This window comes from Bacillus sp. SIMBA_026, assembly GCF_046535335.1.
GTDB lineage: Bacteria > Bacillota > Bacilli > Bacillales > Bacillaceae > Bacillus > Bacillus velezensis.
Genome location: NZ_JAWRWX010000001.1, coordinates 1,431,632 through 1,546,974 on the forward strand (window position 1 = coordinate 1,431,632; position 115,343 = coordinate 1,546,974).

Here is a 115,343-nt window from a genome sequence, read left to right on the forward strand (position 1 = left end):
TGGTTTTATACGCCTCATCTGGAAAATATTTCGTGTTGAGGGCACAAAAAAAACAGCTGCTTCCGAAGAAACAGCTGACTGATGCTGACTTATTTTTGAGAACGTGCGACTACGGCTTTTACAAGCTTCAAAAAGCCGCCTTTTACTTTTTCCGTCATTTCCATTACTTCTTCATGTGATAACGGCTGGTCAAGAATACCTGCCGCCGCGTTGGAAATGCATGAGATGCCGAGCACGCGCATCCCCGCGTGGTTGGCGACGATGACTTCCGGCACGGTCGACATGCCGACAGCGTCAGAACCCATCGTTCTTAAAAACCGAACCTCAGCAGGCGTTTCGTAAGACGGCCCCGTAACAGCTGTATACACCCCTTTTTGAACAGGAATGCCCAGCTCATCGGCCGTTTTTTCAGCCAAGCCTGACAGCTCTTTGTCATAGGCTTCTGACATGTCCGGGAATCTCGGTCCGAATTCAGCTTCGTTCGGCCCGATTAACGGGTTGGTGCCCGTAAAGTTGATGTGGTCTGTAATAATCATCAGATCGCCGGCGCGGAATTCAGTGTTGATACCGCCGGCTGCGTTCGTCACGACAAGGGATTCAACGCCGAGCGCCTTCATCACGCGGACGGGAAATGTGACCTGATCCATTGAGTAGCCTTCATAGTAATGAAAGCGGCCCTGCATCGCGATGACCTGCACACCTTCAAGCGTTCCCATCACAAGCTGGCCGGCATGGCCTTCTACCGTTGAGACCGGAAAATCAGGGATCGTTTCATATGTAAGCTTGACAGCCCCTTCAATTTCATCGGCCAATACGCCGAGCCCTGACCCTAAAATCAGACCGATCTTTGGTGTTTCTTTCACGTGTTCTTTAATAAATGCAGCAGCACGTTCGATCTTTTGTTTCAAAAAAAGTCCCCCTACTGTAATCTTGATAAAAAGCTTTTTCCGTATTCCGGCTTTTCCGTTTTGAAATTATCCGCAATGGTTGCGCCGATATCGGCAAATGTATCCGCAAGCGGCAGCTGTTCAGTGTGTTTGTGCTTTTTGCTGTACACAAGAAGCGGCACATACTCCCTCGTGTGATCCGTGCCGTGATGGACAGGATCATTGCCGTGATCCGCAGTGATGATAAGCAGATCGTCTTCTTTCATTTTCTCAAACACTTCCGGAAGCCTCGCGTCGAATTCCTCGAGCGCTTTTCCGTACCCTTCCGGATCGCGGCGGTGTCCGTACAGCGCGTCAAAATCAACGAGGTTGGCAAAGCTCAGGCCCGTGAACTCTTCACCGAGCGTTTCAATCACTTTGTCCATGCCATCCATATTAGATACCGTGCGGCGGGAAGATGTAATGCCTTCTCCGTCATAAATATCAGAAATTTTGCCGATGGAAATGACGTCTAATCCGCTGTCTTTCATTCCGTTCATTACCGTGCGGCCGAACGGTTTGAGCGCATAATCATGACGGTTCGGCGTGCGTTTGAAGCTGCCCGGTTCTCCGACGAACGGTCTTGCGATAATCCGGCCGACCATGTACTTCGGATCAAGCGTCAGTTCTCTGGCCGTTTCACAGATGCTGTACAGTTCGTCAAGCGGAACGACATCTTCGTGAGCCGCAATCTGCAGGACGGAATCTGCTGATGTATAAACGATCAGCGCACCCGTTTCCATATGTTCTTTTCCGAGCTCGTCCAGAATCGCCGTGCCTGAAGCCGGCTTATTTCCGATGATTTTCCGTCCTGAACGCCGCTCAAGTTCCTGAAGAAGTTCATCCGGAAATCCTTCCGGGAACACTTTAAACGGTTTTTCAATGTAGAGGCCCATAATCTCCCAGTGCCCCGTCATCGTATCTTTCCCGTTTGACGCCTCCTGCATTTTTCCGTAGTACGCAAGAGGATGCTCCGTTTTTTCCACGCCCTTAATGTCTCCGATCAGTCCGAGACCGAGCTGCGCCATATAGGGCATATGTAAGCCGTTCATGTGCTCTGCGATGTGTCCGAGCGTATTTGCGCCTATATCATTAAAATCGGCGGCGTCCGGCGCTTCACCGATTCCGACAGAATCCATTACGATCAAAAATACCCGGTTATATTTGTATTCAGACATCATAAAAACCTCCTTTTCTTCCATCTGTCCATTGTAGCTTACAGAGGTCAGACAACTCAAGTATAAACCGTTTACATTCTTGTTGACAATGCCGATTCAAATAATTAGAACCTTCTCTGTATTCCGCCAATCCGGCAAAAAAAGCCGCGGCCCCTCTGGCAGCGGCTCCTAAGCGCGCGGATGATACTGTTTGTACACGTCCTTCAGCCTTGTTTTCGTCACATGCGTATAAATTTGCGTCGTGGAAATATCGGCATGTCCGAGCATCTCCTGCACGGCGCGCAGATCCGCCCCGTTTTCGAGCAGGTGCGTTGCAAAAGAGTGCCGAAGCGTGTGCGGTGTCAGCTCTTTTTTAATCCCCGCTTCAAGTGCGATTTTTTTTAGGTTTTTCCAAAAACCTTGACGGCTGATCTGCCTGCCGTGATGATTCAGAAAAAGCGCTTCGGTTACGTTTTTCTTTAATAATTTCCCTCTGGCTTTTTCAATGTATGCTTCTATCGCATGAGAAGCGGCTTCACCAATCGGCACAATCCGCTCTTTCCGCCCTTTTCCGAAGCAGCGGACAAATCCCATCGTCAAATGGACGTCGGATAATTTCAGCTCGATCATCTCGCTGACCCTGATGCCGGTCGCGTACAGCAGTTCAAGCATGGCTTTATCCCTGAGACCGAACGGGCTGTCAAGCTTAGGCGTGTCCAATAATCGCTCAACTTCGTGAAGCGCCAATACTTTCGGAAGCGTCCGCTCTGTTTTTTGTGTTTCAATATGTACCGAAGGATCTTTATCCGCGGCTTTTTCCCTTAACAGAAATTGATGAAAAGACCGGATTGACGCCAAATGCCTCGCAGACGTCTTGCCGGATTTCCCGGAGTCCTTTATATGCTTTAAATATTGAATAATATGAAGACGGGTCACATCATTCCATGAAGTGATCTGAAGGCTTTCAGTTAAGAAGAGAGAATAACTTTTCAGATCACGCTCATAGGACATCATCGTATTTTGGGACAGCCCTCTTTCAACCCTCACATAATGGATGAAATCCTTAATTTGATCCTTCACTCTTGATCTACTCCCCGTTTTGGTAAAAAAAGATCAATCGGCCGAACCAGCCGTCTTTCTCCTCATGTTCCGTTTTGGCCACTTTGACGGCGGAGCCTTCCGGTTTATCGTACCGATGATAGTTTTCATACTCTGAATTCACCCATATCATAGCATAATAGAACAGCGCGGTAAAACCTGTGAACAGAATAAACACTTTGATCGTATCCGCGGCTGTTTTTAGGAATCTGCCCATCTTTCGATCGACCCTTTCTTTTGGCGGCTGTTAGTACACCTTATGCCAATTTCAAAGGCTTTTATACATAAAAACAGCAAAAAACCCTTTCCTGGCAGAAAAGGTTCGTAGGCTTTTACTCTGTTTCATCCCCGCGGCAGCGGTGGCAGATTCCGTGAAAAGTCAATCTATGATCTTTAATTTTAAATTTCCAATCACGTTCAATCACTTCTTCAACGTCTTCAAGCAGATCTTCTTCAATTTCATCGACGGCTCCGCACTCCATGCACACCAAATGGTGATGAAAGTGAGCCGCGCCTTCTTTGCGAAGGTCGTAGCGGGATACGCCGTCCCCGAAGTTAATTTTATCAACGACTTTTAATTCTGTTAATAATTCTAATGTACGGTATACTGTAGCGAGACCAATTTCAGGAGATTTCTCTTTTACGAGGAGGTATACATCTTCTGCGCTTAAATGGTCTTCTTCGTTTTCAAGCAGCACTCTTACCGTTGCTTCCCGCTGTGGCGTAAGCTTGTAGCTTGACGAGTGCAGCTGCTTTTTAATTCGATCAATACGGTTTTCCATGTCTTTCCCTCCTACGCCGCATTCCATGACTCATTATAACAAAATACGCGCAGAGTTCCAACTATAATTATTATAAACTGATAAATAAAAGTATTATTTTGTGATAATTATTCTAAAATATGCGTGATGACAGCTTTTCCATAAACAGCGGAGACACGTACGCCTCGAGCAGCGAAGCGATGACCGAGAAGAAAACGATGAGAATCAGCACGAAGGCGTAGCGTCCGAACCATTGGATCGGCGCGTCATGAAGGCTGCGTTTGACAAACAGCTGCCGGATCAGTTTCAGTGAAAAAGCGATGGAGCATGTCCCCATGATAAGATATGCCGGAATGAGAACGATGTTTTGCGGCAGAACCGAAATAAATGACAGGAAAAACCCGTTCATCCCGATTTGATTCACTAAAAAACCGACCGTGAAGCCGACCACGATTCCTTTCAAAAACACCATAATGAAAATAACCGGGAGACCGATTACGGAAATACCGAGAATCCACATCAGCCCCAAATATTTCACATCATGAAAGACGGCCTGCCAAAACATTTCTGAAGCGCCGGCATGTTTTCCGTCAGACAGCTGTCCGAAAAACTTGCTTAAATAGTAATACAGATCTTCTTTCTGCGTGATGGTCATGCTGTTGACGATGATCGCCCCGAAAATGACCCCCATCAAAAACAAGACGAACACAAATATATAAAGTGACAGATGATCCTTTACATGGCGAAAAAACAGTTCTTTGTACGATTGTTTTCTCATACCGCTTTCCTCCCGCTAATCTATTGACTTGATTTAGTAGATTGTATGAAAGAAAAGAGAAAACATGACAGAGAAATCATAGAAAGGCGCGAGATTCGGGCATAAAAAAAGAACCCCCGTCATCACTCCGGTGATCATAGGGGTTTCTTTTTTTATGCTTTATTCTTTCAAGCCTGTCTTTTTTGGTTTTCGTCACTCTTTCATGGGTGCTGAAAGACGGCGCCGTCCCCCTTGACAGGACTGCGTCACGCATCCCGTTTCTTTTGAGATGCTCCCGCATTTTTTTCGTTTTGCTCTTCGCCATGTGCCAATCGCTCCTTTTTCCCTTTTCTTTATCATAACAAAAAAATCCAGATGTGTTCATGAATACGGCTCATGTTTCGACCGGTAAGCGCGCAGAGACGTTTTCGCAGATGAATAGCTCCCCATTGCGGCATATCCGTAAAAAAATCCCATAAAAATCCCCGCATACACGTGTTCATGGTGACCGAAAACGATAGACACAACATTTCCGGCAGCAAGAGCAATCGTAGGAACGAATATGCCCGGAACCCGGCAGAACACTTTGATCAGCTGTGTGACGCATAAGACGACCGGCACGCCGATCACAGCATCCCAAATATTTGTATGGATCAGCGGAAAATAATCCACATCGACACCTCTTTATTCCGTCTTTTGCTATCTGTTAGCCTGCCTAAGAATTCCGCTTCCTATTCATGATAAAAAACAGCACCGGCACATGTCCGGTACTGTAAGAGTTGTTTATTTTCCTGCCGCGGCCCGTTCTACGGCTGCTGATACGGCTTGATGCACGTCCGCATCCAAAGGCTGAGGCACGAGATCGCCGTGTTTTGTGCAAGAGGCGATGGCTTCTGCGGCCGCCACAAGCATTTCATGGTCGATTTTCTTGCTTTTGGCGTTCAGCGCGCCGCGGAAAATCCCCGGGAAGCCGAGAACATTATTGACCGAACGGCCGTCAGCTGCATAAGCGGCTCCGGCTTGTAATGCCTCTTCCGGTTCAATCTCCGGCTTCGGATTAGATAAGGCCAGAATGACATGTCCTTTTCTGACATCCTCTTTTTTAATGAGACCCGGAACCCCTGTGGTGCTGATCACAATGTCACACGTGTCCATTAATTCTTTGATGCTTCCAAGCGGCTGACCTCCGTACTGAGCGAGGCGGTTCATTGCGTCTTCTGATTTGTCCGTTCCGCAGACCGCTTTGACTCCGTATGCCATAAACATGCGGCAGATGGCGACGCCTGCCGCGCCGAGACCGATCTGACCGACCTTCGCTTCTTTTAAATCAAGACCGGCGCTTTTACAAGCGGAAATGGCGGCGGCGAGCGTGACGACCGCCGTGCCGTGCTGGTCATCGTGCATAACCGGAATGTCCAGTTCTTCTTTCAGGCGGTCTTCAATGTCAAAGCAGTGAGGCGAACCGATATCTTCAAGCAGAATTCCGCTGAACCCCGGAGAAATATGTTTTACCGTGCGAATGATTTCTTCCGGATCAGAGGTATCGAGCAAAATCGGAATTCCGCTGATACCCGCCAGCTGGTCAAAAAGCGCGGCTTTCCCTTCCATTACGGGCATTCCGGCGACAGAGCCGATATTGCCGAGGCCGAGAATCGCCGTGCCGTCGGTGACAATGGCGACAGAATTGCTGATTGTTGTATAGATGGACGCTTTTTCTGGCTCGTTTTCAATCAGTCTGCACACATCGGCGACACCCGGCGTATAAACACGGCCAAGCTCAGCCAATGTCCGGATCGGCATTTTGCTTTTCATCTGAATTTTGCCGCCTTCATGAGCAGAGAGCACTTCATCTGAGACTGTATGAAGCCGGATGCCTTCACCGAGAGCTTCAATGGCTTGAATGATTTCCTGCAGCTGCTCTTCATTTTCAGCCTGCACCGTAATGTTGCGCATTGTGTAGTTCGGGCCGACTTTAACGGTTTCAACTTCCCCGATATCTCCGCCCATCACTCCGATGGCGGTTGCCACTTTTCCGAGATTTCCGGGAACAGTCGGCGTTTCAATCATTAACGTCCGAATCATATGCTTTGTAATCATGAAATGAACCTCCTAACCCAATTTTTGAGATTGCAAGGATTTTTCTTTCGTGTACCAAATGAATTTCCCCGTGTATCCGTACAATATTGCCAGTCCGATAGATACAAAACTGAGCCACATGAACGGCAGATAAGAAAATGTGGATACGCCGAGAATGCCGGCCATATAGATGCCGTTATCAGACCACGGCACCATCCCTGAAGTAAGCGTGCCGCCCACCTCTGCGTTCCGGGATAAAACTCTTCTGTCAAGTTTCAGTTTATCATAACTGTTCTCCATGATTTTCGGCGTCAGAATCAATGACACGTACATCGCACAGCCGAAAATGTTTCCTAAAAGGGCGACGATCAATGTCGAAAGCGTTACATTTCCCGGTGTGGTCAGCTTTTTCTCAAAAGTTGAGACAATCACTTTTAATACGCCGAGCTTCTCAAGAATTCCTCCAAAACCGAGACCGAACAGGATAACGACTAACGTATCCAGCATACCGGTAATGCCTCCGCGGTTTAACAGGCCGTTTAAAAATTCGACGTCCGTTTTAATAGAAAAACCATTATAAGCAGTCGCGATGGCACTGGCAAAATTCATTCCCTGAAAGACGGAAGCCCAGATTGCGCCAAGCAAAGCACCGATGATAATAACGGGCATAGACGGCTTTTTCAAAATCAGAAGGACAACGACGACAACAGCCGGAATGAGCATCCATATATGAATGTCAAACGTTTTCTGCAATGAAGATTTTAAAAATTCTACTTTGTCGAGATCAATATTTTTTCCGCCGTATATAAATCCCGTTACGGTAAATAGAATGGCCGTAATAATATAGGACGGAATTGACAGATACATCATCGCTCTGACGTGTGACAGCACATCCACCTTAGAAAGCGTGGAGGCAAGCACCGTACTGTCAGACAGCGGTGAAAGCTTGTCTCCGAAGTAAGCGCCGGACAAAACGGCTCCCGCTACGATCGGAAGCGGTATACCCATTCCCTCTCCGATGGCAATCATGGCGATTCCCGCGGTTCCCACGGTTCCCCACGACGTTCCGGTCGCAACGGACATAACGGAACAAATAACCAGTGTAGCCAGAAGGAAAACATGAGGATTAATAAACTCTAAACCATAATAAATTAACGTCGGCACAACGCCGCCGGCAATCCATGTCCCGATGAGTGCACCGACCGAAACAAGAATCAATACCGCTTCAAGACCGTTTGATATCCCGGTGACAATCGAATCCTGCAAGTCTTTATATGAATATCCCAGCCTGACTCCGAGAATAATAGCGAAAAACCAGGATATTAATAGTGCTAGCTGGATCGGCAGGTCTAAAAACACTGTGAACGATAAGACAAGTGCTAAAAACCCGAATAATAAGATAATAATTTCCAATAAATTCGGCAATCTGACCTCTTTCATAAGAAAATCCCCCTAGAAGAAAAAAGCTAAAACGCTTTCATCAAATGATATAACAAATTATACTATACTGCCTCATCCCTTTGTATGGCAACCGCCTATTCACTAAAAAACGTGAAAAGGCGGCTGTTGTTGCTTTAAAATTTATTTTTCTAATAGATCTTTTCCGGCAATCCCCGGTTTTGTCATTTCATACGGATTCAAAATGATATCCAATTCTTCTTCTGTCAGTACATCATTTTGAAGGCAAAGATCTCTTACAGATTGCCCCGTCATGATTGCTTCACGGGCAATTCGCGCAGCCGCTTCATACCCGAGGTGCGGATTGACCGCTGTAATGACGCCGACGCTTTTTTCCACGTATTGCTTCAGACGTTTTTCGTTGGCTTCAATTCCCGCCAGACAATGATCGGTAAATGAACGGAACCCGTTATTCATGATGCTGATGGATTGAAGCAGGTTAAATACGAGTACCGGCTCCATTACGTTAAGCTCCAGCTGGCCCGCTTCTGAAGCGAGGCAGATCGTATTGTCATTCCCGATGACCTGGAAGGCGATTTGGTTGATCAGCTCTGCCATTACAGGGTTGACTTTCCCAGGCATAATGGATGATCCCGGCTGACGGGCGGGCAGTGAAATTTCCGCAAGTCCCGCGCGCGGACCTGAAGCCATTAAGCGCAGATCGTTGGCGATTTTAGACATGTTCATCATGCATACTTTCAACGCGGCTGAAACTTCCGTATATGCATCAGTGTTTTGTGTGGCGTCAACCAAATGGCCGGCGCCGACAAGCGGCAGTCCGCTGATGTCAGCCAGGTGCTTCACAACCTGTTCTATGTAGCGCGGATCGGCGTTAAGTCCCGTACCTACGGCCGTTGCCCCCATGTTTACTTCATACAGATGCTGGCGGGATTGTTTAATTCGCTTTATGTCACGCTCAAGCACGCGGCTGTATGCTTCAAATTCCTGTCCGAGACGGATCGGCACAGCGTCCTGAAGGTGTGTGCGCCCCATTTTAATGACAGAATCAAATTGTTTCGCTTTATCTTTAAAGACACTGAGCATATGCGCCATCGTATCAAGGAGCTTATCCAAAAGTTTCAAGGTTGAAATATGGATTGCCGTCGGGAACACGTCGTTCGTCGATTGTGACATGTTGACGTGTGTGTTCGGGCTGAGGTGAATGTATTCACCTTTTTTATGGCCCATGATTTCAAGAGCCCTGTTGCCGATTACTTCGTTGGCATTCATGTTCATGGACGTTCCGGCTCCCCCTTGGATCGGATCGACGATAAATTGGTCATGCCATTTTCCCTCAAGAATTTCATCTGCGGCCTGTACAATCGCATTTCCGATTCCTTCATACAGCCGTTTTACATCCATGTTGGCAAGCGCCGCCGCTTTTTTGACGATGGCGAGCGCATTAATCATTTCTTCGTGGATGCGGTAGCCGGTAATCGGAAAGTTTTCTTTCGCGCGCAGCGTTTGTATTCCGTAATACACATCAGCTTCAATTTGTTTTTCTCCGAGGAAATCTTTTTCCTGACGATATTCTTTTTGCGCGTTTGTCATGCTAAAACCCTACTTTCTCTTTGTGGTAGTCATGTTTTTACAGTACAACGTCGTCTGCGATCGGTGTCTCCATAATGTTTTTGACTTCAGCCAAGTTGTGAGACTGGCCGAGCGCCCACATTAATTTCGGCACGATGGCTTCCGTGTTCATATTTCTGGAGCGGATAATGAGATCTTGATTGACTCTTCGGCCGACTTCATAGACGCTCATGTCCTCTCCTTCTTCAAGACATTGTGTCGTAATGACGACGACAATGCCGCTTTCAATCATTTCATTGACTTTGGCGAGAATGTCTCTTCCTTCAAACGGCACGCCGCCGCTGCCGTAGCTTTCAATGACGATTCCTTTGTACATGCCCTTTAATGCGTCAAACATTTCCGGTTTCAGCCCCGGGTGGAGCTTGAGCAGGCACACGTCCGTGCAAAGTGAAGTATTGACCGTAAAAGCATCGTCTTTTGGCATGTGCACTTGTTTGTTGTATTCAATTCCGTTTTCGGTAATAAACGCGATATACGGATAGTTAATGCTTTCAAATGCATCATAGCTTTTCGTTCTTAATTTAATGGCGCGTGTGCCTTGAATGACTCTGCCGTCAAATACGACGTATACGCCGCCCACCCCTTCACATGCGAAGCGGATCGCGTCCGTGATATTTTTTTTGGCATCGGTTTTTTGAAATGTAATCGGGATTTGCGAACCCGTAATGACGATCGGTTTATCAGCATGCTGAAGCATATAAGACAGTGCCGCTGATGTATAAGCCATTGTGTCTGTTCCGTGCGTAATGACGAACCCGTCATATGCGTCATACTTTTCTTTGACAGCATTTGCGATTTCGGCCCAGTATTCAGGCTGCATATTTGTGCTGTCGATGTTCATTAACGAATGGGTTTCCATCGTGTAATCGTTATCAAGTTTTGATACGTAGGTTAACAATTCGTCTGCTTTCACCCCGGGTGCAAGCCCGTTTTCTCCTTCGACTGAGGCGATTGTTCCTCCGGTTGTTAACAGCAATAATTTTTTCATACCCTGCACCTCTTCATCCATTTCTCAAGATGTGTTAAGCATTCGCTTTTCGCATACTTTTAATCAAATTATAGACAGACGAATGAAATTAATCAAGTGATTATTATTCAATTCGCGTACACTTTTGCATATCGATATGATATAATTTGCTCAAGTGAAAAGGAGCGGTTTTGAATATGAATTTAGATCGTTTAACTGAACTGAGAAAAAAGAAAAATTGGTCTCTTCAATATACGGCTGACCGTCTCGGCATCGCCAAAAGCACGTACGCCGGGTATGAATCAGGATACCGGCGTCCGTCATTCGAGGCGCTGGGCACGCTTGCCGATCTGTTTGACACGACGTGCGACGATTTACTGGGGCGCACTGAAAAAAAGGCGGAGCCGTTTGCACAGACCATCGAATTAACAAACGCCGCACAAGGCCTCGGCACACTGACCGTTGACGGACAGCCGCTGAATCAGGATGAAATTATCGAATTGATTGCGTTTGTCCGCACGAAAAAGAAGGTGCAGGAGGAGCTCCGCTAAAAACCGGCTTTTACGGCTTGATTCTGCCGTACGTCCCTCCGCCCCCGGCCTCAAGGACGAGCTGCCCGGTGCGCGCTTTATGAATGACAGCCGCTATTTTAGGCTGGACGACACGCGCCAATTCCTCTTCTTGCGCCTGATGAAGAATCGCCATCTCCGTCCCGAAAGCCCGCTTCAGTTTTTCTAACGTTTTCGGCCCGACCCCGGGAATGAACTGCAGCGGGATTTGATGAATATACGGCGGCCGCGGCATGCGGCTTTTTTTCGGTCCGCTCAGTTCCTCCAGCCGTTCACTGACACCTTTTGTCATTGTTTTCCCCCCGCACTCCGGACAGGCGGAAGCTCCTTTTTCAACCGGGCTGCCGCAGCGGTCGCAAGCCGTCCGGTAATACTTCCCGAGCTTCGGGTTCAGCCCGTAATTCGCCGTGATTTTTCTTCCGTCCTTCCCTTTTAAAGCCAGCGAAAATTCCGTGAAATTCGCTTCTTTAAGAAGCATTTCATTATATTCTCTGCCGATTTTTCCTAAGGAATGCGCATCAGAATTTGTTAAAAATGTATACGGATCAAGTTCTGTTACCCGCGAAGCCATGTCGGTGTCGCAGCTTAATCCGAGTTCCGCCGCATCAATGAGCGCCGGGTCGAAAACTTCTGTCAAAGAAGATATGACCCCTTTTCCGTACAGGCTTTTATGCGGGGTGAACATATGGGCGGGAATAAACAGCCCGCCCAATTCCTTTGTTTTCCTTTGAAGATTCAAACCGGTTTCATAAATGCGCTGGGAACTGAGATGGATATTTTTAAGCCTTTTTGCGAGCCACTCAGAAAACATCTTCATTTCGGCAAGAGCCGGCATAAAGACGAGAACGTGAATCGGCCCGCGGCATGTGTGATCATAGATTTCAAGCTCACTGCCCAACAGAAGCGTCGTATTCCGATACCGGATGCCGCCTTCTTTCAGCTCACGGTATCTGCCTTCATCAATTCCGCGCTCGATTTCTTCTATGACTTCCGGGGAATGGCAGTCGATAATGCCCAATAGTTCAATTCCCTTCCCCTCGCTGGCTTCTTCTAAAATCCGGTGCAGCGTCAACGTTTTGGCCCCGGTGATTTTGACCGGTTTTCCCGTATAGGTGCGGCCGATATGAATATGCAGGTCCGCATAGATGGTTTTCATCATTTTTCCTTCAGCGCTTCTTTCAGCTGGAGATACTGAATCGCGTACGCCGTTTTTGCGTCATACACCCTGCGGGATTCAATCAGCTTCACGGCCTCTTCAAGCGTGACCTGCATGACTTCGACAAATTCATCCTCATCCAGCTCTCGTTTTTCTTCCAGCGGCGAAAGCCCTTCCGCAAGAAAGAGATGCACGATTTCATCAGCAAACCCGGGTGATGTATAAAAAGCGGTGATTTTCGTCAAGGTTTCCGCCGTATATCCCGTTTCTTCCTCGAGCTCTCTTAACGCCGTATGTTCCGGCTCTTCCCCCTTTTCAAGCTTCCCGGCCGGAATTTCAACGATTGTCCGTTCCAGCGGCTTTCTGAACTGGTTCACCAAAATGATTTTTCCTTCCTCGGTCACCGCAAGTACGGCCACCGCTCCCGGATGTTTGACGATTTCCCGCTTGCTTGTTTTTCCGTTCGGGAGCTCTACATCCTCTAAGTAAAGATCTATGACTTTCCCGTCATACAGCTTTTTTTTCGCAAGTGTTTTTTCTTCTAAATGTTTCATCATGTCATCTCCCGTTCTGTCTCTCTATTATGCCTCATATATTTTATCATACATGCATGAGAGGGAGGTGCTTTTCGATTGAAGGTGTACCGGAAGGATAAGAGTATCGTATTGGTCGGAAAGGCGTGGGAAGTGCGGGCTAAACTGAAAGAATACGGACGGACATTCCGCTATGTCGGAGATTGGATCACCGGGCCTTAACAGTTGAAAACTTCGCGCCTTTATATTACGGTCAATAAAAGACTATAAAAAGGAGCGAAACGATGAGAAAACGCACACTGGGACATTCTGATTTAGAAATAAGCGAAATCGGGCTCGGCTGTATGTCGCTGGGCACGGATAAAGCTAAAGCGCTGTCTATTTTGGATGAAGCGATCGAGCTTGGAATCAATTATTTAGATACCGCTGATCTTTATGATTTCGGCAGAAATGAGGAAATTGTCGGGGAGGCCGTCAAAAACCGCAGGCACGACATCATTTTAGCCACGAAAGCCGGAAACCGCTGGAATGATGATAAAGACGGCTGGCATTGGGACGCTTCCAAAGGATACATAAAAGAAGCGGTCAAAAACAGCCTGCGCCGGCTGAAAACGGACTATATCGACCTTTATCAGCTGCATGGCGGTACGATGGAAGATCATATTGACGAAACGATCGAAGCTTTTGAGGACTTAAAACAGGAAGGTGTCATCCGGTATTACGGCATTTCCTCGATTCGTCCGAATGTCATCAAAGAATATGTGAAAAAATCAAATATCATCAGCGTTATGATGCAATACAGCCTGCTGGACCGGCGCCCCGAGGAGTGGCTTCCCCTTTTAGAGGAGAACGGAATCAGCGTAGTCGCAAGAGGGCCTGTCGCTAAAGGGCTTCTTACGGAAAAACCGCTTGATCAAGCGGCCGCAAGCGTAAAAGAGAACGGCTATTTAACATATTCTTTTGCAAAACTGGCAGAAACCAAAAAAGCGATCAGCGCTGCCGCACCTGACTTGAGCATGACGGAGCTTTCTCTTCAATACTTGCTGTCACAGCCGGCCGTCGCTTCTGTCATCACCGGAGCCAGCTCACTTGAGCAGCTGAGAGAAAACTGTTCGGCTGCAGAGGCCCGTCGTTTAAGCAGCCAGGAAATCAAAGCCCTGCAATACCATACAAAACGGGACATATACGAAGCCCATCGTTCTTAAACAATAAAACCGGCACCTTTTCAGATGCCGGTTTATTTATATTTATGCCAATCGAGACTGCTTTCATTCAGCAGCTCTTCAAAGCTTTTATGTTTTTCTTCTTCTTTTCGTTTTCTGATTTGTTCCGCCTTTTGCTGCGCCTGTTTTTTCTCGTCTTCTTCCTTCAGCTCACTTTTCATTTGCAAAAGCCTGGCCTTCAGATCCTCCTCCAGATCGTCTTTTAAGCTGTGTTTTTCTTTAGGCAGCTGCTTTTTCATCATTACGCCCCCCGTATCTGAATATGGTGAGGCAAGTGTACCACGGAGCGCCGGAGGCCGGCAACGTTCACGGTCCCAAAAAGACGGAGGAAGGATTTTTCATATTAAAGGAGGGTGCCTGTGTGAAAAAATGGCTGGCGGTGTTCGGTTCGGCTTGCGCAGTCTTTTTGGCTGCCGGATTCGCTTTTACGAATCTGATTATGTTTATGAAGAAAAAGACGGAGGAAGATATCATGAAAAAAGAAACGGCGGACGGGCATGACAGATTTGATTCCTTCCAGGCCGTGGAAAAAGAAGAGGCCGTCATCCTGTCACGCCACGGGTATGAGATCAAAGGCTTTTACGTCGCCCCGCATCATACGGCAAACACCATGATTATTTGTCACGGCGTTACCGTAAATTCGTTCAATTCATTGAAATACATGGATTTATTTTTAGATTTAGGCTGGAATGTGCTCGTATATGACCACCGCGGGCACGGAAAAAGCGGCGGCAGAACGACGAGCTACGGCTATTTTGAAAAAGATGATTTGGAAGAAGCCGTGAATTGGGTGAGACACAAAACCGGAGACGTCGGTCAAATCGGCATCCACGGGGAATCGATGGGAGCGGTGACGGCCTTATTATACGCGGGCGGGCATCAGGATGAAAACGGCGCTGATTTTTATATTGCGGACTGTCCGTTCGCAAGCTTTCGCGATCAGCTCGCCTACAGGCTGAAGCGGGAGTTCCGGCTGCCTCCGTGGCCGCTTCTGCCTTTGGCTGATTTCTTTTTGCGGATGAGAGAAGGATACCGTATCCGTGATGTATCTCCTTTATCGGTTATCAGCCGAATCCGGCAGCCCGTGCTGTTTATTCACAGTAAGGAAGATGATTATATACCTTCCGCTTCTTCCGAATTGCTGCACCGCAGAAAACGCGGCCCTAAGATGCTCTATCTGGCCGAATCGGGCGGGCATGCCATGTCGTACACCAAAAATCCGGAGAGCTACCGTAAAGCCGTTCAAACCTTTTTAGATACCATGACGCAAACGTAAAAAAGCGAAAGAACGTATGCTGGTTCTTTCGCTTTCCCGTCATAAAACGTCGGTAATCCCGTCCATATTTTCTCCGATCCAGTCAATGGCGAGGTCGATTGTCGTAAACTCCTGCGCTTTGAAGGTCATCTCATCCTGAAGCAGCCAGACATCCTTCTGAACGGATTCAGCGCCTCCGATAGACCAGTGCAGCAGACTGTACGGGTGGTTGTTGTTCAGAAAGGATACCCACGTTTTATGCTGTGCCGTCTGTTTAATGGCTTTCAGCTTTTGATTCACTTTCCGTTTCTCCCTGCTTTACTAATATGCTCATTCTCGGGCTCAGCATCTCTGCCGGGCTTTTTAAGACGAGCGTTTTTGCCTTTTCATTGTAATCGATTGTCATTTCCTCGTCAAAAAACACTTTTTGTGAGGTCTGGATGTAAAGCGGAAGTCCGTTGGTTTCAATGGCTTCGCATTGTCCCGTTAATTCGTCCGCCAGCCAGATGGTCGGCACACCGCTCACCGCGCACCCGCAGCCTTCTGCGTCATAGCGGAGCTGCGCTTTTTTCCCCGGGTTGGCGTCCATCGCCTGCTGAAGTGTGTGTTTCGCCGCATCCGTCACATGTATTTGCATAGATGATCCTCCGTTTTTCATTTTCGCCATTGTAGCATACCGAGCCGCTGTATGCATTGTTTCTGCTTTCTTTACAGCAGCCCGCTCTCCCAGTCCTTTGCCTCTTGTTCAGCCGCCTTGATCCAGTCATTTTTCCCTTCACTATACTTTGCCATATCGTATGGGTATGTCTCAGCGAGGTGCCGTTTCAGTTCCATGTATTGAGCCGCTTTTTCAGGCTTTGCGGTGAGGTAATCCCGGAACAGCAGATGACGCTTCACGTCCGGATGGCCTGTTTCGTATATGTGGACGTGGTGTGTGCGCTTGCTGCCGCCTTTTTGAAAGAAACGCCGGCCCTCTATCCCGTTTTCCCCTTTCGCCTCATAGCCGAGTGCTTCCAGCTGCGGACTGAATCGGTCGTCATCCGAAATATCTTTGACCTCCGCCAGTATATCGATGACGGGTTTGGCGGCCATCTGCGGGATGGAGGTGCTGCCGATGTGGCTGACAGAATGAAGTGCTGGGCCGAAGATTCGGATCAAGTCCGCCTTCTCTCTTTCAAACATTTCTTTCCATTCCGGCTTGTACGGAACAACTTCCGCTTTCCTCTTCGGATAAAGATGAAAAAACGAGAGGGTCAGCCCTTCCGGCGTCTCTATCTGTCCGGCTTCTGTGAACCCGGTTTTTAAATAGAGAGAGACTGCCGGAACGTTTTGGCTGGCGGTAGCCGCCTCTATTTTTTGGGCGTCCCGGTTCTCGTCTATCACAAATTGAATAAGCGCCCGTCCGATTCCTTTCCGAAAGCCTGAAGGATGCACCGTCAGCCTGCATATGACAAGGTCATATCCCTTTTTTTCATACGAAATGACGCCTGCAAGCTGATCTTTTTCCTTGAAACCGGCAAACGTCTCCCGTGACCGCTGTATATCATCGGGTGTTTCATGCAGGGCGGGAATGCCGAAAAAGCCGATCAGCTCGGCTTCTTTTTGATAAGAGCAGCGCTGAACCGCCGCAATTTCCCGCGCGGTCTGTTCTTGTGTATGCTGTAAAAATGTAATCAATCTTCCGCCCCTTTTGACGCAAACATCCGCTGTGACTCCGTCTTCGTAATGCGGACCGCGTACGCTTCATACCAGGCGGTTTTTCCTTTTTGTTTTGCCGCCTGGTGGTCAGTATGATCTTTCCACCTTTTAATCGCCTCCAGGCTGTCCCAGTAGGAAACCGTGATGCCGCAGCCGTTTTCCTCCCGAACGCTTTCCGCGCCTAAAAAGCCCGGCTGTCCGCCTGCCAAATTCATCATGCGCTCTGCCGTATGTTCATATTCCTCATCATATTTTCCCTTTATTGATGAAAAAATGACCGCATAATAGGGCGGTTTGGGCGTGTCAGCTAAAAAACCCATATTCATCCCCCTCTACATATATTTCACAAACAGAATCCGGTCTTCTCCCGGGCCGTCATAATTCGCAAAAACAGGGATTCCGTTTACGGTTTTGGTTCCTTTTTCAGCTTCAAAGCCTAATTTTGTATGATAAGCGATTGATACTTTATTGACAGGCGCCGTCACGCAATTGACTTTTGTGCAGCCCCTTTTCTTCACCGTCTCCATAAATCGGTCGTAGAGCTGTTTTCCAATTTGCATTTTTCTGAAATCCGGATGCACACCGGAAAAATGAATGTAGGCTGTCTCAGGGTCTGATTGTGACTGAAAACCGATTAAAAAGCCGGTCATTCCCTCCGGCCCGTACGTGATAAAGCTTGTGTCCTGAAAATGTTCAAAAAACAAGCGCGGCAGTTTGTCTTTCATCTGCCTGCCGCCCCACCATTCATTCAAAACAGACGTAACCATTTCATAGTCTTCAGAGGTAATTGTTCGAATATCCATTATCGATTGACTCTCCTTTTCGTCCGGCAAAATGAATGTCAGCTCTTCTCATTGGAATATAAAAAATTATATGTGGGTTGTTTGCAATTGTAAATGATTTCTTTTCAAGCAAACGAATCAGCACGTCTTCCAGCCGGGGAATGATTTACCAGTATAAACGTGATCATTGTTCGGGTACAATGAAAAACAGAACAAACGTTCCCGGAGGTTTTTTTATGGCTGATATTCTTCTTGTAGATATGCAATCGTTTTATGCGTCTGTGGAAAAAGCGGAAGCGCCTCATCTCAAAAGCCGGCCCGTGATTGTCTCGGGAGATCCCGAAAGACGCAGCGGCGTCGTGCTTGCGGCTTGTCCGCTCGCCAAACGATACGGCGTAAAAAATGCCGAACGGCTGTGGGAAGCGCAGGCCAAATGTCCCGACGCCGTTATTGTCCGTCCGCGGATGCAGCGGTATATTGATGTATCCGTCATGATTACCGAACTGTTTGAACGGTATACCGATCTTGTAGAACCCTACTCCATCGATGAGCAGTTTCTCGACGTGACCGGAAGCAGGCGGCTGTTCGGTGATCCTTTTACAATTGCCGAAAGCATTCAGCAAGCGATTATGCGTGAATTCGGAATTTATGCCCGTGTCGGCATCGGGCCGAATAAGGCGCTCGCGAAAATGGCTTGCGACCATTTTGCCAAAAAAAACGCATCCGGCATCCACAGATTGGATATGTCAAATATCAGGCAGGATCTGTGGCCGCTGCCGGTCGGAAAATTATTCGGCATCGGAAAACGGATGGAGCATCATTTAAGACGGATGGGCATCAGCACAATCGGCGGGCTTGCCGGGCACCCCGCCGAATTGCTGAAAAAACGCTGGGGCATTAACGGCGAATTGCTTCAGCGGACAGCCCGCGGCATCGATCCCTCTCCGGTCACCGTCAACACGCACAGCCGGCAAAAAGCGATCGGCCATAACATGACCCTCCCGAGAGACTACAGCCGCTTTGAGGATATTAAAGTCGTGCTGCTGGAGTTAAGCGAAGAAGTGGCCCGCCGCGCCCGTTTCAAACAATACATCGGCCATACGGTTTCGGTCAGCATCAGAGGCGTTGATTTTGAATTCCCTTCAGGTTTTCACAGACAGAGAAAGCTGATCTCTCCGACTAATTTCGGAATGGATATTTTTAAAGCGGCGGTCAAGCTCTTCAAAGAGCATTGGAACGGTGAGCCCGTCCGCAGCGCCGGCGTCTCCCTTTCCCAGCTGGAGCCTTGTGATTATGTTCAGCTGAGCCTGTTCGATGCTCAGGAAAAAAAGATCAGTCTCGGCAAAGTATTGGATGATATTCATGAGCGGTACGGCCCTGCGTCGCTCCTCCATGCCGCTTCACTGACAGAGGCCGGCCAAGCCTTTCACCGGGCTGAAAAAATCGGCGGGCACTACAAATAATTTGAGGTGATATACATGAATCCGAACAAATTAACCCCCGGGTATAATGTCATGTGGGAATCAAGCCGGATGATGCTGCCCGAGCATCGGGAGCAGCTGCTTGCAAAAAAACGAAAAGAACGGGAATTCCGGCCTCCGGAACTGAGCGAAGAGCAACTGAACGACATGAACCGCATCATTGCGGCGTCAATTGAAGAAGACAGGGCCATCTCGGTCACCTACGCTTCAGCACACGGCCCCCGCCGCTTTTGGGGCTGGGTAAAACAAGTGAGGCATGACGAAAAACGTTTAAAAATCATAAACGATGAAGATGCGTTAACGCTGCCGTTTCATCGTATTCTCTCAGCTGAATTGGAATAAAAATCCTGCCCCGGCCTGACAGAAAATATGATAGAAGAGTGGGAGGATCACATGATATTTAGTAGAATAAAGATGAATGACAAGAATAGGAGAATATATGATGGATCAATTTATAGAAAAAATGCTGGGACAAGCCCTCCGCCAGTATGGACGGAATGTGTCGACAGATCCGCTGAGCCCCTATGAAAAACAGAGTTTAAAAAAAGCTTTAGAAGAAAGAAGGAATGAAGAACCCGATGAGGATCTCCATGCCCATGTAGAAGATATTATCTACGATTACGTCACCAATCAGGGGCAGTTTTCCTGACACGGACGTTTATGCACCGGGCGATAAGGGAAACGTCCGAGCGTAAACCCTTAAAGATTGCGTGGTGCAGGATATGCCTATCGGGCCTTATTTCAGGATCGGCTATGCCGTTCTTCTGTTATTTCTCATCATTTATCTCGGAACATTAATAGACTTTTTGTTCCAGCCTGTTGTGATTACGGTTAAAACCTTGTTTCCGCCTATTGTATTATCGGGCGTCCTCTACTATTTGTGCCGCCCGCTCGTCAGACTGCTGCATGCGAAATTAAAGCTGCCCGAAGGAATCGCGATTTTAGCGATTTATGCGGGAACAGCCGGCCTTTTTGTCCTCTTCCTTTATACGGCGGGCCCTGCCGTTCAAAAACAGTTTACAGCCTTCACAGATCATATTCCGGAGCTTTCCGCAAAAGCTGAAAATTGGATCGGGCATCTTCAGGACAGCAAATGGTTCTCCCGGCTTCAGCATGGGGATTCCTTTAAAAAATTAGCAGACAAAGCCGCAAATTATTCCGGTTCAATCGCTGATTCTCTCAGCAGCCTGGCCGGTACGGCTGCCAATGCCGCCATCACCGCCGCCATTATTCCGTTTGCGCTGTATTACATGTTAAAAGAAGGAAACAAAGCCCCCCGGCGACTGCTGCGGCTTCTTCCGGAAAAACATCAAAAAGAAGGAAAACAAATCCTTCAGGACATGGATGAAGCTCTCAGTTCATACATACAAGGACAGCTGCTCGTCAGTTTTTGTGTCGGCGTACTCGTCACAATCGGCTATTTTATAATCGGGCTCGATTATCCGCTCGTTCTGGGCGCGTTCGCCATGGTGACAAACCTGATTCCGTTTATCGGGCCTTGGATCGGCACATTTCCCGGAGTCATTGTCGGATTGTTCGATTCACCGACCGAAGCCGTGCTGGTGATTACGGTCGTCGTCATTGTCCAGCAGCTTGAAAGCCAGCTGATTTCCCCGCAAATTATGGGACGGAAGCTGGACATTCACCCGCTGACCATTATTTTTCTTCTGCTTGCCGCCGGCAAATTCTCAGGAATTGCCGGGATGCTGCTGGCCATTCCGGGATATGCGGCCGCAAAAGTGGTCATAAGCCACATGCAGAAACTATTCATTCTCAGAAAAAAACAAAGCTAAGAGAGAAATGATTCATCCTCATGTCTTCACACCGGTCAAAATGAAAAAACGGCGGGCTGAAGAAGCCCGCCGCACACGGAGGTAAAAAAGATGAACATCGGTGATGTCATTTTTCAATTGATTTCATTTATTGCAGCCGCGGTTTTCCTGTTTGCCGTGATATACGTATTCAGAAGCTTGAAGCAGCGCCGCATACAATTGGACAGAATCGAAAAGAAACTCGACGCGCTGCGCGAAGAAAAAAACGAAAAGTTATAGTTCATTCAGAAGCAGGAGCAACGAGCTCCACTTTTATCCGATCCGGATCCTCCGTGTATACGGCGTAATGCGTGCTTCCGCCTGCATATGGATGGCGGTCCCTGTAAAGCACGGGGCATCCTCTGGCAAGCAGCTTTTCTGTCATCTCGTCAACCTGCTCTCTTGATGCAGCATGAAAAGCCAGATGGTTCAGCCCGACCCGGCATCTGTGGTACTCCGGTGTTAAAAAACGCTCCTCTGTCTGTACAAGCACAACATAAAATCCTGCGTTTTTCCAGCTGATGCCGGAGTCCCAATTTTGAAATTCCCTATAACCGAGCTCACCTAAAAACCATCCCCAAAACCGGGCGGAGGCTTTCAAGTCAGATACATACAACTCAATATGATGTATCATAATATACGCTTCCTCCTCACATCACACCCGCCTTACCAGCACCTCTTCAACTTTATGGCCGTCACCTTTTCTCAAAATCAAATCCGATCTGAATTTTGTCGGCAGGATATTTTCATACAGATTCGGCCGGTTGACGCTCTCCCAAATGGAGGCGGCCATGGTATCCGCTTCTGCATCAGACAAATCCTTAAATTTATGAAAATAAGAAGCCGGATCCTGAAAAGCGGTTTCTCTTAAGAGGCGGAAACGTTCCAAATACCACGTGAAAATCCGGCTTTCTTCGGCATCCACATAGATCGAAAAATCAAAGAAATCGGATACAAAAATCCGCGGATCTTCCCTGTCGTCCTCTAATGTCGGCGACTGCAGGACATTGATTCCTTCGATAATAACGATATCCGCACCTTCGACAACCTCGACGGCGCCCTCTTCCCTGTCATAGGTAAGATGGGAATATACGGGCGCCTCCACTCTCTCTTTCCCTGACTTTATATCGTTCAGAAATTCAAGCAGCGCTTTCACGTCGTAGCTTTCCGGGAATCCCTTTCTGGACAGAAGGTTTTTCCTTTTTAATTCCGCCGTCGGATACAAAAAACCGTCGGTTGTCACCAGGCTCACCTTCGGCCTGTCCGGCAGACGGGAAAGAAGCTTTTGCAAAATTCTCGCCGTCGTGCTTTTGCCGACGGCGACGCTGCCCGCGATTCCGATGATAAACGGGATTTTCGCTGAATGCGGATGCTTCAGAAACACATTGACATGCTGATTCCGTCTTGCGGCAGACGTGACATGAAGATGGAGCAGGCGCACAAGCGGAATGTAAATCGTTTCTACTTCTTCCACCGACAGGTAGTCATTCAGCCCCTCTACGGCCTTGGCCTCTTCCTCTGAAACGGCAATGGAAAGATGGCCGCCGAATCCGGCCCACGACTCGCGGCTGTGCTGCGTATACAATGTATGTAAGTTCAATTCTTTACTTTTCACAATTCACACCAATCTCTCTGTATGGCTTTCCGATAAAAAAACAAACGCTTACAAAGATTGTAACGGAAAACCGCTTCACTGTCTGCCCATTTTTTTCAAAAATGAGGAACCGATCCGGCTGTACTCTTCCATTTCCCCCTCCGGAACCATACTTCCGCCGGTGCTCCACACAAGGTGCACGGCATTTTCCATCTCAAGCCCCCGCTCTTTTATATAACGGTTTCCGGCTTCGGTCTGAACGACCTTGACGGCTCCGGCCAGTCCGGCGAGTGCAGAGGGTTCAAGGCTCTTATTCTCGGCCGCCCTTAATTGATAAAGCAGCGAAAAAAGCGTGCCGTCATCGGCGGTATAACAGCCGCTGAGTACAGGCTCCATCAGAGGACCGGCCAGTCCGGACGGCCTTCCCACCGCGAGTCCGTCGGCGGCCGTTTGATTATCAAGACCGATATCCTGCACGCTGATTCCGTCATGCAAGCCGGAAAACAGTCCTAACAGCATACACGGTGAATGCGTCGGCTCACCGAAAAAAATATGGACATGCTCGCCATAGATCAGCTTTAGCGCAAGCGCGACGCCGCCCGGGCCTCCTCCGACCCCGCACGGCAAATAAACGAAAAGCGGTTCATCTGCATCAGGCTTTATGTTCATTTGATCGAGCTGCTTTTTCACACGGCTTCCCGCAACGGCATACCCCAAAAACAGATGCCGGGAATGTTCATCATCAATAAAATAACAATAAGGGTCCTGCTTCGCCTGCATGCGCCCCTCTTTGACAGCCAGACTGTAGTCTGCTTCATATTCGATGACGCGAACCCCCTTTTCCCGGAGCAGCTCCTTTTTCCACTGCTTTGCGTCACTGGACATATGAACGGTCACACAAAAGCCGAGCTTCGCGCCGATTATGCCGATACTCAGACCTAAATTGCCCGTAGAGCCGACGGCTATAGAGTATTTTGAGAAAAAAGCGGTAAACCGTTCTTCAGTCAATATACTGTAATCGTCGTCTGCTGAGAGCATTCCCGCTTTTACCGCGAGATCTTCGGCATGCTTCAGCACTTCGTAAATCCCGCCGCGCGCTTTAATGGAACCGGAAATCGGAAGTTCGTCGTCGCATTTCAAAAGCAGACGCCCGGGGAAAGCCTGAGCGGCGCTGTGTTCCAGATGCTTCTTCATTTCATTAATCAAGACAAGCGGAGATTCAATGAGGCCCCCCTCCGCTCCCGTCTCCGGAAAAGCCGACGCGATATAAGGCGCAAACCGGCGCAGCCTTTCTTCCGCTTCGGCAATCTCCTTTTTCCATTCAGCGCCATGCTTTACTGGATCATCGGTTTTATGCGGATTGATCCAAAATACTTCACGCGCCTCCGCCATTTGCCTGACTAAAGGCTCTGCCATCAATGCCTTGTGTATATCCCGGTCGGACATTCCTTTTTCCCCCTTGTTACTTTTTCTTTAATGCGCGGCCGGCCAGTTTTTCTGTAAACGATGGGAAAAGCTGATACAGCTTCGTCCCGAGGCTCATCCATCGCGGAAGATTCATTTCCCGTTTATCCGTCAGAATCACGGATGTAATGCGCTCTGCCACATGGTCGGCATCAAGCATCCATCTGCCGACGCTTTTCACATAACCGCCCTCTTTATCTGCAATTGTAAAGAAGTCTGTTTTGATCGGACCGGGATTAACCGTTGTCACGGCTACACCCGTACCGGCCAGCTCAAGCCGCAGCGCGTTGGAATACCCTAACACGGCGTGTTTCGTTGCAGAATAAAGGCTTGATTTCGGCGTCGCCAATTTGCCGGCCTGTGAGGCGATATTGATAATATGGCCGCTTTTCGCATGAAGCATCACAGGAAGACAGGCCTTCGTACAGGCGATTAATCCGAAGACGTTGACTTCAAACATTGCCTTCATATCATCCAAAGATGAATCAGCGGCCGTTTCAAAAATGCCGAAGCCGGCGTTGTTGATTAATACGTCAACATGACCGATCAAACGCCTTACGTTTTCAGCCTCTTCTGCATGCCGGACGTCAAACGGGATGACATCACACTGTCCGCCGCGCGCGGTAATCGTCTTTTTCACTTCCTGCAAGCGGTCCTCCCGCCTGGCGGATAAAAAAACATGAGCCCCTTCTGCCGCGCAGGAATATGCAAGCCGTTCTCCGAGTCCGCCGGATGCCCCTGTGATCCAAATCCGCTTATCCGTTAATCTGCCCATTTCCTTCACCCCTTCACAGCTTTAAACTTCAGAGTATTCCCCGACTGAAAGGATTCAGCCTTCCCTTCGGCGGCCAGCACGTCAAGATGGCCGATCGTTTCTGACATCGTTAAAAACATTTCATTTTCATAAACAGCCGGAAACAGCCGCCGGCATACCTGGAAAGCCGTTAGCGTTTCCTCTGACAACAGGCGCAGCACATATTCCGACCGGTTTCTCTGTTTTTCAAGCCGCCTGTCAAAAGCAGGCTTTACGTCTGTCAGCAGATCGCCGTGTCCCGGATATAAAAAGGACGGGTTTACGTCATACAGCCGCTTCATTGAGTTCAAGTAGTCGAGCATCGGGGCCGCGCGCACGCCCCCCTTTTCCGGAGCTTCCAGAATCGGATTGGTGGAGCTGTTGGACAAAAGCAGATCGCCGCTGAACATTTCACCGCTTTTTTCATGGTAGAGCGCAATGTGAGAAGCGGCATGACCCGGGATTTCGAGCACCGTCCAGCCGTTAAGCCCGTCAATTTTTCCGCCTTCCCTCACTGTTTTCGTTAACGGACGGTTTGCAGAAAATAAGTATGACAGCTTAACTGTTTTATGTATGTCTTCAGGCTTCAGGGGAACGTCCATTTCAGTCATAAGCGACAAAAAAAAGTCCTCCTGCCGGGCGATATACGACTGATCCTGAGTAATATACCTGTCATTCAGCGGATGCCCGATCACTTCCGTATCCTCAGGAAAAAGGTGCAGCAGACCCGAATGATCTGCGTGATGATGAGTGAGCACCACCTGTTCTATATCCGCCGCAGAAACCCCGTGTTCCTTAAGCTGCAATAAGAGCGATTCAGCCGCTTCCTTTGTATTCGGGCCGCAATCAATAAGGGTTAAGGCTTCATCTTTTACTAAATAAACGATAACGTCGCCGACTGCAAACGGAGTCGGCACACGTATCGGAATGATCTTTCTCGCTGCCATGTTTACGCTCCTTCGTTCTTTTCATTCCTGAATAATCATATTTTAGCGTTTTCTTTTCACTGTGTCATTATTGCCGCATATCGGAAAAAAAGATTGACATCCCGCTCTTGCGCATAGCATAATGAACAACAAACTAGAAAACACGGAACGCGATGACGAGGAACTAGTATATAAACAACGGCAGCAGAGAGCAATGTCCCCGGCTGAAAGACATTGCGGCCCTCTTGTTTACAGAACCTGCCCTCAGAGCGGTTAGGAAAACCTAAACGTATCCCCTCGTTACGGGATTTGAGCTGAGCACGGCTGATTCGTGCTAATGTAAGGTGGTACCGCGAAACCTTTTCGTCCTTTTTGACGGGAAGGTTTTTTTGTGTTTTGAGAAGAAGGAGGATTTATATGAAGAAAATCGGTTTTATCGGGGCCGGATCAATGGCGGAAGCAATGGTGAACGGACTGCTGCAAAGCGGAATGACAGCCCCCGGACATATATATATGACAAACCGGTCAAATGACAGCCGGCTTGAAGAGCTCCAAAAAACGTACGGAGTGAAACCGTGCCGGGATAAAGAAGAGTTTTTCAGCAATACCGACATTATCGTTCTCGCCTTTAAACCGAAAGATGCGGCAGACAGCATTGAGAACATTCGCGAATACGTGAAAGATCAGCTTGTGATTTCTGTCATCGCAGGGCTGACGATTCACACGATTCAGCAATATTTCGGCAGAAAGCTCACTATCATCCGGGCGATGCCGAATACATCCGCGGCCATTCAGCAATCGGCGACCGGTTTTTCCGCAAGCTCCGAGGCGAGTGAAGCTGAAATCCGGACGGCAAAAGAGCTTCTGGAAACAATCGGAGAAGCGACGCGCTTTGAAGAAAAACACCTTGATGCCGTCACAGCCATTGCCGGAAGCGGTCCCGCCTATGTGTACCGGTATGTCGAAGCAATGGAAAAGGCCGCCCTTCAAGCCGGCCTGCCGGAAGAAACGGCAAAAGAGCTGATTTTACAAACCATGGCCGGGGCGACGGAAATGCTCAGAACAAGCAGCAAACGGCCTGAACGCCTGCGCAAGGAAATCACAAGCCCGGGCGGCACGACCGAAGCAGGCCTTCGCGCATTAGAAGAGCGCCGCTTTGAAGAAGCCATCATGCACTGCATCGCAGAAACCGCAGCCCGGAGCGCCGAAATTAAAGAACAATTCGCAAGCTCCGTTCTGCAAAAGACGGACCAGTGATAAAGCATGGGGCTTCCCATGCTTTTTTCATTCTGTTTAACTGCCGTATAAGCGGCTGATTCTCTCTTTTACTTCAGGAAGATGGAATGTGGCTTCGTGCATGTTCACCTCTTCCTCAACCGCTATTGTCAGCTCTCTTTTGATCCGTGCGGTCACATTGGTTTTCAGCGCAACCAGTGAGGCTCTCGGTTTATCCGCCAGCAGCCGGGCCAATTCACGGCCTCTTTGAAGGGCGTCTTTTTTCGGCAGCACTTCAAACGGAACTCCCCGTTTTTCCAGAGCGGCGCCGCTGAAATTCGCGGCCGTAAACAGCATTTCTTCCCCGAGGACAATTCCCAGTTTTTCAGGCACAATATACGTCGCGCCCATTCCCGGTGTAAATCCGTACTTCATATAATTACAAGAATAAAAACTCTCTCTGCTTAAAATCACGAAATCCGAGCTCAGACCGATCGTAAAGCCGGCTCCGATCGCATGCCCCTGCATGACGGAAATCACGGGAATCCTGCAATCCAATAAAAGACTGTGAAGCTTTAAATCTGTAAATTGGAGCTTTCCGCTCTGAATGGTCAAAAGCCCCTCCTGCGTTCCTCCCGTGCAGAAATAATTTCCGTAACCCGTCAGAAGGACGGTTTTATAGGACGGATGGGCATTGATGTCTTGGAATACCCGGTGCAGCTCTCTGACAAACTCTTCTGACAGCCCGTTTTTCCCGGCCGTATCCTGCATTGTGACCTGCACAATGCCCGGTTCTGTTTCCTGTACATCAATCATTGGATTCATGTTTATTCTCCGTTTCTTTAAAAATACTCAAGCCTTGCCGGCTCTGAGTGTTTCTGATATTAAGTCGTCCATTCATACTTTCTGTGAAACTCTTTTATTTCAGTCAGCACCAATCGCGTTTTTCCTTGATGCGCATTCGGGATGTCTGCTGCGGGCGCGGCATTTCTTGTGCCGAATTTTACGATGCCGCTGTCTTGGAGCAGCCGGTCATAATCAGCCATCGATAAACGGACGCGTTCATCCAAATGCCGGCTGATCTGAAATTGATTCTGCCGCGTACGGCTTTGCGGCATAACGACACCGCTGTAAAATTCAGAGCAGCAGCCCGAACCGTATGAAAAACAGCCGACGCGTTTCGGCGTTTCAAAAGAGCCGTTATCAATCGTGCTGGCAAGAGATAAAAATACGGTGGCCCCCATGATGTTGCCGACGCGCTGACAGTATTGAATCCCAGGCAGCACGCGTTGCTGAAAATCCGCTTCAATGTCTTGCGGCTTAGCCTTTGCCAATTTTCTCATCATCGTCCGATGCGCTCCTTTTACCATTCCGCCAAACGGAGTATGAAAAGAAAGATATTGAAATGTATTCTTATAATCCGCCCCGCTCACACGCTTTCCGTATTCCTGAAATGATTTTTCACAGCAGTCCAAATAAGACATGAGCGACAGATCAGCATCCCCCGCTTCACTATCCGGAATCGGACGGCAGGTATCCATGACTTCATACCCGTAATACCCGCTTGCGCCTTGATCAAGCAAAAAGACATGAGGGGTGCTGCTGACTAAAAGCGCCACAGCTCCCGCCCCCGCACTCGGTTCGGCATAGGACCATTCCTCCGTCAACGCGTCACCGCCTTCAGCCACTAAAAAGCGGGAAATATCCGTTCCGATGATGAGCGCTTTCGCTCCCGGCGATGTTTGCGATAAGATGAAATTCACGCCCATTTGAAACCCGGCCGTTAAAGAATAGCAAGCCTGTTTCACCTCAAATAACCGGCAATTCCGCTTCAGCTGCAAATAATCATGGACGTATGTACTGATGGATTTGCCAAAATCAATCCCGGATTCCGTACAGGTGATGACCATTTCAATCTGATTCCGTTCCTCTTCTGACAGAGAGTCGATAATCGGTTTTGCGGCATTTACGGCGAACGTAATCGGATCTTCAAACGGAAGCGCCACCACTTTTTCTTTCATCAGCAGGTTCTCAAACCTTTTTTTATCCAAGTTCCGATGTTCCGCAAGCTCCATGACGTCTACATACGCGGTTCCGCCAAACACATTCATTGCTTCGATTCCTACATTCATTTCTCCAAGCCCCCAGAGTAAAGAGGCTTCCTGTGGAAGCCTCTTTTATTTTTCCGTTCAAAACTCAACAAGCAGCCTGTCAACGCCGTGAAATACAGGGCTCGGAACCAGATTCGGCTCTTGATCCTCAGTAAAACGCCATGCGGGCATCTGTTCAAAAAAGTGGGAAAGCGCGATTTTCGCTTCAAGCCGGGCCAGCGGCGCTCCTAAACAATAATGGCTGCCCTGACCGAATGACAGATGCTGATTCGGCTTTCGTCCCAAGTCAATCTGATCGGCATTTTCAAACTTCTTTTCATCTCTGTTCGCCGATCCAATCCACGCATACACTTTTTCTCCGGCCGGAATCGTTTTTCCGCCAATCTCGCTCTCAACCGCGGTGTAGCGGGTTACCCGCTGAATGGAAGGTCTGAGGCGGATGACTTCCTCAATAAAGTCAGGAAGGAGCGCCTTATTTTCAAGCAGCCGGGGCAGAATGTGCGGGAACTCCTTGAGACTGAGAAATGAGTTTCCGATCACATTTTCCGTCGTTACGTGCCCCGCGACAATCAACAAGCCGCAAAAACCGATTAATTGCTTGTCTGACAGCGGCTCTCCGTCTAAATCAGCTGAAATTAAATGGCTGATTAAATCATTTTGCGGCTGTTTTCTCCGCTGTAAAATAAACTGCATGAAGTATCCGATCATCTGCTTTTGCACTTCATTCATTTTCTTTTCATCTTTTACATTCTGGCTTTGGTCGACCCAGCTTTTAAAGATATCTCTGTCTTTCGGAGGAAATCCTAGAAGCTCTGCGATCACGATAATCGGAAGCGGAAATGCGTAATCTTCAATAATGTCCATCCTGCCTTTTGAACGGACGGCCTGAAGCAGGTCATCAGCGATAGCGGCTATACGCGGTGCAAGAGTCTCAACCGATTTCGGCATGAATGGCTGATTGACCAATTTTCTGAAGACGGTGTGTTCAGGCGGGTCCATTTTCAAAAGGCTGTCTTTGTTAATATGCCGAATCATTTTTTCCTGTTTGTCCGCACTTAAGTATTTATGATCGGAAGAAAAATGACTGTAGTCAGAAATCACCCGTTTCACTTCATCATAGGTGAAGATTTCCCAGCAATCTTCCTTTTCATTGTAATGAACGGGAGAGGTTTCTCTCATCGTTTGGTACCACTTGTACGGCTGCTGCTGTCTGATTTTTGTTAAACTGGTCATTTTCATTCCTCCAAGATGTGATCAAGATTTGAAATGACCCGCCGAAGCTTACGAGTAAACCCGGCGGGCGGATATGTGAATTTACGGTCTTGTTTTGGCGGGCTGCTTCAGCATCTCACCATGCACATTCAGTATCTTTTCCTGCAGCTGCAGGAAGCTGTGTTCTGTCATTCCGTCTGCCGAATATAAAACGCCGCAAAATTCAGAAATCGTTTCAGCTGCGCTGTCTTCAGCCAATAACGTCATATGGTTGGATACCGCCACATCCATGATGGCGATGTTTGTCATATGCTCTTCCCACTGGCTCCAATAGTTGACAAAATCAGCGGATAAAATATCAGCCCTGATTGTAAAATACGAATCAAGCTCACCCAAGAAAATACCGTTTTTATTTCGGAAATAATAGCATGTCACCCCGTTCGGATCCGGAAGCGGCAGGAGTTCGTAATCAGTGATTTCGTAAGCGTCCTGAACATTTATATTCTGCCTGATCAGATTTTTCACCAACGCGTCCGTCTTCGTTAACCCCCGCTGTTTGGCTTTTGCTATTAATTGCTCTAAAAATATGTCTTCATGAAGATCGGCATTCAGTTCATCACGATGAATCAAGGTTTCAGATATGCGTTCCGGATGTTGATAGATCGGTGCAAATAAAGCCATGTTCACCGTCTGCAGCATCATATTTTTATCAAATAATTCATCAGGAATGTTTATTTCCCTCGCACCCGCTGAGTCAAAGGAGTCGAGCATGACGATTGACTCAACGGTTTCTCCAGCCAGCTGCAATTGCCGTGTGACTTCATAAGCGAGCATGCCCCCTAATGAATAGCCGCCTACATCGTAAGGACCCCGGGGCTGCACGGTACGTATGAGCTTAACGTAATACTCGGCCATGTTTTTAATGCCGCGGATCGGTTCCCGTTCTGTCATCCATCCTCTTGCCTGAATTCCGTAAAAAGGACGCCCGGTCCGTTCGGCAACAGGCTGGTACAGCTCCACTGCCCCCAGCGCGGAATGAAACCAGAAAATCGGTCTCCCCTTTCCCCCCGGGTTAAGACAGATCAGCTCGGGCGGTTCTTGATCATCTGTCTCTTCTGATATATCGTTTTGTTTCGTATGTTCCCCATGTACTTCCTCAGTGTCTTTTTGGACAGAACCGGTCAGATACCCGGCTAATTTTGCGATTGTCGGATATTCATAGACCAGATTTGCCGTAATAGACGCTTGATAGGCTTTATTAATGGACTGAACCCATTCCACGCCGATAATAGAATCCAGCCCCATATCAATGAATGCCTCATGCTCATCAATATCTTCCGGCTTCAGAAACAGGATGTCCGCAAGGCTTTCTTTGAGCTCTTTGCGCAAAGTGCCGTCAGCGATGCTGGCAAGGGGAGTTTCTGCTTCCGGGATTTGCGGACGTACCGCTGTTTCCTCCGCTTCAGCATACTCAGGTTTCTTTATTTGCCCCGCTATATATTCCGCAAGCTCCTTAAGCGTCGGGTGTTCATACACCTTATTGGCAGTAATCTCAGTGTGGTGCGTTTTATTTACTGTTTGTATCCATTCAACCCCGATAATGGAGTCAAGCCCCATGTCGATGAAAGGCTCATCAGCATCAATATCTTCCGGTGACAAAAATAAAATATCTGCCAGGCTTATCCTCAATTCTTCAAGCAATGTTCTATTGTCTTCGAAAACGGCTTTTTCTGGCTGCTGGACAGAAACAGTACCATCCAAAGGCTGTAACACGATCGGTTTTTGCAATGTCTCCGGTTCAAACGCTCTCATTTCGATTTCAGTTAAAGGAGTCAGAGAAAGCAGCCCTTCATGTTCAGGCTGCGGCGAAGACGGGAGAACGGTTTGCGTTTCAGACTTTTTCATGGCTTGACCTGGTAAAGAACTGTTTACATCAGCCGCCCAATACCTTTCTTTTAAAAACGGGTAGGCAGGAAGCGGCGTTTTATAATATTGCCCTCCGTCAAAAAGCCGTGTAAAAGGAAGATCATACCCTCTGCAAAAAAGGTCAGCGATATGTGCCAGGCTTTCTCTGTACTGTGCGGGCGAAGCCGCCGAGCGGCACTGTTCAATGCATTCCATTCCGAATGTTTTCATTCCGGCTTCTTCTGCCGGCTTCTGATCCTTCAAATTGGACACAAACACACCCGGAAGCTCTCTTTTTACAAGCCACTCCGATAACACCCGCTTCAGTTCGTCCGCACTGCTTACGATACAGGCAAACCGGTGATGTAGATGCTTTCTGCCGAGCAGGAGCGTATAACTTATATTTCCCAGATCGCTGTCTTTGTTCTTGCTGAGTGAATCCAGCAGGCGTTCTGCCTGAATTTCCAGCTGACGCTCCGTCCGCGCAGATAAAGGAATGAGGCAGGCCGGTTTTGCCGGTGACCGGCGCACAGTTTGCGGCGCCTCTTCAATCACAAGATGGGCATTTGTTCCGCTGAATCCGAATGAACTGATGGCGGCTCTGCGCGGTCCATCCGGATTCCGTTCCCACGGTATCAGCTTTTCATTCACAAAAAACGGGCTGTCCGCAAATTGAATATGCTGATTGGCTTGATGAAAATGCAGGGAAGCGGGAATCTGCCGATGCTTCAGCGACAGCAGGATTTTAAACAGTCCGGCCATCCCCGCGGCCGCAGCGGCATGTCCGAGATTGGTTTTCACAGAGCCGATGGCGCAATATCCTTTTTTATCCGTATAGCGGCGGAAAGCGCGCGTTAATGCGCCGAATTCGATCGGGTCGCCCAGTGCAGTGCCCGTTCCGTGAGCTTCCACCATTTGAATGGTTTCCGGATCAATGTGAAAAGTGTCATAGACATGCCGTTCCAATCGTTCTTGAGAAAGCGCGCTTGGGGCGGTTATTCCGTTTGTAGCGCCGTCCTGATTCATTGCGGAGCCTTTTATGACGCCGTACACATGATCTCCGTCACTAACGGCGTCGCTAAGACGTTTCAGCACCACCGCTCCCACGCCTTCACCAGGCACGAACCCGTCCGCGCTTTGATCAAACGTATGGCAGCGTCCGGTCGGTGACAGCATATTCGCCTTATTTGACGACTGATAAAAAGCGGGAGTGGATTGAATGAAAACCCCGCCCGCGACCGCCATTTCCGTTTCTTTCGTCCAGAGCCCCTGACATGCCAAATGAATGGCTGTCAGCGAACTGGAACATGCTGTATCAACAGTGATCGCCGGACCTTGTAAATTTAGGTGATAGGCGATCCTTGCCGGAGTTACGGAATTATGATTGCCCCAAAAAGCCTGCGCGGGCCCCTGCTGTTTAAAAATGGCCTGGTAATCTCCGCCGCAGGAGCCGGCATACACGCCGCATTCCCGGCCTCTTACCGAGTCTCCCGCATATCCCGCATCTTCAAGCGCTTTCCATGATTCTTCCAAAAACAGCCGCTGCTGCGGGTCCATATAGGTCGCTTCACGTCCCGATATATGAAAGAAAACGGGGTCAAAACATTCAATGTCCTCTATAAAACTGCCATACTGGCATTGGCTGTCAGAGACATCCCATCTGTCTGCTTTTTTAATCAGATCCCGTCCGGCGGCTAAGTGTTCCCAAAACTCTTGGAGATTCTCCGATTCAGCAAACCGCCCGCTCATCCCGATAATCGCGATCGGTTCTTTTTCAGGTAACACAGCTGCTGATTTTACTGTATCGGCCGGATCCTTTTGTTCGGGGCGGTACGTCATTTGATACGGCTCAGAAACGCTGATGACGATTTTCCCGATATTTCCGCGGTCATCCAGACAGTGATACGCTTCTTTTATGTCTTCAAAGGAAAAGATTTTTGAGATGACAGGCTGAATGACTCCCTCTTCCGCCAGCCGCTGCAGTTCCAATTGATAATCCTTGACCTGATCCGGATTTTGAAGGGACAGCTTCCGCAAATCCACGCTGTGAAACGATTGATTGTTATGAAGGACGGACAAGTCGACTGATTTAGCGGATTTCAGCGCAGTCATGGCAATTTCGATATATCTTCCGCCCGGCGCCAGGCAATTCATTCCTTTTTGCATGGCATCACCGGCCAGGGTATTAATGACAACATCCACCCCACGGCCGCCGGTCATTCGCATGATTTCCGTTTCAAAATCTTCTTCTAAATAGCAAATGGTATTGTGGACCCCGAGCGAATGCAAATACTCAATTTTTTTCTGTGATCCGGCCGTGGCATATATTTCCGCGCCGATATGCCGGGCCATTTGCACCGCGATCAGCCCCGTTCCTCCCGTCGCGGTCTGAATTAATATTTTTTCGCCTTTTTTAAGTCCGGCTTTCCGGAAGGCGTCTATCATTGTCACCGCCACGGTGGGAAGAGCGCATGCTTCTTCAAAGGTCAGCCGGACCGGTTTATGATAGACTTGATGTTCTTTACATGTGATGAGATTCGCCTGAGATCCAAATTCCTCTCCCATGCCGACAATCACTTCATCACCTGGAATGACGGATGTTACATGCCTCCCTGTCTTGATCACGACGCCGCTTGCTTCAAATCCCGGAGTGAACGGATAAGGCGGCATCGTCGGGTACAGCCCTCTGACACAAAGCAAGTCTCCGAAGTTTAAAGAAAAGGCGCGGACGGCTATTTGAACTTCGTCATCTTTTGTCTCGGGCACTTCACTGCGGGCAATCGTCAGATCTTCAATGCCGCCCGGACGGTCAATCACAACCCGGAACATTCCCGAGTCATCGGACTTTGCGAAAGAAGGCGGCATACGTTCTTGTTTCGGTTTCTGATAACCGTTTTCCTTTCTTTCCGTCTGCAGAGGTTTTTCAGCAGGCCGTTCTTCCTGAAGCGCCGGGCGGATTTTCGCTCTTTCGGTCTCCAGAGATGAGGCTATGATAGTTTCGTATTCTTCCGAGATATAACCGGTCAGCAGTTTCACATGATAGTAATCAAATAAAATCGTTGTCTGCAGTGTAAGATTCAAACGCTTATTAATCTCGTTAATCACATTGACGGCCAGAATGGAATCAATGCCGTATTCAGAGAAATTCAGTTCTTCCTGAATATCCTCTTCTTTCATTTTTAATACATCGGCAATACTTGTTTTGATGACTGAGCGGACATGGGAAGCGACCGATTCCCCATCAGCCTTAACAGCTTGATGCTCCTCTGGCGCGCGGCTGCGGGAAACAGGCTGTGCGGTCTTTCGGAAAACTTCGGCCGGGGCGGCGTATGGCTTTCTGCCGTCTCTGATCCCTTGCATCCGGACGAGTCCGTCACTCTCAGCTGCGATAATCTGCTGACCTAAATCATGAGCCGTTTCAGCAGGGAAACAAACCGCTCTGTATCCTTCCGAATGCAGCACACGCTCCCACGATTTTGGATATAAGCCGGGACTTCCCGGAATCCGAAGCTCAGCATCCTCATAGGACCACCAGCCGTCAAGCAGCCCGAAGGTTAAATGGGTAAAAACAGAACGATCGCTGATTTCGTTTATCAGAATCATCCCGTTGTATTTCAGGAGCGCTTTCAGACGGCGCAGTGTCAAACCGATATTTTTAGTGGCGTGAAGCACATTGGCGGCGATGACAATATCGTAAACACCCGTTTTGATATTTTGTGATTCGCAAGGCTCCTCCGCATTAAACAAGGCCGTTGTCAAATACGGCACATCAGGTCCGTATTCCTGTTCGGCATGCATTAAAAAAGCTTTAGAAACATCCGTATAACAATATTCCGCAATCTGTTTTGCGAATGGTTTCAGTTTCGTAAACAGCATGGCGCTCGTTCCGCCCGTCCCGGCCCCTACTTCTATCAGCCTGATGCGGGCATCGGGGTGTTCTGTAAGATAGGCTTTCAGGTAAGCGGCCGCGGAATCTGCTAACACTTCATTAAAAAAATCCGCGACAGGATTATGCTTATAAACACCTTCAACGAGCCGCATTGATGAATCGGGAAATACGATATCCGTAGCCGGACGTTCTCCTTTTAAAATGGAAGGCATCGCTTTTATCGTCGCCTCGGCCAATTCAGCTTGCGCAAGCTCCCCATTGGGAAGCAGGCGTTTATGGGCATTCCACTCATTCCAGACTGTGCGGCTGTCCTGACGCTGATCCGTGAGGAGGGTGATCGTGTATCCGTCATACGCGATATATCCGTTTTCTTTTAATAGATTCAGGCTTTCTTCCAGCCATCTGCCGTATGTGCCGATCACGCCGGCGCTCCGCATCGATGCTGCAGGTGTAGTGACAGGCTCGCTGAAAAAGCCGATTGACTGTAATTGGTAAAAGAGCAGTTTGCAAAGAAGGCTGTTCATATGCGCAACTCCATTTCTCGTTTTAAAGTCTCAAGCCGTTCATTCCGATCCGGATTTTGCCGCTTGACGCTTTCCATAAATGAAGGCTTCGGGCCGGATACAACCGATATTGCATCTTGATCCGTCAGTGCGGCTAAGCCGTGCGGAGCAGCTTTGATGAATGCCGCTTGACTGAACGGTTCTGATAGTAAGACTTCCAGCGCCTCCATTGCTTCATCGGGTTCAATAGAACCGATCCCTGACGCCTCCATCCGTTTTCTGTAAGACGGGTCTGATACAACGCCCAGACTGCCCCAATATCCCCAATTCATGACTTTCACTTCACAATCAAGAAAGGAAGCGATATGGCGGGCAAAGGCGTCTTGAAATGTACACCCTGCCGCATAGTTGCTTTGCCCGGCATTTTTTGTGAAAGAATTAACGGATGAGAAAAACAGCACAAAATCAAGCGGTTCTCCCTTAAAAGCTTCGATCATTCGGACGCTCGTATTCACCTTAGCTGAAAAAGCGTTTCTGAAAGAAGCTTCATCCATATTGGCCATACTTTTGTCGGCAAGCGTTATCGCGGAATGGATGACTCCCGTTATATTGCCGTATTGCTCTCTTACGGAACGGACGGCAGCCTTAAGCGCTGCGGCATCTTGAGCATCAGCCTGTATATAATGCGGCGCGGGGCCTGATAGCGCCAGCCTGTCTATTTTGCTCTGAATCTCCTGATCCTTCGGCCGCCTGCCGATCCATATCATCCGTGCCTTGTAACGGGTGATCATGTATTTGCTCCATGCTTCTCCGATGCCGCCCGCTCCGCCGATGACAGCATAAACGCCGCCTTCTCTGTACGACATACGCGGAGCGGAACTTGTCAGCACCCGGACTGTTTTTTGCTTGTGCCAAGCTCCGTTACGGTACGCGGCAGCATTTCCGTCCGGATCTGGAGGGAGGCGCCAGATGTTTTTCATTTCAGACGAATCACTGCCTTCTTCTGCATCAATCAGCCTGATGTCCCAGTTCGGATATTCTTTTGCCAATGAACCGATCAAACCGTGTACACCTGCATGCTCAGGCTGCGGCAGATCACCCGGATACACGCACTGTGTCTGCCGGGTGACCGCCGTAAAGCTGATGTTTCGGTTTCCATATCCGAGTGACAGCAGCGCTTTGATGAAACGGAAACATTGAATCACCCCATTCTCCTGCTCATCAAGCATTTCCTGACTGACGGATGCGGGTGCGAAACGATCCGGCGCAATCCATAAGAAATGGCGGATATCTTGATACCCGGCTGTCAATTTACGTAATGTTTGCTCGCTTGAATGCTCCGGCGTCTCCGCCAGATGGGCGCGGGGCCACATTTTTGCCGCAGCCTTTATGGTATTTCCCGGCTTTCCAATGATCAGCAATTGTTCCTGATCAACCGCTCGATTTTCTTCCAGGGAAAAGAAAGTTTTGTCCCAAACAGGGGCAAGCATCGCCGTCTGAACTTCCTGCCGTTTGCTTTCGGTTTGGTTTGTCTGCCGGACCGCCCGGCAGGAGAAGCCTGTCAATCTCATACAAACAGCGCCGTTTTCATCACATAAATCAATATCCAGCGTCAGCGCTCCGTTATCTGACCGATCGCTCTGTTTGCGGACAAGCGCCCACATCGTTTTCTGAGTCGGCTGAAATATTTCTGCCTGCCTCAGGGAAAACGGCAACATCGGAGTATCTCCGGCAGTATCTGAACCGGCACCCAATGACGCCTGAAACGCGGCATCTAAAAGACTCGGGTGGATGACAAACTGATCGGCGGTACTGTCTGCCGATTCCGGCAGCGACAGCCGGGCTGCAGCGCCCCTCTCTCCGATCATCAGCTGATTAATTCCTTGATGGCTCGGCCCGTATATCATATCCGCATGCCGGAAAGCCTGATAAACCTCATCAGACGTCATAACCGATTGGCTGCAGCCGGACAGCCAGCCCTCTAAGTGAACTGACGGAACCGCTGCTATCTCTCCTGATACCGCGGTTCCTTTACTGTATAAAATCCGTTCTCCCCCGGGTTCTTCCGATAGGCTGTAAATCGTAAATTCAATGTCTTCATTTTCCTTAAGGATAAGGCTGATATGGACTTCTACATCCGTCCCCTTATGAACGACAGGCCTCATCCATATGAGATCTTTCAAATACATTCCTTTACGTCCGTCCGGCAAAGCGTATGCGGCACGCTCAACGGCCGCCCTGACCATTTCGATCACGGCGGCTCCCGGGAGCACTTTCTCCCCATTGACTGTGTGATCAGTGAAAAAGAATTCCCGTCCGGTAAAAACGGATGTGAATTTCAGCTCCCACAGATCGGATGTGTTTTCATGAAGCAGCGGATGGATCACCGTTTTGCCGTCATCCCTTTTTGAAACCGCCTCGGCTTCATCTTGAATCCAGCATCTGACCTTTGCAAACGGATAGGCGGGAAGGCTGATTCTCCGGGGTTTTTGTCCCGAATATAACAAGTTCCAGTCCACATCGACTCCCTGCACCCACATGTTCAGCAAATGACCGTACTTTCTCTTTTTCAGCCATTTGACCATGGCTTCCTGCAAATCTTCATCAGATTCAAACACAGCAACTGTCTCATGATTTCGCTTCGCCCGCCCCCTGTAAAGATGCGGTGCGTTTTCATTTTCCAAGTACGATCTGAGCTTGTCCTCCAGCTCCTTAAGGGAGTCCGCAATGAGAGCCAGCCGCTCATCCATCGCTTCCCGCCCCGCTTGTAAAGTATATGCGACATCAAATAAGTCCGGCTGATCCGTATGCTTCTTTTGAAGAAAAGCAAGAAGGCGCTCCGCATATTCTGTCAGACGCTCCCCGTTTTTCGCAGACAGCAGAATGACAGCCGGCTCTTGGCTGCTGATTGCTTGTTTGACAGGAGCCTCATATTCTTCAATAATGATATGCGCGTTAGAACCGCCCGCACCAAAGCTGCTGATCCCCGCCCTGAGCGGCTGTTCTTCTCCGTCTGCGGCAATCCGTTTCCAATCTGTTAATTCCCGGCAGACGGAAAACGGCCCTTCGTCAAATTGGATATTCGGATTTAAAACATCCGCATGCAAAGATGGGGCGATTTGTTTGTGCTTCATCTGCAGCAGCACTTTTGTGACAGCGGCGATGCCTGCTGCCGATTCCCCATGTCCGATATTTGATTTGACAGACCCGATGAGACATGTTTCAGGAACATCACCGAATGCATCGGTTAAAGCCCGGATTTCAATCGGATCGCCTAATTTTGTCCCTGTCCCGTGCGCTTCCACATAGCTGATCTGGCCCGGAGATACCCCCGCCTCCTGTAAAGCTTGAGAAATAACTTCGCTCTGCGCCTTGGGGTTCGGTACGGTGTAACCGCTCGCTCTTCCGCCGTGATTAATGGCAGCTCCCTTAATGACGCCGTAAATCCGATCTCCGTCTTGTACGGCGTCTTCTAAACGTTTAAGAAGCAGCACCCCGACCCCTTCTGCCGGAATATAGCCGTCACCCCCGGCGCCGAAACTCCCGCAGTGTCCTTTAGATGAGATGAACTGCCCCTGGCTCAGCATGAAGTACTTGTTAGGATGAACGGTGAGATTCACTCCGCCGGCAAGCGCCGCGCGAATTCGATGATCCCGCAGATCCCGGCACGCCATGTACAATGAAGTCAGAGAACCCGAACACATCGTATCGACCGAAATGCTCGGCCCTTGAAAATCACAAAAATAGGAGACACGGTTAGCAATGGATGAAATCCCGCCGGGGAGCCCGATATGCCGTCCTTTCACTCCCGCTTCAGCCGCGAATAGCGGGTATTCCTGATACATGACACCGGCATACACACCTACCTGACGGCCCAGTTCAGGTGATGTCCTCGTATATCCCGCATCCTCCATCGCCATCCACGCATGCATTAAAAACAGCCGTTCCTGAGGATCAAGGTGTTCCGCTTCACGGGGGGAAATCTTAAAGAACTCAGGATCAAAATCGGCGATCCCGTCAATGAATCCGCCCCATTTGCTGTAGATCGCTCCCGGCGCCGTCCGGTCCTCGGAAAAGTAATGTTCCCATTTCCAGCGGTCTTTCGGAATTTCGGTAATACAATCCTTTCCTTGTTTGAGATTTTCCCAAAACGCATTGATATCATCGGCCTGCGGATACTTGCCGGAAATTCCGACAATGGCAATATCCAGCGGGTTTCCTTTCGTTTTCTGACGGCTTTGATTCCCGGACGGGGCAAAAGACGCATTTTCAAGCCGATTTGGCTGAAGCACTTCTTTCACAGACGCGTTTTTCAATTCCGCCAGCTGTTCTCCGGTATGGCTGAGGACTGCGGCGTCAAATGAGAGAAATCCGTCTTTTTTATGTTTGATTGTATTCACCACATAGACAGTATCAGACATGACAGGTCCGTAAAGCGTCAGCCTCTCAATCATGAGCGGGACGTGAATCCGCTTTTTCAGCTGCAACTCTTCTTCACCGAGCGACATATAACAAGAATTCAATATAAGCGGATCAAATGCAAAGTGATGCAGATCGCCCTTCTCTTTTTTCCCTGATAAGTCCAGCTGCAATAAAAAGGAGCTCTCACTCATTTTGTATCCCGCCGTTACCGTTTTCAGCATCGGGCCTATCGTGAAGCCGGCAACCGAATCGTACAGACGGGAAATGACATCCGGCGCCACCTTTTGTGCATGCGACTTCATTTGTTCAACGTCATATGATTTTTTCACGGGTGCCTCTATACCTCTGCTTATTTCTCCTTCGGCACACGTCTTCCGGCTTTCTTTACCGGAGACAGAGCAGCTTGCGGTAAAGCGTTCGGCACTCTTTTCTGCTGCAAATGAAATGTCAACATGTGCGGCCTCTCCCGGCTCCAGCGTGACGGGCCCGCCCGTAAAACGGATATCTTTCAGCTCGGCGGGATACGTGCCGGAATGAGACGCTCCGGATGCTTCTAGCACCAGACACGGATACACTACACCCATCAGTGCCGGTTTGCCGAAAACCAGATGATCCTGAAGAAATGCTTCATGTTCATAGAAAGTAAATGTCTGACTGCCTGATTGCGTTTCAGAAACCGGTGCTGCATTCGCAACAAGGCCGGAAGGTTCATCTGTTCCTTTTGTTTTTATGTCTTCAAGCAGCTCGAATATACTGCTGCATTCAAATAAAAGAGTCGGATTCAGCCGCAGATCAAACGCCTCTTCGATGTCTTTAATAATGGCCAGAAGCTGTGACGATTCAAGACCTAATTCAAAAAACACGGTGTGCGCATCATTTCTTGTGACAGGACGGCCTACGTATGTTGAGAAAATGCGGTATAAGGTTTCCTCCATCTGCTGAACGCCTGGTATCAGCTGCCGGTCTGTCCGCACCTTTTTGGCTGTCAGGCCGAGCAGTGAAGCAATATGTGCACCGTTGATGTTGTAAAAGTCAATATCCATTTTCACCATTTCAGACGGCGTGCCGGACTTTTTCGAAATCACCGCGTAACAGCGCTCCGTAACGGTTTCAGCGGCAATAAACGAATCATAATAAATCGGTAAAAACAAACCGGCGCCTGCAGCTGTCTGCAATACGCCGGAGGCCATGGCGGCACCGTCCATCAGCGCGGGATGAAAGAGAGCGCCGGGGAGATTTTCCTGGCATGAATCAGACAGCCGAATATCAAGGAAACATTCCCCTTCATTTGCATAGATCTCTCCCTCCGGCTTCATCAGCCCGTCATGCGACAGTCCGCGGCTTCTCGCGTCTTCGTAAACCGTATGCAAAGAGACTGATGGAAGTGCGGCTTGTTGTTTTTTCTCCTCTGCGTCAAGGCGCCTATCTGATGAGAAGACTCCTTCATGCACCTCCGCTGATAAGAAAACCGTCCCGGAATCCGCCCCGCAAATCGAGGCTGTCCAGAACTCCTTTTCTTTACTGAATATGACACTCACATCAAGCCGCTCTGACCGCTTCACTGATAAAGGATGATAAATGGTCACCCGTTTCAGACAGATGGAACGGAATGAAAGATCGAGGCTTTGCTTTGCCAGCTGATACAGCATATCAATATAGGCCAGACCGGGCATGACAGATTCGCCGTGAACAAGATGGTTTTTCATAATGGGATGTTCTGCCGTCAGGCGCAGATTCACTGTTTTTTTCATGGTTAGTCCCCTTTTAAAAACGTCACGTTGTCACCTGCCAAAACGAGTCAGCAGGTGCAGTGCTTGTCTCTGCTTTTTTCTCATATTTCTTTAAAAGATCCGCAATGTCTGTTTTTTCATTACTTGTTTTTTCCACTTCATTCTCCGTGCTGTTCCAGCCGCCCAAAAGGGGGTAGTGTTTTTTTCTGAATTCCGGCGGCTGAGGCGCCCGGTGATGTTCCCGCTGCCTTTCACCTCTGTATTCTTCAACGAGGATATGAGCATTTGTCCCGCCGTCAGGAAATGAACTCTGAGCTGCGACGCGGGGTTTCTTCTCTGAATGCCAATCAACGGGTTCACGATTAAAATGAATACGCGACGCTTCAAAGTCATAATGTTCAAATGGCTCACGCGCTGATAAGAAAGGCGGAATCCGCTTATGATAGACGCTCAGCACACATCGGATGAAGCCCGCAAGACCTGAAGACAGAAGCAAATGCCCTACATTCGGTTTCACCGATCCGATCCGGCAGGGCAGAAGCGTTTTCCGGTTCAGCTGATAGACATCTGAGAGCGCCTTGATTTCCACCGAATCAACGATTGGGGAACCGCCTCCGTTCACTTCTATATATCCAATGTCTTCGGGCGACTTTTCCGCCATGTCAAGCGCAGTTTGAATGGCGTCTCTCTGCGCTCTTATATTCGGTGAACCGGGACCGAGCGTCCGGCCGTCATTGTTTACCGAGACGGCTTTTATGACGCCGTAAATACGGTCTCCGTCCCGCACCGCATCGCTCAATCGTTTGATAAAAACCGCCCCCGCTCCTTCTCCGAGCACTTCTCCCGCTGATTCACGGTCAAATATATGAAACACGCCGTTCTCATTTAAAATATGGCGTGCTCCGAATAACCGGTGCGCGGACGGAGATAAGAGCAGACTCACCGAACCGACTAAGGCCGCGTCAATCCTTCCGGCTAAAAGGGCGTCTTTTGCAAAGGACAGCCCGATCAGCCCTGAGGAACATGCTGTATCCACGACAAGGCTCGGCCCTGTGACATTCAAAAATCGTGAAATGTTGGCCGCCAAATAGTTTTGCCCCGCCCCCAAAATCGGGTTAGGCGCCTGCAGGATATGTTCCATACCGGCTGAAGGCTGCGCCCTGCCGCCGATGTACACGCCGACTTTCCGGCCCGATAAATCCTTTTGGCCGTACCCGGCATCATTTACGGAATGAACCGCTTCTTCTATTATGATCCGCGCCTGCGGGTCCATAATTGCCGCGTCTTTTTCAGAGATGCCGAAAAAGCCTGCATCAAACATGTCGATATCATCAATCCACCCCGCATAATCCTTTGCATTTGCTGTTGCATGCCAGCGCGATGCGGGGACAGGCCGAATGGCGGTGTTTCCTTTCATCAGCAGCTCCCAAAAAGCATCCGTTCCGCCCGCCCCCGGAAAACGGCAGGACATACCGACGACGGCAATATCGTCTTCGGTATCCGCTTTCGGCTTTATGGATGTTCTCTCTTCAGCGGCGGCGGTTAAATCAGGCTGGACGTCCCTGTCTTGAACGAAACCATTTTCTTTTGTCACAAAATCGGCTTCATGATGCGCTGCGAAATAGTCAACCATTTCTGTAATCGTTTGATATTGAAGCATTAAGGACGGTGTTAACTTTATGCTGATCCGTTTTTGCAATGATTGAACCAATTCCGCAAAGAGTATTGAGTCAATCCCGTATTCATCAAACGGCATATCATCTTTTATCTGCTCATCCGTCATTTTCAGTTCTTCACTGAAGACTGTGCGCACCCATTGACGAATCATATCCTTCACCTTTTGGTCACCGGCAGTGCTTTTTTTCACGGGAGCTTCAGATTTCTTCACCTTCAGAAGATCACCAAAATCAGCCTCACTGTCTTCTGGAACACAAGGAATTCCGCAGCTTTGTCCGTTTAAAATGATGTAATCTAAAAACTTCAGTCCGTCTTTGGCAGACAGCCTGGAAAGTCCTGATTTTTGATAAGCAGGTGTTTCCGGCAGGCCTTCAGCCATGCCGGTTTCTTTCCAGACGGGCCATTGAACGGCTTTAACAAACACGTTTCCTTTACCTGCTTGATGATTTGCAAAAGAGTCCATAAATGAATTAGCCATCGCGTAGTCACTTTGCCCCGCAGCAAGCGTAGGGATCAGGCCCGAAACGGATGAGAACAAAATAAAAAACGACAGCGGCTCATTCTGAACGGCTTCATAGAGACCGCGAAGCCCTGTTACTTTCGGCGTGCAAACGCTTTCGATTTCAGTTTCGGTTTTGTTATAAAAAGCGGGGTGTTCTCCCATTGCACCCGCGCAATGAAAAACGCCGGTAATCGGTCCCATCGTGCCGCGGATGCTGTCCATCATGTTCCTGAGCCCCTTTTGATCCGTAAGAGAAACGCTGTAATAGCGGATCTCCGCGCCCCGCTCGGCTAACCTCTGCATCCGCTCGGCTTTTTCCGGGAGAATGCCGTCCTTTTTCATGTCTGCCCACTCTGAGGAATCGGGAAGCGGCTCCCGCCCCATGATGACCAGTTTCCTGCATCCGCGTGAAACGGCATGCTCCGCCGCAATTGCGCCGATCCCGCGCGATCCGCCCGTTATTAACAGCACATCATCAGACGAATAGGAAAGCTCAGGCGCCGCCGAAACATTCATACCCTGCTTCAGAAACGGCACATAACGGCGATTCAGCCTGTAGCAGCATTCACTGCCGCTTTTGGCCCGCGGCTGTAAAAATTCAGTCTCAATCTGTCTGCTTAATTCTTCTGTATGCTCAATCGCACAATCGCTATCTATCGTAAAAGAATGAATGTTGGCATACTCAGCGCCCAGCATCCGGTACAGCCCCGCCGTTTTCGCCCCTTGCATCAGAGGTTTACTTTCCTTGAAAGGCTGGAGGCGGTGTGTCACTTGGCTGAACACAGCGCCGCTATGACGGAATGATTCAAGAGCCTGCTGTAAAAAGACAAGCTTTCCGTGTTCTATCTCTTCCTGCCGTTCATATTCCGCATCATATGCGGTTATGTCGACGATCCCAAGTATCTGTTTGTTTTGAAGAGACTCCCGCACTCTGCCGTAAAGGTTTCGCCCCGATGCGGCGGCGTAATAATCGGCGCCGTCTTTTGCCTGATGGATGAAACAGATCGTTTCAATATGGCTGTTTCCTTTAAAAAGAGCATCGGCCAATCGGCGCGTCTTATCCGTTGCAAGTATCATTACTGTTCCTGATAACGCTTCAGATTCCGCCGGATCTTGCTGCTTCCAGTCTTTTTGAAGAATGATCTTTTGGTTTTCCACCGATTCGTCTGTCTGTTTCCGGATATCCGCAGGCACAGGCACCCAATACCGCTCCTTCGCGAACGGATATACAGGAAGGCTGACCCGTTTCGGCTTCTCTCCTTCGTATAACAGGCTCCAGTCAACGGCGGCTCCTTTTGCCCACTCAGTGAGCAATCTGGAATATTGCTTGTTTTTCAACAGCTCGGCCATTCCACTTGATGAAATATCATCTTGAGCACGTCCGCGGAAACATCCTTCAATTTCTGTTTTCCGTTCAAGCACATCCTTCAGTTTCGCTTGCAGACCGCAAACGGAAGTAACGATAAATGCCAGCCGTTCAGGCATCGCTTCTCTGCCAGCTTGAAGCGTGTAGGCCAGGTCTTTAAGGTTGACTTCTTTTTCCCGTAAAAAGCGGTCATACCGTTTGACATATTCTAATAGGCGTTCTTCATTTTTTGCCGAAAGCAGAAACAGAACCGGCTCGTCTTCCCTTATATTCACCGATTTCTTTTCAGCCTGTGGCGGCAGATATTCTTCTATGACAAAATGGGCATTGCTCCCGCTGGCGCCAAAAGAACTTAAACCCGCTCTTCTCGGCTGGTCAGAATGTGACGGCCGTTCCCATTCTTCCAGCCGGTCCGCCACATAAAACGGCGTGTCCGGAAACGGAATATGGGGATTCAGCGTGTCCGCGTGCAATGACGGAAAGATTTCTCCATGCTTCAGCTGCAAAAGCACCTTTGTTAATCCGGCGATTCCGGCGGCTCCTTCTAAATGGCCGATATTTGATTTGGCAGAGCCGATGGCGCAAAACCGCTTCTTATTTGTCCATTTGCGGAATGCGCGGCTCAGCCCTTCAATTTCAATCGGATCACCCAGAGACGTGCCTGTTCCGTGGGCTTCAATATAGCTCAATGTCTCCGGATCAACGCCGGCACTCTGAAAAGAATCTGTAATGACTTCCGCCTGTGATGCCGGATCAGGCACGGTCAAACCGGATGTTTTTCCGACATGGTTTAAAGCGGAGCCTTTTATGACGCCATATATCGGACAGCCCATTCTTTCCGCTTCTTGAACGGTTGTCAGTAACACCGCGCCGACGCCTTCTCCCGGCACATAGCCGTCACCGCCGTCGGCGAAGCTTTTGCAGACGCCTTCTGAAGACAGAAATCCGGCATTCGCCAAAAACGCATATTTATGCGGGTGTGTGACCGCATTCACACCCCCGGCAAGGGCGAATTCGCACTCCCCCCTTTTAATGCTTTCACATGCCAAATGTATGGATGTGAGCGAAGAAGAGCACATCGTATCAACAGCCATTGACGGTCCTGTAAAGTTCAGGCAGTGAGACACAATATTCGGAACAGAGGCAGGCGTTACGCCCATAGACAGCGGTGTGCCCCGCTGTGTAATTTCAGCCCCGAACAGCTCATAATGGCTCCAAAACACACCTGCGAATACCCCGACGCGTTTTCTTTTTTGCGAAGATGGCCCGCGCGCCGTTCTGTCCTGATAAAAACCGGCATCTTCACAAGCTTCCCAAGCCGTCTCTAAAAACAGCCGCGCCTGCGGGTCCATCATTTCAGCCTGGCGCGGAGTCAGATTGAAAAATAGCGGATCAAAGCTGTCTATGCGATCTAAAAATCCTCCGTAACGGTAGAACTGATCTGCTTCATATGAGAAAGAATAACCTTTCCATCTGTCTTTCGGCATTGTTGTGATGCAGTCTTTACCTGAGCGCAGATTTTGGTAAAATTCATCGATGCTTCCCGCTTGCGGATATCTTCCCGCCAATCCGATTACCGCAATATCGTGCTCTTCTGTGTGTCTCTCTTGTTTTCGGCTCCTTCTCTTGACAGCTGCATGGGATAATGAAGAGCGGTTCTTGTCTGCCACCTGATCCAATCGGCCCATGCTTTCAGTTACAGCCGGCTCCTTCCCGTATAAAATAACAGATTGCAGCTTGCCGAGTCGCAGCATATATTCAAGTGAAGCCATCCCTTCCCCAGTCGGAAGCGGGCTGGTGCCGGTTGCATCATTCATGATCTCTTTCATCAAGCTGTCAACCTGCATGCCGCCATCTTCCCAAAGCGGCCAGTTGATCGTCATAGAAGCCCCGGTCCGTTCGCCTTTTTCCGCTTTGCAATCGCGATATTTCATATATTCATCCATAAAAGCGTTCGCTGCGGCATAATCTGTCTGGCCCGCATTTCCGGCCAACGCCGAGAATGAGGAAAATACGGCGAAAAATTCAAGCGGTTCATGCCGTGAAGCTTCGTCCGTATGAATCAGGCCGCTGATTTTCGGCAGAAACACCTGCTTCAAGTCAGAACTGTCTTTTTGGATGATAAATTGATCTTTTAAAACACCGGCGCAATGAAAAATACCCGTCAGCCGGCCGAAGGTTTCTGTAATCTGAGCAAATGCCCGCTCTGTTTCGGTTTTATTGCCGATGTCCGCTTGAACGTAAAGAACTTCTGCGCCCAATGCTTTCAGTCTGCTGATCTTCTCAGACTGTTCCGGCGAACGGCCGATGAGTGCGAGCTTCACTTTTTCTTTTTCTGCAAGGTGACGGGCAAGCAGAAATCCAAGACCGCCGAGGCCTCCTGTAATGACATATACGCCGTTTTGTTTCCAAGGAGACTGTGTCTGCCCGTCCAGTTTCTCAATACGTTCGAACAATCTGATCTGCCGCATATTGTCTTTATACCGAATGTCTGTGCAGCCTGCATAAGAGCAGTCTGCTTCTGTTCTAATGATTGCGGCCGTCTCACTTGGCAATCTCTCATTCTTGTCACAGAAGGTGATCACCTGAGTGCGAAGAGCCGGATTTTCCAGATGTGCCGTTTTCAGCATAGCCCCGAGAGCGGAAGAAAATGCCGCTCCATTCTCAACGGCGCATACAAGCTGAATCAATGTATGTTCTTTCGGATGGTCTGTCAGTTCCCGTTTGAGCATACGAAATATGCGCTCGGCATCTGCTTCAAACTGCTCATCTGCAACCTCATGCTCCCTTTTCAGTTCTATCACTTCCGCTTCCGGGCAATGTGCGCCGAGTTCACCGGTGAGACGGGGTCCTGCATCGGCAGCGATAAGGAGATGACGGGTGTGTTTTTGCCTGTTCTGCACCGCCGTTTCCAGCGGATGATCTTTCCAGGCGGGTTCAAAAAACAGAACCTCATCAGCGATGTCAGCATCTGATGTATGCCGTTCTTCGGCCGAATCTTTCAGCACACAGCCCGCTTCATTGATAAGGTAATCCGCAAGGCGGCGGACAGATGAATATTCAAAAAGCAGAGTCGGATAAAACTGCTGCTGAAAAGTCTGCTCTAATATCTTTACAAGCTTCAGCAAATGCGCCGAGTCAAGCCCCATATCATAAAAGCCTTTCCGCACATCAATATCCTGTGCCGGACGATTGATCAACCTGGCGATTTCCGACTTTATGTAAGTCACCATGTTTTGGTCCGGCGTTTGCTGTTCAGGCACGTCTTCTGCGGCCACAGGACTTTCGGGCTCTCCACGGCCGCTTCTGTTCTGCTGAGGCGGCTTCTCTTTGTCTATCAGATGGGTAATCATATTCGCTTGTCTGACCCTTTTCACTGTCAGTTTCTCACATTCGGCCAATACGTTCCCTGCCCTGTCGTAAATCGTGAAGTCGGCCGAATAAACATCAGGTTCGCTGTCTGATGCGCCGCTTTCAGTGCGGCTGTTTTTCGCAGAATAAGTGTAAATCGTTTTCGGAAACGGCTGATGTATGCAAAAACGATTGATCATAAAAGGAATATAAGGTGTGTCATTCTGCTTTTGGGCCGACAATGCAAAGGAAGAGCCGGCAAGGGTGGACGCATCTAAAAAAGCCGGATGCGCCTTAAATTTCTCCCGGAATCCTTCAGCCAAATCACTCAGAGTGAGCTCTATTAATTCTTCTTTATCCTGAAGCTGATAAACGGCCCCTTCATTTTTCATAAACTCGCCATGCTCAATATGGCTTCTTCTTGCAATTCCGTAAATGTCATGCATGTCCCATTTTCGGCTTGCGTTTTTCATGAACGCTTCAATATTCAGTTCTTTTGCCCGGGGCGTGTCTTCTTGCAAATAAAGCTGGCATTCCATATTCTCATCCCGGTTTCCGCCAAGCGGTGTGCCGTTTTTTGCTTTTTCGCTAGTGATCTCAACTTTCCAGCTGTCACGCGCCGGCGTAAAGGTCACATACAGGTGTTTATCAAACTCTTCAGATGTTACAACAGGCTGCTTAAAAATAATCTGTCTTAATTCTATAGGCCGTTCACCGAGGTAACCGGCGGCGAGCCGATACAGCATATCTATTAAAGTCACGCCCGGGAGAACGCGGATTTGATGAACGCGATGATCCCGGACGATATAATTCGTATGGCTGATTTTCTGCAGGAACGTTTTGACTTGATCGGTGGCAACTGCCAATCTATCACACCTCGCTTATTTCAAACATTGCTTCTGTGCCCGCCTCATTTTCTTCCGCTTCAGGCAACTGTGCTTTTTCAGGCCAATACCGCTGTTTTCGGTATACTGTCTGGCCGCCTTTCGGTTCCATGGTCGCTTTTCGCTCTTTCGGTATTCCTTCGTTGCTGACAATGATATGGGCATTATTCCCGCCCAAACCGAACGCGCTGACCCCGGCCCTGAGTATCTCTTTTTTTCCGTCCCACCGCTTCAGCTCAAGCACAGGATAAAGCGGCGAATCATTAAATTGAAAGCGGGGGTTCGGTTTATGGCAATGCAAAGTCGGCGGCAGTTCTTCATTGGCAATCGCCAGCAAAACTTTGATGATTCCCGCCGCGCCCGCCGCACTCAGCAAGTGGCCGATATTGCTTTTGACGCTTCCTACACCGCAAAATTGTTTTTCATCAGAATAAGCAGACAAGACATTGGTTAATCCTTTTAATTCAATCGGGTCGCCGATCAATGTACCGGTTCCGTGCGTCTCTACGTATGTCATGGTGTCCGGCTCGATTTCCGCTGATTGAACCGCCTGCTCAATCAAGTCCTGCTGCGCCCGGGGATTCGGCGTCGTCACGCCCATTGTGCTGCCGTCATTATTTATCGCAGAGCCGTCAATAACACCGTATATTTTATCTTCGTCTTCTATCGCTTTTTCGAGCGGCTTCAGCATCAGCACACCGCAGCCCTCTCCGATTCCTGTTCCGTCCGCATCGGCATCGAAAGATTTTGAACGGCCGTTTGGCGATAAGATTCTCGCCGCGCTCATTGTGAGAAAAGGTTTTTCATCAAGCAAAATGTCAACCCCGCCCGCAAAGGCCGCTTCCGCTTCTCCATTTTGAATAGCCTGCACGGCCAAATGAATTGCCGTTAGCGAACTGGAGCAGGCCGTATCTACGACCAGGTTGGGCCCTGTAAAGTTATAAATGTGCGCCATATGTGCGGTAATAAAATTTTGCCCCGCGCCAATAATCGCGTCTTTTTGCAAATATTGAAATTTCTGATGAAACGCACCTGCCCTTGCACCGGCAAAAACGCCGATACGGCGGCCCCAGAGATCCTCTTTTTGATAACCGGCATCGGCCAAAGCTTCCGCGCTCACTTCGAGCCACTGCCTTTGCAGCGGGTCTATCATCGGTGCCAGCGTTTCTGAAATATTAAAATACTCCGGGTCAAATTGATCAATATCGTGAATAAAACCGCCCCATTTACTGATGCTTTTTCCTTCTTGATATTCACCCGGCTGATAGTGTTCCCCGGCGTTCCATCTGTCCGGCGGAACTTCAGTGACGGCATCCGTTCCGCTGCGGAGATTCTTCCAAAATTCTTTTATATCCCCCGCTTTCGGAAAATGACAGGCCATGCCGATGATCGCAACCTTTCCCCGTTTCCCGGGCTTATCTGCCGTTTTTTTGCTCCGTTTCGGCGTCTTCTGCAAAGGGACCTTCTCCGCGGAAACTGCTGCATCTGCCGAAAAAGCTTCCGGACAATGTGCGGCTAAATAATCCGCGAGCTGTTCTATGGTAGGGTGTTCCAGAAGGACAGTCGGATCAATTGAAACGGACGGCAGTTTTTGATCAATCTTTGTCAGTACTTGCGCCAGAAAGATAGAATCCATTCCGTATTCCTGAAAAGGCACATCGATATCCATATGCGTTTCATCGATACTCAGCTCTTTTGCCAAAAGCGACCTCAGCCAAGATTGAATATCAATCCGGTTATGTTCCCGTTTTTTTGTTTCAGGAGGTTTGGAAGCTGTTCTCATTTCTTTATGGGCGGCTGGCTTGGCGTTTTCCAGCGCTTGGATGTCCCAATCATGTTTCACTTGTGCCGGCAGCACGACAGCTCCGGGTCTTTCTCTTAAAATGTAATCAAGCATCTTGAGACCTTCCGCGTCAGAGTGCCGCAGCAATCCCGTTTGCTCATAAATCCCGCTTTTTATATCCCTGCTCATGCCCGTCTCATCCCATGCCGGCCATTGTATGCTGATGATGCCGCTCTCATTGTTTTCTGCAAAATAGTCCATATAAGAATTTGCCATCGCATAATCGCTCTGACCCGCCGCAAGAATCGGGACGGCTGCCGAGACAGATGAAAACAGGACGAAAAATGCCGGCGCATCATTCTTTACACTCTCATACAGACTGTGAAGGCCGTCTGCTTTCGGGGCGAGCACCCGCGCGATACTGTCTTTGGATTTGCGGAGAAAAGCAGGGTTTTCACGGTCCGCAATTCCCGCGCAATGCAGAATGCCTCCGACAGGTCCGAGCGTTGAGGTTACCTCTTTTATAAGCCGTCCGACTGCCTGCTTATCCGTCAGATCAACTGCTGAGACGCACACTTTTACGCCTTGTGATTCCAGCTGCCGGATAAGCTGTATTTTTTCCGAAACGACAGGGTCTGTTTGCTCAAGATCCCACTCGGTTTTCGGCGGCAGCTCCTTTCTGCCTGTCAAAAGCAGTTTCTTCACACCGTATGCGGAAACGAAATGCTTGGCGCATAAAGCGCCGAGTCCGCGCGTTCCTCCGGTTATCATCAGGACGGCGTCTTTTGGAAACACAGTCCGGTCTGTTTGCACGGCTTCAGGTTCAATCTGATCAGTCTGCCGAAGAACATAGCTGAAGCGCATGCCCTCCCTATAGCAAACAGCAGATTCCGTTAAGTCTGATTCAATTTCTTGTTTAATAAAAGCGGCTGTCTGCTCCAGCGGCCCTTCAGGATCAATATCGGCGTGACAGGTGAGAATATGGCTGTATTCATGCCGCAGCATGCGATAAAGCCCCGCTTTTTCAATACCATGCATAGCGGCCGCCTTATTTTTGAAGGATTCAAGCCCTTTTGTAAGATAAAGCATTTTCATGTTTTCTTGTCCGCGGCCGTATTCAATCAGCTGCTGCAGCGATGCCACCCAGCTGACGTCCTGCCGCTTTTGTCGGGAGCTGCAGCCGGTGAAGTCAATAAACCCCGAATAGATGGCCGCATTCGGACCCTGTAAGAAAGAGATGAGCTGATTTTCCTGCACAATGTCAGCATCATTCAGCTGTTTTTTCACCTCGGCGGCAAGGTCTTTTGTATCTTCAGAGACGATGAGCGCTATTTTGCTGTTGAACGGCTCGGGTGAAGACACTGCCTCGCAAGGCTCCCATGTTTTTTGCAATACTACTGTTTTTTGATTCGAAAGCGGCAGCTGCTCCCGTTTCGGCACCCAATAGCGGTCTGCTCTGAACGGATAGGAGGGCAGGCTGATGCGGCGCGGCTTACTGTCCGTATACAGCTGCTCCCAATCCGTGTCAAATCCGTTTGCCCAGAGCCGCAGCACTTTCCTGTATTTCTTTTTCTCAAGCCAGGCGCTGACGAGGTCAGCGGCGTCTTCATCGTCTGAGAACATGGAAATCGTGTTATTCTCGCGTTTTTTACGGCCGCTGATGATATCTTCGCTGTTTTTTTCCATCAGAAACGCGTTCAGTTTTTCAGTCAGTTCCTCTGCGGAGCCTGCAATGATTCCCAGCCTCGCTTCCATCGCATCCCGTCCGGTCTGCAGTGTGTATGCGGCATCTGCAAGATCGATATGGCGGGATGATCCGTTTTGGATAAAATCGCGAAGGAGACGCGCTCTTTCTTTCAGCCGCTCTTCATTTTTAGCCGACAAAACAAAAAGAGATGACGCTTTCTCAGGGGTTTCCTGCTGTTCCGTCTCACTTTTGCCCATGTATTCTTCAATAACGATATGCGCATTGACACCTCCGAAACCGAATGAGCTTACACCCGCCCGGCGGGGCAGGACCCGGCCGTTTTCATCACGCAGCGCTTCCCACTCCTTTGTTTCTGTCACAATGTAAAACGGGCTGTCCTTCAATTTGATATGGGGATTGATGTTCTCGCAATGCAGACTTTTGGCGAGCGTCCGATGTTTCAGCTGCATCAATACTTTGATAACGCCCGCAATACCTGCTGCGAGCTCCAAATGTCCGATATTTGTCTTCACTGAGCCTATCCCGCAATATCCGCCCGGAGCCCCGTCTGTTTGGAAAGCTTTTTTCAATGCACTGATTTCAATCGGATCTCCGAGTGCCGTCCCTGTTCCGTGCGCTTCTATATAAGTGATCGTTGACGGGTGAATACCGGCTTTTTGATAAGCGCTTTTCAGCACATCCGTCTGAGCCTGCGGATTCGGCGCGGTAAGTGACGCTGAGCGTCCGCCGTGATTTTCCGCTGTACCGCGGATGAGGCCGTAGATGTGATCCCTGTCACGCTCAGCCTCTGAAAGCTTTTTCAAGACAATCATGCCGGCACCCTCTCCTCTGACATAACCGTCAGCCTGATCGGAAAATGCTTTGCAGCGCCCGTCTTCACTGAGCATGCCTGCTTTTTGAAAACCGATATGCCCTTCAGGCGTGACGATCGTGTTGACGCCCCCCGCGACCGCCATATCACAATCTCCCGTTTCAATGGCTTTTACCGCGCGGTGAATGGCGACTAAAGAACTTGAACAAGCGGTTTCTACCGGCTCGCTCGGCCCGTGAATATCAAGAAAATAACTCATCCGGTTCGGCCCGACGGACGGCACGATTCCGGTCATCGTATACCCCTCGACAGGAAGACCCGCCTTATTGATTAAGGTTTGATATCCGCTTCCCAATGTGCCGGTGAAAATACCGGTTTTTGTTCGGGCAATCCGTTTTGCTGAGTACCCCGCGTCTTCAATGGCTTTCCACACATACATCATTAATAGACGCTGCTGAGGATCCATCATTTCAGCTTCTTTCGGAGATATCCCGAAAAACAGCGGGTCAAACCCGGCGATACCATCTATAAAACCGCCCCATTTAATTGACGTTTTATTTGCGTCCGCTGCCGGATCGCCGTAATATTCGCGCCAATCCCAGCGATCTCGGGGAATTTCTGTGATGCAATGCTCCCCTTTTTGTAAACGTGTCCAGAATTCATCTATGTCTTTCGCCTGCGGAAAAATACCGCTGATTCCGATAATGGCTATCGGTTCGGTTTTTTCTTCTGATTTTCCTTTTACGGATACGGGCGTTTCCCGCTTGACATGAACGGCCGCCGGAGCTTCAGCTTTTCTTATTCCGGCTTTTGGAGCGGTTTTTAAACTCTCTCTTTCTAAGCCGCTGAACGCTTCTTTCCATTCAGATATCAAATGACCGCTCAGTTTGCGCAATGTCGGAAATTCAAAGAAGATAGTCGGGCTGAGCTCAAGCTGATAAGTCCGATTTAATAGATTTGTAAATTCAGTGAAGATGATCGAATCAAATCCGTATTCCGTCAGTTCGCTGTCAGCCTCAATATCTTTCATGCTTACCTTTAAAAGATCTGATACATGCCGCTTTAGTTTCTCTTGAACCTGATCTTTCAGATCTCTTGCATCTGCCACTGCCGGAGCTTGTCCGGCGGCGCTTTGTTCTTCCCCCAGATCGAAAATATGGCTGCGGATCCGTTTTTCGTCGCCCTCTGCCACCATGACCTGGTGTTCTCCGGAGGCAAAAGCCGCGTAAAGCGCCTGGATGCCTGAAGCCGATCGCATAGCTTTCATTCCGGTCTGTTCGTACATCAGCCGTTCGGTCTCTTTGTCCACGCGCATACCTCCTTCTTCCCAAAGCGGCCAGTTGACAGACAGGGTCTGCCCGCTCCGCTCGTTGTCCCGCACGAGACGGTTCCGGCGGGCTGCATAAACATCCATAAATGCGTTGGCTGCCGCATAACCGGCCTGCCCCGGATTTCCCATGCCTCCCGCTAAGGAAGAAAACAGAATAAAAAAGTCCAGCCGCACATCTTTCGCTGCTTCATCAAGATTGATAAGCCCTTTCACTTTCGGCGCCATGACGGTCTTCCGTTCGTTTTCTGTCTGGTTCAGAATGTAGTTGTCAGCAATTACGCCTGCGCCGTGAATGATCCCGTCGAGTGTTCCGTGCTCCTCCTGTATGCCGCGGACGAGGGCGATGACCGCCGCTCTGTCTGTCACGTCAACCGGTTGATACAATACGCGGGCGCCCGACGCTTCCAAGCGCCGTAAGCGGGCGGAGCGCTCTTCATCAAGCGCTTCTGCCCTTCCCGTTAATACGAGGACAGCGTTTTTGACGCGGGAGGCTATTTCTTCAGCGAAAATCAGTCCGATGCCGCCCGCTCCCCCGGTGAGGAGGTAGACCCCTTCGTCTTTCCACGGAACGGCGCCGCTTTGAGAGGCCGGCAGATGACGCCAGTCTCTGACGAGACGTTTGCCGTCTTCATAACGGATTTCCGCTTGTTCAGGATGCGCCCGGTTTTCTTTCAGCTTGGCAAGAAGCGCTGATGCTGACTCGTCCGGATCGGCTTGGATGACTTGGCCGTACAGCTTCGGATGTTCAAGGTGAGCCGTTTTCAGGAAAGCGGCCAGCCCCGCCAATACATTGTCTTCCCCCCTGTCGGGGACAAGAAGCTGGATCAGCGTTTTTTTCTTCTGTTTTTCTTTGGTAAGACGCGTGACGATCGCTGACAGCTCCGCCGCGCAGGCGTCATAACGGTCTTCAATCGGACCTTCGCTGTCAGCCGCACATACGGCGCCGCTTATGTCCTCAGCATTCATTCCGCCATACAGCGTCACGTATCTGAAAGACTCTTCTTGTCCGCCGCCTTCATCCGGCGGTGATTCCTGCCACTTTGGCTGAAGCAAGAGCGGTTTTTCCTCCGTTTCCTCTTCCAGAAAACGGGCGGTGAGCCCCGTCAATCGGACACATACCTCGCCGTTTTCATCACACAGCTCAATATGATAGGCGCCGTCCGCTGAGGAAAGCACCGCCCACATCGTCTCCCGGCACCCAGAAAACACCTGCATATCCTGGAGGGCAAACGGCAGAAACGGCCGTCCGGACGCGGAACCGTCTGAGAGCACGAGACCGATAGAAGCCTGAAGGGCGGCGTCAAGCATGCTCGGATGCAGGGTGAACGGCTCCTTTTCCTCGCGGGCGGACGGCGGAAGAGTGAGCTTTGCGAGCACTTCTCCGCTTCCGGCATAGACGGCGTCAAGCGCCTGATGCGACGGTCCGTAGGTGATGCCGAGGCTGTCGAATGCTTCATAGCACTCAGCCTTTGACATGCGCCGGCCGCCGCAGCGCGCCTGAACCGCTTCCACATCGAGAACAGGAGCACGCTCCGTCTCTTCGAGCACGGCCTTTCCCTGGAAAAAGACAAGCGGCTCTTCTCCTTCGGCATACGCTTCAAAAGCGATGTCTCCGTTTTCTTCCGGCTGAAGCTTCACATGAAGCGTCACTCCTTCAGAAAGCGCCGTCACCGGCCGGAGCCAAACGATCTGTTTGAGCCGGACACCCGTTTTCCCGCCGGGCAAATCTTCAGCGGCAAGTGTAACGGCGGCCCGGGCCATTTCTAAAGCAGCTGCGCCCGGAAGCACCGGTTTTCCATTGACGATGTGATCGGCAAAAAATGGTTCATGCCCTGAAAAAACAGAAGTAAAGCGCTGGGCGGTAAAAGTCGATGTATTCGTATGGAGCAGCGGATGGAGCTTTTCACGTTCAGCTGAATTCCGGCTTTCAAGCTCTCTCTGAAGACGATCGGATGCCCAATACGTCTGCCTGGCAAACGGGTAGCCCGGCAGATTGCCGATTCGCGGCAAAGGTCCGCCATAAAGCAAGTCCCCTTCGATTTCATAACCTTGACAATAAAAATCTGCCAGCACGCATAACAGCTCCTGATATTTTCTATGGTCAGAATATGAGGCGCTGCACTTGCCGAGCACTTCTATTATGTGCTCCTGAATATGCTGACGGCCTGCAAAGTGCTGCGGTACTTTTCCCGAAAACACATAAGGATGATGTTCATTAAGCTTTGCCTGCTTCCATACATACACTGCGTCATCAGCATCTTGCACTACGATGGCGGCGCGATGGTTAAAGTGATGCCGTCCTTTTAACAACGTATAGCTGAGCTGGGCCAGATCATTTTCTTTCAGTCCGCCATTTTCCGCCCAAGTGATCATATCTTCGATTTTTTCCTGAAGGGCCTCCTCTGTTTTTGCAGACAAAGTAAGTAAATATGCAGGGGCATCACGATGAGGTGAAGCGCTGCGCTTATAGCTTTCCATAACGACATGGGCGTTTGTTCCGCTCATCCCGAATGCGCTGACTGCCCCCATTCGGTTTTTACCCGGCAGAGAAGGCCACGGTTTACCCGTTTTATTCACATAAAAAGGACTCTTCTCCCAGTTGATATAGCGGTTTTCCCCGCTGCAATGCAGACTGGCGGGAATGATTTCACGGGAGAACGCCTGTAAAAGACTGATCAAACTGACAATGCCTGATGCGGCAAACGTGTGGCCGATATTGGTTTTAATTGATGTGAGCGCGCAAAATGCTTCTTCGTTTGTATAGGCAGAAAATGCGTCATAAAGCGCGTTAATTTCCACCGGATCACCGAGTTTTGTACCTGTGCCGTGTGTGACGATATATTCAATATCTTCAGGGTTGATACGCCCCCGGTCATAAACGGAAGTAAGCAGCCGGGTCTGCGCGACGCCGCTCGGAGCGGTAATTCCGTTTGTTTTCCCATCATAATTGATGCCGCTCGCCCGAATCACCCCGTAAATCGGATCACCATCCGCTTCCGCCTCTCTCAGCGGCTTCAGAACAACCGCCGCGGCCGCTTCCCCCGGAACCATGCCGTCAGCCCTTTTATCAAACGCGAAGCATTTCCCGTTTTCTGACAGCATTCCGGCTTTATCTATCGTTTCAAAAAAGTCCGGGGTATTCATGATATTCACCCCGGCCGCAACAGCTGTTGTGCACTCTTTATTCTGCAAGCTTAATACCGCCTGATGGACAGAAACGAGCCCCGAAGAACATGCTGTATTTATCGCCATCACAGGACCGGATAAATTCAAGTGATAAGCCAGCCGCGCCGCCAAAATACCGTTATGATGAGACGTGACATTGCCTTTGTCCCGTGTTAAAAGGTGATAATCTCCTTCTTCCGCCCCCACAAACATACCGATCGTCTGCTGCTTGATGTGACTGGCGCCGTAGCCGGCGTCCTCAAGGGCCCTCCACGCTTCCTGAAGAAGCAGCCGCTGTTTCGGATCCATCGTTTCAGCTTCCCTCGGCGATATTTCAAAAAATAAAGGGTCGAATTCGTCCGCCCCCGGTACAGCGCCGAGTTTCCATTTTGAACTTGTGAAGCCTTTTTTTGCGACCGGTGCGACAACATCCTTTTCCTGAAACAGAATGTCCCACAGCTCGTCCGCCGTGCGCGCCTGAGGAAATCGGCCGCTCATGCCGATAATGGCAATGGAATCAGCTGCCTGACTGCCATCGGTTCCGGCGTTCAGCTTATTTCTTCCCCTCTGCTTCTTTCGCTTTTCCGTTCCTGCCTTTTCAAAGACAGATTGATCTGCGGATTCAGGTTTCTTTTCTTCATAGACATGCTCCATGACGGACTTGTGTTCCGTCAGAAAATAGCGGACGACCTTCTCCAGTGTGGAATGTCCGAAAAACAGGGCCGGTGTCACTTCAATTCCGTAATGAGCGGACAAAGAAGAGGCGAATTCCGCCAAACTGATAGAATCAAAGCCGAAATCAGCCAGATTGTCAGTGTCCGTCAGTCTGTTCTTGTCTATTTTCAAAAGCCCCGCCGCCAGTTCTTTCACATCCCAGCTTACGCATTCTTCCAGTGTAAAGCCTTTCATTTCACTCCGCCTTCCTGAAAACGGGACGTTCCTGTTTACAGAACCCGAAATCGGCCGTTCGCCTTGATCTATCTGCAGGAAGCGTTTGGCCCTCGACGGAAAACCGGCCAGGACGAGATACTGGCTGGACGGCTGGACTAACAATGTTTCAAAAGCGTCGAGTCCTTCCTCTGTGTATAAATAACGCTGTCCGCTTGATTTTAAATACATATCGGTGCTTTCCGCCGTGCCGACATGCATCCCCCCTTCTTTCCAAAGCGGCCAATTGATTGCAAGTGACTTGCCGCTTCTGAGTCCGAGGCTCACAAGTTTTTCCCGATGACGGACAAAAGCCATTTGGAAGCGGTTCCCCATCGCGTAGTCACAAGAACCGAAGTCTCCTAAAATCGCTGAAGAAGAAGAGAAACAACAGAAGAAGTCAAGCGGCTCCCGTGACAGAACCTGATCTAACACCGCGGTGCCGTCCGCTTTTGGCGATAAGACTTGCTGAAAGGTTTGCAGATCTTTCTCCAGAATACTTTCAGTGCCTTGAAGACCTGCAGCGTGAATGACACCGTGAATCGGCCCGCATCCTTTCTCTTTCGCTTCTTGCAAACCTTTCTCCATCTGAGCCTGATCTGCGGCATCCGCCTGCACGTAAAACACCTTGGCGCCTGATTCTTCCAATCTCTTTATCTTGTTCAGCACCGGGCCGCCTGCCGCTGATCTCCCCGTCAAAATGAGCGTAACCGGTCCTTTTTCAGCGAAATATCCGGCAAATAACAAGCCTAATCCCCCGCATCCGCCGGTAATCAAGTACGTTTTCCCGCTTTTTATCACACGCTTCTCAACAGGGGCAATATCCGTCTGCTTCATTTCCATGACGTGACGGATTTCCCCACTGTACATGACACTGCGGAACGACTCGCTGTGAAGTTCTTCACATACGTTATGGATCAGTTTTTCTAACGGTCCTTTTTGTTCAAAATAAACCGCGGCCGTATCCGTCTCCGGCAAGATCAGTTTCAGCGACCGTTCCAGCCCGATCCATGACTCGGCGTAACTGATATCGGTATCGCTCCCGCACTGAGCGGAAAGAAAGATTCGCCTCGGTTTAAAACGCAAAGAAGCAGCTGCGCGGATCACATGATACAGAATGGAATAGTCTTTCACGGTCTTTTCATCTTCAAGCGGCCATCCATACAAAATGGCATCCGCTTTGCCTGCAGCCGTTTCAATATGCCGAAACGTTTCTTGATATGCTTGTCCGTCAGTGATTTTAATTTGATAATGCGTGTTTGAAAGCTTTTGAGTTTCCTCACCCTGTGAAATAAAAAACACGCCGGCTCCCGGATAAAGGGATTGTAAAGACTGATAAGCATGCTTTCTGGCAGCTTCTCCCGTAAGAAAACAGATGACCGTTTTCAGCTCTTCATGAATGGATTTCTTCAAAGGCTGCTGCGTCCACATTTCTTCAAATATCATCATCTCGGATTGTTCCTCTTGCCCGTGATCCTGCTGAGACGGCAGTCTCATTCTTATCCCTTTGATTTCTGCGCAGACAGTGCCGGTTTCGTCACAAAATTGAATGTCACAGCCGGTTTGATTCTTTTTATTAATATACATCCACATGCCGGATGAGCACGGACGCATGACGCGCAGTTCTTCAACCGCTTCAGGCACGATATGGACTGACGGCTCCGTTTTTGCCAGGACTTGAAAAGCTGCGTCCAGAAATTCCGGCGGCAGATGATATCCCGGATTACAGCCGCTTTCATCTATAAGAGCAAGCTTCGCCCAAACCGCATTTTCTCCCGCATAAAGCTTTTCAACGGTGCGGAACTCCTTACTGATCGTTACACCTGACGTGCCTGGTGTTTCATAATCGAATGACAGCGGGCGGCAGTCTTTTTGTAAGGAGGCAATATCCAGCACGCGGGATGGTTGTATGTTCCCTTGTCCGATGATTCCATAATGATGCAGCTTCTCTTCGTCACTGTATATTTCATAATGGATGCCTTCCTCGTCTTTAGACAGAAGGGAGAGATTGACGCCCGCACCGTGATGTCCGCCGGTAATCGGGTCAGTCCATGCCGCCGTTCGGATCCATATCTCTTTTTCTTCAGAGCTGTCTGCCGCATGATGATAAGCCGCAAGCGCCATTTCTAAATAAACGGCTGCCGACAGAACCCGCCCCCCTCTCACATCGTGGAAAACGTGTTCCCGGCCTGTAAAAGAAGTATGATAGCTTTGCTCCGCCAAGGTTGACGTATTTTCATGCAGGAAAGGATGCACATATTCAGTTGTTCCTGTTTTTGGTTCTTCCCGCTTCATCCAGTAGCTTTCTTTTGCAAATGGATAAGACGGCAGACTGATACGATGCGGCAGCGCCCCTTTATATAAAGATGCCCAATCGACGGGCGTCCCGTGAACCCAGGCATTCAAAAGACTGTCAAATTGACGTTTTTCCATCCAATCACTGACTGTGCCTTCCGTCTCCGTGACAGCACTATCACCCCGTCCTGTAAACACCCCGCTTACGGAACCAGCATTATTCAGAAAAGCAGTCAGCTTCTGTTCCAATTCAGAAACAGAGTCCGCTGCCATCGCCAGCCGTTCTTCCATCGGGACCCTGCCGACTTGAAGGGTAAATGCCGCGTCAAGCAGGTTCGCATCTGTAATTGTTCCGTTTCCGGCGGCATCCGCCAGCAACAGAGCCCGCTCGCGCAAGCGGTCTTTATCTTTTGCCGATAAAACAAAAAGCGCCGGACGGCCGGTGTCTGCCGAACTCATTTCAGCCGGTTCATACTCTTCTATCAGCAGGTGGGCATTTGCACCGCCCGCACCGAAAGAAGATGTACCCGCGATTCTCGGATATTCCCGTGTTACTCCTTCAGATTCTATGACCGGCCGTCTCCATTCCGCCGTTTTCTGCTGCACGATAAAAGGAGAAGTTTCAAAATCAATTTCCGGGTTCAGCTGCTTTGAATGCAGCGACGGCACCAGATATCCGTGTTTCATCTGAAGAAGAATTTTGGTGACCGCAGCAATGCCCGCCGCACTTTCCAGGTGTCCGATATTGGATTTAACAGAACCGATGGAACAAAATTGCTTTGCATCCGTATAGCGTCGGAAAGCCTTGGTTAACCCTGCGATTTCAATCGGATCTCCCAAGGAAGTGCCGGTGCCGTGGGCTTCCAGATAGCTGATTGCTCTCGGATCAATACCTGCCCGCTCCATCGCCTCTGCGATCACTTCTCCTTGTGCATTCGGATTCGGAACGGTGAACCCGTTCGTTTTGCCGCCGGCGTTCAGAGCGCTTCCTTTAATGACACCGTATATATGATCATGATCTTCAACAGCCTTCTTCAACGGCTTTAACACGATACAGCCGACACCCTCTCCGTCAACAAACCCGTCAGCCTTATCACCGAACGCTTTGCACGCGTTTGACGGTGACAGCATTCTCATAGAAGAAAGTCCGATATAATGAACCGGATCTGTAATCAGGTTTACGCCGCCGGCAATCGCGCATTCAGATGCACCTGTTCTGATGCTTTCTGCGGCGAGATGAATGGCGGTTAAGGATGAGGAGCATGCGGTATCGACCGCGATGCTCGGACCGTGAAAATCAAACACATAGGATACGCGGTTCGGGATAAAGTGGTAGTGGGCTCCTGTCGGATAGTTGCCGTTCATGACACCCGCAAAGACACCAACCTTTTTACGGGCGCATAGTGAATCAGGGGTATATCCGGCATCCTCAAGAGCCGCATAAGCGGTTTCCAGAAACAGTCTCTCCTGCGGGTCCATGCGCTCCGCTTCTTTCGGGGAGATTTTAAAAAACAGCGGATCAAATTTATCAATATCTGTTAAAAAGCCGCCCCACTTCGTATACATCCGGCCTTCCTTACCTTTTGTCTCATCATAGTAGTCCCGCCAATCCCAGCGGTCTTTCGGAATTTCGGTGATTCCGTGTTCACCGGTCTTTAACCGTTCCCAGAACTCATTAACATTTTCAGCTCCGGGATACCGTCCGGCAAGACCGACAATTGCTACTTCAAGGTGTTTTGACGGCGGTTCGGAAGCGGGCGGCGCTTTTTCAGAAAAAGATGCCGCTTGGCGCTTCGTCAATCCGGCGCTTTTTTTGCGGCTTTGCTTTTTCTGTAATGTGTGCGGCGCCTTTTCGGCTTCTTTATTTGTCTTGAAAATCCCAGCCATATCATCCTGTCTTGAGCTGACGAGATATTCCGCTAATCCGCCGATTGTCGGATACTCGAAGAACAAAGTGCTGCTGATATCAGGTATGTCTTCCCGCACGCGGTTGGTCAGCTGTACGATTAAGATGGAATCGATTCCGTATTCTTCAAGGGGCGTATGGGCTTGAACGTCCTCAATCGGCATCTTTAAGATGGCGCTGACGATCTGTTTCAGGTACTCTGTGCTTTTTTCAAGCAAAGAGCCGGATGATGCCGCTTCAGTATGATGGACTTCTTCAGAAAATCGCGCATGCAGTTCGCGCTCCTTCGTTTCAGCCAAGTATGCGGCAAGCTCTTCTATCGTCCGGTATTCAAAAAACAGCGTGCTGCTGATATCAGGGACGAGATCCCGCAGCTCATTCGTCAGCTGAACGATCAGAATAGAGTCAATGCCGTATTCATCCAGAGGAGCCAGCGGATTTATCTCTTCTGCCGGCATTTTTAATACTTTTGCCGCAGCCCTTATCAGAAAAGCCGCTGTCTTTTCCGAAAGCCCCTCTCCCGCTTGTTTGATGGGGAGCTGACGATCAGAGGATGTTTGCGGTACGTTTGATTGGCGCTTTTGCGCGGTGTAAGCTTCCCTGCTCTGCCTGATGACTCCGTTGCTTTTCGCCGTGATAATCTGCTGGGTGTGCAGACGTTCGTTTTCAGCCGGAAATTGAATGGAATGAAAGCCTTCAGCCATTAAAACGGATTTCCATGTTTCCGGATAAAGACCGGGGCACCCCGGAATCCGCAGCGCCTCGTCTTCGTACAGCCACCAGCCCTCTAATAAGCCGAATGTAACATGTGTAAACGGCGTATGCCCGCCCAGTTCATTAACAAGCAGCAAACCGTCCTTTTTCAATACGGCTTTTGCCGTCCGTAATGTTTTCCGGATATTTTTGGTGGCATGCAGCACGTTTGCGGCAATAGCGATATCGTAGGTTCTCAGATGTAATCTCTGGCCCGCCGCAGGCTGCTCCACATTAAACAGCTGATACGTCAAATACGGATTGTCCGCGCCGTATTCCTTTTCGGCATGCATTAAAAAAGCTTTTGACAAGTCGGTATAACAGTATTCCTGAATATGGTTTTGAAAGGGGCGGAGCTTTTTAAACAGTGTGCTGCTCGTTCCGCCGGTGCCCGCTCCGATCTCCAGCAGACGGATGTTTGCCTCAGGATTGTTTTTAATTACATTTTCCACATAAATACACGCTTCATTTGCCAGCACATCGTTGTAATAATCAGCGAGAATATTATGCTTATAGATTCCTTCAACAAGCTCCATTGAGGAATCGGGAAACATCACGTCAGTGGCTTTTATTTTGCCTGTTAAAATGTCAGGCAAAGCTTGAATGACGGTATCCGCCAGCAGAGCCTGCGCTTTCATATCCGGATCTTTCAGCCATTCGTTTTTCTTCTTATGCCACTCTTCCCAAACCGCGGCCGTTTCATCGCTTTTAAAATCGCTGTCTAAAAGACGGATGCTTTCTTCCAGCCAGCGCTCATATAAAGGCAGACAGGAAGCCGCCGGCGCTTCGCCGGTCAGACCCATTGAACGCAGCGTCACCCGCAGCACTTGCAGCAAAAGCCGATTCAATTCTTTCATTTGATTGCTTATTTCTGTTCTTAAGGATAACTGTGTACGGTCTTTTTGTTTGTCTCCCTTACCCAAAACCTTATCCTCCTAAGAAAATTAAATTTGCTCCGTCATTTTGACAGGCAATCAGATAGTCACAAATTCATGAGGGTTCATTCCCTCGATCGGAATCGGCTTGGTCAGCTTCATCAGCCCCATACGGGAGATCGGCTGCGTCAGCAGAGTTTCCAGCGCCTGCATCCCTTCCGCACGGCTGATCAGCCCGAGACCGATTGCACTCAGTCTGTCAAACTCTTCAGAAATGTGATTGTCAGCCCGCTCCCAATAACCCCAGTTCATCACTTTGACCCGGCATGACAGCCGTCCGGAAAGCTCATGGGCAAATGCGTCTTTAAATGCGCACCCCGCCGCATAATGACTTTGGTTCGGATTCTTAATATATGAAATAACCGAAGAGAAAAAGAGAATAAAGTCTAAAGACTCTTTCGCAAATACTTCGGCAATGTTGACGGAAATATCCACTTTCGCCGCAAGGCCGGCGTGAAACTGTGATTCTTCCATATCTTTTACGCTTTCATTCGCAAATACCATCGCTGAATGAACGACGCCGCTGATGGTGCCGTATGTGTTTTTAATCTGTTCATAGGCGCGCTGAAGCGATGGAAGATCAGAAGCATCTGCGGCTATATATTCGGGAGCCGGGCCTGATGACCGGTACCGGTCTATTTTTTGGCGTATCCGGCTGTCCAGCGGCCGCCTCCCGATCCAGACGACTCGGGCTTTATACGTCGTCACCATATAATCTGTCCAAACCTCGCCGATGCCTCCCGCACCGCCGATGATGACATATACGCCTCCATAGCGGTAAGGAACACTTTCAGACGGCCCGCTTTGGACCGGCAGCAATTGAGGCCGGTACCATTCCTGATGTCTGCGCACCCATGCTTTACCCGTACGGTCGCGGGGCAGGCTGAATATGTCTTCTGCGGGGAAATCCCCCCCGTCTTCAAGATCGGCCAGACGGATGTGCCAGCTCGGATGTTCTTTAGCGAGAGACCCGACGAAACCGTGCACACCGGAATGAGCGGGACGCACCTCATCATATTGGGTGATAGGCTGTGCTTGGTGCGTAATCACCGTCATCCCGAGCTGCTCTTTTCCATACCCGAGACCGATAAGAGCTTTGGCAGCTCTAAAAATTTGCAGCACCCCGCTTTTTTGATCATGGCTGTCAGAATCAGCCGGCTGAGGGGCAAACCAGATCATATGCTGAATCTCACCGAGACGGCGGAGCCGATCAGATATCACTTCAACGGAAGCACTTTGGCTGCTATCAAATCGCACAGCTTTAGGAAACAACCGTAAAACCGCGTCCGCCTGCCCGTCTGTACCGCCCATGATGACAGCTTTTGCTTCAGAAATGGGGAAGCCGGTTTGGTTGTCTATCGGTTCCGCGTCCCATACCTGCATCAGTTTGACGGCTCCGGTAAGGTTACCCGGCAGATCGTATTGCTTATTATCGGTTACGGCCGGCGCACTTTCGGCCATCCGGGCAGAAAATCCTTTTATCCTTACACACACATTGCCGCGTTCATCACATATATCCATGTCCATTCTTCGTACGGCCGGTGTTTCATGTGTCACAAATACGGCCGCCCACATGTTTGGACTGCACGGATGAAAAACGGTCAGTTCATGCAATTCAAAAGGCATTAACGGCTGCTCCGGATAACCCGCTTGATCTTCATTCATAACGCCGATGGCCGCCTGAAAAGCGGAATCTATCAGACTAGGATGGAGCACAAACTGTTCGGCTTCATCAGAAACGGAAGCAGGGAGCACCAATTTAGCCAAGGCTTCTTTTTCCCCGCAATAAATGTGATCAATTCCTTGATGTGAAGGTCCGTATACAATTTCCGCCTTTGCAAACGCCGCATAGCAGTCTTCTTTTGACAGCACTTTTTTGCGGCATCGCGCTTTCAGCTGTTCAATATGCAAAACCGGCGCCTCAGACAGCGGCTCAATCACAGCACTGCCTTCACAATAAATGTCTGAATCATTTTCATTGCTGTACACTTGAAATGACACATTGCCGTTATCCTCCAAAGAAAGCCCTGTCGTCATACGCAGCGGCTCTTTTTTATGAACGGCCTGGCGTATCCAGCTGATATACCGCAGCGAAATGCCGGTTTTAGCCGTGTATTCAGCGGCTAACGGCGCGGCAGCCAGTTCAGCCGCGGCTCTCGCCATTTCAAGATAAGCCGCCCCGGGGAGAACACGCTTGTTTCGGACGATATGATCGGCTAAGAAGAATTCATCTCCGTTCAGTATCGTACTGAATTTTTGTTCTAACAAATCTGATGTATTGCGGTGAAGCAGCGGGTGAAGCCTGCTTTCTGTATTTACGGAAGTGACGGGATGATCGGGCTCCGGTATCCAATATCGTTCCTTTGCAAACGGATACGTCGGCAGACTCATCCTGCGCGGTTTCTCCTCCTGATACAGCCGCGTCCAGTCTATCTCAAATCCTTTTGACCACAGCTCCGCAAGTTTTTTGTAAGTGCCGCTGTCCATCCATTTTCGGATCAGCTCCTCCGTATCCTGATCATCATTCAGGAAACCCCTGATTTCCGTTCCGCTATCAGACCGCCCTTGAAAGCAGCCGTCAATCTGCCGTTTTTGTTCTGTAAATTCAGTTAATTTCCTGATCAGGTCCGCTTGATCGTTCACTAAAAAAACAAGCCGTTCTTCCATTGCCAGCCGTCCCGTTTGCAGCGTATACGCCAGTGACCGCAGGGAAAAAGGTTCATCAGGCTGCTTATCTAAGCCGGACTGACCGAAAAGACCGGAAAGAATATTCTTATATTTCTCATCGTTTGTCAGACATTCTGCTAAAGTCCGGACGGAAGTATGCTGTATGAGATCAGTCATGTCTATTGCCAGCCCGTATTGATCCGTCATCAGCTCAGCAAACTGTGTCAGCTGCATGACATCCAAGCCGAATTCCTTCCAATCCTGTTCACCATCTACCGAGCCGGACTCTACATGCAGAACTTCCGCCAGAACACTGCGCAACGCATTTTCCAGCTGATTTTGCATTGTATCTCTTTTGTCATGAAGCGGCCCGCTTCCTTCAAGCGCTTCATCTTTGAGAAACATCAGCAGGCGGGCAGCGTATTCTTTCAGCCGCTCCGGATTTTTCGCTGACAGAGGCACGATATACGGTCTCTCTTGATTCTCCGTAATACCGGGGTTTTCAGGCCTGTACTCTTCTAAAATGAGATGAACGTTTGAACCCGTCGCCCCAAATGAACTGATGCCCGCGCGTCTCGGACAGGCATGTTCACTGCCGTTCTCTGTATACGCCGGCCTTTTCCATGGCTCGGTTTTTTGCTGCACGTAAAATGGCGAGTCCTCTAAACGGAGATACGGATTAATCGTCTCTGAGTGCAAAGAAGGGACAAGCGTTTTGTGAAACAGCTGCAAAACCGTTTTATGAAGCCCGCTGATCCCGGCGGCTGATTCCGCATGTCCGATATTCGATTTAACGGAACCGATCGCACAAAATTGCCGATCCTCTGTAAACGTGCGGTAAGCTTTAACAAGACCTTGTATTTCAATCGGATCTCCTAAAGAAGTTCCGGTTCCGTGCGCTTCCACATAAGAAATCGTCCGGGGATCGATCCCCGTCTTTTCAAGACATTCAGCTATCATATCCCCCTGCGCCACGGGGCTCGGCACGGTAATCCCGCTGACGGTCCCCACGTGATTGACGGCGCTGCCTTTTATCACCGCATAAATATGATCTTTATCTTCTTCGGCCTTGTGGAGCGGCTTCAGCAGCACGGCTCCGATGCCGTCAGCTGAGACATAGCCCGTGCCTCCTTCGCCGAACGTGCGGCACAGTCCGTCACTCGAATGCATATCCATCAAGCCGTATGTGATATATTTTGTCGGGTGCAATGATAAATTGACGCCTCCGGCAAGAGCTGCTTCACATTCACCGCGTCTCAGACTTTCCGCCGCCATATGGACGGCCGTCAGAGATGACGAACACACCGTGTCAACCGCCATGCTCGGCCCGTGAAAATTGCAAAAATATGAAACCCGGTTTGCGATCGGCGCATAGTTCAAGGGATAAGGAAAGACCAGCCCTTTGGCCGCAGCTTCAGCGCCGGCGAGAGAATAATCCATATGCATCACCCCGGCAAACACACCGACGTTCATTCTCTTATTCGGCCCTTTCGGCTGAACGATTGTTTCCGGGGTGTAGCCCGCATCCTCAATCGTTTCCCAGCATGTTTCTAAAAACAATCGTTCTTGCGGATCTTTAGCTTCTGCCTCCCGCGGAGAAATCCGGAAAAATTTCGCGTCAAAACAATCCGGATCGTCTATAAAACCGCCCCATTTGGAAATCGGCTTGCCGGACGGCGATCGCAAATGCTCATATTTCCTCGTATCCCAGCGGGAACGAGGCACTTCCGTTACGCTGTTTTCTCCATTTTTTAAATTTGTCCAAAATTCACGAAGATTTTTGGCGCCGGGGTACCGTCCCGCCATCCCGACAATCGCAATATCTCCATTCTGCGTTCCGGCTGACACCGATTTTTTCACGCGGTTTTGGGTCGTCCTCTTTTTTTCCCGGTGCAAAGGCTCAGCACTTGAATGCCCGCTTTGAGCATGGCCGAAACCGGCTCCGTAATGTTCGCACAAATATCCCGCCAATTCCGCGATTGTCGTGTATTCAAATAACAGTGTCGGCAGAAGCTGCGTTCCGATTTTTTGTTCAATTTCCTTTACCATGCCCAACAGCCCCGGAGAATCCAGCCCCATTTCATAGTAGCCGATATCCGGGTCAATCTCTTGCACAGGTTTGTTCAATCGGGCGGCAAGCAATTCTTTTAAATAAAGGATGCACTGTTCAGTAAGGCCGGCGGAAGCCTCCGCACGGCGGGGCTCAGAAGGCGCCGGTTCCGCTTGCGGAGCCGGGACGGCATTCCGCCCGTCAGGTTCTTTCTTTTGCCGTTTCTGATTGATCAGTTCCGGGTCCCTCACCAGTTTATTGGCGAAGTTTTTCAGTTCGCCGACTTTTCTGCCTTCCTCATTGAAAAACTCCATTGTCACGTAAACGAGATCTTTCTTACGGGTGACGGATTCTTTTTTTATCTTAGTGATACATGTTGTCTGCAGCAATTCGGCGCAATAAAACGATTCATAAAACAGCGGCAGAAATAATTGCCCCTCCTCCCTCGTCAAAGGAGCGAGATATACATTGGAGCCAATGCTGCTCGCATCTATCAATGCGGGATGAAACATCGTCTCTTCTGCATGTTCCAGCTGATCCTTTTGCACCGACAGATCAATATAAATCTCTTTTTCAGTTTGGTAGACGCTTCCGCAGCCTTTCATCATTCCTGAATGAACCAGTTCTTGATCCCTGCATTCCGCGTAAATGTCCTCAAGCGGTATTTCTGCCGCCGTTTGTTTTACGGCATCCATCTGGACGCTCTCTTGGAAGCCGGCGGGCTTGACGGAATGCATTTGCGCCGCGGCATATACCTTTGTCTCTGCTGCTTCGTCACCTTGTTTTTGCCCTTTCACCTCCACCTTCCACTGCCCTTCGCCGTTCTCTGTACAATCAACGGAAAGCAGGATTGATTCTCCCTGTTCAGGAGCTAAAGGGTGAAAAATCGATAAGTGCCTGAGTTCAAGACCAGCATAAAAAAAACCGTTTTCTCTGAAAGTCTGATAGATCAGGTCAATATAAGCCAGACCCGGCAGCAGTTCCTTTCCATAGGCTTTATGATGTTTCAGAACGGGATGCTGATTGTTAATAAGAAGCTGCTCTTGCATATGAACTTCCTCCATATCGACGTTCAATTTTCAGCGCAATCAGTAAGTCTTCATTTGTTTCCAAAACGTATTCGGGCGGGACTTATGTGCGTTTTCATGCAGGCTTTCGGCTTTGTCCGAACGAATGGGCCGGCGCTTTAATTCCTGTCTCGGCAAAGGCTTTCTAACCGGGGTATACGCCTCTTGCTCCCAGGCTTCCACTATGACATGGGCATTCGTCCCTCCGTCAGCGAAACTGCTGACGGCGGCAATCCGCGGTGAATCCGTCCATTCACGCAGAGTGTGCGAAAAATAAAACGGCGAGGCGGACAGATCGTAATGCGTCATCGGCTCTTTGCCCGAAAGGAAAGGCACACGCATTCGGCGCGAGAGCATAAGCACTGTTTTAATAAATCCGGCAATCCCTTCAGCGCATAACGGGTGTCCGATATTCGGCTTCATCGACCCCAATTCGCAAGGCGCGCTGTTTTGCATACGGTACACCGCTTCAATCGCCCTCAGTTCCAAAAGGTCTGTTACTTCAGAGCCTGAACCGTTTGCTTCAATGTAGCTGATATCCTCCGCTTTTCTGCCGCTTTTGGCAAGCGCCTTGGCCATCACTTCTTTCTGCGCCTGTATATTCGGTGTGGCAGGCCCCGCGGTTCTGCCGTCATTGTTTACGGAAATGCCTTTAATGACCGCATGAATCCGGTCCCCGTCTTTTACAGCCTGGGCCGCTGTTTTTAAATACACCATTCCGACGCCTTCTCCCAATACGATGCCGCCGGTGCGGCGGTCAAAAATATGAAACGCAGGCTCTTCGCTTAACAGATTGCGAAGTTCGAACATCCGGTGGGTTTGACCGGATTCCAGCAGACTGACTCCCCCGACCACCGCTGAGTCGATTTCACCGCAAGAAAGCGCCTGTATCGCCATATTCATACCGACAAGCGCTGAAGAACAGGCCGTATCCAAAACAAGACTCGGCCCCTTCAAATCAAAGAACTGAGAAAGATTGGCCGCTAAGTAATTCGGGCCGGCAGCGACTATCGGATTTTTTGCATGCTTCAGACGGTTTTCGTCAGGCATACTGCCGCCGCGTCCTCCTAAATAGACACCGGCTGACCTGCCTTTCATTTCTTGTAAAGAGTAACCGCTGTCTCTGAACAGATGAAGCGCCTCTTCTAATATAAGAAAGGACTGGATATCCATTGCCTTGATGTCTTCTTCGGGAATAAGGAAAAACTCCGGGTCAAAATGCGTTACATTTTTTAAAAGGCCCGCATAATCCGCCTTCTCCGTTTTCCAGCGTTCTTTCGGCACCCTTTGAATGGCCGACGTTCCTTCAGACAGCAGCTTCCAATAAGCTTCAATTGATTCAGCTCCCGGAAAACGGCAGGACATTCCGACAACAGCTATGTCTTGCGCCGCTCTAGCACCAGAAGGCTGAAAGACAGCGGCTGCTGTTTGTTTCGGAACGTCCGGGATTACAGGCTGAACCGGTTTTGAAACGACAGCTTTGATTTCCGGATATGCTGTTTCAAGCCATCCGGCCAGCGCAGCAACCGTAGGGTATTCATACAGCACCGCCGGGTCAAGGTCAGCTTTGATCCTCTTTCCGATCGCTCTGGACACTTGGGCAAGCATGATGGAATCGGCTCCGTAATCTTGAAACGGTGTATCAGATTCAAATCTTGACGGCTCCAGTCTTAATTCCCGGCAGCAAATGCCCGTCAGCCACTCCTCAACGCTTTCTGTATCGGCCTGTTCCTGCTGCTTTGTTTCGGTAAGGCCGGATGAAAGCAGCAGACGGTCAGGCTCCCATTTTTCCGGGTGAATGACGGCCGGCATAATAACAGATCCGCAATCGCCTGCCATGATGGCATCAAACAGGCTCAGCCCTTCTCTGTCAGTGATGCTCTTTAAACCGCTTTTCAGATAGGCCCGGCTTTTTGATTCGCCCATACCCGTTTCTTTCCAGCTCGGCCATTGAATGCTCAGCACCGGAAAACCTTTTGCGGCCGCAAAATAATCCATATAGGCGTTGGCCATGGCATAATCGCTTTGTCCCGCTCCTAATTCCGGCATCACGCCGGACACTGAAGAAAACAGCGCAAAAAACCGGAGAGGCTCCTTGTGCAGCGCTTGATACAACAGGTCCAGTCCGTCTGTTTTAGGCTCAACCACGGGCATCATCTGTTCTCTTGTTTTACGGATAAAGGCCGGATGATCGAGATCTACGGCTCCCGCTGCGTGTATCACGCCTCCTATCGGTCCCATCTCCTCTTTCACCCGGCTGACGGCCTGCTCATATTCAGGGCCGGAAGATACAGACAGCACTTCCGTTCGGACACCTTTTTGCTCGAGCTCTCTGATTCTTCTCACTTTTGTGGAAAACGGGGAATTCCGTTTGACATGATCATCCCACTCCGCTTTCGGCGGCATGGTTTCTTTTCCGGTAAGCACGAGTTTCGTGACTCCGTATCGTTCGGCAAAATGCCGGGCGAATAAATATCCGAGTCCCCGGGTCCCTCCGGTGATCCAGAGTACATGGTCTTTCGGAAATGAAAATTCTTTTTCTGCTAAGCTGTTTGTTTCTTTTAACCGCGCGTGATAGCGCACACCGTTTCTGTAACACACTTCGATGTCCTCAGAATCGCGAAAAAACTCCTCTGCGATCTGGTTTGCCAGCTCAGGATCTTCGGCAGTCCGTTCTGCATCCATATGCCGCGAGCGGATATCCTTATACTCACTTTGGAGCATCCGGTACAATCCGGCCTTTTTTGCACCTGAGAGATTTATCGTTTCATTTGCAAAAGGTTCAAGCCCCTTTGTCACACAAAGCAGCTGAAGCTTTCGGCCGCGGTTTCTGTTGTCAATGAGAGACTGCAGATGTTGAATCCAGCCGTCATCATGATTGATTTCCGTTCCGCATCCGGTCACATCAATCAGACCGCCAAACCGGGCCGCGTCCCCGGATATTTCCGGTGATGCAGCGTCAATGATTTCAGACACGGGGAAATAACGGGACAGCTCAACGGCCAAATTTCCTGTCTGGTGATCGGCGGCTATTCCGATGACGCCCCGCACTTCCTTAACCGGAACACTGCTGCTTTCTGCCCAGCTTTTCTGTAAAAAGCGGGTTTCACACAATGTTTCAGAATGTGTTTCAGCATCACGAACATTGTCCGGCGCTGCATCGACCGGCCAATACCGGTCCTTTATAAATGGATAACCGGGAAGGCTGATGCGGTGCGGCAGGCTGCCGTTATAAAGCTCTGACCAATCAATCTTCAGCCCTTTTACCCAAAGTTCCAGAAGCTTCGCGAATTTTTTTCTTTTCATCCATTTACGGACGGCTTCTTGCATATCTTCATCCTTAAAAACGGCTAGAATGTCTTTATACTGTTTGCTTTTTCCCCTGAAGCAGCCGTCTGTCCCGCCGTCAATAAAACGCTGCAGTTTTTCCGCTAACTGCTCTGTCGACGTCACGATAAACGCCGCACGTTCTTCCATCGCTTCTCTTCCGGTTTGAAGGGTGTAAGCCGCATCCCGGAGACTGCGGTCTGTGACGTCATTTTTTCTGATCGCTTGAAGAAGCTGCTGCGCCCGCTGCTTCAGGCTGGCCTCCTGTTTGGCGGATAATAAAATGACTGCGGGATCTTCATCTGTGAATGGCTCGGAAATCTCCCTATCAGGTTCAATATATTCTTCTATCAATATGTGGGCATTTGCCCCGCCCGCACCAAAAGAAGAGATGCCCGCGATTCTCGGAATCTCTTTCTGCGCTCCGTTTTCCTCAATGACCGGCCGTTTCCAGTCTGCCAATTCACGCTGCACCACAAACGGCGTCCGGTCGAATGCAATATTCGGATTCAATTTCCGGCAATGTAAAGAGGGGGCCAGCTTGCGTTTTTGAAACTGGAGCAGCAGTTTCGTTACACCGGCAATGCCTGCCGCGGCTTCCAAATGCCCGATATTGGATTTAACTGAGCTGATGGCGCAAAAACCTTTATCTGACGTTTTCGTTTGAAATGCGCGGGTCAAACCGTCAATCTCGATCGGATCTCCGAGTTCAGTGCCCGTGCCGTGGGCTTCGATACAGCTGATCATCCGCGGATGTATTCCTGATTTATCAAGCGCACCGGAAATCACGTCAGCCTGGGCGCTCGGACTCGGCACTGTATACCCGTTTGTTCTGCCTCCGTGATTAATATGAGTGCCGCGAATCACACCGTAAATATGGTCCTTATCAGCCATCGCTTTTGACAGCGGCTTTAACAGCACGGCCCCGACGCCTTCACCGGGAACAAATCCGTCCCCGCCTTCACCGAAACTTTTGCACGTTCCGTCTTTTGAAAGCATTCGATAGGCGCTGAGCTCCGCATAAGCCGAAGGATGCGTATACACATTCACACCGCCGGCAATCGCCATGTCGCATTCGCCGCGAAGGATGTTTTCACACGCTTCATGGATTGCAGTCAGCGAAGATGAGCACATCGTGTCGACCGGCATGCTCGGCCCTTTCAGATTAAGAAAATAGGAAACTCTGTTGGCCGCTGAACTGAACGACGTTTTCGGCTGCAGGGTGCCGCCGTTTTTCCAGTACATTCCGTACCCGTTTTTCGTAATGCCCGCAAAAACGCCGACCCGGCCGTTATACAGATTCTCAAGCTGTTCCTTCGTATAACCGGCATCCTCCAGCACCTGCCAGCACATTTCAATAAAGAGACGCTCCTGCGGGTCCATATTCAAAGCATCACGGGGTGAAATTTGAAAAAACAGCGGATCAAAGAAAGCGGCATCTTTCAGAAACCCGCCCCGCTTACTGTAACTTTTCCCTTCTTTCACGGCCGTTTCGGGATCAGGATTGTAGTACTTGTCCTTTTCCCAGCGCTCTTCGGGAATTTCCTTCACACAGTCTTTTCCGGCAGCTAAGTTATCCCAGTACGCTTCAAGTGTTTCAGCTTGCGGATAACGTCCGCTGACTCCGATAATCGCAATCCCTTCTTTTGCCTGGTTCTCATTGGATAAAGAAGGCCGTTTCTTTCGCTTGATAAACGACGGAAGCACCGGAAAATCTTCATTTGCCAAAACCTGTTCTGATATGCCTGAACGGTGCTCATCATCATTTGTCCACTTTCGGCATTCTTTTGGATAATCCGTGACGAAGTGAGCTGCCAGGGAGCCCAGTGTCTTATATTCGTAAAAAACCGTTTTGGAAAGGTCACCGAAAAGCAGAGACAATTCGCGGTTCAATTTCGTCACAGTGACTGAGTCGATTCCGTAAGTTTCCAGCGGCTCTTCAGTATCTATGTTGGAAACAGCAATTTTTGTAGTCAGGGCAAAAAGCGTTTTGAGCTGAAGAAGCGTTTGTTCATACAAACGTTCACTGCGGTGTTCGGCATTGGTTTTTCCGGGAGCGCCCGTCTTGATGACAGGCTGCAGCTTCAACCCCGACAGGGAAGCCCATATTTTTCCTTCTTCGTCACATAAATCAATATAAAAGCTCCCCGCCTTCTCTTGTATCTCGGCCCATACTTTGTCAGGACAAGGTTCATAAAACAAAAGCTCGTCCAATGAAACCGGGGCGAGCGTTTTATATTCTTTGCCGCCAAGCAGCGCGCATGCCTCTGTCACACTTTGCATCACACAGGGAGGGAGGCCGAATCGGGCGGATTCTTTTTGGTTTGTCAATGGAATTGATATGTCTGCCAGCATCCGTCCTGCTGAGGCGTAAATACGCTCAATTCCTTTCATGTGCTCACTGTATTGAACGGTATCGTTCTGGGTGATGGCTTCAATTTGCTGCTGATCCATCAGGAAGCCGCTGTTTTCCTTCAAGCGGCTGATATCCAGCATGCCAGGCGCAGCATCAACTGGCTGAATCGTCCCTTGGCTGTACACATCATGATGACTGAAATCGGCAGAAAATGGATTATAAATCTCAAACCTTTTGGCTTCACCCTCTGCGGGTATCAGCCTGATTTCGATATGGAACGGTTCAGCCTCAGTCAGAATGGGCTTTGACCACACGATATGTGTCAGCCGGACAGCCTCAGTCTCCTTTACTGTCAAAACAGCCGCAGCTCTCGCCATTTCCAAAAGAAGTTCTCCGGGCATAAGCTTTTTACGCTGTAAAGAAACATCAGCGAGAAAAAATTCCCGGCCGCTGAAAGCTGCCGAGAATCCCAGTCCCGTTTCATCGGAAATATGCTGCTGAGCAAGCGGATGAAGGGAATTCGCTTGGCGAAGTCCCATCCGCATATCATAATCGCGCAAAATGCCGATCGCATCCTGTTTTGTCATTTTTTTATTTTTGACGTCAGAAAAAACCCGGTGCAGAAACTCTTTCATATGGTTTCCTCCATTACGCTAATCCCTGTAAAAACCGATCGTTCTTTTTACAGCGGCTTCTATGCTTATTTCGTTTCTCTCCAATTCATCAAGCAGGTGTTCATAAGTCTCAAGCGGGGACATATCAGTCTCATAAGTCTCCCGGTGCCTTATATGCTGCGCTCTGTGCGGTATCCAGCAATGTGTTTTCGCAAAAGGATAGACGGGCAGGCTGACTTTTTTTGGCCTTTCGTCCGGATATAATTTATTCCAGTCGACATGCAAGCCTTGCACCCATAATTTTGCAAGCATTGCATACTTTCCTGCTTCAATCCATTGATCTATGGTCCCGCTCATTTCTGCGTTGTCCGTCATCTCTGTAAACAGCTGTTTCATCGCTTTGTTCCGGCCTGTAAAGAAATTCTGCCCCGTCTCCTTGCCGCTGAGGAAATCATTCAGCGCGTTCGTAAGCTCTTCTTTTGTTTCAGCAATGACGGCAAGGCGCTCTTCCATTTCATCCCGGCCAAGCTGAAGCGTATAAGCGATACCCTCAAAAGTTCCGTCAGCTGATTGTGACTTTTCCAAATATCTGCGCAGCTGTTCCGCACGTTCCTTCAGCTGTTCCGCCGTCTTTGCCGAGAGAATGAATAAGGACGGCTGAAGTTCACCGGCAGTCCATTGTTTCTCTTCAACAGGAGAAACATATTCTTCGAGCACGACATGAGCGTTGACACCGCCAAATCCGAACGAGCTGACACCCGCTCTCCGCGGCAGTTCATTTCCGCTATCATCAGTCGCCGCTTTCCACGGCTGAGTGTCGCGGACGAAATAAAACGGGCTGCCGTCGAGGCTGATATACGGATTAACGGTTTCACAATGCAGACTTTTAACGAGCGTTTTGTGCTGCATCTGCAAAATAATTTTTAAAAGCCCGGCCATGCCGGCGGCAAGCTCTGTGTGGCCGATATTCGTTTTGACGGAACCGAGGCCGCAATGAGGCTGATCGGGTGCCGTTACTCCGGCTTTCTGATAAAGCGCTGCAAAAGCCGCTTTGAGTCCGTTGATTTCTATCGGATCTCCGAGCGCCGTTCCCGTGCCGTGGGCTTCAATATAACTCACTGTACGGGGGTCGATGTTCGCTTGCTGATACGCTTTTATCATGACTTCTGTCTGTGCTTTCGGATTCGGCGATGTAAGGGAAGCCGCCCTTCCGCCATGATTTTCCGCCGTTCCGCGAATAACGGCATAAATACGGTCGCCGTCACGTTCCGCAGCGGATAATGTTTTCAAAACAATCATACCGGCACCTTCAGCTCTGACATACCCGTCCGCTTGATCGGAAAATGTTTTGCAGCGCCCGTCTTCACTGAGCATTCCCGCTTTATTAAAGCTAATATGCATATCCGGCGACACAATAGCATTGACGCCTCCTGCAATCGCGATGCCGCAGTCTCCGGCCTGAATTGCCCTGACCGCACGGTGAACAGCGACCAATGAGCTTGAACAGGCGGTTTCAATCGGTTCGCTCGGCCCATGTATATTCAGAAAATAGCTCATGCGGTTCGGACCGATTGACGGAACCGTTCCGGCGGCGGAAGAACCCTCAATCTCTATATGGAACTTTGAAGCTTCCTGGGCGTAACCGCTGTTTGTCGTGCCTGCAAAGATGCCTGTATTTGTACCTGACAAGCTTTTGGCAGAGCAGCCGGCATCTTCAATCGCTTTCCATACATGCATCATTAAAAGCCTTTGCTGAGGATCCATCATTTCGGCTTCATGCGGAGAAATACCGAAAAATAAAGGATCAAATTGAGCGGTTTCATCAATGAAGCCGCCCCACTTTACATTGCTCGCATTTTTATCTTTCTGCGGATCTCCGTAATACTGTCTCCAGTCCCAGCGCTCCGGCGGTATTTCAGAAATGCAGTCCTTTTCTCCGGCTAAATTCTCCCAAAACATTTCCGGATTTTCAGCCATTGGAAATGCACAGCTGATTCCGATTATCGCCACGGGCTCAGGGGCAGCTGCGGTTTTTGTTTTAGGAAGACGGGACGGAATCAAGAATGGCTCCGTCTTCATTTTTTTACGCACAACCGGTTTCTCCGTTTCTGTTTCTGCCTGTGAGCCGAATGTATCCGGATGTTCCGTCAGCAAGTATTGGGCAAAACTAAAGACTGTCGGGTATTCAAAAAATACGGCCGGTGTCAGTTCAAGCCCATACGTTTTATTTAGTTCATTTGCAAACTGCGTGAATGAAACCGAATCAAAGCCATAATCTCTCATCTCTGATTCAGCATCTATCTCGTCTTCTTTCACCTTCAGAAGGCCTGATATCATATGTTTAAGTTCCGCTTGTACTTTATTCGGCATATGGACGGGCGTCTTCCTTGACACATGAATGCTATTGGACGGTTCCGGCGTTTCAGGCATCAGGTTTTTTCGAATCCGTTTTTCGTCGCCCTCTGCCACCATGACCTGGTGTTCTCCGGAGGCAAAAGCGGCGTACAGCGCTTGGATGCCTGACGCCGATCGCATGGCTTTCATTCCGGTCTGTTCGTACATCAGCCGTTCGGTCTCTTTGTCCACGCGCATACCTCCTTCTTCCCAAAGCGGCCAGTTGACGGACAGGGTCTGCCCGCTCCGCTTGTTGTCCCGCACGAGACGGTTCCGGCGGGCTGCATAAACATCCATAAATGCGTTGGCTGCCGCATAACCGGCCTGCCCCGGATTTCCCATGCCTCCCGCCAAGGAAGAAAACAGGATGAAAAAGTCCAGCCGCACATCTTTCGCTGCTTCATCAAGATTGATAAGCCCTTTCACCTTCGGCGCCATGACGGTCTTCCGTTCGTTTTCTGTCTGGTTCAGAATGTAGTTGTCAGCGATCACGCCGGCACCGTGAATGATCCCGTCGAGTGTTCCGTGCTCCTCCTGTATGCCGCGGACGAGGGCGTTGACCGCCGCCCTGTCTGTCACGTCAACCGGTTGATAAAATACGCGGGCGCCCGACGCTGCCAAGCGCCGTAAGCGGGCGGAGCGCTCTTCATCAAGTGCTTCCGCCCTCCCCGTTAATACGAGGACGGCGTTTTTGACGCGGGAAGCTATTTCTTCAGCGAAAATCAGGCCGATGCCGCCCGCTCCCCCGGTGAGGAGGTAGACCCCTTCGTCTTTCCACGGAACGGCGCCGCTTTGAGGGGCCGGCAGATGACGCCAGTTTCTGACGAGACGTTTGCCGTCTTCATAACGGATTTCCGCTTGTTCAGGATGCGCCCGGTTTTCTGTCAGCTTGACAAGAAGCGATGATGCTGACTCGTCCGGATCGGCTTGGATGACTTGGCCGTACAGCTTCGGATGTTCAAGGTGAGCCGTTTTCAGAAAAGCGGCCAGCCCCGCCAATACATTGTCTTCCCCCCTGTCGGGGACAAGAAGCTGGATCAGCGTTTTTTTCTTCTGTTTTTCTTTGATAAGACGCGTGACGATCGCTGACAGCTCCGCCGCGCAGGCGTCATAACGGTCTTCAATCGGACCTTCGCCGTCAGCCGCACATACGGCGCCGCTTATGTCCTCAGCGTTCATTCCGCCATACAGCGTCACGTATCTGAAAGACTCTTCTTGTCCGTCGGCTTCATCCGGCGGTGATTCCTGCCACTTTGGCTGAAGCAAGAGCGGTTTTTCATCCGTTTCCTCTTCCAGAAAACGGGCGGTGAGCCCCGTCAATCGGACACATACCTCGCCGTTTTCATCACACAGCTCAATATGATAGGCGCCGTCTGCTGAAGAAAGCACCGCCCACATCGTCTCCCGGCACCCAGAAAACACCTGCATATCCTGGAGGGCAAACGGCAAGAACGGCCGTCCGGACGCGGAACCGTCTGAGAGCACGAGACCGATAGAAGCCTGAAGGGCGGCGTCCAGCATGCTCGGATGCAGGATGAACGGCTCCTTTTCCTCGCGGGCGGACGGCGGATGGGTGAGCTTTGCGAGCACTTCTCCGCTTCCGGCATAGACGGCGTCAAGCGCCTGATGCGACGGTCCGTAGGTGATGCCGAGGCTGTCGAACGCTTCATAGCACTCAGCCTTTGACAAGTGACGACCGCCGCAGCGCGCCTGAACCGCTTCCACATCGAGTACAGGAGCACGCTCCGTCTCTTCGAGCACGGCCTTTCCCTGGAAAAAGACAAGCGGCTCTTCTCCTTCGGCATACGCTTCAAAAGCGATGTCTCCGTTTTCTTCCGGCTGAAGCTTTACATGAAGCGTCACTCCTTCAGAAAGTGCCGTCACCGGCCGGAGCCAAACGATCTGTTTGAGCCGGACACCCGTTTTCCCGCCCGGCAAGTCTTCAGCAGCAAGCGTAACGGCGGCCCGGGCCATTTCTAAAGCAGCCGCGCCCGGAAGCACCGGTTTTCCATTGACGATATGATCGGCAAAAAACGGTTCATGTCCTGAAAAAACAGAAGTAAAGCGCTGGGCGGTAAAGGTCGATGTATTCGCATGGAGCAGCGGGTGAAGTCTGGCTGCTTTCTTACTTTCCGCTGAGCCTGTTTTGTCGAGTGACACATCAGCTTTTGTTACCCAATATCGGTCTTTGGCAAAAGGGTAGGCCGGGAGACTGATGCGGCCCGGGTTGCGCTGATAAAGAGCTGACCAATCGACGTCAAGTCCTTTAACCCAAAGGTCAAGCAGCTTTCCGTATTTCCCTTTTTTCAGCCAGGCATTTATAGTAAGCGCCATATCTTCATCAGAAGTGAGCGAAGCCGCCAATGAATGATGTTTGGCTGTCCTGCCCCGCCAGATATGAGCATGGTCGATATTATGATCGTTTGAGAAACTCATAAGCTTCATTTTCAGTTCTTCTATCGACTCGGCCGTAAATGCAAGCCGCTCAGCCATCGGTTCTCTTCCCGCCTGAAGCGTGTAAGCGATCTTGGCCAAATCTCCGTCAGAACGTTTTTTTCTTATGACATCATCCAGAAGCTGGCGGGCGCGCTCTGACAATTGCTGCTCATTTCGCGCTGATAAAATAATAACAGCCGGTTTTTGCGGAGAAACAGACGCGTTTTCCATTGGTTTCAGGCTGTCAGACGGCACATATTCCTGAATGATGACATGTGCGTTTGAACCTCCTGCTCCAAACGAGGAAATGCCGGCAATTCTCGGATATTCCTTCATTTCACCCGTGATATTCAAGACAGGTCGTTTCCATTCCGTTTCTTTTTGCTGTACGAAAAACGGAGTGTGCTCAAACTCAATATTCGGATTCAATTCCGCCGCATGCAATGAAGGGGCAATTCTCTTATGTTTCAATTGCAGAAGCAGTTTGGTGATTCCCGCAATCCCGGCAGCGCTTTCTAAATGTCCGATATTTGATTTAATGGAACCGATGGAACAAAACTGCCTGTCTTCTGTTGTCAGGCGAAAAGCTTTCGTTAAACCGTCGATTTCAATCGGATCACCGAGCGCAGTGCCCGTTCCGTGGGCTTCCAAGTAACTGACCGTTCTCGGGTGAATGTCTGTCCGTTTCAACGTCTCTGCGATCAGATCAAACTGCGCTTTCGGATTCGGCACCATATAAGCGTTTGTCCTGCCTGCTGCGTTCAGCATGCTTCCTTTAATAACGCCGTAAATATGATCGCCGTCTTTCTCCGCTTGAGCAAGCGGCTTTAACACAATCGCCCCTACTCCTTCACCGTCAACAAAACCGTCCGCACTGTCTCCGAAAGATTTGCATTTATCACCGGGAGACAGCATTGAAAAAGCGGACAGCCGCTCATAGTGAGCCGGATCAACGATAAGATTGACTCCGCCGGCAATCGCTGTTTCACTCATTCCGCTCCGCAGGCTTTCTGCGGCGAGATGGACAGCTGTTAAAGAAGAAGAGCATGCTGTATCCACAGCCATACTCGGCCCTTGGAAATTGAACAAAAACGATACTCTGTTTGCGATAGACCAGTCGCTGGGAACTGTCGGGTAATTGCTGTTCATCACACCGACAAAGACTCCGATTTTCCGGCTGTCACAAAGCGTGGCCGGGGTGTACCCCGCATCTTCAATGCTTGAATAAGCAGTCTGCAGAAACAACCTTTCCTGCGGATCCATCCTTTCAGCTTCCGCGGGAGATATACGGAAAAACAGCGGATCAAATTTATCAATGTCATCGAGAAAACCGCCCCATTTTGAATAAATGGACCCCCATTTTCCGCGTTCCTCGTTATAAAACGTTTTCCAGTCCCAGCGATCTTTCGGCACTTCAGTAATAGAATGCCTGCCGGCTTTTACATTTTCCCACAGCTCATCAACGTGATCGGCGCCCGGATATCGGCCTGACAGACCGATGACAGCGATATCCTGGATATAGGGATCTCCGTTCGTCCTGCTGCCTTCCTCGTTTTGAGGAATCTTGTTTTGTTTTACATTCAGGTTATCTGTGTGATCAGACAGCTGCTCCTCACGCACACCCATCGCTTTCATAAATGCTCCCCGCTGAGAAAGAAGCAGGTAATCCGCGATTTCTTCTATCGTCTGATATTCAAAAAAGAGGGTGCTGGTCATTTGCTCAAACACGTTACGAAAAGCATTCGTGAGCCTGACGACCAGAATAGAATCCAAACCGTATGCGGTTAAGGAAACCGACGGATCCATTCTCCCGCTCGGAATCTTCAGCGTTTTTCCTATTAATTCCGTCAGATATGCGATGCCCCGTTCTCTTACGTTTGGAATCGGCGCGGCGCTTTCTGCGGGAGCCTGCACCCGTCCGGCGTTTTCGGGATGAGCCCGTCCATTCCCGAATTGCCGCTCGAGCGCTTCTTTACGGGAAGACAGAAAGTAATCAGCAAGCTCATCAATGGTTTGATATTCAAAAAACAAAGTGCTGCTGACAGAACCGAAGACGTCTTTTAACGCGTTGGTCAGTCTGACGACCAGTATGGAATCCAATCCGTATACGGTTAAAGGTTCATGGGATAAAAGACGATGCGCCGGCACTTTAAGCGCTTCACCGATTACCTTCTTCATCAGCTCAACGCTTTTTTCTCTCAGGCTGAAATGCAAAGTATCATCCGAAAGACCATCTGCGTCATACGGACAGCGCTCCGGCTTCTCTTCTGACGCCTGCGGGAGGGCAAGCCTGACCATTCCGTCACTTTCAGCCGCTATAATCTGCTGGCCTAAGTCGTGTGCGGCTTCAGCCGGAAACAGAGGATGGACGAATCCTTCAAGCGAAAGCGCTTCCGCCCAGCCGGACGGCTCAACCCCCGGACAGCCCGGAATCCGTAAATCATGATCCTCATACAGCCACCAGCCTTCAAGAAGGCCGAACGTCACATGGTTGAATATGGTGCGGCTGTTGATCTCATTTATAAACAGCTGGCCGTTTTTTTGCAGCATTGCTTTCGCATGGCGCAGCGCAGAGCGGATATTTTTTGTCGCATGAAGCACATTGGTCGCGATCACTGCGTCATACGTGCCGATGTCCGGCGCTTCTGTTGATACCGGCTGCTCAGCGTTGAATATTTTATAAGTGACATAAGGATATTCCGGACCGAATATGTCTTCTGCATGTAAAAGAAATGCTTTAGAAATATCCGTGAAACAATATTCGGCAATATGCGCTTCATACGGTTTCAATTTTCTCATGACCGCGGCGCTCGTCCCGCCCGTTCCGGCTCCGATTTCTAAAATGCGGATTTTCACCTGCGGGTCTTTTTCCAGACGTTCCTTCAAAACTTCAATCAATGTGTCAGCAAGCTTGTCATTGAAAAAATCAGAAATGATATTATTGCGGTAAATGCCTTCCACAAGACGGAAGGAGGAGTCAGGGAACATCACTTCCGTTGCCGGAAGCTTACCGGTTAAAATGTCTGGAAGCACACGCAATGTCTCTTCTGCCAATCTGACATGCGCCCTCATGTCTTTCTGGCGCAGCCAAGTCTCTTTTTTCCGCTCCCATTCCTCCCATACCTGCCCTAAATCCGTTTTTTCCGGAGCAAGCGCTAATTCAGTCAGGAGGACAAAGCTCTCTTTCAGCCATCTGCTGTATTGTTCCGTTATGCCGGCAGCCGATTGAAATAACGGCAAAGCCTGATCAAGCCCGGCTCCCATCTCATAAAGGGTTGATACAAGCATTTTTTCAATAAGGGATTCCATCTCTCTCATGCAGCTCATGACACTTGATGCTTTTAACCGCTCAGCTTCGTCATTCTGCGTGATGTTAACCGCTAATTGTCCGAGTGCGGAAGGAATCTTTTCCGGATAAACCGTTACTTGTTCTTTCAGATCGTCTTTCATAAAAAGTGGATCTGTCGTTTTGATCAGCGCCAGCTGGTCATGAGGTCCGGAAAGCAGGGTTTCCAGCGTTTTCATCGCTTCGGGCGCCTCAATAGAAGCGATTCCGTCCCGCTCCATCCGTTTCCGGTATTGTTCTGAAGCCACGACGCCGACACTTCCCCAAAAACCCCAATTGACAACTTTTACAGCATACGGCGCTTTCTGTGAGATCCGCTTAGCAAAAGCGTCTTTAAACGTGCACCCGGCGGCATAATTGCTTTGTCCCGGCGCTTTTTGAAACGACATCATCGAAGAGAAAAACAGCAAGAAATCAAGTGGTTCCCCTTCAGCTACCCGGGCAATCTGCAAGCTGACATCAGTTTTTGCAGAAAGTGAAGCGCGGAACTGCTCCTCTTCCATATTGGCAAAACTTCGGTCTGATAACACGATGGCGGAGTGAATGATTCCGCGGACCTTTCCATTTTCCTTCACAATAGTGTCATACGCCCGTTTGAGAGAGTCATAATCCGCAGCATCCGCGCTGAAATATTGCGGTGCGGGACCTAAAGCTGCGAGTCTTTTCAGCCTTCTTTCAATCTGTATATCTTTTTTCCTTCTCCCGATCCAGACAATTTTCGCCTGATAGGTCTGAATCATATATTCAGTCCATACTTCCCCTATTCCGCCTGCTCCGCCGATAATCACATAAACCCCGCCGTGCCGGTATAATGAAGGCTCATCTGTATGAGGCCGGCAGACGGCCAATTGCTGGCAGTGCCACTGACCTGCACGAAAGACCCACGGATTTCCCTCGGGGTCCGCCGGTAAAGAGAAGACATCGGGGAGATGCCGGTCTCCCCTTTGAGATTCCAAATCAAGAAGCCGAATGCTCCAATTGGTGTATTCTTTTGCGAGCGACCCCGCTAATCCGTGTATGCTTGCATGACTCGGATTGACCTCATCATGTTCATGAATCGGCTGTGCTTGAAACGTGCAGATTGTCAATGATAGTTGTTCCGTGTCAAAATTCATAAGCAGAAGCGCTTTTATCAGCCGGAAAAGCTGCATGACCCCGTGCTCCTGTCCGTCGGCCGTATCCGCATCATAAACGGATGGAATGGGATGATCCGGCGCCGCCCATATCATGTGTTGAAAAGAGCCTTGCGTTTTCAGTGTTTCAGCCATTTGTTCCGCGCTGTCCAAAGAAGTGATGTCCGGAAAACGGACATCGGAATACATCTCTTTCAAAGCCTGCTGAAAATCCGGACCGGCCCCGATGACGATTATTTTTTCTTCACGCATGAAAGGCATGCCGGTTTCCGGAATGGTGACGGTGTTCCAAACCGGTGTCATAAGCAATTCCGTTTCACGGCTTTTCTTCGGCGTGACGCCGGCTTTTTGGTTAAACCCGGCGCTTTCCTGCACCTCTTTTATGATAAAATCTTTCACTGCCGCCAACAGCACGCCGCGCTCATCACAAATATGCAGATCAAATTGGTGAACGGAGGCCGCTTTTACCTCCGCATGCACAAATACGGTTTTCGCTAACGGTTCAAGCAGCTGTATTTCTCCGAAGGAAAACGGTACGATAAGCGCAGGCTCTTTTTGAAATTGCAGCACATGCGCCATTGCAGTTTGAACAGCGCCATCCATTAAGGACGGATGTAGGATGTACTGTTTAAAATCGGCTTCCAAGTGTGACGGGAGCGTTAATTTGGCCAGTGCTTTCCTTTCTGTATAAGAGAATTCGCGGATGACCTGAAAACTGTCCTTTTGCACGATTCCCGCCTCAGAGAACGAGTGATAGATGTCTTTCGGCTCCGTTCTCTGCGCAAATGGCGCCGGGAGCTGAAAGGCCGGGGCCTCAACAGACGCTCCTTTTTCTTTACAAATCACTTCTCCTTGCGAAAAGAGGGTGCCGTCCGCTCCTTTTTCTTTAATGACATAGCTTAAACTCTCTTTTTCTGCTTCAAACTCTATCATGACGGATCTTGGGTCTGTCCCTGTCACAATCGGCTCCATGTACCACACACTTTGAAGAGAGACGGCCGGGCGTTCTCCCCACAATGCCGCGCCGTATGCCGCCATTTCCAGATGACAGACTCCGGGAAGCACATATTTTTCGTTCACTAAATGATCTTTAAAGAAATATTCATCCTTGGAAAATATCTTTTGAAACGTCCCTTTCCGGGCGGATGAAACATTCTCATCAAGCAGAGGATGCAGCGCTTCACGCCTTTTGATATTTTGGGGCTTTTTTGTATACCGCTTTTTTTGATCGGTCAGCCAGGACGTTTCCTTTAAGAACGGATACGTAGGAAGCGGAACTTTCTGATACGGCGTTTTCGGCTTTTTGCAACCTTGAAGGCCTTTCACCCACAGCGCGGCAAATTTCTCAGGATCTGAAACGGATTGGCCTGAAACGTCCGGCCGCCCGGGTGACGCTTTTCCGAAGTACATATGCCTGCCGTCGCTGTGACCGCTTACAAATCCGTCCAATCGCTGTTTCAGCTCAGAAAGCGATGATGCAATGACAGCAAGCCGGAAGGAGAAAGGCTCTCTGCCTGACAATAAGGTGGCAGCGATATTTTCCAGACTATATCCGCCGGCAGAAGGCGAGTTTTCCAATCGGGCAAGAAAGAAGCTCAATTTCCCGGCATATTCTTTCAGCTGCTGTTCGGAATGTGCGCTTAATACGACGGCATGCGGTTTTTGCTCAGTATTCCCGTCAGCTTGCCGTTTTGGCTGATAAGCACCTACAATCAGATGGGCATTAGAGCCTCCTGCTCCGAATGAACTGATTGCGGCGATTCTCGGTTTATCTCCTTCAGCCGGCCACGGCCGGTTGTTTCGGACGACATAAAATGGCGAATCAGAAAAAGAAATCTTGCGGTTCAGTTCCTCGGAGTGCAGACTGGCGGGAAGCGTTTCATGTTTCATGCTTAAAAGCACCTTGATTAAACCGGCGATCCCTGCAGCCGCTTCCAAATGTCCGATATTGGATTTCACCGAGCCGATTCCGCAGTCATTTTTCTCATCGGTCTGTTTATCAAATGCCATAGACAGTCCGCGTATCTCAATCGGATCGCCGAGCGCCGTGCCGGTTCCGTGAGCTTCAATGTAGCTGATATCCGCCGGACTTACCGCGGCTCTGTTTAGAGCGGATAAAATCAGGTCCCGGTGCGCTTCCGGATTCGGCACCGTATACCCGGTCGTTTTGCCGCCGTGATTAGTGGCGGACCCCTTAATGACACCGTAGATGTGGTCTTTGTCCGCAATCGCTTTTTTCAATGGTTTTAATAAAACGGCTCCCGCGCCTTCGCCGGGCACGTAACCGTCTCCGCCTTCACCGAAACTGCGGCATTTTCCTTCAGAAGACAGAAAATGCGATTGGCTTAAAAACATGTATTTTTGCGGATGTAAGCTGAGGTTGACGCCTCCGGCAAGCGCCATTTCACAGTCGCCCGACATAATGGCCTGACAAGCCTGATGGACGGCGACAAGCGATGAAGAACACGCCGTATCAACAGCAATGCTCGGGCCATGGAGATCAAGGAAATAAGAAACCCGGTTCGGAATGCCCCAATATAAGGAGCCGGGGCCTTTGTACTGATCTTTGAGGAAACCTTCTTCGTGTGCAATTAATGAATATTCATTCCAGGTCACTCCGGCGAATACACCAATTTGATCCGTCGGCCTCGCCGCCGGGTTCCCGTAACCGGCATCCTCCATCGCTTCCCAGCAGCACGTGACATACAATTTTTGCTGAGGGTCCATTAAATCAGCTTCCCACGGGGAAACAGAAAAAAACAGCGGGTCAAATTGATCCGGATGATCAATAAAACCTCCCCATTTACTGTATGACGCGTATTCTGCCGTTTTCTCTTCCGAGTAATAAGAGCTGTCCCATCTGTCCTCTGGGATTTCGGAGACACAATCTTTATTTTCCATTAAATTGTCCCAAAAATCATGCTGGTTTTCCGCTTTCGGAAACATCCCGCTCACTCCGATAACCGCAATATCAGAGCTCTCATCCGTTGCCGGTTCAGGCACCTTTTCAGCCGCCTGTACAGGAAGCAATTCTTCTTCCTGCCGGCTTCCCGTATCAGGCTCCGTTTCTGTGAATTCAAGAACGCTTTCGGGATTTCGTTTCTGCGCACTTAAAAACTCACTCAATTTCTCAATGTTCGGATATTCAAAAAGCAGCGTTTCAGAAAGGCCGGTAAATTCTTTATGCAATATGGTCATGATTTCTTCACTGATGAGAGACGTCACGCCAAGAGTAAAAAAAGCGGTTTTATCTTCCGCTTCGGTTACCTCGGCACCCAGCTTTTCCGCTATTACCGTTCTTAAAAATTCGTTAATACATTTCATGAGGATACCATCCCTTGTACAAAAGAATTTTTCTGTGCTTTAACAAGTTAATCCGCCGTCTATAGCCATTGTCTGTCCGGTCATAAAGGACGATTCAGGAGAAAGCAGGAAACGAACGAGTCCGGTCATATCGTCTGTTTCGCCTAAACGTCCCATCGGCGTCCTTCTGATAATCTGCGATTTTTGTTTTTCCGGCATATTTTTCGTCATATCGGTGTCCACAAAACCGGGCGCAAGTGAATTGACACGGATTCCTTTCGACCCGAGCTCTCTGGCCAGGCTTCGCGTCAAGCCGTCAAGAGCCGCTTTGGATGCGCTGTAGACTGAAGTGCCTTTAAATCCTCTTGAGCCGATAATGGAGCTTATGTTAACGATTGATCCGGAATTTTGTTTCAGCATGACACGGGAAACGTTTCGGGTCAGCTTGATGACTGAACCGATATTCAGATTGAGGATGCGGTCAATGTCTTCATCATTGGTCAGGGGCAGCAGCTGATCAAGGTTCAAACCGGCGTTATTGACCAAGCCGTCTATTCTGGAAAACTTGCGGTATACTTGAAGAACAAACTGTTTCATGGCGGCATCATCCGCCGCATCCGCCGCTTCCCAATAAAAGCGGCCGCGGTACTTTTCACTCTCTCTCAATGTGTTAATAAAATCAGATTCACTGCGGCTGAAAGCGGCTACTTTGTAATCCTCATCCAAAAGCGTCTGTACAATCGCTTTTCCCAGCCCCCGGCTTCCTCCGCTGACGACCGCTACTTTTCCGTTATTCATATTTGCCTCCTGTTTTACACGTTTCTTATTTTTTTAAATCGGTCATTAGACAGTTTCCGATCTGTAACAGAGATGATCTGCGGTATCTGATATGGCTGCAGCTTCTGTTTGCAATGAGCTACGGCCCGCTTTCTGAAAGATTTGATATCTTCCTCTTTTTCAAGCACGGCCACTGCCGCAACAATCTCGCCCGTAATCGGATTTTTTCTGCCCGTTATGAGAACATCCCGGACATTCGGTATCTCCAGAAAGACGCTTTCCACCTCTGCCGGAAACACTTTCTCTCCGCCCACATTAATGATTTCACTCTTTCTTCCGAGAATTCTTATATATTCGCCGTCTGTTTCCACCTGGTCACCGGTGTCATACCAGCCGTCCTCATCGAAGGGTGACGGTGCGTTTAAATAGCCGAGCATCGCCGAGTCAGAACGGATCCAAAGCGTGCCTCCGGTAATTTTGGTCTCTGTTCCGGCGCCGCCCACTTTCATCCAAGTGGATTGGCTGTCTTTTGATTTCGTTGAGAATATACCCAGTTCAGTTAATCCGTATGTTTGTTTCAGCCGTACATCCGGAAACATCCGGTGGATGCCGCGCAGCGTTGATTGCGGCATCGGCTCTGTGCCGTAAGTGATCAGCCGAAGTGAAGAGAGGTTATAGCCGGCATCCGCCTTGGACATCAGCAGCATGTTTAAAAAGGTCGGGGTGGCGGGGAGCACTTGGACAGCATGTTTGTCGACCGCCTGATAAACGGACTCCGGCGTTCTGCTGACTGATGTGACGATCGTTCCCCCGTTAAACAGAATCGCAAACAGCGTATTAATGCCGCCGATATGATCTAATTTCAAAAAAATGAGCGTACGCAGCGGTTTTCTCTTCGCCGTTTTATATTTTTCAAGCAGCCGGCCGGCGCTTAACACGGATGCTTTGCTTTTGCCGGAGGTTCCCGATGTGAAAATAATAATGCCTGATTCCCCTCTCTTGCGCAGGTCATCAAGCAGAGGGTGAGAGTCGCTTTCAGAACCTTCACGAAGCGTCCAGCTGTCATTTTCATTTATTTCAATGATTTGATTCACTTTCGCGTCTTCAAACATATCGAGATGCTTTTCCCTTGATTCATTGCTGAGAGGGACAACGATATTTCGGTTTAACAAAAGCGCCATCAGCAAAAAAATGGCGTTCGGGGAATAATCCCCGATAAGCGCCACACATTCTCCTTCACGTATTCCGTTTTGTTCAAGTTCTTTCTGAAAAAAGCTGATTCGTGCCAGCAAATCATCATACGTAAAAGTCTGCCCTTTAAAAATGAGAAACTCACTGTCTTGCGTTTCCCTAAGCTTATCAGTCACCCAGCTGATATCTCCCCCGCTTTCTGTTTTCATGATTGTGCACTGTCCATATATTTTTGATAAATATCACAAATGCTGCCGACGGTTGTAATGCTGGAAATCGTTTCTCCTTGGGAAAAAGGATCTACTCCGGTTTCCATCTCCATCTGTGCGACTAATTGAGCGATATCCAGTGATGAGAAGCCCAGATCCTCTATGACTCTCACATCATCTCCCGCTTCGACGGCCCGATATGACTGCTGTTCTTGAATGTCCTGAATGATTTGAGCGATGATCTGCTTCATTTCCTTGGTTTGTTCCATTTGCTTTCAGCTCCATTCTTCATTTTATAAACTTCTGATGACCCGTTTATAATCCGGAATATGATCTTGTGAAGAGGTCGGCACCGCCAGCAGCTTATCCACCTTGGAAATGGCCAGCAATGTATGATTTCTTTTCATATAGACTTCAATCTGATAGCTGATTTTCGCCACTGAGATCATACCGAGGGACTCACCGTGAAAGTCGGGATCGCATTCTTCAATGTGTCCCGTCATATAAATATCAAGCTCTTCATCTGCAAAACAATTTCCGTAATAATACGTCTCTCTTTCGAGCAAAAATAAATGCCGCGCGATTGAAACCGGAAAACCCGGCTTCGACCGGCGCGTCATCCATTCAAATTCCGCCGCATCCATTATCTTGCTGAATTTCGCAAACACCATTGCATGCCCGGACGCAGCATCCTGATCAACAGGAACCCGATATAAAACGGGGTCTGCTGTTTTGAGATTGCCCGGCTTCATACCGAAGGCGTCCGTTCTGATTTTCTTTGACCGCATCAGCGCGTAAGGCGGCTTGGCTAGCTTAGAAAGTTCCGCAATGCACTCAGCCTTAGGCGCTGAGACTTTGCGGGTCGAACCTTCTGTTTGTGTGACGTCGACGACAATTAAACTATTGGCTTTCATAGAAGGAAACCGTCCCCGGTCCCACTCGCCTTTATCAGAGCTGACCGCTCCTTTCGGCCCGAACAAATAATCAGATTCTAATATGGTTTCTCCAAACCGGGAGATATCGACTCCGACGGAAACCTCGTCCCATAATCGGTACTGATCAAGAGGCTGATCTGAAGGAACTTTGAGATGTGTCATAAAATAAGCCGGATACAAAATCAGCCCTTGGTGATCGGCCATCTGATCAGGCCGGAATCCCGTTCCGTCCGTTAAATGGTGACTGTGTGCGTTGCCGAATAACAGCAGCAGCGCGTACTCATTCAAATTCCCTAACCCGACATGGCTCATCGTTAATTCATGATTTTCAATCAGCATGGTCTGTCCTCCGCAGAAAAAATGTAATGGCTGGTCATACTCAGCCTGTAATCGATACCAGCCTTTGCGCAAGAAGGCCGGCTGTTTCTTCCATGAGCTGTTTGCCGATCAGATCGACATGCCTGTTTCTCCAATTTTCAAGCGGGGTTCCTTTCACCCACTGATTAAACGCGCCGAGCGCAGGGCCGCAATGAATTTGGTAATCTATTTTACTTTCGCTTTTTCCTTCCAGAGCGAGCCTTGTCGTATGGGAAAAATACCATTTAAATACCATCGCCATTTTGTGTTTCGGATTCTGTTCGGCTTTGGCGATCTGTTCAGGAGATTTATCACGTTTCAGCTGCTCATACACTTCTTCAAAACCGCGCTGGAAATACTTTTCTTCAATTAATGTTTTCGTTTTTTCATCTATTTCATCTAAAGAATTGTATTGTCTGTACAAGTCAAAGAGTTTATTGGCTCTTGCCGGGAAAAACAGTCCTTTTTTCAGCACCTGCACCCTTGCTCCCGCTTCAAACATATCTCCCGCGGGAGCGTATGACGTATCCTGCACGTTCGCTTCCTGAAGCAGATCTTTCACTGAATCACTTGTCCCGGCTTCGACCGTGCATTGATTAATAGAACCGGTTCCGATAAATTCGGCGCCGAGCAGAAACGCCGCAGCAGCCGCTTCCGGAGTGCCGATGCCGCCGGCTGCGCCGATTCTTACTTTTTTCGCATAACCGTACTTCTCCATCATGCGGTCTCTGAGTCTGATCATGGCAGGCATTAATGTATACGGAATCCCTTGGTCGGTATGCCCTCCTGAATCCGCTTCAACGCAAATGTCATCAGCCATCGGAATTTCTTTTGCAAGCGCCGCTTCCCCGGCTGTCAGCCGATTATCAGACACAAGTCTTTCCAGCACATGAGCCGGAGCCGGATTCAGAAATGCCTCAGCGACTTCAGGCCGGGATACTTTCGCGATGATTCTGTTTTGAACTGACACCGACCCGTCATGATTCCTGGTTAATCCCTTTGCCCTGTATATAACGAGAGCGGGGGTTATGCCCATAAATGCCGATGCTTCAATAAGATGAATGCCGTTTTTCAAATATAAATCTATCATTCTGACTTCCTTGTCAGGTGACACCATATGATGAAGAAGATTCATTCCGAATGTTTCCCCTTGCCGCAGTGCAGACCGGATGGTTCCGATGGCCTGTCCGATCCGTTCGATACTCAATCCGCCCGTTCCGAAAAAGCCCAGCATTCCCGCTTTTGCCGCTTTAATGACCATCTGTTCCGAAGCAATTCCCCTGTACATGGAGCCCGTCATGTAAGCATATTGGATGTTATAATCTTTTTTAAAATCTTCGTTCCCTAATCTCATTCCCGCCGTTTTTTGCGGATCAGCTGCCGATGCTTTAACATCAGCAGTATCAGACTCTTCTTTCGGCATAGGTAATGGGACGGCATCTTTTTTAATCTGCCGCGTCAGTTTTGTCAGCACTTCCCCGGGCCCGACTTCTGCAATTTCATTATTTTCAAGTCCCATCAGACGGCGTATCGTGTCCGTCCACTTTACCTGATTGGTCATTTGCAAAGTCAGATTTGTTTTGATTTCATCATTCTTATAAGGTACGGCATGAAGATTTGAGATCACCGGAAAACGAAGAGGCAAAAACGCCGTTCTTTCTAAATAATCCGCGAACTCTTTTTCAGCATCTTTCATATAGCGGGAATGGAAGGCGCCGCTCACATTTAAAGGAAGGTACATTCTCACGCCGGCTTTTTCAAAGACGGGGCCCGCTTTTTCAATGTCTTGTTTCGTTCCGGCGATCACAATTTGCGAAGGTGAATTGTGGTTAGCGATATCAATGCCGGTCAGATGATAATCGGATAGAACCTCTTTTACTTGTTCAGCCGTAAACCCCAAAACCGCCGCCATGCCTCCGGGAGCTGCCTTGCTCATGAGCTCTCCTCTTTTTTTTACAAGCTGCAAACCGGTCTCAAAATCAAAGCAGCCGGCCGCAAATAACGCATTATATTCTCCTAAACTGTGCCCTGCGGCGTAATCAGGCTCTCTCCCCGACTCTTTCATTTTCTTTAAATAACTGAGTGCACTCACCGTATATAACGCCGGCTGGGTAAATTGCGTTTTCCCCAGCTGGTGATTCGGATCCTCCAGACACAATTCTTCTATAGAGTAGCCTAATATGTCATCAGCCTGACGTGTCAGATCTTGAAATTCATCAAACAGTCCGGCTCCCATCCCTTTAAATTGAGAACCCTGCCCCGGGAACACAAACGTAAGCATCTTATCCTCATCCTTTCCGCATCGCCAATTTTGTACATCACATGTGGTTCTCCATACAAAAACGTCTCTTATTTCATATATTGACTGGTGTAAACACCGGCATAAAAATAAAAACACAAACGCGTTTGCGATTCAGCACAGGTTTAAAAATCGCAAACGCATTGTGTTTTCCTTTTCTAACATAATTTATATTAAAACATATTACTTGTTTACTGAATGTTTCTCATGACAAGCTGCAGTGCCAATATGCCCGAAAACAGCCATGACGGCACACTTCTCCCTTATCATGTATATGTAGATATATACACTACAATCATTTTTATAATCCCTATTTCCTCTTCAACGTGCCGAAACAGCGATTGAAATTTAATAGGTGCTTTACATCAATTTAATAAATTTAACAAATAGTTGCTATTTAAAGAGAATAATATCAATTTATAGATAATAATGTCAAGGCTTTATTTCGTTATTTTCTGACATTTATTCCACAGTTTTATATTCGGTGGACAGTCGGCATAATTGTTTCGGGATAAATGTCAGATAATTCCCTGAACCCTTTTCATGTCAAAGAAAATTTCATCGCTTCTCTGTCAATTGGGTCTATACTTATTTTTCATTTTCATATATTATGTAAAAAAAAGACGAATTAGAAAAATTTTTAATCACTTTAAATACTATCCATTAAATACTTTCTTTGTATAATAATTTCTTATTATTCTAAGGAGGATCCAGTCATGAAATGGTACGCACTTTTTGTAGAGTCGGGAAAAGAAGAAGCAGTGCAAAAATTTCTGCGTCTGCAGTTTGATGAGCAGGCTCTCTACTCAATCATACCCAAGAAAAAAGTCACAGAACGAAAAGCCGGAATCAAATACGAGGCACTCAAAAAGATGTTTCCGGGATATGTTCTGTTTAAAACGAAGATGACAGAGCGGACATTTCATAAAATCAAAGAACTCCCCATTTCATGCAGAATCGTGAATAACGGCGCATATTATTCCAAAGAGCGTAAAACCTATTTCACGACAATTAAGGATGAAGAAATCCTCCCTATTATCAGGCTGATCGGAGAAGGAGACATTGTAGATTATTCAAAAGTCTATATTGAAAATTCAAAAGTAACCGTTGCCTCAGGGCCTCTTAAAGGAATGGAAGGGATTATTAAAAAGATCGATAAAAGAAAAAGACGCGCCAAAATCTGCCTGTCTTTTATGGGACTGGACAAAATGGTCAACGTCGGAATTGAAGTGCTCTCCAAACCCTAGCATTTCAAAAAAAGCATCAACAGCATGTGCCGTTGATGCCCTTTTTATATAAACAGACGAAAGCCCGACACCAAAATAGCCCCAGACTTTTTGTTTTCAAGGCATAGTTGACCTGAAGCCGTGCTGCGCCCAAGAGGCAAAAATCACATTTAGGGGAAGATAAATCCAGAGCGGTGAATTGACGGTTGAGCTTCATGACGAAAAATATGTGCTGACTTCGGGCGATGCCGCACAGTTATTTTAATTCCTCGGATGAATCGGTGACATATTTTATGCTGGTCTATTATCCTGAACCGGCTTAAACGCACATCAGGCTTCTTCAGACAGAAGCCTGACGGACCGCAACCCATTCTTGTATGCATTGAATCAGTTTCTGGACAGAAGGTGTCTGCGTCTCCTTTGCATGAGCTGTCAAAATGCCGAGCTGCCTGGAGACATACCGGTCGAACCGTTTGATGAGCACATCACAATCATTCACCAAAAGCTGCGGCAAGATGCTGATCCCCAGATTGTTCCGCACCATTGCAATAATCGCTTCATCCCCTCTGATTTGATAAGCGACCCGCGGCGTAATCTTTTCTTCCTTCAGCACTTTCAGCACATCAAAATGTGTCTCCGGATAAGGCACGATACATTTGACGGACTCCATGACATGTAACGGAACCGTTTCACATTGCGCCAATTCATGCTGCGGGCTCATCACCGCTACAATCGGGTCTTCGGCCAACGGGTAAAAATACCACTTCTCGCTGTGGGATGTCCCGATCGCCGCATCAATCCGGTCATCTTTCAGCCATTCTTCCAGTTCAGTAGAATTTCCTTCAAACAAATGCACCTTAATGGAAGGATACAGCTCATGAAATTCCCTCAAAATTTTCGGCAGCCATTTTACCGCCACGCTCGTAACAGTGCCGAGCCGGACTTCCCCTCTTTCTAACCCATTAATATTATCAACGGTTTCAGACAGTTTTTCATAGTTTTTTTGAATTTCCTTCATAATATGTAACACTTTCAAGCCATTTGCGGTGGGCCTCACTCCATGCCGCTGTCTGATCAAAAGCGGAAAACCGTACTCTTCCTCTAATTTACTGATCATTTGGCTGATGTTCGGCTGTGTGTAATTCAATATGGCAGCGGCTTGGGTCAGACTGCCGCTTTCAACCGTTTTAATAAAGGCTAAATGCTTCTTTAAATCCAACCGGCTTCATCTCCCAGATATCATTCTTTATTATCCAATGCATTAGTTATATTTAGTTTACTTATACATCAATCAAAAATAAAATGGCAATGTCTCCATCATTATACTTGATAACAAACAGAAGGTGAGCGTTTCAGCATGAGTTTTCTCATTCAGTTTTTTATCGGCGGCACCGTTATGGTGGCCGCCGCGTATTTAAGCAAGTCGAAATACTTATTTTTATCAGGCGTTATCACATTGCTGCCAATCATGACGTTACTGAATATTCACTTGCAGCTGAAAAATATGAGCCCCGACGATTTCAGAGCCGCTCAAAAAAACGGAATATTCGGTGCCTTCGGCGCAGTGATCTTCATCAGCAGTATTTTCATCCTGACAAACTGGTTCAAAGGTGGCCACGCAGTCATCGGTGCGTTTCTCATCTATATTTGCTATATGATCGGCTGTAAATGCCTGTTATGAAGATACGGCACCGATGGTATAAAAAAATGCCCTTCCAGAACAATAATAACAATGCGCTCAGTCGTGAGCAGTTTATATGACTGAATGATCATGAATTGTTATAATCAATGTCTAAAACATTCCGGGAGGCGAAATAAATGGCCAGAAAATTATTCACACCATGGACCGTTAAAGATGTAACGATCAAAAACCGTATTGTTATGGCACCGATGTGCATGTATTCCTCACATGAGAAGGACGGAAAACTGCAGCCTTTTCATATGGCGCACTATATATCGCGTGCAATCGGCCAGGTCGGCCTGATTATCGTTGAAGCGACAGCCGTTAATCCGCAGGGGCGCATTTCCGATCAGGATTTAGGCATTTGGAGCGATGATCATATCGAAGGTTTTGCCAAACTGACGGAACAAGTGAAAGCGCAAGGATCTAAAATCGGCATTCAGCTTGCGCACGCCGGACGTAAAGCTGAGCTTGAGGGAGACATTTACGCTCCGTCAGCTATTCCGTTCGACGAGCAGTCCAAAACACCGGCTGAAATGACGACAGAACAAATTAAAGAAACCATTCAGGAATTCAAACAGGCAGCGGCGCGCGCGAAAGAAGCCGGCTTTGACATTATTGAACTTCATGCGGCACACGGCTACTTAATGCACGAATTTTTGTCTCCTCTGTCCAATCACCGTACAGACGAATACGGAGGCTCACATGAAAATCGCTACCGCTTCTTAGGCGAGACCATTGAAGCCGTCAAGGAAGTCTGGGACGGCCCGTTATTTGTCCGTATTTCTGCATCAGATTATACAGACAAAGGTCTGGACATTGCGGATCATATCGGTTTTGCGAAGTGGATGAAAGAACAGGGAGTCGACCTCATTGATTGCAGCTCAGGCGCACTCGTTCAAGCTGATATTAACGTCTTCCCAGGCTACCAAGTGAGCTTCGCGGAGAAAATCCGTGAACAGGCCGAAATCGCAACAGGCGCCGTCGGTTTGATAACGACGGGAACAATGGCGGAAGAAATTCTGCAAAACAACCGCGCTGACCTTATTTTTGTCGCGAGAGAACTTCTGCGCGATCCGCACTTTGCAAGGAGTGCAGCGAAGCAGCTGAATACTGAAATACCGTCACCGGTTCAATACGACAGAGCATGGTGACGAAGAGACAGCCGGAGTTTTTCGATCCGGCTGTCTCTTTTTTTATTTTTTGAGAAACGATTGCCGAAGCTTCTCCGTCTTCCCTATAGAACCAATTAGAGGGGATGACTCCAATGAAAGCAGCATGGATGGAAAGGACATATCTGATTGACGGGTGTCCGTTTTATACGAAACACCGTAAAGGCGCCGGCGAAGTGACGATCGTCTTTGAAGCCGGCTACGGCACTTCTTCTGAAACATGGACATCATTACTCGCTGACATAGATGAAGAATTTGGGGTTTTCACATATGACAGAGCCGGAATCGGCAAAAGCGGACAAAGCCGAAACAAGAGAACGGCGGACCACATGGTACAGGAATTAAACACTCTTCTTCTGAAGGCCGGCGTCAAGCCTCCTTATCTTGTCGTCTCGCATTCATACGGCGCGATTATCAGCAGACTTTGGGCGAGCCGGAACCGCCGGGATATTCTCGGGATGGTGATGCTTGATCCGGTTTCTGAGGATCAGGAGACGAAAGTGCTTCCGCTTCTTCCCGAAGAAATGAAAGCCGCCTATTTGAAACAGTTCATATTGGAAGGATCACACGCGGAATTTTTGACGAGCCTTCGTCAGATCAAGCATCAGCAGATTCATTTCGGCGATATGCCGCTGTTGATTTTATCATCGGGAGAGCGGGATGAGCGCTTAAAGCACGCTCATGAACAATGGGTGAAGCTGCACAGAAGCATGCTTGATGTCTCTTATCAAAGCGGATGGATTCAGGCCAAAAACAGTTCTCATGCCATTCACCACGATGAACCGCACATCGTCCACCTTGCCATTTATGATGTTTGGTGCGCGGTGCGCCAGCAAATGAATGCCCCTGCCTATCAGGCGGTGAACTGATAAAACAAAAGCCATTGTGCAACGGCACAATGGCTTTTGTTATCGTGATCTATTTTGTCTCACGATGCAACGTATACTTTTTCAACCGGGGGGAATACTTTTTCATTTCTAACCGGTCCGGATTCGTCCGTTTGTTCTTCGTCGTAATATAATTTCTGTCCCCTGTCTCTGTACAGGCCAATGTAACATTTACACGCATCATTTTCACCCCTTATATAAATCGTAATTATTGCGTTTTATTATATCTCACCAGAAAAAAATGTCAAGCGTCCATTTTTTAAGACCGCTCCACAGTGACCTCCATGAAGTCAAATGCGATCTTACTGTTTTCAAATACCGCTTTCGCCTCATGTTCGAGACGCTCTATCGGCGATTCACCCTGATACCTTGCGCTGATATGAGTTAAGATCAGCTGTTTGGCGCCTGCTTTTTTTGCCGTTTGCGCAGCCTGTTCTGTCGTCGCGTGATAATAATTATGTGCGAGCTTTGCATCTTCCTTGGCAAACGTCGCTTCATGAATAAGCACATCCGCATTGCGCGCCAGCTCCGTTACCCGCTCTGATGCCCTCGTATCCCCGGAAAAAGCGACGATTCTCCCTTTTTTCGGGGGTTCCAAAAAATCCAGCCCGTTAATGATTCTGCCATCGTCAAGTGTGACCGTTTCGCCTTTTTTGATTTTCTGATAGACGGGTCCGGGCGGGATATTCATTTCTTTTAATCTGCCGGCCTGCAATGCGCCGGGAATATCCTTTTCCTGAACCCGGTAGCCGAACGCTTCCACGCCGTGAATGACGGATGCTGCGGTAACAATGAATTGCTCATCTTCAAAAATCGTCCCCTCTTCGATTTCATGTACGGTAAGAGGATACGTCAGATGAGTCGCCGTCACGTTCAGGCTTGTTTCGATAAAGGCTTTAATGCCTTTTGGCCCGTAAATCGTCAGCTCTTCTTCACCGCCCTGAAATGAACGGCTCCCCAACAGACCCGGAAGACCGTAAACATGGTCGCCGTGAAGGTGGGTGATGAAAATCTTCTCAATTTTCCTCGGTTTGATTGTTGTATGTAATATCTGATGCTGAGTGGCTTCTCCGCAATCAAACAGCCATACGGAACGCCTTTCTTCAAGAAGCTTCAGCGCGACGGACGTTACGTTTCTCGTCTTTGCCGGCATGCCGGCCCCCGTCCCTAAAAATAATAATTCCACAATGCTTCCTCCTAGATCTTTGTACTACTAAGGATACAGGATCAGGCTGAAAATGTGAATTCACCCGGGCCTTCTCCGGCCTGATTAATTTTTTTCCGCAAACCGCAAAAAACAGGCTGAAATGTTTGCTTTCAACGAATTTTAGATTTAAAATGAAGGAAATATGCGGGGTTTTAAACCATGCTTCAGATAAAGTGAGGTACTCTAAGTGAAAACAAACGACAAACCAAAAGCAGTAATTGTAATATTTGGTGCCACAGGGGATTTGGCAAAACGAAAACTTTACCCATCCATTCACCGTTTATATAAAAATGGTCAAATTGGTGAAGAGTTTGCAGTTGTAGGTGTTGGAAGAAGACCTTGGTCAAACGAGGACCTCCGGGAAACCGTTAAAACGTCTGTTTCTTCTGCCGGGCAAAAAGACATAGACGATTTCACATCTCATTTTTATTACCATCCGTTTGATGTAACGAATCCGGGTTCCTATCAGGAGCTGAATGTCCTGCTTGATCAGCTTGAACATACATATGAAATCCCGAACAACAGAATGTTTTACTTGGCGATGGCTCCTGAGTTTTTCGGCACTATCGCAAAATCACTTAAAAACGAAGGTGTCACAGCGACAAATGGCTGGTCCCGTCTCGTCATTGAAAAACCGTTCGGTCATGACCTGCCGAGTGCGAAAGAGCTTAACAAAGAAATACGCGAAGCTTTCACGGAAGATCAAATTTACCGGATCGACCATTACTTAGGCAAACAAATGGTTCAAAATATCGAAGTCATCCGGTTTGCGAATGCGCTGTTTGAGCCGCTGTGGAATAACCGCTACATCTCAAACATCCAGATTACGTCAAGTGAGGATCTCGGCGTTGAGGATCGTGCGAGATATTACGAGAAATCAGGCGCACTCCGTGATATGGTTCAAAACCATATTTTACAAATGGTCGCTCTCTTGGCGATGGAACCGCCGATTAAACTGAACACGGAAGAAATCCGCAGCGAAAAAGTGAAGGTGCTGAGAGCCCTCCGCCCTGTCGCTCCAAACGAAGTAAGTGACTTCTTCGTCCGCGGACAATACCAAGCGGGAACGATTGACGGAAACGCTGTACCGAGCTATACAGATGAGCAAAATGTAGCACCGGATTCCAATACGGAAACATTCGTGTCCGGAAAGCTGTTAATCGATAACTTCCGCTGGGCCGGCGTTCCGTTTTATATCCGCACAGGGAAACGGATGAAAGAAAAATCAACGAAAATCGTCGTTCAATTTAAAGACATTCCGATGAACCTTTATTACGGCAATGAAACGAATGTAAATCCGAACCTGCTTGTCATCCATATTCAGCCGGATGAAGGCATCACACTATATCTGAACGCTAAAAAATTAGGCGGAGCCGCACATGCTCAGCCGATTAAGCTGGACTACTGCAGCAACTGCAGTGATGAAATGAACACACCGGAAGCCTATGAAAAATTAATCCATGACTGTCTGCTCGGTGATGCGACAAACTTTGCCCATTGGGACGAAGTGGCGCTTTCCTGGAATTTCGTCGATGCGATTTCCGAAACGTGGGCAGCCGACAAAACCCTTTCTCCGAATTATGAAGCCGGGTCAATGGGACCGAAAGCTTCGGACGATCTTCTTGAAAAAGACGGTCTCCACTGGTGGAATATATAAGAAAACATCAAAAAACCGCGGCGCCGTTCATGACGGCCTGCGGTTTTTAATATCAGAAAAGCCCCCGCAATAACTGCGGGGGCTTCTTCATTACTTCATCCATTCAGTATGGAAAATGCCTTCTTTATCTGTGCGTTCATACGTATGCGCGCCGAAGTAATCACGCTGCGCTTGAATCAAGTTTGCAGGAAGCACTGCCGTACGGTAGCTGTCGTAATACGCAAGTGCGCTTGAGAACGAAGGTACCGGCACGCCTTGGGCTACGGCAAGTGAAATCACTTGGCGAAGGGCGCCTTGGTAGCTTTCTGCAATGTTTTTGAAGTAGCTGTCTAACAGCAGGTTGTCAAGCTCCGGTTCACGGTCATATGCGTCTTTGATCTTTTGCAGGAACGCCGCGCGGATGATACAGCCGCCGCGGAAGATCATCGCGATTTCACCGTATTTCAGATCCCAGTTATATTCTTCAGACGCGGCTTTCATTTGGGCGAAGCCTTGTGCGTAAGAACAGATTTTACTCATGAAGAGCGCTTTTCTGACCGCTTCGATCAGCTCTTCTTTATTTTCAGTGACCGGCTTAACGTCTGGCCCGGACAGAAGGCTGCTTGCTTTCACACGCTCTTCTTTCATTGCGGAAATGAAACGCGCAAAAACAGATTCAGTGATAATCGGAAGCGGCACGCCTAAGTCAAGAGCACTTTGGCTTGTCCATTTACCCGTTCCTTTTTGGCCTGCTTTATCAAGGATGACGTCAACAAGCGGTTTGCCCGTTTCTTCATCTTTTTTAGTGAAAATGTCAGCCGTGATTTCGATCAGATAGCTGTCAAGCTCTCCTTTGTTCCACTCAGCGAATACTTCGTGAAGCTCTTCGGCAGACAATCCGAGCACCTGTTTCAAAATGAAATATGACTCAGAGATCAGCTGCATGTCACCGTATTCGATACCGTTGTGCACCATTTTTACATAGTGCCCCGCTCCGTCCGGGCCGATGTATGTCGTACAAGCTTCTCCGTCCACTTTAGCAGAAATGGCTTCTAGAATCGGTTTCACGAGTTCGTGCGCTTCCTTTTGGCCGCCCGGCATAATAGAAGGCCCTTTCAGCGCTCCCTCTTCACCGCCTGATACACCCGTTCCGATAAAGTGAATGCCGCTTTCGGCAAGCTCTTTGTTCCGGCGCTGTGTATCTTTATAGTATGTATTTCCGCCGTCAATCAAAATATCGTCTTTTTCCAGATGAGGAAGAAGAGATTGAATCGTCGCATCCGTTGCAGTTCCCGCTTTAACCATTAATAAAATTTTACGGGGTGTTTCAAGAGACTGGACAAACTCCTCAATGCTGTATGTACCGACAACATTTTTGCCTTTTGCCTCTTCTAAAAACTCTTCCGTTTTGCTGCTTGATCTGTTGTATACAGACACAGAAAATCCCCGGCTTTCGATGTTAAGAGCCAGATTTTTACCCATTACCGCAAGACCGATAACTCCGATTTGTTGTTTTGACATATTCTAACGTCCCTTCTTCAAACGTTTAACCATTTTAAAATTTAAATTAAAATAAAATGATATTTATACTAAAGAAATTATCATACATAACCCCTTTTTTCAAGTTATTCACCTTTTCTTTTCATCCTGGAAAAAGTCTCTGTTAAAGCTCGTTCCCCTTGTTTTGCTTTCTTCTTTTTTTATAACGGCGCCTTTTCTGATCAGGTTTTGGCCGTACTTTTCATTCAGCTCGTTCATCATCTGAAAAATCGGCTCATCCTTTGCGTCCTCCTTGAATGAAAACAGATCAAGCTGTTTATACGCCTGCTGTTTTTCAACCAGTTCCGTTCCGGTGATGCCGAGAAGCCTTACCGGGTTTTGGTTCCAGTGCTTGTCAAACAGTTCCATCGCCGCTTCCATGATGTCTTTTTTCTGATCAGCCGGATTGCTGAGGGTCATGCTTCTTGTGACTGTTTTCCAATCCGCATACCGAATCATGATGAACAGCCGGCAGGCCATGACCTCCTTGCGCTGGAGCCGTTCGCTCACAGACAGCGCGAGCCGTTCAAACACGCCCGTTAATTCATCCCAGTCAGCCGAATCATGCGACAGGGTGGATGAGTTGCCGACGCTTTTAAATTCATAAATCCGCTCGGGATTGACTTCTGCAGGATGGATGCCGTTCGCTTTATCCTTCAGCCTCGGGCCGTTTATGCCGAGAAGCGTTTTCAGCGCATGTTCATCTCCTTTTGCCAAATCACCGATCGTTTTGATGCCGAGCGTTTTTATTTTTTCCGCAGTTTTCGTTCCTATACCGTGCATCTCTTCAATCGGAAGAGGCCATAAGACGTCCGGCAGCTTTCTTTTTCTTAAAATGGTGATGCCGAGCGGTTTTTTCATGTCAGACGCCATTTTGGCGAGAAATTTATTCGGGGCGATGCCGATGCTTGACGGAAGCAAAAGCTCTTTTTGCAGTCTCGCCTGAATGTCTTCGGCTGTCTCATACGCCCTGTGTCTGTGCGGTGTGTCCGTAATATCCATGTATCCTTCATCAATAGAAACAGGCTCGACTAAATCCGTATACTCCCTCAGAATGCTGAACATTTCTTTTGATGAACTCCGGTAGCGGTCAAAATTCGGAGGCACGACGATGAGTTCCGGACAGAGGCGTTTTGCCCGCCACACCGGCATGGTGGTCTTTACGCCCCGCGCTCTCGCTTCGTAGCTGCAGGTGACGATGATTCCTTTCCGTTCCTTCACGTTTCCGGCAACGGCGATAGGTTTTCCTCTTAAAGACGGATCATACGCCATTTCTACGGAAGCATAAAAACTGTTCATATCGATATGAAATATAATTCTCCCTTTTCCGGCCACTCCCGGCGCCTCCTTTCCTTTCATAGACAACCTTATATATATGTAGTAAAATAAGAGCTGAATGGATGTGATAAAATGATTCTTGAGTCAATGAATGACTTTTTATTTTTAGTCGATTTTTTCACAATTATTCTTCCCGCTCTGACCGCGATCGGCATCGCTTTTCTTTTGCGTGAGCGCCGCGCAGGAGAGCATTGGAGAACGAAACGAATAGATGAACATCAAGCAGTCGTTCAGCTGAACCGAACAGACTTTCTTATTATTATATATCATCGCATTACAACTTGGATACGTAAAGTCATCCGCATGAATTCACCGGCGAATGATGATGAAGATGTCAGCTTCCTCCTTTTATAACGGCAAGTGAAGATAAAAAGGAGGAGACATAATTGTCTAAAACATATCAAAAATGGATCGCATTCGGATTGTTTTTTATCGTACTGTGCACAGGCCGCTCGGCTTTTGCGGCGACATCTCAGACTCAGACGGGAGGCCTCGAGAATATCGGTTTTTTCCACGATTACCTGATCGAGCCGTTTTCGGCACTTTTAAAAGGTGTGGCGGGCCTGTTCCACGGTGAGTACGGACTGTCGATTATTCTGGTGACGATTATCGTCCGGATCGTTGTATTGCCTTTGTTTGTGAATCAATTTAAGAAACAGCGGGTGTTCCAGGAAAAAATGGCTGTGATCAAACCGCAGGTCGACAGCATTCAGGCTAAAATAAAACAAACGAAAGATGCGGAAAAACAAAAAGAACTGCAAATGGAAATGATGAAGCTTTACCGTGAGCACAATCTGAATCCGATGGCAATGGGATGTCTTCCGATGCTGGTGCAATTCCCGATTTTGATCGGTTTTTATTACGCCATCCGCTCAACGCCGGAAATCGCTTCACACTCATTTCTGTGGTTCAGCTTAGGGCATTCTGATATTCTTGTATCACTGTGCGCGGGGGCCATGTATTTCTTACAGGCATATATTTCCCAAAAATTAAACGAGAAATATTCACCGGCTGCTCAAAATCCGGCCGCGATGCAGTCAGCAAAAATTATGGTCTTTATTTTCCCTGTCATGATGACCATTTTTTCACTTAACGTACCGGCTGCGCTGCCGCTTTACTGGTTTACAAGCGGACTGTTTTTGACAGTGCAGAATGTACTTTTACAGCAGACGCATCATAAAAAGAAACAAGCTGCGGCTCAGGCGGAGCCCGCCAAATCATAATACTGAACCCCTGCCGGAACCTATCCGGCAGGGGTTTTTTCTTGTATCTGCAAGTCTTTAAGCCAATTATCATGAAGAATGAAAAAAGCACCCATTCAACTGGGTGCTTCGTTTTTAGTTGGCCGCTGTTTCGATAATGGCAACGACCATTTCCGCCGTTTTGACGAGCTCTTCAATCGGCATTTTTTCATTTTTCGTGTGAATTTGTTCATAGCCTACTGACAGGTTGACTGTCGGAATGCCGTGGCCGGCAATGACGTTTGCGTCACTTCCGCCGCCGCTTGTCTGAAGTTCGCTCGGCCGGCCGATTTTTGCCGCCGCTTTTTTCGCGACTTCCACAACCTGATCGCCGTCCTGATATTTGAAACCCGGATACATGACCGCGATGTCCACTTCCGCGCGGCCTCCCATCTCAGCTGCAGCAGATTCGAAAGCTTCTTTCATTTTCTGCACTTGCGCTTCCATTTTTTCAGGCACTAATGAACGCGCTTCAGCCAGAATATCAACCTGGTCGCAGACGATATTGGTTTGCGTGCCGCCTTCGAAACGTCCGATATTAGCCGTTGTTTCTTTATCAATACGGCCGAGCGGCATTTTAGAGATAGCTTTTGACGCGATTGTAATCGCGGAGATGCCTTTTTCCGGTTCTACCCCCGCATGAGCCGTTTTCCCGAAAATGGTTGCTCTCACTTTCGCTTGTGTCGGCGCGGCTACAATAATGTTGCCGACTTTTCCGTCTGAATCAAGCGCAAAACCGTATTTCGCGGTAATGTCTGAACGATCCATTGCTTTTGCCCCGACTAATCCCGATTCTTCTCCGGCCGTGATAATGAATTCAATGGTGCCGTGCTCGATGTTTTGTTCTTTCAGCACTTTAATGGCTTCAAACATTGCGGCAAGACCCGTCTTATCATCAGCGCCGAGAATCGTCGTGCCGTCGGTTTTTACATAGCCGTCTTCCACAATCGGCTTAACGCCTTTGCCCGGGACAACCGTGTCCATGTGCGATGTGAAATAAATCGTATCCGCATCTTTTGTGCCCTTTAACGTACAGATTAAGTTGCCGGCGCCATGCCCCGTCACTTCTTTTGTATCATCTTCTTTTACGCTCAATCCCAAATCAGTGAATTTTTGTTTGAGCACCTTGCTGATTTCCGCTTCATGTTTTGTCTCTGAATCAATTTGAACGAGTTCAAGAAATTCTTCAAGCAGACGTTTTTCGTTTACCATTTTCAGTTCCCTCCGTTTAAAGCGGTATATTACCGTGCTTTTTTTTCGGTCTTTCCTCTTCCTTATGCGCAAGCATGTTAAATGCCAGAATCAATTTTTTCCTCGAGTCTTCCGGCCGGATGATATCATCCACCATTCCGCAGGCCGCCGCTTTATACGGACCGGCGTTTTCCTTTTCGTATATGGCTTTTTTTTCGCGCTTCGTTTTCTCCGGGTCGTCAGAAGCCTGTATATCTCTGCTGTATAAAATCGACGCCGCGCCTTCCGCTCCCATCACGGCGATTTCCGCATTGGGCCAGGCGAATACAAGATCAGCCCCGAGCCCTTTCGAATTCATGGCGACATAGGCGCCTCCGTAGGCTTTTCTGATGATGAGCGTCACTTTCGGCACCGTCGCTTCGGCAAAAGCATACAGCAATTTTGCTCCGTGACGGATGATCCCCGCATGTTCCTGCTGAAGGCCCGGAAGAAATCCAGGAACATCAGCGATCGTCAATAACGGAATATGAAACGCGTCGCAAAAACGGATGAATCTCGACGCTTTGTCAGCGGCATCAATCGTGAGGCTTCCCGCCAAGTGTTTCGGCTGGTTTGCAACAACACCGACTGTACGCCGTCCGAGTTTCAGAAAACCGACAGCAATGTTTTTGGCAAAATACGGCTGAATATCAAAAAACGTTCCGTCATCCGCCAGTTCTTTTATAACCTGTAACACATCGTAAGGTTTCGAACTGTCCGCGGGAACGAGGGTGTTTAATAACGGTCTGGCGTCTTCCTTTTTAACGGGCAATGCCGTCTGTCCGCCGTGCGGGAGATAAGAAAGCAGGGTTTTCACAGCGGAAAGAGCCTCTTTTTCCGTTCGTGCGGAATAGTGGGCATTTCCGCTTATCACATTATGTATTCCCGCACCGCCTAAACTTTCCGCGTCAATCTGTTCACCCGTAACCTGTTCAATGACTTTCGGGCCTGTAATAAACATGTGCGACGTATATTCCGCCATAATCACAAAATCCGTCAAAGCAGGTGAATAAACAGCACCGCCGGCACACGGCCCAAGGATGACAGAAATTTGCGGAATCACTCCCGAGTAAAGGACGTTGCGCCTAAAGATATGACCGTATCCATTTAATGATACCACACCCTCTTGAATTCTCGCACCACCTGAGTCGTTCAGCCCGATGATCGGAGTTTTATTTTTCGCCGCCAGATCCATTACCGCCGCGATTTTTTCCGCATGTGTCTCGCCGAGCGTCCCGCCGAGTACGGTAAAGTCATGGGCAAACAAATACACGGGCCGTCCGTCAATTGTGCCGTATCCAGTAACGACGCCGTCTCCCGGAGCATTCCGGCACCCGGGCATGCGGCTTTTGGCAAACGGCTGCAGCTCTGAAAAACTGTCTTCGTCCAATAAATAGTCAATTCTTTCTCTTGCCGTCAGCTTGCCTTTTTTGTGCTGTTTTTCATTTTTTTCCGCACCGCCGCCGTTTGTTAAAAAGGAACGTCTTTCGTTTAAGTGTCTGATATGATCACTCATGCTCATCTTGAGTTTCTCCTTTTTCTATTGTTTCACAAAGCTCAATCAGGACCCCGTTCGCCTCTTTTGGAGAGAGAAATGCGATCTTCTTCCCGCCCGCTCCGTTTTGCGGTTCATGATGGATCAAAGTCATGCGGCATGCTTCAAGCTCCTTGATCGTTTCCTTCATATCGGCGCAGCGGAATGCCAAATGATGCAGCCCTTCGCCTCTTTTCTGTAAAAAAGAGCTGACGGGAGACGCGTCCGACAGCGGCTCAATCAGCTCAAGCTTTGTGCCTCCCGCCTCTAAAAAAGCAACTCTCACATTTTGGCCGCTTACCAGCTCGTCTCCCATATACGTAAGCCCGAGCATCCGTTCGTAAAATCCTCTCGCAGCTTCAATAGAGCTGACGGCAATGCCGACATGATCAAGTTTTTTCATAGCGCGGCCACCTGCTTTCCGCCATAGGATATGGCTTGTTCATACAAGCAAAACACGTTAAAATGATAGACAGTAATCTTAAGGAGTGAAACAATGTCTCAAAAATTTATGAAAAGCGCCGTCATCGTCATTTTGGGCGTATTTATACTTTCAACCCTCCTCTCAGGCATTATGATGTATTTGCGGTAAAAAAGCAGGCGCCTCATTGCAAGGGGGTTTCCTGCTTTTTTATGAGGGCTTTCCGCTCTATTGCAATATCCTCAAATGAGCGGTTTTCTTTTGTAATCAATACTTTCGTTCCGGGAGGGATAATCCGGAAAATACGGATGACATCCCGGTTTTTCATACGGATGCAGCCGTTTGACACAAACCCCCCGATCAGCTCTTCTCTGTTTGTTCCGTGAATGCCGTATATCCTGCCGTCGGTTCCTTTCGCGTCAAAGCCGATCCAGCGGACGCCGAGCGGGTTTTCCGGCGCGCCTCCCTCTACATTTTTCTTCCGGTAATACGGATTGACGGCTTTGACCGTTACCGTAAATTCTCCTTCAGGCGTCAAATCATCCGTTTTTCCCGTCGCCACCTGATAAATGCCTTCTATTCGGTTATCCTTCACAACAGCAAGCGCATTTGTGGCTTTATTGACGATAATATAAGGGTCACCCGGCAAAGGGTTTGCGCCAAGCGGCCAAAGCGGAGACATCAGCAGGGCGGCTGACAATAAAAAAAATCGCATGGGCTCCCCTCCTTTTTTCATTAGAATGACCAATGAAAGGAGGACTCATGCGATTGATCCATATGTTTTTTACAGCTTGATGCCTTTGAAATAACTTTTAATCACGAGATATTGTTCCATCTCACCGAGGAGGTGGAACAAAGCCGCCCGAGCTTCAAACTCCTCGCGCGTTGCCGGGAGCGGCATTTCTTCAAATTCCGTTCTCATTTCTGCAAGTCTTTTTAAAAATTTATGAGCGGTATTTCCGGGATGAATGGCTTCCCTTAATTCATGGATGAAATGGGCGATTATTTTGCCCTGCTCCACCGTTATTGAAATAGAGGTAATCTTCGGCAGCAGCCGTTCAATGATTTCAAATTGTTTCTGTCTCATCTTAAAATAATGATAGTAGAGATTTTCATGGCGCAAAATATGATTCTGCACGTCCCGATAGGCGAGGTTTTTCGCCTCTTGAATCATCTGATGCGTCTCCGGTATTTCTTTCCCCGACCAATCTTGCTCACCAGTTAACAAATACCGTTCGATTTCGGCGAAGATGACGGAAAAGTTGTCCTCGATTTTTTTCCGGTACGCCGCGAGTTTTCTGTCGAGGCTCGGCATATACAGATTCATTAACAGCGCGACGCCGATACCTACGGTAATCAGCTGGAACTCATTCCAGATAAACGCCATCGTAATGCCGCCGGACATATATAAATGAAGAATGATTACTGAGCTGGTGACGATCCCTTCGTTTATTCTTAAAACGACTGTAGTCGGAATGAACAGCACCAGCAATATTCCGATCGCAAACGGGTAATAGCCGATCAGCCCGAAAAAGACATATGAGAAGCCGATTGCCAATAAACAGGCGGCAAATCGGGCCCACGAGGCCTGAAGCGACCGCTTTTGCGTAATCTGGATGCACAATATGGTGATGATTCCTGCGGATGCGAAGTTTTGCAGATGCAACAGCTGGGCTAAATAAATGGCCAGCGCCGTTCCAAGTGCGGTCTTTAGTGTCCGGTAACCGATTTTAAACATTGCTTGCTCCATTCTGTTTGTTTCTTTCTCAAAAAAAAGAAGAAGAGCATTCTTCTTCTTTTCTTCCAGTTATATTTTATAATATTTTTTCTAAAAAGTCCTGTGCTCTTTTTGACTTCGGAGAAAGAAAAAAATCTTCCGGCTGCCCGTCTTCCACGATCGTCCCTTCATCCATAAATAATACGCGGTCTGCGACTTCTTTGGCAAACCCCATTTCGTGCGTTACGATCACCATCGTCATGCCCGTCTGCGCAAGCTCTTTCATCACCTCAAGAACTTCTTTGACCATTTCCGGGTCAAGAGCCGAGGTCGGTTCATCAAACAGCATGATGTCAGGATTCATGGCAAGCGCCCGGGCGATGGCGACCCGCTGCTTCTGCCCGCCTGACAAACGGTTCGGATAGTCGTCCCGTTTGTCAAGCAGTCCGACTTTTTCAAGGAGAGCGCACGCCTTTTCCTCCGCCTCCTGTTTAGACTCTTTCTTCACGCTGACCGGCGCGTATGTGATATTTTCAAGCACCGTTTTATGAGGAAACAAATGAAAATGCTGAAATACCATGCCGATATTTTCCCGCACTTTCAGTTTATTCGTTTTAGAGGCGGTAATTTCATTTTCTTTAATGGCAATCGTTCCGCCGCTCGGGGTTTCCAGAAGATTTAAGCAGCGCAGAAACGTTGATTTGCCGGAACCGGAAGGGCCGATGACAGCGACGACTTCCCCTTCTTCGATCTGTGTTGAAATGTTTTTCAGTACTTCATGTTTCCCGAATGATTTTGACAGGTTGTCGACCTTAATCATTGGCTTTCAGCTTCCTTTCTACGCCTTTTCCGATGAATGCTAAGATCAAAACGAGCACGTAATAGATTAAGCCCGCCACAATAAGAGGTTCTAAATAGTTGTATGTTGCGGCGCCGGACTGGTAGGCCCGTCTCATAATGTCGCCAAGACCGATAACTGTGACGATCGCCGATTCTTTCGTTAAGGTGATTAATTCGTTAATAATAGCCGGAGAAATGTTTTTAAACGCCTGCGGCAGCAGCAGATCTTTCATCATTTTTCCGTACGGCACGCCGAGAGCGACGGCAGCCTCTTTTTGTCCTTTGTCAATTGCGTTGATTCCCGCTCTGATAATTTCAGAGACGTAAGCGGCTGAATTGAGCGATAATGCGGTGACCGCCGCCCAAAATTGATCGATCTGAAAGCCAAGGAGCTGCGGCATACCGAAATAGATGATCATCAGCTGCAGCACGAGCGGCGTGCCGCGGAATATCGAAGTATAAAAATCCGCAATCCATTTCAGCGGACTGATCGTGCTGATTTTAAATAAGCTGAGCACGATGCCTAATACAAGACCGATGACCGCTGAAACGAGCACAATTTTCAATGTGACCGCAAGGCCTTCCAATATAAAAGGAATTTGGGGGATTGTCGCTGAGAAATCCAAATTCATACGTGTGATCTCCTTTGTCTTTATTCAAGATAAAAAGCTCAACGAAAAGTTGAGCTTTCTTTTATTTCTCGTTGGTGAACCATTTTTTCTTCAGTTTTTCGATTTCTCCGTTTTTCTCCATTTCTT

71 protein-coding genes (1 of these 71 cut by a window edge) are annotated in these 115,343 nt (G+C 48.9%); 18 read left to right on the top strand and 53 right to left on the bottom strand.

Features of this window, described 5'->3' with window-relative positions; translation table 11 throughout:
- Positions 1-89: 89 nt before the first annotated feature.
- From SB847_RS06920 to SB847_RS06975, 12 genes are all read right to left on the bottom strand, one after another.
- A complete protein-coding gene (locus SB847_RS06920) occupies positions 90-908 on the bottom strand; it encodes a purine-nucleoside phosphorylase (RefSeq protein WP_007409407.1) in 819 nt (272 codons plus the stop codon).
- Between the two features lie 11 nt (positions 909-919).
- Positions 920-2,104 carry a phosphopentomutase gene (gene deoB / locus SB847_RS06925; protein WP_410561605.1) on the bottom strand — a complete coding sequence of 395 codons (1,185 nt, stop codon included), beginning with the start codon at positions 2,102-2,104 and terminating at the stop codon, positions 920-922.
- A gap of 168 nt (positions 2,105-2,272) precedes the next feature.
- Positions 2,273-3,163: a site-specific tyrosine recombinase XerD gene (gene xerD, locus SB847_RS06930; protein WP_007612347.1), complete on the bottom strand. Its 891-nt coding sequence runs from the start codon at positions 3,161-3,163 to the stop codon at positions 2,273-2,275.
- A gap of 7 nt (positions 3,164-3,170) precedes the next feature.
- Positions 3,171-3,398, bottom strand: a complete 228-nt coding sequence (locus SB847_RS06935; RefSeq protein ID WP_003153331.1) for a YqzK family protein — start codon at positions 3,396-3,398, stop codon at positions 3,171-3,173.
- A gap of 115 nt (positions 3,399-3,513) precedes the next feature.
- Positions 3,514-3,963, bottom strand: a complete 450-nt coding sequence (gene fur / locus SB847_RS06940) for a ferric iron uptake transcriptional regulator (protein WP_003153330.1) — start codon at positions 3,961-3,963, stop codon at positions 3,514-3,516.
- Between the two features lie 112 nt (positions 3,964-4,075).
- Positions 4,076-4,720 carry a stage II sporulation protein M gene (gene spoIIM / locus SB847_RS06945; RefSeq protein ID WP_410561602.1) on the bottom strand — a complete coding sequence of 215 codons (645 nt, stop codon included), beginning with the start codon at positions 4,718-4,720 and terminating at the stop codon, positions 4,076-4,078.
- A 76-nt stretch (positions 4,721-4,796) separates the two neighbouring features.
- A complete protein-coding gene (locus tag SB847_RS06950; RefSeq protein WP_012117898.1) occupies positions 4,797-5,024 on the bottom strand; it encodes a hypothetical protein in 228 nt (75 codons plus the stop codon).
- A 56-nt stretch (positions 5,025-5,080) separates the two neighbouring features.
- Positions 5,081-5,371, bottom strand: coding sequence for a hypothetical protein (locus SB847_RS06955; RefSeq protein ID WP_003153325.1), 291 nt, complete (start codon positions 5,369-5,371; stop codon positions 5,081-5,083).
- Between the two features lie 111 nt (positions 5,372-5,482).
- Positions 5,483-6,796: an NAD-dependent malic enzyme gene (locus SB847_RS06960; RefSeq protein ID WP_007409402.1), complete on the bottom strand. Its 1,314-nt coding sequence runs from the start codon at positions 6,794-6,796 to the stop codon at positions 5,483-5,485.
- Positions 6,797-6,808: 12 nt separating this feature from the next.
- Positions 6,809-8,215 (bottom strand): Na+/H+ antiporter NhaC, encoded by a 1,407-nt coding sequence (gene nhaC / locus SB847_RS06965; RefSeq protein ID WP_007612350.1) that lies wholly within the window; start codon positions 8,213-8,215, stop codon positions 6,809-6,811.
- A gap of 141 nt (positions 8,216-8,356) precedes the next feature.
- Positions 8,357-9,784 (bottom strand): aspartate ammonia-lyase, encoded by a 1,428-nt coding sequence (aspA, locus tag SB847_RS06970; RefSeq protein ID WP_003153322.1) that lies wholly within the window; start codon positions 9,782-9,784, stop codon positions 8,357-8,359.
- Positions 9,785-9,821: 37 nt separating this feature from the next.
- Positions 9,822-10,811 (bottom strand): type I asparaginase, encoded by a 990-nt coding sequence (locus tag SB847_RS06975; RefSeq protein WP_003153321.1) that lies wholly within the window; start codon positions 10,809-10,811, stop codon positions 9,822-9,824.
- A 176-nt stretch (positions 10,812-10,987) separates the two neighbouring features.
- Between SB847_RS06975 and SB847_RS06980 the strand changes: the two genes are divergently transcribed.
- The gene (locus tag SB847_RS06980) at positions 10,988-11,341 is read left to right on the top strand and encodes a helix-turn-helix domain-containing protein (protein WP_032873211.1); all 354 of its coding nucleotides are present in this window, start codon (positions 10,988-10,990) and stop codon (positions 11,339-11,341) included.
- Between the two features lie 10 nt (positions 11,342-11,351).
- On the opposite strand, the gene SB847_RS06985 is transcribed toward SB847_RS06980, so the two are convergent.
- Complete coding sequence (locus SB847_RS06985; RefSeq protein WP_038459033.1) at positions 11,352-12,515, bottom strand: TIGR00375 family protein; 1,164 nt, start codon at positions 12,513-12,515, stop codon at positions 11,352-11,354.
- Positions 12,515-13,069, bottom strand: coding sequence for an NUDIX hydrolase (locus SB847_RS06990; protein WP_003153317.1), 555 nt, complete (start codon positions 13,067-13,069; stop codon positions 12,515-12,517). The genes SB847_RS06985 and SB847_RS06990 overlap by 1 nt, the downstream gene beginning before the upstream one ends.
- A 78-nt stretch (positions 13,070-13,147) precedes the next feature.
- Here SB847_RS06990 and mciZ point away from each other — a divergent pair, with 78 nt between their 5' ends.
- Positions 13,148-13,270, top strand: a complete 123-nt coding sequence (mciZ, locus tag SB847_RS06995; protein WP_003153315.1) for a Z-ring formation inhibitor MciZ — start codon at positions 13,148-13,150, stop codon at positions 13,268-13,270.
- A 62-nt stretch (positions 13,271-13,332) separates the two neighbouring features.
- The gene (locus SB847_RS07000) at positions 13,333-14,253 is read left to right on the top strand and encodes an aldo/keto reductase (RefSeq protein ID WP_410577488.1); all 921 of its coding nucleotides are present in this window, start codon (positions 13,333-13,335) and stop codon (positions 14,251-14,253) included.
- 32 nt (positions 14,254-14,285) lie between these two features.
- Here the strand turns inward: SB847_RS07000 and SB847_RS07005 are convergent, their stop codons facing one another.
- Positions 14,286-14,510: a YqkE family protein gene (locus SB847_RS07005; protein ID WP_029326119.1), complete on the bottom strand. Its 225-nt coding sequence runs from the start codon at positions 14,508-14,510 to the stop codon at positions 14,286-14,288.
- Between the two features lie 122 nt (positions 14,511-14,632).
- Here SB847_RS07005 and SB847_RS07010 point away from each other — a divergent pair, with 122 nt between their 5' ends.
- On the top strand, positions 14,633-15,547 hold the full coding sequence (locus tag SB847_RS07010) for an alpha/beta hydrolase (protein WP_410561593.1): 915 nt from the start codon (positions 14,633-14,635) through the stop codon (positions 15,545-15,547).
- A 39-nt stretch (positions 15,548-15,586) separates the two neighbouring features.
- Here SB847_RS07010 and SB847_RS07015 read toward each other — a convergent pair whose 3' ends face one another.
- The 5 genes from SB847_RS07015 to SB847_RS07035 all read right to left on the bottom strand — a co-directional run bounded on the left by SB847_RS07015 (position 15,587) and on the right by SB847_RS07035 (position 18,027).
- Positions 15,587-15,826 (bottom strand): DUF2552 family protein, encoded by a 240-nt coding sequence (locus SB847_RS07015; RefSeq protein ID WP_003153307.1) that lies wholly within the window; start codon positions 15,824-15,826, stop codon positions 15,587-15,589.
- Entirely contained in the window at positions 15,801-16,163 is a 363-nt protein-coding gene (locus SB847_RS07020; RefSeq protein ID WP_014305346.1) for an iron-sulfur cluster biosynthesis family protein, read from the bottom strand. The genes SB847_RS07015 and SB847_RS07020 overlap by 26 nt, the downstream gene beginning before the upstream one ends.
- Before the next feature lie 71 nt (positions 16,164-16,234).
- Positions 16,235-17,203, bottom strand: coding sequence for a GNAT family N-acetyltransferase (locus SB847_RS07025; protein ID WP_410561590.1), 969 nt, complete (start codon positions 17,201-17,203; stop codon positions 16,235-16,237).
- A complete protein-coding gene (locus SB847_RS07030) occupies positions 17,200-17,544 on the bottom strand; it encodes an antibiotic biosynthesis monooxygenase family protein (RefSeq protein WP_015240143.1) in 345 nt (114 codons plus the stop codon). Before SB847_RS07030 ends, SB847_RS07025 begins: the two co-directional genes overlap by 4 nt.
- Positions 17,545-17,556: 12 nt before the next feature.
- Entirely contained in the window at positions 17,557-18,027 is a 471-nt protein-coding gene (locus tag SB847_RS07035; protein ID WP_012117908.1) for a GNAT family N-acetyltransferase, read from the bottom strand.
- Positions 18,028-18,242: 215 nt separating this feature from the next.
- Here SB847_RS07035 and SB847_RS07040 point away from each other — a divergent pair, with 215 nt between their 5' ends.
- The 5 genes from SB847_RS07040 (at position 18,243) to SB847_RS07060 (ending at position 21,538) form a co-directional block, all read left to right on the top strand.
- Complete coding sequence (locus SB847_RS07040) at positions 18,243-19,469, top strand: DNA polymerase IV (protein WP_326155305.1); 1,227 nt, start codon at positions 18,243-18,245, stop codon at positions 19,467-19,469.
- Positions 19,470-19,484: 15 nt separating this feature from the next.
- On the top strand, positions 19,485-19,829 hold the full coding sequence (locus SB847_RS07045; RefSeq protein ID WP_007409390.1) for a YolD-like family protein: 345 nt from the start codon (positions 19,485-19,487) through the stop codon (positions 19,827-19,829).
- Positions 19,830-19,929: 100 nt separating this feature from the next.
- Positions 19,930-20,136: a YqzH family protein gene (locus SB847_RS07050; protein ID WP_003153294.1), complete on the top strand. Its 207-nt coding sequence runs from the start codon at positions 19,930-19,932 to the stop codon at positions 20,134-20,136.
- 73 nt (positions 20,137-20,209) lie between these two features.
- Positions 20,210-21,280 (top strand): AI-2E family transporter, encoded by a 1,071-nt coding sequence (locus SB847_RS07055; protein ID WP_130570835.1) that lies wholly within the window; start codon positions 20,210-20,212, stop codon positions 21,278-21,280.
- A gap of 90 nt (positions 21,281-21,370) precedes the next feature.
- On the top strand, positions 21,371-21,538 hold the full coding sequence (locus tag SB847_RS07060; protein WP_007612383.1) for a DUF4083 family protein: 168 nt from the start codon (positions 21,371-21,373) through the stop codon (positions 21,536-21,538).
- 1 nt (position 21,539) lies between these two features.
- On the opposite strand, the gene SB847_RS07065 is transcribed toward SB847_RS07060, so the two are convergent.
- From SB847_RS07065 to SB847_RS07085, 5 genes are all read right to left on the bottom strand, one after another.
- Positions 21,540-21,929, bottom strand: coding sequence for a VOC family protein (locus SB847_RS07065; protein WP_029973629.1), 390 nt, complete (start codon positions 21,927-21,929; stop codon positions 21,540-21,542).
- A 24-nt stretch (positions 21,930-21,953) separates the two neighbouring features.
- Positions 21,954-22,913, bottom strand: coding sequence for a type I pantothenate kinase (coaA, locus tag SB847_RS07070; RefSeq protein ID WP_003153290.1), 960 nt, complete (start codon positions 22,911-22,913; stop codon positions 21,954-21,956).
- A gap of 75 nt (positions 22,914-22,988) precedes the next feature.
- The gene (dsdA, locus tag SB847_RS07075) at positions 22,989-24,338 is read right to left on the bottom strand and encodes a D-serine ammonia-lyase (RefSeq protein ID WP_410561587.1); all 1,350 of its coding nucleotides are present in this window, start codon (positions 24,336-24,338) and stop codon (positions 22,989-22,991) included.
- Between the two features lie 16 nt (positions 24,339-24,354).
- A complete protein-coding gene (locus tag SB847_RS07080; RefSeq protein WP_017418085.1) occupies positions 24,355-25,131 on the bottom strand; it encodes an SDR family NAD(P)-dependent oxidoreductase in 777 nt (258 codons plus the stop codon).
- Between the two features lie 5 nt (positions 25,132-25,136).
- Positions 25,137-26,096 (bottom strand): MBL fold metallo-hydrolase, encoded by a 960-nt coding sequence (locus tag SB847_RS07085; RefSeq protein ID WP_410561585.1) that lies wholly within the window; start codon positions 26,094-26,096, stop codon positions 25,137-25,139.
- A gap of 396 nt (positions 26,097-26,492) precedes the next feature.
- On the opposite strand from SB847_RS07085, the gene proC reads away from it, so the two are divergent.
- The gene (proC, locus tag SB847_RS07090; RefSeq protein WP_410561584.1) at positions 26,493-27,332 is read left to right on the top strand and encodes a pyrroline-5-carboxylate reductase; all 840 of its coding nucleotides are present in this window, start codon (positions 26,493-26,495) and stop codon (positions 27,330-27,332) included.
- Between the two features lie 36 nt (positions 27,333-27,368).
- On the opposite strand, the gene SB847_RS07095 is transcribed toward proC, so the two are convergent.
- The 15 genes from SB847_RS07095 to fabD form a co-directional block, all read right to left on the bottom strand.
- Positions 27,369-28,115: a polyketide synthase gene (locus tag SB847_RS07095; protein ID WP_101669869.1), complete on the bottom strand. Its 747-nt coding sequence runs from the start codon at positions 28,113-28,115 to the stop codon at positions 27,369-27,371.
- 59 nt (positions 28,116-28,174) lie between these two features.
- Positions 28,175-29,422 carry a hydroxymethylglutaryl-CoA synthase family protein gene (locus SB847_RS07100; RefSeq protein WP_044802111.1) on the bottom strand — a complete coding sequence of 416 codons (1,248 nt, stop codon included), beginning with the start codon at positions 29,420-29,422 and terminating at the stop codon, positions 28,175-28,177.
- Between the two features lie 57 nt (positions 29,423-29,479).
- Positions 29,480-30,634, bottom strand: coding sequence for a cytochrome P450 (locus SB847_RS07105; RefSeq protein ID WP_022537145.1), 1,155 nt, complete (start codon positions 30,632-30,634; stop codon positions 29,480-29,482).
- Positions 30,635-30,715: 81 nt separating this feature from the next.
- Entirely contained in the window at positions 30,716-36,931 is a 6,216-nt protein-coding gene (locus SB847_RS07110) for a beta-ketoacyl synthase N-terminal-like domain-containing protein (protein ID WP_410561582.1), read from the bottom strand.
- Positions 36,928-43,083 (bottom strand): type I polyketide synthase, encoded by a 6,156-nt coding sequence (locus SB847_RS07115; protein WP_410561580.1) that lies wholly within the window; start codon positions 43,081-43,083, stop codon positions 36,928-36,930. The genes SB847_RS07110 and SB847_RS07115 overlap by 4 nt, the downstream gene beginning before the upstream one ends.
- A 22-nt stretch (positions 43,084-43,105) precedes the next feature.
- Entirely contained in the window at positions 43,106-50,824 is a 7,719-nt protein-coding gene (locus tag SB847_RS07120) for an SDR family NAD(P)-dependent oxidoreductase (RefSeq protein WP_410561579.1), read from the bottom strand.
- 4 nt (positions 50,825-50,828) lie between these two features.
- Complete coding sequence (locus tag SB847_RS07125; protein ID WP_410577490.1) at positions 50,829-66,443, bottom strand: SDR family NAD(P)-dependent oxidoreductase; 15,615 nt, start codon at positions 66,441-66,443, stop codon at positions 50,829-50,831.
- Positions 66,444-66,494: 51 nt separating this feature from the next.
- Positions 66,495-72,221 (bottom strand): type I polyketide synthase, encoded by a 5,727-nt coding sequence (locus SB847_RS07130; RefSeq protein WP_410561576.1) that lies wholly within the window; start codon positions 72,219-72,221, stop codon positions 66,495-66,497.
- A 39-nt stretch (positions 72,222-72,260) separates the two neighbouring features.
- Positions 72,261-78,557, bottom strand: a complete 6,297-nt coding sequence (locus SB847_RS07135) for a type I polyketide synthase (protein ID WP_410577491.1) — start codon at positions 78,555-78,557, stop codon at positions 72,261-72,263.
- A gap of 18 nt (positions 78,558-78,575) precedes the next feature.
- Positions 78,576-91,169: an SDR family NAD(P)-dependent oxidoreductase gene (locus SB847_RS07140; RefSeq protein ID WP_410577492.1), complete on the bottom strand. Its 12,594-nt coding sequence runs from the start codon at positions 91,167-91,169 to the stop codon at positions 78,576-78,578.
- Positions 91,170-91,208: 39 nt separating this feature from the next.
- A complete protein-coding gene (locus SB847_RS07145) occupies positions 91,209-91,946 on the bottom strand; it encodes an SDR family oxidoreductase (RefSeq protein ID WP_007408405.1) in 738 nt (245 codons plus the stop codon).
- A gap of 14 nt (positions 91,947-91,960) precedes the next feature.
- Complete coding sequence (locus SB847_RS07150) at positions 91,961-93,325, bottom strand: long-chain fatty acid--CoA ligase (RefSeq protein ID WP_410577493.1); 1,365 nt, start codon at positions 93,323-93,325, stop codon at positions 91,961-91,963.
- Complete coding sequence (locus SB847_RS07155) at positions 93,322-93,594, bottom strand: acyl carrier protein (RefSeq protein WP_003153264.1); 273 nt, start codon at positions 93,592-93,594, stop codon at positions 93,322-93,324. Before SB847_RS07155 ends, SB847_RS07150 begins: the two co-directional genes overlap by 4 nt.
- A 24-nt stretch (positions 93,595-93,618) precedes the next feature.
- Positions 93,619-94,599, bottom strand: a complete 981-nt coding sequence (locus SB847_RS07160; RefSeq protein ID WP_410577494.1) for an LnmK family bifunctional acyltransferase/decarboxylase — start codon at positions 94,597-94,599, stop codon at positions 93,619-93,621.
- A gap of 40 nt (positions 94,600-94,639) precedes the next feature.
- Positions 94,640-96,898, bottom strand: coding sequence for an ACP S-malonyltransferase (gene fabD, locus SB847_RS07165; RefSeq protein ID WP_410577495.1), 2,259 nt, complete (start codon positions 96,896-96,898; stop codon positions 94,640-94,642).
- A gap of 734 nt (positions 96,899-97,632) precedes the next feature.
- Between fabD and loaP the strand changes: the two genes are divergently transcribed.
- A complete protein-coding gene (gene loaP, locus SB847_RS07170; RefSeq protein WP_007612427.1) occupies positions 97,633-98,163 on the top strand; it encodes an antiterminator LoaP in 531 nt (176 codons plus the stop codon).
- A 319-nt stretch (positions 98,164-98,482) separates the two neighbouring features.
- Here the strand turns inward: loaP and SB847_RS07175 are convergent, their stop codons facing one another.
- Positions 98,483-99,361, bottom strand: coding sequence for a LysR family transcriptional regulator (locus tag SB847_RS07175; RefSeq protein ID WP_342018729.1), 879 nt, complete (start codon positions 99,359-99,361; stop codon positions 98,483-98,485).
- A 138-nt stretch (positions 99,362-99,499) separates the two neighbouring features.
- On the opposite strand from SB847_RS07175, the gene SB847_RS07180 reads away from it, so the two are divergent.
- The 3 genes from SB847_RS07180 (at position 99,500) to SB847_RS07190 (ending at position 101,864) form a co-directional block, all read left to right on the top strand.
- Positions 99,500-99,823: a GlpM family protein gene (locus SB847_RS07180; protein ID WP_015240166.1), complete on the top strand. Its 324-nt coding sequence runs from the start codon at positions 99,500-99,502 to the stop codon at positions 99,821-99,823.
- A 137-nt stretch (positions 99,824-99,960) separates the two neighbouring features.
- On the top strand, positions 99,961-100,977 hold the full coding sequence (gene namA, locus SB847_RS07185; RefSeq protein WP_003153250.1) for an NADPH dehydrogenase NamA: 1,017 nt from the start codon (positions 99,961-99,963) through the stop codon (positions 100,975-100,977).
- 113 nt (positions 100,978-101,090) lie between these two features.
- Positions 101,091-101,864, top strand: coding sequence for an alpha/beta fold hydrolase (locus SB847_RS07190; protein WP_038459097.1), 774 nt, complete (start codon positions 101,091-101,093; stop codon positions 101,862-101,864).
- 49 nt (positions 101,865-101,913) lie between these two features.
- Here the strand turns inward: SB847_RS07190 and rpmG are convergent, their stop codons facing one another.
- Together rpmG and rnz are read right to left on the bottom strand one after the other, a co-directional pair.
- Positions 101,914-102,063 (bottom strand): 50S ribosomal protein L33, encoded by a 150-nt coding sequence (rpmG, locus tag SB847_RS07195; protein ID WP_003153246.1) that lies wholly within the window; start codon positions 102,061-102,063, stop codon positions 101,914-101,916.
- A 78-nt stretch (positions 102,064-102,141) separates the two neighbouring features.
- Complete coding sequence (rnz, locus tag SB847_RS07200) at positions 102,142-103,068, bottom strand: ribonuclease Z (protein WP_410561563.1); 927 nt, start codon at positions 103,066-103,068, stop codon at positions 102,142-102,144.
- Between the two features lie 208 nt (positions 103,069-103,276).
- On the opposite strand from rnz, the gene zwf reads away from it, so the two are divergent.
- Positions 103,277-104,746 (top strand): glucose-6-phosphate dehydrogenase, encoded by a 1,470-nt coding sequence (gene zwf / locus SB847_RS07205; RefSeq protein WP_012117935.1) that lies wholly within the window; start codon positions 103,277-103,279, stop codon positions 104,744-104,746.
- 90 nt (positions 104,747-104,836) lie between these two features.
- On the opposite strand, the gene gndA is transcribed toward zwf, so the two are convergent.
- Positions 104,837-106,246 (bottom strand): NADP-dependent phosphogluconate dehydrogenase, encoded by a 1,410-nt coding sequence (gndA, locus tag SB847_RS07210; RefSeq protein ID WP_007408395.1) that lies wholly within the window; start codon positions 106,244-106,246, stop codon positions 104,837-104,839.
- Positions 106,247-106,354: 108 nt separating this feature from the next.
- Positions 106,355-107,599: a DNA polymerase IV gene (locus SB847_RS07215; protein ID WP_410561561.1), complete on the bottom strand. Its 1,245-nt coding sequence runs from the start codon at positions 107,597-107,599 to the stop codon at positions 106,355-106,357.
- A gap of 75 nt (positions 107,600-107,674) precedes the next feature.
- On the opposite strand from SB847_RS07215, the gene SB847_RS07220 reads away from it, so the two are divergent.
- Positions 107,675-107,956 (top strand): hypothetical protein, encoded by a 282-nt coding sequence (locus SB847_RS07220; RefSeq protein WP_003153239.1) that lies wholly within the window; start codon positions 107,675-107,677, stop codon positions 107,954-107,956.
- A 32-nt stretch (positions 107,957-107,988) separates the two neighbouring features.
- On the top strand, positions 107,989-108,825 hold the full coding sequence (locus SB847_RS07225) for a membrane protein insertase YidC (RefSeq protein WP_410561559.1): 837 nt from the start codon (positions 107,989-107,991) through the stop codon (positions 108,823-108,825).
- 114 nt (positions 108,826-108,939) lie between these two features.
- Here SB847_RS07225 and SB847_RS07230 read toward each other — a convergent pair whose 3' ends face one another.
- From SB847_RS07230 to mce, 3 genes are read right to left on the bottom strand one after another with little or no spacing between them, the layout of a single operon-like run.
- Complete coding sequence (locus tag SB847_RS07230) at positions 108,940-110,055, bottom strand: M20/M25/M40 family metallo-hydrolase (RefSeq protein WP_007612437.1); 1,116 nt, start codon at positions 110,053-110,055, stop codon at positions 108,940-108,942.
- Positions 110,056-110,071: 16 nt separating this feature from the next.
- Positions 110,072-111,595, bottom strand: coding sequence for an acyl-CoA carboxylase subunit beta (locus SB847_RS07235; protein WP_410561557.1), 1,524 nt, complete (start codon positions 111,593-111,595; stop codon positions 110,072-110,074).
- A complete protein-coding gene (gene mce, locus SB847_RS07240; RefSeq protein ID WP_015240172.1) occupies positions 111,582-112,010 on the bottom strand; it encodes a methylmalonyl-CoA epimerase in 429 nt (142 codons plus the stop codon). The genes SB847_RS07235 and mce overlap by 14 nt, the downstream gene beginning before the upstream one ends.
- A 93-nt stretch (positions 112,011-112,103) precedes the next feature.
- On the opposite strand from mce, the gene prli42 reads away from it, so the two are divergent.
- On the top strand, positions 112,104-112,199 hold the full coding sequence (prli42, locus tag SB847_RS07245) for a stressosome-associated protein Prli42 (RefSeq protein ID WP_007408390.1): 96 nt from the start codon (positions 112,104-112,106) through the stop codon (positions 112,197-112,199).
- 13 nt (positions 112,200-112,212) lie between these two features.
- On the opposite strand, the gene SB847_RS07250 is transcribed toward prli42, so the two are convergent.
- The 5 genes from SB847_RS07250 to artP all read right to left on the bottom strand — a co-directional run.
- Positions 112,213-112,743 carry a L,D-transpeptidase gene (locus tag SB847_RS07250; RefSeq protein WP_044802582.1) on the bottom strand — a complete coding sequence of 177 codons (531 nt, stop codon included), beginning with the start codon at positions 112,741-112,743 and terminating at the stop codon, positions 112,213-112,215.
- A 69-nt stretch (positions 112,744-112,812) separates the two neighbouring features.
- Positions 112,813-113,766 (bottom strand): aromatic acid exporter family protein, encoded by a 954-nt coding sequence (locus tag SB847_RS07255; protein ID WP_410563144.1) that lies wholly within the window; start codon positions 113,764-113,766, stop codon positions 112,813-112,815.
- 76 nt (positions 113,767-113,842) lie between these two features.
- Positions 113,843-114,565, bottom strand: coding sequence for an arginine ABC transporter ATP-binding protein ArtM (gene artM / locus SB847_RS07260; RefSeq protein WP_410561554.1), 723 nt, complete (start codon positions 114,563-114,565; stop codon positions 113,843-113,845).
- A complete protein-coding gene (gene artQ, locus SB847_RS07265) occupies positions 114,558-115,217 on the bottom strand; it encodes an arginine ABC transporter permease ArtQ (protein ID WP_003153227.1) in 660 nt (219 codons plus the stop codon). Before artQ ends, artM begins: the two co-directional genes overlap by 8 nt.
- Positions 115,218-115,278: 61 nt before the next feature.
- Positions 115,279-115,343: the 3' portion of an arginine ABC transporter substrate-binding protein ArtP gene (gene artP / locus SB847_RS07270; protein ID WP_082998722.1), read on the bottom strand. The gene runs 703 nt beyond the window's last position; the window shows 65 of its 768 coding nt (coding positions 704-768); the start codon falls outside the window, past its right edge; the stop codon is at positions 115,279-115,281.

Coding starts and splice junctions, on each gene's coding strand:
- SB847_RS07050 (WP_003153294.1), top strand. CDS start 19,930: ATGGATCAATTTATAGAAAAAATGCTGGGACAAGCCCTCCGCCAGTAT.
- SB847_RS06985 (WP_038459033.1), bottom strand. CDS start 12,515: ATGAAAACCATCTATGCGGACCTGCATATTCATATCGGCCGCACCTAT.
- SB847_RS07000 (WP_410577488.1), top strand. CDS start 13,333: ATGAGAAAACGCACACTGGGACATTCTGATTTAGAAATAAGCGAAATC.
- gndA (WP_007408395.1), bottom strand. CDS start 106,246: ATGTCAAAACAACAAATCGGAGTTATCGGTCTTGCGGTAATGGGTAAA.
- aspA (WP_003153322.1), bottom strand. CDS start 9,784: ATGACAAACGCGCAAAAAGAATATCGTCAGGAAAAAGATTTCCTCGGA.
- SB847_RS07130 (WP_410561576.1), bottom strand. CDS start 72,221: ATGCAAGAGCAGCTTCTTATTAACAATCAGCATCCCGTTCTGAAACAT.
- prli42 (WP_007408390.1), top strand. CDS start 112,104: ATGTCTCAAAAATTTATGAAAAGCGCCGTCATCGTCATTTTGGGCGTA.
- SB847_RS06980 (WP_032873211.1), top strand. CDS start 10,988: ATGAATTTAGATCGTTTAACTGAACTGAGAAAAAAGAAAAATTGGTCT.
- loaP (WP_007612427.1), top strand. CDS start 97,633: ATGAAATGGTACGCACTTTTTGTAGAGTCGGGAAAAGAAGAAGCAGTG.
- SB847_RS07135 (WP_410577491.1), bottom strand. CDS start 78,557: ATGAAAGAGTTTCTGCACCGGGTTTTTTCTGACGTCAAAAATAAAAAA.
- SB847_RS07155 (WP_003153264.1), bottom strand. CDS start 93,594: ATGGAACAAACCAAGGAAATGAAGCAGATCATCGCTCAAATCATTCAG.
- SB847_RS07100 (WP_044802111.1), bottom strand. CDS start 29,422: ATGAATGTAGGAATCGAAGCAATGAATGTGTTTGGCGGAACCGCGTAT.
- SB847_RS07085 (WP_410561585.1), bottom strand. CDS start 26,096: ATGGCAGCGAGAAAGATCATTCCGATACGTGTGCCGACTCCGTTTGCA.
- mce (WP_015240172.1), bottom strand. CDS start 112,010: ATGAAAAAACTTGATCATGTCGGCATTGCCGTCAGCTCTATTGAAGCT.
- SB847_RS07220 (WP_003153239.1), top strand. CDS start 107,675: ATGATTCTTGAGTCAATGAATGACTTTTTATTTTTAGTCGATTTTTTC.
- SB847_RS07005 (WP_029326119.1), bottom strand. CDS start 14,510: ATGAAAAAGCAGCTGCCTAAAGAAAAACACAGCTTAAAAGACGATCTG.
- SB847_RS07235 (WP_410561557.1), bottom strand. CDS start 111,595: ATGAGCATGAGTGATCATATCAGACACTTAAACGAAAGACGTTCCTTT.
- SB847_RS07140 (WP_410577492.1), bottom strand. CDS start 91,169: ATGAAATGTATTAACGAATTTTTAAGAACGGTAATAGCGGAAAAGCTG.
- SB847_RS07250 (WP_044802582.1), bottom strand. CDS start 112,743: ATGCGATTTTTTTTATTGTCAGCCGCCCTGCTGATGTCTCCGCTTTGG.
- SB847_RS07160 (WP_410577494.1), bottom strand. CDS start 94,599: ATGCTGATTGAAAATCATGAATTAACGATGAGCCATGTCGGGTTAGGG.
- SB847_RS07150 (WP_410577493.1), bottom strand. CDS start 93,325: ATGAAAACAGAAAGCGGGGGAGATATCAGCTGGGTGACTGATAAGCTT.
- namA (WP_003153250.1), top strand. CDS start 99,961: ATGGCCAGAAAATTATTCACACCATGGACCGTTAAAGATGTAACGATC.
- nhaC (WP_007612350.1), bottom strand. CDS start 8,215: ATGAAAGAGGTCAGATTGCCGAATTTATTGGAAATTATTATCTTATTA.
- fur (WP_003153330.1), bottom strand. CDS start 3,963: ATGGAAAACCGTATTGATCGAATTAAAAAGCAGCTGCACTCGTCAAGC.
- artM (WP_410561554.1), bottom strand. CDS start 114,565: ATGATTAAGGTCGACAACCTGTCAAAATCATTCGGGAAACATGAAGTA.
- deoB (WP_410561605.1), bottom strand. CDS start 2,104: ATGTCTGAATACAAATATAACCGGGTATTTTTGATCGTAATGGATTCT.
- SB847_RS07180 (WP_015240166.1), top strand. CDS start 99,500: ATGAGTTTTCTCATTCAGTTTTTTATCGGCGGCACCGTTATGGTGGCC.
- dsdA (WP_410561587.1), bottom strand. CDS start 24,338: ATGTCCGACCGGGATATACACAAGGCATTGATGGCAGAGCCTTTAGTC.
- SB847_RS07045 (WP_007409390.1), top strand. CDS start 19,485: ATGAATCCGAACAAATTAACCCCCGGGTATAATGTCATGTGGGAATCA.
- SB847_RS07040 (WP_326155305.1), top strand. CDS start 18,243: ATGGCTGATATTCTTCTTGTAGATATGCAATCGTTTTATGCGTCTGTG.
- artQ (WP_003153227.1), bottom strand. CDS start 115,217: ATGAATTTGGATTTCTCAGCGACAATCCCCCAAATTCCTTTTATATTG.
- SB847_RS07110 (WP_410561582.1), bottom strand. CDS start 36,931: ATGAACAGCCTTCTTTGCAAACTGCTCTTTTACCAATTACAGTCAATC.
- SB847_RS07080 (WP_017418085.1), bottom strand. CDS start 25,131: ATGGGCAGATTAACGGATAAGCGGATTTGGATCACAGGGGCATCCGGC.
- SB847_RS07095 (WP_101669869.1), bottom strand. CDS start 28,115: ATGAATCCAATGATTGATGTACAGGAAACAGAACCGGGCATTGTGCAG.
- SB847_RS07145 (WP_007408405.1), bottom strand. CDS start 91,946: ATGAATAACGGAAAAGTAGCGGTCGTCAGCGGAGGAAGCCGGGGGCTG.
- SB847_RS07105 (WP_022537145.1), bottom strand. CDS start 30,634: ATGACCAGTTTAACAAAAATCAGACAGCAGCAGCCGTACAAGTGGTAC.
- SB847_RS07190 (WP_038459097.1), top strand. CDS start 101,091: ATGAAAGCAGCATGGATGGAAAGGACATATCTGATTGACGGGTGTCCG.
- SB847_RS06950 (WP_012117898.1), bottom strand. CDS start 5,024: ATGGCGAAGAGCAAAACGAAAAAAATGCGGGAGCATCTCAAAAGAAAC.
- SB847_RS07115 (WP_410561580.1), bottom strand. CDS start 43,083: ATGAAAAAAACAGTGAATCTGCGCCTGACGGCAGAACATCCCATTATG.
- fabD (WP_410577495.1), bottom strand. CDS start 96,898: ATGCTTACGTTTGTGTTCCCGGGGCAGGGTTCTCAATTTAAAGGGATG.
- SB847_RS06960 (WP_007409402.1), bottom strand. CDS start 6,796: ATGATTACAAAGCATATGATTCGGACGTTAATGATTGAAACGCCGACT.
- proC (WP_410561584.1), top strand. CDS start 26,493: ATGAAGAAAATCGGTTTTATCGGGGCCGGATCAATGGCGGAAGCAATG.
- SB847_RS07035 (WP_012117908.1), bottom strand. CDS start 18,027: ATGGATATTCGAACAATTACCTCTGAAGACTATGAAATGGTTACGTCT.
- rpmG (WP_003153246.1), bottom strand. CDS start 102,063: ATGCGTGTAAATGTTACATTGGCCTGTACAGAGACAGGGGACAGAAAT.
- spoIIM (WP_410561602.1), bottom strand. CDS start 4,720: ATGAGAAAACAATCGTACAAAGAACTGTTTTTTCGCCATGTAAAGGAT.
- SB847_RS06975 (WP_003153321.1), bottom strand. CDS start 10,811: ATGAAAAAATTATTGCTGTTAACAACCGGAGGAACAATCGCCTCAGTC.
- SB847_RS07055 (WP_130570835.1), top strand. CDS start 20,210: ATGCCTATCGGGCCTTATTTCAGGATCGGCTATGCCGTTCTTCTGTTA.
- SB847_RS07030 (WP_015240143.1), bottom strand. CDS start 17,544: ATGGGTTTTTTAGCTGACACGCCCAAACCGCCCTATTATGCGGTCATT.
- SB847_RS07255 (WP_410563144.1), bottom strand. CDS start 113,766: ATGTTTAAAATCGGTTACCGGACACTAAAGACCGCACTTGGAACGGCG.
- SB847_RS07230 (WP_007612437.1), bottom strand. CDS start 110,055: ATGGTAAACGAAAAACGTCTGCTTGAAGAATTTCTTGAACTCGTTCAA.
- SB847_RS07060 (WP_007612383.1), top strand. CDS start 21,371: ATGAACATCGGTGATGTCATTTTTCAATTGATTTCATTTATTGCAGCC.
- SB847_RS06990 (WP_003153317.1), bottom strand. CDS start 13,069: ATGAAACATTTAGAAGAAAAAACACTTGCGAAAAAAAAGCTGTATGAC.
- SB847_RS07020 (WP_014305346.1), bottom strand. CDS start 16,163: ATGCAAATACATGTGACGGATGCGGCGAAACACACACTTCAGCAGGCG.
- SB847_RS06935 (WP_003153331.1), bottom strand. CDS start 3,398: ATGGGCAGATTCCTAAAAACAGCCGCGGATACGATCAAAGTGTTTATT.